The sequence below is a fragment of the Blautia sp. XA-2221 genome (assembly GCF_028767025.1).
GTDB lineage: Bacteria > Bacillota > Clostridia > Lachnospirales > Lachnospiraceae > Blautia_A.
Genome location: NZ_JAJQXX010000007.1, coordinates 1 through 115,343 on the forward strand (window position 1 = coordinate 1; position 115,343 = coordinate 115,343).

General features: G+C 43.8%; 96 protein-coding genes, 3 tRNA genes, 1 pseudogene, 1 riboswitch and 1 other annotated feature (1 of these 102 running past the window's edge). Of the genes and pseudogenes, 83 read left to right on the forward strand and 17 right to left on the reverse strand.

Annotation, left to right across the window (positions count from 1 at the left end; genetic code table 11):
* Positions 1 to 562: 562 nt before the first annotated feature.
* The 14 genes from LU279_RS07425 (at position 563) to ilvC (ending at position 17,161) form a co-directional block, all read left to right on the forward strand.
* Positions 563 to 1,972 (forward strand): MATE family efflux transporter, encoded by a 1,410-nt coding sequence (locus tag LU279_RS07425; protein ID WP_330684593.1) that lies wholly within the window; start codon positions 563 to 565, stop codon positions 1,970 to 1,972.
* A gap of 191 nt (positions 1,973 to 2,163) precedes the next feature.
* Positions 2,164 to 2,234, forward strand: a tRNA-Trp gene (locus LU279_RS07430).
* A 173-nt stretch (positions 2,235 to 2,407) separates the two neighbouring features.
* Positions 2,408 to 3,742, forward strand: coding sequence for an MATE family efflux transporter (locus LU279_RS07435; protein ID WP_274422056.1), 1,335 nt, complete (start codon positions 2,408 to 2,410; stop codon positions 3,740 to 3,742).
* 49 nt (positions 3,743 to 3,791) lie between these two features.
* Positions 3,792 to 4,439 (forward strand): trimeric intracellular cation channel family protein, encoded by a 648-nt coding sequence (locus LU279_RS07440; protein WP_274421947.1) that lies wholly within the window; start codon positions 3,792 to 3,794, stop codon positions 4,437 to 4,439.
* Between the two features lie 242 nt (positions 4,440 to 4,681).
* The gene (gene rsxC, locus LU279_RS07445) at positions 4,682 to 6,646 is read left to right on the forward strand and encodes an electron transport complex subunit RsxC (protein ID WP_274421948.1); all 1,965 of its coding nucleotides are present in this window, start codon (positions 4,682 to 4,684) and stop codon (positions 6,644 to 6,646) included.
* A 1-nt stretch (position 6,647) separates the two neighbouring features.
* Entirely contained in the window at positions 6,648 to 7,271 is a 624-nt protein-coding gene (locus LU279_RS07450; RefSeq protein WP_274421949.1) for a methylenetetrahydrofolate reductase C-terminal domain-containing protein, read from the forward strand.
* A gap of 38 nt (positions 7,272 to 7,309) precedes the next feature.
* Positions 7,310 to 8,188: a methylenetetrahydrofolate reductase gene (locus tag LU279_RS07455; protein WP_274421950.1), complete on the forward strand. Its 879-nt coding sequence runs from the start codon at positions 7,310 to 7,312 to the stop codon at positions 8,186 to 8,188.
* A gap of 221 nt (positions 8,189 to 8,409) precedes the next feature.
* Positions 8,410 to 9,678: a M18 family aminopeptidase gene (locus tag LU279_RS07460; RefSeq protein WP_274421951.1), complete on the forward strand. Its 1,269-nt coding sequence runs from the start codon at positions 8,410 to 8,412 to the stop codon at positions 9,676 to 9,678.
* A 56-nt stretch (positions 9,679 to 9,734) separates the two neighbouring features.
* On the forward strand, positions 9,735 to 10,559 hold the full coding sequence (locus tag LU279_RS07465; protein ID WP_274421952.1) for a Cof-type HAD-IIB family hydrolase: 825 nt from the start codon (positions 9,735 to 9,737) through the stop codon (positions 10,557 to 10,559).
* A gap of 69 nt (positions 10,560 to 10,628) precedes the next feature.
* Positions 10,629 to 13,154, forward strand: a complete 2,526-nt coding sequence (locus tag LU279_RS07470; protein WP_274421953.1) for an FAD-dependent oxidoreductase — start codon at positions 10,629 to 10,631, stop codon at positions 13,152 to 13,154.
* On the forward strand, positions 13,154 to 14,314 hold the full coding sequence (locus tag LU279_RS07475) for a M20 metallopeptidase family protein (RefSeq protein ID WP_274421954.1): 1,161 nt from the start codon (positions 13,154 to 13,156) through the stop codon (positions 14,312 to 14,314). The genes LU279_RS07470 and LU279_RS07475 overlap by 1 nt, the downstream gene beginning before the upstream one ends.
* A gap of 86 nt (positions 14,315 to 14,400) precedes the next feature.
* Positions 14,401 to 15,453, forward strand: coding sequence for a tyrosine-protein phosphatase (locus tag LU279_RS07480; RefSeq protein WP_274421955.1), 1,053 nt, complete (start codon positions 14,401 to 14,403; stop codon positions 15,451 to 15,453).
* Positions 15,454 to 15,564: 111 nt separating this feature from the next.
* Positions 15,565 to 16,062, forward strand: coding sequence for an acetolactate synthase small subunit (gene ilvN, locus LU279_RS07485; RefSeq protein WP_022066689.1), 498 nt, complete (start codon positions 15,565 to 15,567; stop codon positions 16,060 to 16,062).
* Between the two features lie 79 nt (positions 16,063 to 16,141).
* Complete coding sequence (ilvC, locus tag LU279_RS07490) at positions 16,142 to 17,161, forward strand: ketol-acid reductoisomerase (protein WP_274421956.1); 1,020 nt, start codon at positions 16,142 to 16,144, stop codon at positions 17,159 to 17,161.
* Between the two features lie 79 nt (positions 17,162 to 17,240).
* Here the strand turns inward: ilvC and LU279_RS07495 are convergent, their stop codons facing one another.
* On the reverse strand, positions 17,241 to 18,119 hold the full coding sequence (locus LU279_RS07495) for a LysR family transcriptional regulator (RefSeq protein ID WP_274421957.1): 879 nt from the start codon (positions 18,117 to 18,119) through the stop codon (positions 17,241 to 17,243).
* 153 nt (positions 18,120 to 18,272) lie between these two features.
* Between LU279_RS07495 and leuC the strand changes: the two genes are divergently transcribed.
* The 14 genes from leuC to LU279_RS07565 all read left to right on the forward strand — a co-directional run bounded on the left by leuC (position 18,273) and on the right by LU279_RS07565 (position 35,894).
* A complete protein-coding gene (gene leuC / locus LU279_RS07500; RefSeq protein ID WP_274421958.1) occupies positions 18,273 to 19,541 on the forward strand; it encodes a 3-isopropylmalate dehydratase large subunit in 1,269 nt (422 codons plus the stop codon).
* A gap of 12 nt (positions 19,542 to 19,553) precedes the next feature.
* The gene (gene leuD, locus LU279_RS07505; RefSeq protein WP_274421959.1) at positions 19,554 to 20,048 is read left to right on the forward strand and encodes a 3-isopropylmalate dehydratase small subunit; all 495 of its coding nucleotides are present in this window, start codon (positions 19,554 to 19,556) and stop codon (positions 20,046 to 20,048) included.
* Positions 20,049 to 20,835: 787 nt separating this feature from the next.
* On the forward strand, positions 20,836 to 21,414 hold the full coding sequence (locus LU279_RS07510; RefSeq protein WP_274421960.1) for a signal peptidase I: 579 nt from the start codon (positions 20,836 to 20,838) through the stop codon (positions 21,412 to 21,414).
* Positions 21,392 to 22,042, forward strand: a complete 651-nt coding sequence (locus LU279_RS07515; protein ID WP_274421961.1) for a TasA family protein — start codon at positions 21,392 to 21,394, stop codon at positions 22,040 to 22,042. Before LU279_RS07510 ends, LU279_RS07515 begins: the two co-directional genes overlap by 23 nt.
* Before the next feature lie 33 nt (positions 22,043 to 22,075).
* Complete coding sequence (locus LU279_RS07520; RefSeq protein ID WP_274421962.1) at positions 22,076 to 22,630, forward strand: SipW-dependent-type signal peptide-containing protein; 555 nt, start codon at positions 22,076 to 22,078, stop codon at positions 22,628 to 22,630.
* 16 nt (positions 22,631 to 22,646) lie between these two features.
* The gene (locus LU279_RS07525; RefSeq protein WP_274421963.1) at positions 22,647 to 23,837 is read left to right on the forward strand and encodes a SipW-dependent-type signal peptide-containing protein; all 1,191 of its coding nucleotides are present in this window, start codon (positions 22,647 to 22,649) and stop codon (positions 23,835 to 23,837) included.
* The gene (locus tag LU279_RS07530) at positions 23,834 to 27,004 is read left to right on the forward strand and encodes a SpaA isopeptide-forming pilin-related protein (RefSeq protein ID WP_274421964.1); all 3,171 of its coding nucleotides are present in this window, start codon (positions 23,834 to 23,836) and stop codon (positions 27,002 to 27,004) included. The genes LU279_RS07525 and LU279_RS07530 overlap by 4 nt, the downstream gene beginning before the upstream one ends.
* Positions 27,005 to 27,200: 196 nt before the next feature.
* Positions 27,201 to 27,274: transfer RNA gene (locus tag LU279_RS07535), tRNA-Pro, on the forward strand.
* Between the two features lie 280 nt (positions 27,275 to 27,554).
* Positions 27,555 to 27,826: a binding site (T-box leader), on the forward strand.
* 294 nt (positions 27,827 to 28,120) lie between these two features.
* Complete coding sequence (locus LU279_RS07540) at positions 28,121 to 29,776, forward strand: 2-isopropylmalate synthase (RefSeq protein WP_274421965.1); 1,656 nt, start codon at positions 28,121 to 28,123, stop codon at positions 29,774 to 29,776.
* 688 nt (positions 29,777 to 30,464) lie between these two features.
* A complete protein-coding gene (locus LU279_RS07545) occupies positions 30,465 to 31,277 on the forward strand; it encodes an FAD binding domain-containing protein (RefSeq protein WP_274421966.1) in 813 nt (270 codons plus the stop codon).
* On the forward strand, positions 31,274 to 31,750 hold the full coding sequence (locus LU279_RS07550; RefSeq protein WP_274421967.1) for a (2Fe-2S)-binding protein: 477 nt from the start codon (positions 31,274 to 31,276) through the stop codon (positions 31,748 to 31,750). The genes LU279_RS07545 and LU279_RS07550 overlap by 4 nt, the downstream gene beginning before the upstream one ends.
* On the forward strand, positions 31,747 to 34,035 hold the full coding sequence (locus LU279_RS07555) for a xanthine dehydrogenase family protein molybdopterin-binding subunit (protein WP_274421968.1): 2,289 nt from the start codon (positions 31,747 to 31,749) through the stop codon (positions 34,033 to 34,035). Before LU279_RS07550 ends, LU279_RS07555 begins: the two co-directional genes overlap by 4 nt.
* 1 nt (position 34,036) lies before the next feature.
* On the forward strand, positions 34,037 to 35,068 hold the full coding sequence (locus LU279_RS07560; protein WP_274421969.1) for a DUF6077 domain-containing protein: 1,032 nt from the start codon (positions 34,037 to 34,039) through the stop codon (positions 35,066 to 35,068).
* 13 nt (positions 35,069 to 35,081) lie between these two features.
* Positions 35,082 to 35,894 (forward strand): hypothetical protein, encoded by an 813-nt coding sequence (locus tag LU279_RS07565; RefSeq protein WP_274421970.1) that lies wholly within the window; start codon positions 35,082 to 35,084, stop codon positions 35,892 to 35,894.
* A 55-nt stretch (positions 35,895 to 35,949) separates the two neighbouring features.
* Here LU279_RS07565 and LU279_RS07570 read toward each other — a convergent pair whose 3' ends face one another.
* The 3 genes from LU279_RS07570 to LU279_RS07580 form a co-directional block, all read right to left on the reverse strand.
* Positions 35,950 to 36,861 carry an SH3 domain-containing protein gene (locus LU279_RS07570; protein WP_274421971.1) on the reverse strand — a complete coding sequence of 304 codons (912 nt, stop codon included), beginning with the start codon at positions 36,859 to 36,861 and terminating at the stop codon, positions 35,950 to 35,952.
* A gap of 54 nt (positions 36,862 to 36,915) precedes the next feature.
* Positions 36,916 to 36,987, reverse strand: a tRNA-Arg gene (locus LU279_RS07575).
* 174 nt (positions 36,988 to 37,161) lie between these two features.
* Positions 37,162 to 38,403 (reverse strand): polysaccharide deacetylase family protein, encoded by a 1,242-nt coding sequence (locus tag LU279_RS07580; protein WP_274421972.1) that lies wholly within the window; start codon positions 38,401 to 38,403, stop codon positions 37,162 to 37,164.
* 121 nt (positions 38,404 to 38,524) lie between these two features.
* On the opposite strand from LU279_RS07580, the pseudogene LU279_RS07585 reads away from it, so the two are divergent.
* The 9 genes and pseudogenes from LU279_RS07585 to ybaK form a co-directional block, all read left to right on the forward strand.
* Positions 38,525 to 39,190 (forward strand): annotated as a pseudogene (locus LU279_RS07585) (pseudouridine synthase); the annotation flags it as partial.
* 85 nt (positions 39,191 to 39,275) lie between these two features.
* The gene (gene ligA / locus LU279_RS07590; RefSeq protein ID WP_274421973.1) at positions 39,276 to 41,246 is read left to right on the forward strand and encodes an NAD-dependent DNA ligase LigA; all 1,971 of its coding nucleotides are present in this window, start codon (positions 39,276 to 39,278) and stop codon (positions 41,244 to 41,246) included.
* Between the two features lie 24 nt (positions 41,247 to 41,270).
* Positions 41,271 to 42,203, forward strand: coding sequence for a homoserine O-acetyltransferase MetA (gene metA / locus LU279_RS07595; protein ID WP_274421974.1), 933 nt, complete (start codon positions 41,271 to 41,273; stop codon positions 42,201 to 42,203).
* A 149-nt stretch (positions 42,204 to 42,352) separates the two neighbouring features.
* Entirely contained in the window at positions 42,353 to 43,303 is a 951-nt protein-coding gene (locus LU279_RS07600) for a DNA/RNA non-specific endonuclease (RefSeq protein WP_442870147.1), read from the forward strand.
* A gap of 190 nt (positions 43,304 to 43,493) precedes the next feature.
* A complete protein-coding gene (locus LU279_RS07605) occupies positions 43,494 to 44,084 on the forward strand; it encodes a zinc dependent phospholipase C family protein (RefSeq protein ID WP_274421975.1) in 591 nt (196 codons plus the stop codon).
* A gap of 174 nt (positions 44,085 to 44,258) precedes the next feature.
* A complete protein-coding gene (locus tag LU279_RS07610; protein WP_274421976.1) occupies positions 44,259 to 46,280 on the forward strand; it encodes an NlpC/P60 family protein in 2,022 nt (673 codons plus the stop codon).
* A 103-nt stretch (positions 46,281 to 46,383) separates the two neighbouring features.
* A complete protein-coding gene (locus tag LU279_RS07615) occupies positions 46,384 to 47,628 on the forward strand; it encodes a transglutaminase domain-containing protein (RefSeq protein ID WP_274421977.1) in 1,245 nt (414 codons plus the stop codon).
* Positions 47,629 to 47,655: 27 nt separating this feature from the next.
* The gene (locus tag LU279_RS07620; RefSeq protein ID WP_274421978.1) at positions 47,656 to 49,020 is read left to right on the forward strand and encodes a TM7S3/TM198-like domain-containing protein; all 1,365 of its coding nucleotides are present in this window, start codon (positions 47,656 to 47,658) and stop codon (positions 49,018 to 49,020) included.
* Positions 49,004 to 49,480 carry a Cys-tRNA(Pro) deacylase gene (gene ybaK, locus LU279_RS07625; protein ID WP_274421979.1) on the forward strand — a complete coding sequence of 159 codons (477 nt, stop codon included), beginning with the start codon at positions 49,004 to 49,006 and terminating at the stop codon, positions 49,478 to 49,480. The genes LU279_RS07620 and ybaK overlap by 17 nt, the downstream gene beginning before the upstream one ends.
* 45 nt (positions 49,481 to 49,525) lie before the next feature.
* On the opposite strand, the gene LU279_RS07630 is transcribed toward ybaK, so the two are convergent.
* A complete protein-coding gene (locus tag LU279_RS07630; RefSeq protein ID WP_274421980.1) occupies positions 49,526 to 51,166 on the reverse strand; it encodes an ABC-F family ATP-binding cassette domain-containing protein in 1,641 nt (546 codons plus the stop codon).
* Between the two features lie 205 nt (positions 51,167 to 51,371).
* On the opposite strand from LU279_RS07630, the gene LU279_RS07635 reads away from it, so the two are divergent.
* The 22 genes from LU279_RS07635 to LU279_RS07740 all read left to right on the forward strand — a co-directional run bounded on the left by LU279_RS07635 (position 51,372) and on the right by LU279_RS07740 (position 79,071).
* Positions 51,372 to 52,061, forward strand: coding sequence for a cytochrome c biogenesis CcdA family protein (locus LU279_RS07635; RefSeq protein WP_274421981.1), 690 nt, complete (start codon positions 51,372 to 51,374; stop codon positions 52,059 to 52,061).
* Between the two features lie 214 nt (positions 52,062 to 52,275).
* Positions 52,276 to 52,683: an RrF2 family transcriptional regulator gene (locus tag LU279_RS07640; protein ID WP_274421982.1), complete on the forward strand. Its 408-nt coding sequence runs from the start codon at positions 52,276 to 52,278 to the stop codon at positions 52,681 to 52,683.
* Between the two features lie 290 nt (positions 52,684 to 52,973).
* Positions 52,974 to 56,513: a pyruvate:ferredoxin (flavodoxin) oxidoreductase gene (gene nifJ, locus LU279_RS07645; RefSeq protein WP_274421983.1), complete on the forward strand. Its 3,540-nt coding sequence runs from the start codon at positions 52,974 to 52,976 to the stop codon at positions 56,511 to 56,513.
* Positions 56,514 to 56,572: 59 nt separating this feature from the next.
* Positions 56,573 to 59,353 carry a YfhO family protein gene (locus LU279_RS07650; RefSeq protein WP_274421984.1) on the forward strand — a complete coding sequence of 927 codons (2,781 nt, stop codon included), beginning with the start codon at positions 56,573 to 56,575 and terminating at the stop codon, positions 59,351 to 59,353.
* Positions 59,350 to 60,309, forward strand: coding sequence for a glycosyltransferase family 2 protein (locus LU279_RS07655; RefSeq protein ID WP_274421985.1), 960 nt, complete (start codon positions 59,350 to 59,352; stop codon positions 60,307 to 60,309). The genes LU279_RS07650 and LU279_RS07655 overlap by 4 nt, the downstream gene beginning before the upstream one ends.
* Positions 60,310 to 60,353: 44 nt before the next feature.
* A complete protein-coding gene (locus LU279_RS07660; protein ID WP_274421986.1) occupies positions 60,354 to 60,800 on the forward strand; it encodes a GtrA family protein in 447 nt (148 codons plus the stop codon).
* Positions 60,797 to 61,849 (forward strand): nicotinate-nucleotide--dimethylbenzimidazole phosphoribosyltransferase, encoded by a 1,053-nt coding sequence (gene cobT / locus LU279_RS07665; RefSeq protein WP_274421987.1) that lies wholly within the window; start codon positions 60,797 to 60,799, stop codon positions 61,847 to 61,849. Before LU279_RS07660 ends, cobT begins: the two co-directional genes overlap by 4 nt.
* Positions 61,850 to 62,401, forward strand: coding sequence for a bifunctional adenosylcobinamide kinase/adenosylcobinamide-phosphate guanylyltransferase (locus tag LU279_RS07670; protein WP_274421988.1), 552 nt, complete (start codon positions 61,850 to 61,852; stop codon positions 62,399 to 62,401).
* Positions 62,376 to 63,149 (forward strand): adenosylcobinamide-GDP ribazoletransferase, encoded by a 774-nt coding sequence (gene cobS, locus LU279_RS07675; RefSeq protein ID WP_274421989.1) that lies wholly within the window; start codon positions 62,376 to 62,378, stop codon positions 63,147 to 63,149. The genes LU279_RS07670 and cobS overlap by 26 nt, the downstream gene beginning before the upstream one ends.
* A 19-nt stretch (positions 63,150 to 63,168) precedes the next feature.
* On the forward strand, positions 63,169 to 63,549 hold the full coding sequence (locus tag LU279_RS07680) for a bifunctional adenosylcobinamide kinase/adenosylcobinamide-phosphate guanylyltransferase (protein WP_274421990.1): 381 nt from the start codon (positions 63,169 to 63,171) through the stop codon (positions 63,547 to 63,549).
* Positions 63,542 to 64,132: a histidine phosphatase family protein gene (locus LU279_RS07685; RefSeq protein ID WP_274421991.1), complete on the forward strand. Its 591-nt coding sequence runs from the start codon at positions 63,542 to 63,544 to the stop codon at positions 64,130 to 64,132. The genes LU279_RS07680 and LU279_RS07685 overlap by 8 nt, the downstream gene beginning before the upstream one ends.
* Before the next feature lie 321 nt (positions 64,133 to 64,453).
* Positions 64,454 to 65,791: a putative aminohydrolase SsnA gene (gene ssnA / locus LU279_RS07690; RefSeq protein WP_274421992.1), complete on the forward strand. Its 1,338-nt coding sequence runs from the start codon at positions 64,454 to 64,456 to the stop codon at positions 65,789 to 65,791.
* A 39-nt stretch (positions 65,792 to 65,830) separates the two neighbouring features.
* Positions 65,831 to 68,830 (forward strand): putative selenate reductase subunit YgfK, encoded by a 3,000-nt coding sequence (gene ygfK / locus LU279_RS07695; RefSeq protein WP_274421993.1) that lies wholly within the window; start codon positions 65,831 to 65,833, stop codon positions 68,828 to 68,830.
* Between the two features lie 90 nt (positions 68,831 to 68,920).
* Positions 68,921 to 71,485 (forward strand): selenium-dependent xanthine dehydrogenase, encoded by a 2,565-nt coding sequence (gene xdh, locus LU279_RS07700; RefSeq protein WP_274421994.1) that lies wholly within the window; start codon positions 68,921 to 68,923, stop codon positions 71,483 to 71,485.
* A 3-nt stretch (positions 71,486 to 71,488) separates the two neighbouring features.
* Positions 71,489 to 71,950: a 4Fe-4S binding protein gene (locus tag LU279_RS07705; protein ID WP_274421995.1), complete on the forward strand. Its 462-nt coding sequence runs from the start codon at positions 71,489 to 71,491 to the stop codon at positions 71,948 to 71,950.
* A gap of 399 nt (positions 71,951 to 72,349) precedes the next feature.
* Positions 72,350 to 74,626: a xanthine dehydrogenase subunit XdhA gene (gene xdhA / locus LU279_RS07710; protein ID WP_274421996.1), complete on the forward strand. Its 2,277-nt coding sequence runs from the start codon at positions 72,350 to 72,352 to the stop codon at positions 74,624 to 74,626.
* Positions 74,627 to 74,642: 16 nt separating this feature from the next.
* Positions 74,643 to 75,527, forward strand: coding sequence for a xanthine dehydrogenase subunit XdhB (xdhB, locus tag LU279_RS07715; RefSeq protein WP_274421997.1), 885 nt, complete (start codon positions 74,643 to 74,645; stop codon positions 75,525 to 75,527).
* Entirely contained in the window at positions 75,524 to 76,015 is a 492-nt protein-coding gene (gene xdhC / locus LU279_RS07720) for a xanthine dehydrogenase subunit XdhC (RefSeq protein WP_274421998.1), read from the forward strand. Before xdhB ends, xdhC begins: the two co-directional genes overlap by 4 nt.
* Positions 76,016 to 76,018: 3 nt before the next feature.
* Positions 76,019 to 76,837 (forward strand): selenium-dependent molybdenum cofactor biosynthesis protein YqeB, encoded by an 819-nt coding sequence (gene yqeB, locus LU279_RS07725; RefSeq protein WP_274421999.1) that lies wholly within the window; start codon positions 76,019 to 76,021, stop codon positions 76,835 to 76,837.
* Positions 76,838 to 76,949: 112 nt separating this feature from the next.
* Positions 76,950 to 78,287 carry a selenium cofactor biosynthesis protein YqeC gene (gene yqeC / locus LU279_RS07730; RefSeq protein ID WP_274422000.1) on the forward strand — a complete coding sequence of 446 codons (1,338 nt, stop codon included), beginning with the start codon at positions 76,950 to 76,952 and terminating at the stop codon, positions 78,285 to 78,287.
* Between the two features lie 168 nt (positions 78,288 to 78,455).
* A complete protein-coding gene (locus LU279_RS07735; RefSeq protein ID WP_274422001.1) occupies positions 78,456 to 78,755 on the forward strand; it encodes a BMC domain-containing protein in 300 nt (99 codons plus the stop codon).
* Between the two features lie 22 nt (positions 78,756 to 78,777).
* Positions 78,778 to 79,071: a BMC domain-containing protein gene (locus LU279_RS07740; protein ID WP_274422002.1), complete on the forward strand. Its 294-nt coding sequence runs from the start codon at positions 78,778 to 78,780 to the stop codon at positions 79,069 to 79,071.
* A gap of 200 nt (positions 79,072 to 79,271) precedes the next feature.
* On the opposite strand, the gene arcC is transcribed toward LU279_RS07740, so the two are convergent.
* From arcC to dpaL, 4 genes are all read right to left on the reverse strand, one after another.
* Positions 79,272 to 80,216 (reverse strand): carbamate kinase, encoded by a 945-nt coding sequence (gene arcC / locus LU279_RS07745; RefSeq protein ID WP_274422003.1) that lies wholly within the window; start codon positions 80,214 to 80,216, stop codon positions 79,272 to 79,274.
* Positions 80,217 to 80,296: 80 nt separating this feature from the next.
* Positions 80,297 to 81,490, reverse strand: coding sequence for a knotted carbamoyltransferase YgeW (gene ygeW, locus LU279_RS07750; protein ID WP_274422004.1), 1,194 nt, complete (start codon positions 81,488 to 81,490; stop codon positions 80,297 to 80,299).
* Positions 81,491 to 81,538: 48 nt separating this feature from the next.
* Positions 81,539 to 82,849: a YgeY family selenium metabolism-linked hydrolase gene (locus tag LU279_RS07755; RefSeq protein ID WP_274422005.1), complete on the reverse strand. Its 1,311-nt coding sequence runs from the start codon at positions 82,847 to 82,849 to the stop codon at positions 81,539 to 81,541.
* A gap of 99 nt (positions 82,850 to 82,948) precedes the next feature.
* Positions 82,949 to 84,178, reverse strand: a complete 1,230-nt coding sequence (gene dpaL / locus LU279_RS07760) for a diaminopropionate ammonia-lyase (RefSeq protein WP_274422006.1) — start codon at positions 84,176 to 84,178, stop codon at positions 82,949 to 82,951.
* A gap of 208 nt (positions 84,179 to 84,386) precedes the next feature.
* Between dpaL and LU279_RS07765 the strand changes: the two genes are divergently transcribed.
* From LU279_RS07765 to LU279_RS07775, 3 genes are all read left to right on the forward strand, one after another.
* Positions 84,387 to 85,631: a DUF1015 domain-containing protein gene (locus LU279_RS07765; RefSeq protein ID WP_274422007.1), complete on the forward strand. Its 1,245-nt coding sequence runs from the start codon at positions 84,387 to 84,389 to the stop codon at positions 85,629 to 85,631.
* A gap of 354 nt (positions 85,632 to 85,985) precedes the next feature.
* Positions 85,986 to 87,404: a sodium:proton antiporter gene (locus LU279_RS07770; protein ID WP_442870148.1), complete on the forward strand. Its 1,419-nt coding sequence runs from the start codon at positions 85,986 to 85,988 to the stop codon at positions 87,402 to 87,404.
* A gap of 15 nt (positions 87,405 to 87,419) precedes the next feature.
* Positions 87,420 to 88,406: a cytidylate kinase-like family protein gene (locus LU279_RS07775; RefSeq protein WP_274422009.1), complete on the forward strand. Its 987-nt coding sequence runs from the start codon at positions 87,420 to 87,422 to the stop codon at positions 88,404 to 88,406.
* 135 nt (positions 88,407 to 88,541) lie between these two features.
* Here LU279_RS07775 and LU279_RS07780 read toward each other — a convergent pair whose 3' ends face one another.
* A complete protein-coding gene (locus tag LU279_RS07780; protein ID WP_274422010.1) occupies positions 88,542 to 89,180 on the reverse strand; it encodes a helix-turn-helix transcriptional regulator in 639 nt (212 codons plus the stop codon).
* 186 nt (positions 89,181 to 89,366) lie between these two features.
* Here LU279_RS07780 and hydA point away from each other — a divergent pair, with 186 nt between their 5' ends.
* Entirely contained in the window at positions 89,367 to 90,752 is a 1,386-nt protein-coding gene (hydA, locus tag LU279_RS07785) for a dihydropyrimidinase (RefSeq protein ID WP_274422011.1), read from the forward strand.
* Positions 90,753 to 90,936: 184 nt separating this feature from the next.
* On the opposite strand, the gene LU279_RS07790 is transcribed toward hydA, so the two are convergent.
* Entirely contained in the window at positions 90,937 to 92,160 is a 1,224-nt protein-coding gene (locus LU279_RS07790; protein WP_274422012.1) for a dicarboxylate/amino acid:cation symporter, read from the reverse strand.
* Positions 92,161 to 92,190: 30 nt separating this feature from the next.
* Positions 92,191 to 93,486, reverse strand: a complete 1,296-nt coding sequence (locus LU279_RS07795; RefSeq protein ID WP_274422013.1) for an L-cysteine desulfidase family protein — start codon at positions 93,484 to 93,486, stop codon at positions 92,191 to 92,193.
* Between the two features lie 408 nt (positions 93,487 to 93,894).
* Between LU279_RS07795 and LU279_RS07800 the strand changes: the two genes are divergently transcribed.
* The 4 genes from LU279_RS07800 (at position 93,895) to LU279_RS07815 (ending at position 97,191) form a co-directional block, all read left to right on the forward strand.
* Positions 93,895 to 94,155, forward strand: a complete 261-nt coding sequence (locus LU279_RS07800) for a TM1266 family iron-only hydrogenase system putative regulator (RefSeq protein ID WP_274422014.1) — start codon at positions 93,895 to 93,897, stop codon at positions 94,153 to 94,155.
* Positions 94,152 to 95,189: a [FeFe] hydrogenase H-cluster radical SAM maturase HydE gene (gene hydE / locus LU279_RS07805; RefSeq protein WP_274422015.1), complete on the forward strand. Its 1,038-nt coding sequence runs from the start codon at positions 94,152 to 94,154 to the stop codon at positions 95,187 to 95,189. The genes LU279_RS07800 and hydE overlap by 4 nt, the downstream gene beginning before the upstream one ends.
* Before the next feature lie 36 nt (positions 95,190 to 95,225).
* A complete protein-coding gene (hydG, locus tag LU279_RS07810) occupies positions 95,226 to 96,644 on the forward strand; it encodes a [FeFe] hydrogenase H-cluster radical SAM maturase HydG (protein WP_274422016.1) in 1,419 nt (472 codons plus the stop codon).
* A 79-nt stretch (positions 96,645 to 96,723) separates the two neighbouring features.
* On the forward strand, positions 96,724 to 97,191 hold the full coding sequence (locus LU279_RS07815; protein WP_274422017.1) for an SH3 domain-containing protein: 468 nt from the start codon (positions 96,724 to 96,726) through the stop codon (positions 97,189 to 97,191).
* Positions 97,192 to 97,272: 81 nt separating this feature from the next.
* Here LU279_RS07815 and LU279_RS07820 read toward each other — a convergent pair whose 3' ends face one another.
* Complete coding sequence (locus LU279_RS07820) at positions 97,273 to 97,752, reverse strand: S-ribosylhomocysteine lyase (RefSeq protein ID WP_274422018.1); 480 nt, start codon at positions 97,750 to 97,752, stop codon at positions 97,273 to 97,275.
* Between the two features lie 274 nt (positions 97,753 to 98,026).
* Between LU279_RS07820 and trpS the strand changes: the two genes are divergently transcribed.
* From trpS to thiC, 12 genes are all read left to right on the forward strand, one after another.
* A complete protein-coding gene (trpS, locus tag LU279_RS07825) occupies positions 98,027 to 99,031 on the forward strand; it encodes a tryptophan--tRNA ligase (RefSeq protein ID WP_274422019.1) in 1,005 nt (334 codons plus the stop codon).
* Between the two features lie 101 nt (positions 99,032 to 99,132).
* Entirely contained in the window at positions 99,133 to 99,870 is a 738-nt protein-coding gene (locus LU279_RS07830) for a peptidylprolyl isomerase (RefSeq protein WP_177505740.1), read from the forward strand.
* Between the two features lie 471 nt (positions 99,871 to 100,341).
* The gene (locus LU279_RS07835; RefSeq protein WP_274422020.1) at positions 100,342 to 100,689 is read left to right on the forward strand and encodes a hypothetical protein; all 348 of its coding nucleotides are present in this window, start codon (positions 100,342 to 100,344) and stop codon (positions 100,687 to 100,689) included.
* A 110-nt stretch (positions 100,690 to 100,799) separates the two neighbouring features.
* The gene (locus LU279_RS07840) at positions 100,800 to 101,375 is read left to right on the forward strand and encodes an SMI1/KNR4 family protein (protein ID WP_177505738.1); all 576 of its coding nucleotides are present in this window, start codon (positions 100,800 to 100,802) and stop codon (positions 101,373 to 101,375) included.
* Between the two features lie 332 nt (positions 101,376 to 101,707).
* Positions 101,708 to 101,814: riboswitch (TPP riboswitch) on the forward strand.
* Between the two features lie 127 nt (positions 101,815 to 101,941).
* The gene (thiS, locus tag LU279_RS07845) at positions 101,942 to 102,136 is read left to right on the forward strand and encodes a sulfur carrier protein ThiS (protein WP_274422021.1); all 195 of its coding nucleotides are present in this window, start codon (positions 101,942 to 101,944) and stop codon (positions 102,134 to 102,136) included.
* Entirely contained in the window at positions 102,137 to 102,763 is a 627-nt protein-coding gene (gene thiF / locus LU279_RS07850) for a thiamine biosynthesis protein ThiF (protein WP_274422022.1), read from the forward strand.
* Positions 102,764 to 102,845: 82 nt separating this feature from the next.
* Positions 102,846 to 103,613, forward strand: coding sequence for a thiazole synthase (locus tag LU279_RS07855; RefSeq protein WP_274422023.1), 768 nt, complete (start codon positions 102,846 to 102,848; stop codon positions 103,611 to 103,613).
* 11 nt (positions 103,614 to 103,624) lie between these two features.
* Complete coding sequence (gene thiH / locus LU279_RS07860) at positions 103,625 to 104,878, forward strand: 2-iminoacetate synthase ThiH (RefSeq protein ID WP_274422058.1); 1,254 nt, start codon at positions 103,625 to 103,627, stop codon at positions 104,876 to 104,878.
* A complete protein-coding gene (locus LU279_RS07865; RefSeq protein WP_274422024.1) occupies positions 104,859 to 105,488 on the forward strand; it encodes a thiamine phosphate synthase in 630 nt (209 codons plus the stop codon). Before thiH ends, LU279_RS07865 begins: the two co-directional genes overlap by 20 nt.
* 56 nt (positions 105,489 to 105,544) lie before the next feature.
* The gene (gene thiE, locus LU279_RS07870; protein WP_274422025.1) at positions 105,545 to 106,186 is read left to right on the forward strand and encodes a thiamine phosphate synthase; all 642 of its coding nucleotides are present in this window, start codon (positions 105,545 to 105,547) and stop codon (positions 106,184 to 106,186) included.
* Complete coding sequence (gene thiD, locus LU279_RS07875) at positions 106,183 to 106,977, forward strand: bifunctional hydroxymethylpyrimidine kinase/phosphomethylpyrimidine kinase (RefSeq protein ID WP_274422026.1); 795 nt, start codon at positions 106,183 to 106,185, stop codon at positions 106,975 to 106,977. The genes thiE and thiD overlap by 4 nt, the downstream gene beginning before the upstream one ends.
* Positions 106,978 to 107,030: 53 nt before the next feature.
* Complete coding sequence (gene thiC, locus LU279_RS07880; RefSeq protein WP_274422027.1) at positions 107,031 to 108,335, forward strand: phosphomethylpyrimidine synthase ThiC; 1,305 nt, start codon at positions 107,031 to 107,033, stop codon at positions 108,333 to 108,335.
* Between the two features lie 5 nt (positions 108,336 to 108,340).
* Here the strand turns inward: thiC and LU279_RS07885 are convergent, their stop codons facing one another.
* Entirely contained in the window at positions 108,341 to 108,904 is a 564-nt protein-coding gene (locus tag LU279_RS07885; protein ID WP_274422028.1) for a class I SAM-dependent methyltransferase, read from the reverse strand.
* Positions 108,905 to 108,960: 56 nt separating this feature from the next.
* Positions 108,961 to 110,013: a M42 family metallopeptidase gene (locus tag LU279_RS07890; RefSeq protein ID WP_274422029.1), complete on the reverse strand. Its 1,053-nt coding sequence runs from the start codon at positions 110,011 to 110,013 to the stop codon at positions 108,961 to 108,963.
* A 436-nt stretch (positions 110,014 to 110,449) separates the two neighbouring features.
* Between LU279_RS07890 and coaBC the strand changes: the two genes are divergently transcribed.
* The 3 genes from coaBC (at position 110,450) to LU279_RS07905 (ending at position 113,173) form a co-directional block, all read left to right on the forward strand.
* Positions 110,450 to 111,655 carry a bifunctional phosphopantothenoylcysteine decarboxylase/phosphopantothenate--cysteine ligase CoaBC gene (coaBC, locus tag LU279_RS07895; protein WP_274422030.1) on the forward strand — a complete coding sequence of 402 codons (1,206 nt, stop codon included), beginning with the start codon at positions 110,450 to 110,452 and terminating at the stop codon, positions 111,653 to 111,655.
* Positions 111,656 to 111,749: 94 nt separating this feature from the next.
* On the forward strand, positions 111,750 to 112,379 hold the full coding sequence (locus LU279_RS07900; protein WP_173752472.1) for an ECF transporter S component: 630 nt from the start codon (positions 111,750 to 111,752) through the stop codon (positions 112,377 to 112,379).
* A gap of 26 nt (positions 112,380 to 112,405) precedes the next feature.
* On the forward strand, positions 112,406 to 113,173 hold the full coding sequence (locus tag LU279_RS07905; RefSeq protein WP_173752473.1) for a type III pantothenate kinase: 768 nt from the start codon (positions 112,406 to 112,408) through the stop codon (positions 113,171 to 113,173).
* Here the strand turns inward: LU279_RS07905 and LU279_RS07910 are convergent.
* Positions 113,168 to 114,052, reverse strand: coding sequence for an RluA family pseudouridine synthase (locus tag LU279_RS07910; protein ID WP_274422031.1), 885 nt, complete (start codon positions 114,050 to 114,052; stop codon positions 113,168 to 113,170). The two genes, LU279_RS07905 and LU279_RS07910, sit on opposite strands and share 6 nt — an antisense overlap.
* Positions 114,049 to 114,939, reverse strand: coding sequence for a helix-turn-helix transcriptional regulator (locus LU279_RS07915; RefSeq protein WP_274422032.1), 891 nt, complete (start codon positions 114,937 to 114,939; stop codon positions 114,049 to 114,051). Before LU279_RS07915 ends, LU279_RS07910 begins: the two co-directional genes overlap by 4 nt.
* A 182-nt stretch (positions 114,940 to 115,121) precedes the next feature.
* On the opposite strand from LU279_RS07915, the gene gnpA reads away from it, so the two are divergent.
* A protein-coding gene (gene gnpA / locus LU279_RS07920) for a 1,3-beta-galactosyl-N-acetylhexosamine phosphorylase (RefSeq protein WP_274422033.1) crosses the window boundary here: on the forward strand, positions 115,122 to 115,343 show its 5' end (the start). Its footprint extends 1,941 nt past the window's final position; 222 of the gene's 2,163 nt are visible here — the first part of the coding sequence; the start codon lies at positions 115,122 to 115,124; the stop codon falls past the right edge of the window.

A 115,343-nucleotide genomic window follows, 5' to 3' on the forward strand; every position in this document is an offset into this window, starting at 1 on the left:
TAACGTATGGAGCTGACTGCTACTAATAGGTCGAGGGCTTGACCAAAAAGCGAGAAAGCGGTCAAGACAGGAAAGAAACAGGACGGAGCAAGCTTGCTTGTGAAGGAGTGGTTCTTAACTGGATTGGACATTTGCGAAGCAAAAGGCACCGAATGACGGAGTCATGAGGTGACCGCGATCGAGCATAAGCAAGGTCAGAATGATTCCAATGTCAACATGTATGTAGTTTTGAAAGTGCAATATGAGTAGCCGGTGAGGCTACTTTTTTTATAGGAAATGAGCTATTTTTTTATTTGCAGAAACTTTTATTTACGTCATTTAGGAACAGCAACCGGAAGGGAATGTCCGGTGACAATGAAGCCAGTACCAGGCAAGGGTACTGGTTTTTTGTACTTAAAATGCTTCCTATATATAAGGCGAAGAGATAAAACAGGGATGTTTTTAGGCATTTTTCTTTTTTCATCATAAAAAACTTGAATATTTTTTCTTTCTATAGTATCCTAATTTTCAGTGCGCTTATGCGGAAGAAGATCAACTTATAAAAGAGGAGAGGAGGAATTTTATGGAAATGACACAGAAGAAAACAGCATTTTGGAGAAAGTTTATAGGAGATAAGGCCTTTTACAAGATGGTTCTTGCGATTGCGATTCCTATCATGATCCAAAATGGAATTACAAATTTTGTCAGTCTTCTTGACAACATTATGATCGGACGGATCGGAACTGAGCAGATGTCAGGAGCGGCCATCGTGAATCAGTTGATTTTTGTATATAATCTATGTATGTTTGGCGGACTGGCAGGTGCGGGTATTTTTACAGCACAGTATTTTGGACAGAAAGATCACGAAGGCGTGCGCCAGACTTTCCGATATAAATTTTGGCTGGCAGTCATCCTGACTGTAGCAACTGCTCTGGTATTTTTAATATCAGGGGATGCCCTGATCCGTATTTATCTTCATGGAGAGGGAAGCGCAGAGGAAATAAGAGCTACATTAATGTATGGAAAACAATATCTTTACATTATGCTGATCGGTCTGCCCCCTTTTATGCTGGGACAGGTATATTCCAGTACACTGAGAGAATGTGGAGAAACTGTTTTGCCTATGAAGGCAGGCGTTACAGCTGTTTGTGTAAACCTTGTTTTCAATTATCTTTTAATTTACGGAAAATTTGGATTTCCTGAATTAGGTGTTAAGGGTGCGGCTATTGCAACTGTACTTTCCCGTTATGTGGAGGTTTTTATTATTCTGATCTGGACGTCCAGAAACACAGAACGGCTTCCTTTTATCAAAGGTTTATACCGTACTCTGAAAGTACCGCGAAATCTGGTATGGAAGATTTTTGTAAAAGGTACGCCGCTGCTTTTAAATGAAGCTTTATGGGCATGCGGAGTGGCTATACTTGCTCAGTGCTATTCCATTCGTGGCTTAAATGTTGTAGCAGCCCAGAATATTTCCAATACAATCAGTAATGTGTTTAATATTGTGTTCATTGCTCTGGGAGATTCGGTTGCTATTGTGGTAGGCCAGCTTCTGGGAGCAGGAGATATGAAAAAAGCCAGGGATACAGATAATAAAATGATTGCGTTTTCTGTATTTTGCTGTGTGGGCGTAGCGCTGGTGCTTCTTTTGATGGCGCCTGTTTTTCCGGAGCTTTACAATACGAATCCGCAGGCAAAAGAGCTGGCCTGTAGGTTTATTATGATCTCAGCGATTTTTATGCCAAACAGCGCGTTTCTTCATGCCGCATATTTTACTTTGCGGTCAGGAGGCAAAACAATCGTTACCTTTTTATTTGACAGCGTATTTATGTGGTGTGTCAGTGTAACCCTTGCTTTTATTTTGAGCAGGTATACAAATCTGTCGGTAGTAGCTATTTTTGCTCTGGTTCAGTCGGCAGACATTATAAAATCACTGATAGGATTTATCCTTGTAAAAAAAGGAGTCTGGCTGCAAAATTTTGTAGCAGAATAAACAGAATGACGAAAGCCGGTATGGGATGAAAAATAAACTCATACCGGTTTTTGACTATCGGCATAAAGAAAGATACCATTTCCTTTGGAAGAATATGTGTAATGGACTACAGGTGAATTATTTTACAAAAAATAACATTCGCCTATTGACAATTGTTTCTTTTGAATGTATAATTCATAAAGTAATCGCAAAGGGGATTGGTCAAATGGTATGATAGGGGTCTCCAAAACCTTTGGTGGGAGTTCGATTCTCTCATCCCCTGCTATTAAGAATCCGGAAATACTTGGAAACAGGTATTTCCGGATTCTTGTTTTATCCGGAAAAATATACAGATTCCAAGTTGTCGTCTGTTGACTTTTTTGTACGAAATATCTTATAATTTTACAGATATCAGAGCGGAAAGGTATAAATGCAACAATGAAAAAAGCAGTAAAAATGGAAAAAAACCTGACAGAGGGAAATATATTAAAGACCATGCTGATTTTTGCGGTTCCCATGATTCTGGGAAATCTTCTTCAGCAGGTCTATAATATTGCCGATACTATGGTGGTAGGCAGGTTTTTGGGAGCGGGAGCTCTGGCTGCAGTAGGGTCTGCCTATACTCTGATGACGTTTCTTACTTCAGTGATCATCGGACTCTGTATGGGAAGCGGAGCAGTATTTTCCATTGCCTATGGAGCGGGAAATGAGCAGGAACTGAAAAAAAGTATGTGGGTATCTTTCCTGTTTGTGGGAATTGTAGCTATAGTCATGAATGTGGCGGTATTTGTATGTACAGAGCCGATTCTTCATCTTCTTCAGATTCCGGAAGAAGTTTATCCTCTGATGCACACTTACATCAGAATTATTTTTGCAGGAATTATTTTTACATTTTTGTATAACTATTTTTCCTGCCTCCTTCGGGCAGTCGGAAATTCTGTAGTGCCTCTGTGGTTTCTGGCAATTTCTTCTATATTGAATATTGTCCTTGATATCTGGTTTGTGGCAGGATTGAACAGAGGCGTGGGAGGAGCTGCAGAAGCTACGGTTCTTGCTCAGGCAGTATCCGGGATCGGAATAGCAGGATATACCATCTGGAAAATTCCGTTTTTGCGGCTGAAGAAAGAACACATGCATATGGAACGGGAAACTTTGAACAGAGTAGTTCAGTATTCCACGCTGACCTGCGCTCAGCAGTCAGTGATGAATTTTGGCATACTGATGATCCAGGGGCTGGTGAACAGCTTTGGGACAGTGATCATGGCAGCTTTTGCTGTGGCAGTAAAAATTGATACTCTGGCATATATGCCGGCGCAGGAATTTGGAAATGCATTTTCACTGTTTGTTTCTCAGAATTACGGAGCAGAGAAATATGACAGGATCCAAAAAGCTTCCGGTCTTGCGGTAAAGGTATCGGCAGGCTTTTGTGTTTGTATTTCAGTGCTGGTGTGGATTTTTGCTGCGCCTCTTATTCGTATATTTTTATCGGGGGCAGAACCGGAGATTGTTTGTGCAGGCGTTCATTATCTCCACATAGAAGGCACTTTTTACTGGGGAATCGGCTGTCTGTTTTTGCTGTATGGTCTGTATAGGGGAATTGAGCGACCGGTAATGTCATTGATCTTGACAGTTCTTTCCCTTGGAACAAGAGTGGTTCTGGCTTATCTTTTTGCGCCCATGCCGCAGTTCGGAGTATCTGCTATCTGGTGGGCGATCCCTGTTGGCTGGATCCTGGCTGATCTGGTGGGATTTCTTTATTATAAAAAGATCCGGAACCGGTTTGGGGCATAATATATCTGAAATAAATTAAGATCAATAGAATGGGGAGAAAAATAAAATTATGCAGGAAATCATTACTTTTATTATGGAAATGATTGGAACCATAGCTTTTGCGGCTTCCGGAGCCATGGTGGGTGTAGGAAGAAGAATGGATATTTTTGGCGTCTGTGTTCTTGGAGTAGTCACTTCTGTAGGCGGCGGTATGATCCGTGATATTGTTCTGGGAATTATTCCTCCGGGGATGTTTCAGAAGCCGGTTTATACTATTGTGGCAACTGCCACTTCCTGTGTGGTATTCTGGGTGCTTTATCTGAAAAAAGAACTTCTGGAAGGCCATTTCAGAGAGATCTATGATCGTTTTATGTTGATCATGGACACCATAGGACTTGGAATTTTTACTGTGGTAGGCGTAAATACAGGAATTCATCACGGGTATATGGACAATACGTTTCTTCTTGTATTTGTGGGAACCATTACAGGAGTCGGCGGAGGCCTTCTGAGAGATATGATGGCAGGAGTTCCACCTTATATCTTTGTTAAGCATATTTATGCCTGCGCTTCTATTGTGGGAGCAGTGGTATGTGTATATATGTCCAGAAGTTTTGGAACGGTAGCGGCAATGGTAGCAGCTTCTGCAGTGGTATTTCTTATCCGATATCTGGCAGCTCACTACAGATGGAATCTCCCAAGGCTGAAAAGAGAAGAATAAGGTAAGGATATACAGGTAATATTTTGCAAGAGGAAAAAGACCGGAGTTTTTTTGTATACAATGCATATTTGTAATGAAAAATATACAATTAAAATGGAAAATATGGCTAATATGTGTTATACTAAAGTGTATTAACTGTAAAGCTGAGTGATCTGCCGGTTGTTTTTCTGAATGCAGAGGGAAAAATAACGCAACAGAGAAGCAGAAAGCTTGTATATCAATTTGACAAGGAAGGTGAGCAATTGGAAAACTACACCAAGTATAAGTTAAAAAGTAACGATGAGCTGGCAGAATTATTAGCAGATAAGGATCATCTGTTCATTGTTGCCTGCAACAAGTGCTTCAAGGAATTTGATACTATTGAAGAACCGGAATGTGGTGAGTTTGAGAAATTTGCTGCTGAGCAGGGAAAAACAGTTACAGGCAGTGTAAAGGTTGATTTTCTGTGCAACAAAACTCAGACTGAGAAAAAATTACAGGACATTATTCCGGAGGGAACAGAAAATGTTATTGTGATTTCCTGTGGACTGGGTATTCAGACAGTTGCAGACCTTGCAGGTAAGCCTGTATATGCTGCCAGCAATTCTCTGAACTATACCGGACATCACGGAATGGCTCTGACCAAAAAGAGCTGTGATGCCTGCGCACAGTGTTATCTGAACCTTACAGGAGGCATCTGTCCTATCGTTGACTGTTCCAAGAGTCTTGTCAACGGACAGTGCGGCGGTGCAAAGGACGGCAAATGCGAGGTGGATGGAAACAAGGACTGCGCATGGGAGAAAATTTACAGAAGACTTGAAAAGCAGGGACGTCTTGAGGAATTTTTAAATCAGCCGGTACAGCTTCGCGATTATTCCAAAACCAATTTCAAGGTGATCAATGATTATGTGAAAGCTGTCCGCGAAGAAAGATTCGCAGGCTACTATGGCGGCGTTCATCCATCAGAGCGCAAGGAGTTCAGTGAACATCTTTCTCTTAAAAGATTTCCGGAGCCGAAGACAGTTGTTATTTCCATGTCACAGCATCTGGGAGCTCCTGCAGATCCAATTGTGCAGGTGGGCGATACCGTTAAGGTAGGTCAGAAGATCGGTGAGGCATCTGCCTTTATCAGCGCTCCTGTACATTCAAGTGTCAGCGGAACTGTAGTCGCAGTAGAGCCACGTCTTCACGCCACCAGAGGCAGTGAGGTTATGGCTGTTGTAATTGAATCTGATGGAAAAAATACTCTGCATGAATCTGTAAAACCGCATAAAGGATATGAAGAACTTACACCGGATGAGATTATCGAAATTGTCCGTGAGGCAGGAATCGTAGGTATGGGCGGCGCAGGTTTCCCAACTGCTGTTAAATTAAAGCCAAATAAACCGATCGAAGCAGTTCTTCTGAACGGGTGTGAATGTGAGCCTCTGCTGACTGCAGATCACAGAGTACTTCTGGAATTTGCAGATGATATTATCTACGGTCTGAAAGCAGTGCTTAAGACTGTTGATGCACAGAAAGGTATCATCGTGATCGAGGACAACAAGCCAGATGCTATTGCGCTGATGGAAGAGAAGCTTGCCGACTGCGATAACATTGAAGTTGTTACAGCAAAGACCAAATATCCGCAGGGAGCAGAAAAAACTCTGATCAAGCGTGTAATGGGAAGAACCGTTCCGAAGGGCGGGTTGCCGGCAGATGTGGGAGTTGTTGTCAGCAACATCAGTACCGTTAAGGCTATTTCTGATGCGATCTGTACAGGAATGCCGCTGATCGAACGTGTGGCAACAGTGACCGGAGAAAAGATCAAAAATCCTGGAAATTATATTGTCAAGATCGGTACCAGTGTAAAAGAAATGATCGACTACTGCGGCGGAACAACAGATGATGATGTTACGATCAAAATGGGCGGTCCAATGATGGGATTTGAGCTTACTGATCTCAATGTTCCTATGATGAAGGGCTCCAATGGAATCATTGCCATTGATACTGACCGGACTCAGCCTGTGGAGTGTATCAAATGCGGACGCTGCGTAGACGTCTGTCCAATGGAACTTTCACCGCTGTATTTTGCAAAATTTGCGGATGAGCAGAACTGGCAGGGTATGAAGGACATGAATGTAATGGACTGTGTGGAATGCCGTTCCTGTGAATTTATCTGTTCCTCCAAGATTCCGTTAGTAAGCAAGATCAAAGCCGGAAAAAATGCGATAAGGGAGATGAAGTGATATGCTGATTACTGAACTGAAATCAAAGGAAACTATCGCATCACTGGTGGACGGAAAAAAGGTTTTTATGATCAACTGCCAGGGATGTAAGGAAGTACATTTCCCGGAAAAAGAATCCATGGAACTCCGTAGGGAGCTGGCTGCTGACGGGAAGTTGACAGGTTTTATTACAACCGACTATATCTGTAATCCGGAAAATATGAAACTGCGTCTTGAGAAGCACATGGGAGAAATTCAGGAGGCGGATGCTGTTCTGGTGCTTTCCTGTGGAGTAGGAGTACAGACAATTGCGGAATATCTTGAAGATAAGCCGGTATATGCAGCCTGTGATACATATCCGCTGCCGGGATTCCAGGGAGTGACTCCTTTGGAGTATAACTGTGACCAGTGCGGCGAATGTTATCTGAACTTAACCGGAGGAATCTGCCCTATCACGGCCTGTTCCAAGAGCCTTGTCAATGGACAGTGCGGTGGCTGTAAGGATGGAAAATGTGAAGTGGACAGCGAAATGGAGTGTGGATGGGAGCGTATTTACAGACGTCTGGCACAGATCGGACGCCTGGATGTGCTGAAATGTCCCACACAGATCCGAAATTACGCAACTGATGATGAAGTGTCCAAATAAGACAACGGTTAAAATTTATAGAGTAGGAGCAATGTACAATGAAAATTACGGAAGCATTTGAACGTGGCGAATTTGCGGTAACAGCAGAAGTAGGACCGCCGAAAGGAATTCACATTGAAGGATTACTGGAAGAAGCAAAAACATATTTAAGTGATATTACAGCGGTAAACGTAACAGATAATCAGTCTTCTGTTATGCGCCTCGGCTCTCTGGGGGTATGTAAGGCTCTTAAAGATGAAGGGCTTACTCCTATTTTTCAGCTTACCTGCCGAGACAGAAACCGTATTGCGCTTCAGTCTGATCTTTTAAGCGCAGCAATGCTGGGAATTGAAAACCTTCTGCTTCTGACAGGCGACCATACAAAAATGGGTGATCACCCGCAGGCAAAACCGGTATTTGATCTGGATTCTGTATCTTTGATCCATACTGTGAAACAGCTGGAAGAAGGAATGGATCTGGGTGGAAATCAGCTGGTAGGAGAACCGCCTAAATTTGCAAAAGGTGCTGTTGTGTCTCCGTGCAGTGACTCTGTTGATGCTCAGCTTGCAAAAATGGAACGTAAAGTAGCTGCCGGTGCGGATTATTTCCAGACTCAGGCTGTTTTTGAACCTGAAAAATTTATCAAATTTATGGAAAAAGCAAAACAGTTTGGCAAACCGGTTCAGATTGGTATTATCATTCCGAAATCAGTGGGAATGGCAAGATTCATGAATGCAAATGTTGCAGGTGTTCATGTTCCGGAAGATATGATCAATGAGCTGAAAGCTGACAAGGAAAAGACAAAAGCCGGTATTACCGGAGTTGAGATCGCTGCACGTATTATCAGAGAATGTAAGCCATACTGTCAGGGTGTACATATTATGGCATTAGGCTGGGAATCCAAAGTTCCGGAAGTTCTGAAACTGGCAGGAATCTGATAAAGCAGTCTTTTTGTAAAGAATATGATAAAATAGTTATTGAGGCATCGGAATTGTGTTCCGGTGCCTCTTTGCATTAAGAACAGAAGTGTTCTTATTACCGGGAAAATAGCTGTAACAATAAAAATGGATAAAAAAGGTCGCATTTCAGTTTTTCGTTGCTTTACAGTGAATAATAACGTATAATAGAAAGGAGTCAAAAGATAAAGGGGTAAGTAAAAATGTATTACGAAACAGCAGAAAAATTACTTGAATTTATCAGAAAAAGTCCAACTGCTTTTCATGCAGTGGATACAATGAAAACAACACTGACCGGACATGGTTTTCAGGAGCTTTCAGAAAAAGAACGGTGGAACCTGAGTCCCGGCGGAAATTATATGGTTACAAGAAACAATTCAGCGCTGATCGCTTTTTCCATTCCGGAAAAAGCACCGTACAGTTTTCATATTATGGCAAGTCACAGTGATTCTCCGACTTTTAAGATTAAGGAAAATCCTGAGATTACAGTAGAAAATGCTTATGTGAAACTGAATGTGGAAAAATACGGGGGGATGCTTATGTCTCCGTGGTTTGACCGTCCTCTGTCTGTGGCAGGAAGAGTGGTTGTACGGGAAAACGGAGAGCTGAAAGAAAAACTGGTTGACATTGACAGAAATCTCCTTATGATTCCCAGTCTTGCCATTCATATGAACAGAGAAGTAAATTCAGGATATGCTTATAATCCGCAGAAAGATCTGCTTCCGCTGTATGGAACAGCAGGAACAAAAGAACCCTTTGGCAAACTGATCGCAGAGGCGGCAGGAACCAGTGAGGAAAATGTTTTAAGCCATGACCTGTTTCTGTATAACCGGGTTCAGGGAACCGTGTGGGGAGCTGAACGGGAATTTGTTTCTGCTGGAAGACTGGATGATCTTCAGTGTGCTTTTGCATCTCTGGAAGGTTTTCTTTCAGGCAATAAAAAAGAGAGCATTACAGTACACTGTGTCCTTGATAATGAGGAAGTGGGAAGCGGAACCAGACAGGGTGCAGCGTCAACATTTTTGAAGGATACTTTGCTTCGCATTAATTCCGGACTGGGCAGAACTTATGAGGAATATCTGATGTGTCTGGCAGACAGCTTTATGATCTCAGCCGACAATGCTCACGCTCTTCATCCGAATTATACAGATCAGTCTGACCTGGTAAACCACCCGGTTCTGAACGGCGGAATTGTCATTAAATATAATGCAAATCAGAAATATTGCACAGATGCGGTATCAGCAGCTGTATTTAAGGAAATATGTACAAAAGCGGATGTTCCGTATCAGACCTTTGTAAACCGTTCCGATATGGCAGGCGGTTCTACGCTGGGAAATATTTCCAATACTCAGGTGCCGGTAAGCACAGTGGATATCGGGCTTCCTCAGCTTGCCATGCATTCTCCTTATGAGACGGCAGGTGTAATGGATACTTACAGTCTTGTAAAAGCAGCAGAACTGTTTTTTGCATAAAAGAGTGCAGGCGGATTTTGGAAATAACAGCATAAAAGAAAGACAGACGAGGAAAAATGAATAAAAAAGCAGTATTTTTTGATGCGGACGGTACTGTCTGCGATATAGAAAAGGGAGTTCCGGACAGCGCGGTAAGAGCGATCACACAGCTTGTCAGAAACGGTCATGAGGCGTGGCTTTGTACAGGCAGAAGCCGGGCGTTTGTTCCGGGATATCTGGAGCAGATTCCTTTTACCGGAATGATCAGCGCCTGTGGGGCTACTATAGAGAAGAACGGCGAACGACTGTTTAACAAAGAGATGTCTTCTGAAGTTGCGGATCTTTCTGTAAAAATTCTGCGCAGATACGGTCTGATTCCCGTTATGGAAGGCGCTGACTTTATGTACTATGATAAGGATGAGTACACGTTGGAAGTAAACTGGTACCGGGATCTGATCACAGAGGCTCTTGGACCAAAATGGCGTCCCATTAAAGGAAATGAAAATTCTATGAGGATCAATAAGATCAGCGCAAAAATGAAGAAGGGCTGTAATTCAGAGCAGGCGCTGAAGGAACTGTCTGCTTACTATGATGTGATCCGTCATGAAAATAATTCTTTTGTGGGTACCACAGTGGAACTGATCCCAAAGGGATGCAGTAAGGCTGCGGGAATTGCGGCTGTGTGCAGGATTTACAATATTCCGTGGGAAGATACGGTTGTCTTCGGAGACAGCAACAATGATCTTTCCATGTTTGAATATGCGGCAACAAAAGTGGCAATGGGAAATGCCTCACAGAAAATAAAAGAGCTGGCAGATTATATTACCACGGATATGTTCCATTATGGAATAAAAAACGGGCTGGAAAAGCTGGGGCTGATCGGAACAGGCAACAGATCCTGACAGGCAGGAACAGATTTTTGGGTCTGAAAATGATAAATGATAAATTCACAGGAAAGAGAGGGATTTTAAATGAAAACACTTGAATTGCGTGATGGTTTTTACTGGGCGGGAATCGTAGATGATAATCTCAGAGTATTTGATATTATCATGTATACGGAATTTGGAACTACTTATAATTCCTATGTATGGAAAGCAGGAGATAAGGTGGTTCTTTTTGAGACAGCCAAGGAGAAATTTTTTGACGAATACCTTGACAAATTGAAAGAAATCATTGATGTCACAAAAATTGATTATCTGATCGTGGATCACACAGAACCGGACCATGCAGGCAGCATTGGAAGACTTTTGGAGTACAGCCCTCAGATGAAAATCGTGGCAACAGGCTGTGCCATCGGATTCCTGAAAGAAATTGTAAATCATGATTTTACTTCTATTGCAGTAAAAGATAATCAGACCATGGAGATCGGCGGAAAAACTCTCCGTTTCCTTGTGGTTCCCAACCTTCACTGGCCGGATACCATGTATACTTACATTGAAGAAGAGCAGCTTCTTGTAACCTGCGATTCTTTTGGTTCCCATTATGGTTTCCATGATGTTCTTGCCAGCAAAGTCACAGATCATGAAGGATATATGCGGGCTACAAAATATTATTTTGACTGTATTATCGGACCGTTTAAACCGTTTATGTTAAAGGCTCTGGATAAGGTACGCCAGCTTGATGTTTCCATGATCTGCCCTGGACACGGCCCGGTAATCGATGAAAACATTGACAGTATGTATAATGTTTATGAGGAATGGTGTACAGTTGTCAATCCAAACCAGAAAAAAACAGTCATTATTCCATATGTAAGCGCATATGGTTATACGAAGCAGCTTGCAGAAGAAATCGCGAAAGGTATTCAGGACAGCGGCGATATTGATGTCAGAAGTTATGATCTTGTGGAGGCTGATCAGGACAGGGTACTGGAAGAACTGGGCTTTGCAGACGGTATTCTGTTCGGTACTCCAACAATTGTAGGAGAGGCCTTAAAACCGATCTGGGATCTGACAACTTCCATGTTTGCCGGAACACACGGCGGAAAGCTTGCAAGCGCTTTTGGAAGCTACGGATGGAGCGGAGAGGGAGTTCCTCACATTATTGAAAGACTGAAGCAGCTTCGCATGAAAGTTGTGGACGGCCTGAGAATCCGTTTTAAACCAGGTGAAAATAATCTTCTGGATGCTTATGAGTACGGATATAATTTTGGATGTATTCTTCAGAAAAAAGAAAATCCGAAGAAAAAAGGAACACGCACACTGGTAAAATGTCTTGTCTGCGGTGAAATTTTTGATTCATCCATGGAAATATGCCCGGTCTGCGGCGTGGGAAAAGAGAATTTTGTGCCTGTTGATGCAGAAGAGAGCAGCTTCCACAAGGATACAGATAATTTTTATGTGATTCTTGGAAACGGTGCAGCTGGTTTAAGTGCGGCAAAAGCAATCCGTGAAAGAGATAAAACAGGATCTGTGATCATGATCTCAAATGAGCCTTATCCTACGTACAACCGTCCTATGCTGACAAAATCCATGGTAGCGGAGCTGGATGCAAAAGAAATCCTGGTTGAGCCGGAATCCTGGTATCAGGAAAATAATATCCATGTTCTTCTTGAAAAAGAAGTGACAGGCATCCATACAGATAAAAAAGAGGTAGCACTTTCTGACGGAACTGTTCTGAAATATACAAAACTTATTTATGCACTGGGATCTGAATGCTTTGTTCCTCCTATTCCGGGAACGGACAAGCCTGAGGTTGTTGCTATCCGCCGTATGAGGGATATTGAAAAGATTGAGGCAATGCTGGACAGAGTACAGAATGTAGTTGTGATCGGCGGAGGTGTTCTTGGTCTGGAAGCTGCCTGGGAGCTGAAAAAAGCCCGCAAACAGGTAGTTGTCCTGGAGGCTGCACCTCAGATCATGGGACGTCAGCTGGACGAGGGAGCAAGTCAGATGCTTACAGAGATCAGCAGAAGCAATGGAATTGAGATCCATGCAGGAGTGCAGATCGCATCAATTGAGGGAGAAAGCTCTGTAACAGGAGTAAAACTGGCTGACGGAAGAGAATTCCCGGCAGAGCTGGTGATCGTTTCTGCGGGAGTACGCGCAAATGTGGGAGCTGCAAAAAATGCAGGTCTTGAAATCAACAGAGGTATTGTGGTCAATGCAGATATGAGTACCAGTGACGAGGATATTTTTGCCTGTGGTGACTGTGCGGAATATGAAGGGATCAATTATGCAATCTGGCCTCAGGCTTTGGAGCAGGGCAAAGTTGCAGGAGCCAATGCGGTCGGAGATCAGCTGACATATACTACTGTATCAGCAGGACTTTCCTTCCATGGAATGAACACAGGTCTTTATGCGATCGGAGATAATGGAAAAAATCCAAATCTTATTTACAGAACTGTGGAATTTAAGGATATGGGACGTAAGCAGTATGAGAAATATTATTTCCTGAATAACCGTCTCTGCGGAGCGATTCTTATTGGCGATACTTCAAAAATGGCTTTTGTTACAGAAGCAGTGGAACAGAAAAAAACATTTAAAGAGATGTTCAGCTAATGAGAGAGGCAGAAAATTACAAAGAAGAGCTGCTTCGGCACAGGCACTATTTTCATATGCATCCGGAGCTTGGGCTGGAAGAACAGGAAACATCCGCATATATAAAGAGTTATCTGGAAAAACTGGGGTATGAAATTACCCCGGTTTTTCCTACAGGAATAATCGCAGAATTACCGGAGCTGAAGAAAAGAGAAAAAACAGTGGTAGTAAGGGCAGAAATGGATGGTCTTCCTATGGAAGAAAAGACAGGGCTTCCCTATGCTTCTGTAAATCCGGGCCGTATGCATGCCTGCGGACATGACGGTATCCTGGCAGTGGCTTTGACTTTGTGCGGTATTCTTTCAGAGGAAAAGGAAGAATTTCCGGTAAACGTAAGATTTTTGTTTGAGCCGGCAGAAGAAATCGGGGAAGGCGCAAAGAGAATGATAAAAGCAGGGGCGCTGAATGGCCCGGCAGATGCCTTCCTGATGTTTCATTTTGCTGTGGATATGCCTTTTGGAATGGCGGTTCATGAAGGCCAGGCCTCTGCTATGATTGCGGGAATCGGAATTGAAGTAAAAGGAAAGGCCAGCCACTGGAGTGAGGCACATAAAGGCATTGACAGTATTTATGCAGGCGCCAGAGTGATTCAGGAGATACACGATCTGAATGAAAGCTATCAGGGACAGGCTCCCTGTCTTGTGGGAATTGGAACGGCTCATGGAGGCGAATACGGAAATATTATTGCAGATTCCATGATGCTTACCGGAAACATACGAGCCTGCCGGGAAGAAGATTTCCAGGCACTGTACAGTATTCTGGAAAAAAGACTGAAAAATATAGAAAAAGAAACTGGGGCAAAGATCACGTTGAAGCTTTTGAAAGAGCCGGTACTTTCTTTTGCAAACGACCCTGAGTTTACAGAACTTGCAGCAAAGACCGGTCAGGAGATTTTTGGGGAGCGTTTCATTCTTGAGGGAGAGGATGAACTGTTTCTGGCAGGGGACAATGCCTATCGGTATTTCCAGAAAACCAGAGGAATATTTCTTGTTTTTCTGGCAGCAGTTCCGGGAAAAGAATATCCTCTTCATCATCCGCAGATGGAGCTGGATGAGAATATTTTTCCGTATAGTCTGGAAACGGTTTATCAGATGATAAAAAGAATGGGAAAAGTCTGCTGAACCTGTACACAGGCTACAGGGGGTAAGAGAAAGAGAGAAAAAGCCAATGGAAAAACATGGCGGAAATCTGCGTTGGGGGGATCATTATGAAATATGGAAAAATAAGGATTGAGGATGGAAATCTGGTCTTTGCCAGACATATGATGATGAATTATCTTCCGTGCAGGGATATCCTGTGGGTTTATAAAAGACAGGAGGGTGTGGAAGGCGGCGCCCAGAAGCAGATCAGTACCAGTTATCTGGTGGTTGTGACCAGAAGGCGCAAACGTTATAAATTTGATATGACAGACAGAGAGGTAAGAGATTGTGTACAGCTTCTGAAGGCACTGAATCCTGATATTGTGGTGGGTTTCCCGAAAGGGGGAAAGATCCATCTTCAGAGTCTTCCGAATACCAGGGATCTGGGGGCGCTGATGACAGAGGACGGAAGGCATATCCTTCCCAGACGTCTTTTGAGAAGCGGCAGCCTCTATCATATTTCTCTGACAGATCAGGACGTTCTTACAGAAGAATATCGTCTTACAGAAGTGATCGATTTCAGAACTCAGAAGGAAATTCTGGAAAAACCGGATACTCTGATTGAGGGTGTGCGTTATTATGAGATTCCCATTGTGGATGAAGAAACAGCAGGAATTTCTCAGGCGGGAAGTCTTTTGGAGCTGGTTACAGAGCCTGGGCAGATTCCGGAGGATTTTTTACATGATCAGTACCGCAGCTTTATCAGAGATGAGTATTCAGTAAAGCAGTATGCCCGTTTTATGGATATTCTTCTGAATCATGAGAAGGGGGCTGTTCTGTGGCACTGCAGTGCAGGCAAAGACCGTGCAGGCATTGGCACTGCTCTGGTTCTCTGCGCTCTTGGAGTTCCCAGAAGAACTATCCGGGAGGACTTTCTGAAAACAAATCTTTATCTGGAAGAAGAGATGCAGCATATGGTCCGTTATCTGGAAACAAAAACGATTGTAGATAATAAGGTTATGGATAAAGTGCGGATGCTTTATAAAGTAAAAGGGGAATACCTGGACACTGTTTTTGACACAATTGAACAAGATTATGGTTCTGTGGAACGTTTTCTGAAAAAGGCTCTTTATCTGACTCCTAAGGCGATTGAAGTTCTGAAAAATAAATATCTTGTATAAACTGTACATTTTTACATTGACAAATGACTCATTCTTGCTATAATGATAACCATGCAGAGCTTTTTATGAAGTAAAGGTTTACAGGACTAAAGTGGTGAAAGCAGGTGTATTATGCAAAAGAGGATTTTGTCCCTGTTAGTAGATAATACCGCAGGTGTGCTCAGTCGTATTTCCGGACTTTTCAGCCGGAGAGGTTATAATATTGACAGTCTTTCTGTTGGTGTTACAGCAGATGAGCGGTTTTCCAGAATGACAGTTGTATGCAGTGGAGATGCTCTGATTCTGGAACAGATCACAAAACAGCTTGCAAAGCTGGTAGATGTAAGAGATATCAAGGTACTGGAACCGGATAACAGCGTCAGCAGAGAGCTGGTCCTGGTAAAGGTTGCAGCGAAACCGGAGCAGAGAGAAGGAATTATATCCATTGCAAATATTTTCCGTGCCAATGTAATTGACGTTGGAAAGGATTCCCTTGTAATTGAGCTTACCGGAAGCAAAAGTAAGCTGGGAGCTTTTGTGGATCTTCTGGAGGACTATGAGATTCTGGAGCTTGCCAGAACAGGAATCACAGGACTTTCCAGAGGTGCGGCGGATGTAAGATTTTTCTGATTTTCAAGTTGGATTGCTGAGGGGAATCCCTTGACGATATATTATGAAAAAATTTATAAAAACTTAGGAGGAAATGAAAATGGCAAACAGGATTTTTTATCAGGAAGACTGTAATTTAAGTTTACTGGACGGTAAGACCATTGCGATTATCGGTTACGGTAGCCAGGGACATGCTCATGCGCTGAATTTAAAGGAGTCAGGATGCCATGTTATCATTGGTCTGTATGAGGGAAGCAGATCCTGGAAAAAGGCAGAAGAGCAGGGATTTGAAGTATATACAGCGGCAGAGGCTGCAAAAAAAGCAGACATTATTATGATCCTGATCAACGATGAGAAGCAGGCTGCTCTTTATAAAAATGATATTGAACCGAATCTTGAGGAAGGCAATATGCTGATGTTTGCCCATGGATTTAATATCCATTATGGATGTATTGTGCCTCCGAAGAATGTAGACGTTACTATGATCGCTCCGAAGGGACCGGGACATACTGTAAGAAGTGAGTATCAGGCAGGAAAAGGAGTTCCGTGTCTGGTAGCGGTTCAGCAGGATGCAACAGGAAAAGCTCTTGACATGGCGCTTGCTTATGCCCTTGGAATCGGCGGAGCAAGAGCAGGTGTTCTGGAAACAACCTTCCGTACAGAAACAGAAACAGATCTTTTTGGCGAGCAGGCAGTTCTCTGCGGTGGTGTGTGCGCGCTGATGCAGGCTGGTTTTGAAACTCTCTGTGAGGCAGGATATGATCCGAGAAATGCGTATTTTGAATGTATCCATGAGATGAAGCTGATCGTGGATCTGATCTATCAGTCCGGATTTGCAGGAATGAGATATTCTATTTCTAATACTGCTGAATATGGCGATTATATTACAGGACCAAAGATCATTACAGAAGATACCAAGAAGGCAATGAAGAAGATTCTTGCTGATATTCAGGACGGTACTTTTGCAAAAGACTTCCTTTTGGATATGTCTTCTGCAGGAGGACAGGTTCACTTTAAGGCAATGAGAAAGCTTGCCGCAGAGCATGAATCTGAAAAAGTCGGTGAAGAGATCCGTAAGCTTTACAGCTGGAATGGCGAGGATAAGCTGATCAACAACTAAAATGAAGTATACCGGAGGACAGGAAATGAGAAGTTTCCTGTCCTTTTAAGGTTTTGTGTCAAGTTTTGGGGCGGGATTTTCAAATATCGGGGAAAAAGTATTGAAGCAGGGGAAGTCCTCTGTCTTTTTTTCTGCACACAAAACCGATTTCCCGATCCGGGAAATCAAATTCCAGAGGAATTTCGCAGAGGGTACCATTGTTCAGCTCCGGTTCCACAAACTGACGGATAACACCTGCGATCCCCAGTCCTGTTTCAGCAAACCGAATTAAAAGATCCATAGTGGAAACTTCCAGAATATGAGTTGGTTCCATATGATGTTCCCTCATTCTGGAATTTATAGTCTGGCGTGAGATATTTTCTTCGTCAAGCATCATAAATACTGCATTGTGACAAAGAGGCTCACCAGGGTAGAGCTTATGCAGATTTTTTAAATACTGTCCGGTAGACACGAAGGTATCGCTGACTGTCATAACTGGGCGGAAATAATACCCATGAAGATTGTGGGGCCTGCCGATCAGCCCTATGTCAATTTTTTCTTCATCAAGAAGCTTCAGCGTCTGATAGGTAGACTGGCAGGAAATATTGATGCGTACCTGGGGATGAGACGATATATAAGGTTTCAGCTTCGGAAGCAGAACATACCGGCAGAGCGTAGTGCTGGTTCCAATACGGAGCTGAGGAACATTTCGGGAACGGTTATGGAGAATGGAACGCTCTCCTTCATCAATAAGCTCAAAGGCGGTCTGTATTTTTTCCAAAAGAGTTTTTCCATCAGAGGTAAGGGTGACTCCTCTGGAATTTCTTTTAAAAAGCTGAGTGTCAAGATTGTGTTCAAGCTTCTGAACAGCGCGGCTTACAGCGGGCTGGCTGATGTACAGTTCCTTTGCGGCTCCAGATATACTGCCTGTTTTTCCTGTAACATAAAAAATATGATAAAGGGATAAATTTTCCTGCATAATAAGCCCTCCTAATATAACTATATAGTATAATAAGTATGAATAATATGTATTTGTATTATATCAGATCCTGTGATAAAATGACATCATAAAAAGAACATGATCTGCGGTTTTTATAAAAGGCTGTATGAATTTACAGGGAGGATATGAATTATGGGAATGACAATGACACAGAAGATTCTGGCTGCGCATGCAGGTTTGGACCGTGTGGAGGCCGGACAGCTTATTGAGGCAGATCTGGATCTGGTTCTTGGCAATGATATCACATCTCCGGTGGCAATCCATGAAATGGATAAAATGAAAGCAGATACCGTGTTTCATAAAGATAAGATTGCTCTTGTTATGGATCATTTTATCCCAAATAAGGATATCAAATCAGCAGAACACTGCAAATGTGTGAGAGAGTTTGCCAGCAGGCATGAGATCAGTAATTATTTTGATGTGGGAGAAATGGGAATCGAACACGCGCTTCTTCCGGAAAAAGGTCTGACAGTGGCTGGTGATGTGATTATAGGAGCAGATTCTCATACCTGTACATACGGCGCTCTCGGAGCATTTTCCACAGGCGTTGGAAGTACGGATATGGCAGCTGCAATGGTTACAGGCAAAGCCTGGTTTAAGGTTCCGTCAGCTATTCGGTTCAATCTGACAGGAAAACCGAAAAAGTGGGTCAGTGGTAAAGATGTGATCCTGCATATGATCGGAATGATCGGTGTGGATGGAGCTTTGTATAAATCCATGGAATTTACAGGGGACGGAATCAGAAATCTCAGTATGGACGACCGCTTTACCATTGCAAATATGGCGATCGAAGCAGGCGGAAAAAATGGTATTTTCCCTGTGGACGGGCAGACGGAAGCTTATATGAAGGAACATTCTGTGAGACCTTATCAGATATATGAGGCTGATGAAGATGCTGTATATGAAGCAGAGTATACTATTGATCTTAGTGAATTGGAACCTACAGTAGCTTTTCCACATCTTCTGGAAAATACAAAGACGATCAATGAGATCGGCGAGGAGATCATAATTGATCAGGCAGTGATTGGCTCCTGTACCAATGGCCGGATCGAGGATCTCAGAACAGCAGCAGAGATTCTGAAAGGACGCAAAGTAAAAAAGGGTGTGCGCTGCATTATCATTCCTGCAACACAGTCTGTTTATCTTCAGGCAATGGAAGAAGGACTCCTGAAAATCTTTATTGAGGCAGGCGCAGTGATCAGCACTCCAACCTGTGGTCCCTGTCTTGGAGGATACATGGGTATCCTGGCAGCAGGAGAGCGATGTATTTCTACTACTAATCGAAATTTTGTAGGACGCATGGGACATGTGGAGTCTGAGATTTATCTGGCAAGTCCGGCTGTGGCTGCGGCAAGTGCAGTCACAGGAAAGATTTCCGCACCGGAAGAACTTGGATTATAAGGAGAAATAAGAATGCAGGCAAAAGGCAGAGTTTTTAAATATGGAGATAATGTAGATACAGATGTGATCATTCCTGCACGCTATCTGAATTCCTCAGATCCGGAAGAGCTGGCATCACACTGTATGGAGGATATAGATAGGGAGTTTGTAAATAAGGTAAGCAGGGGCGATATTATTGTAGCGGATAAAAATTTTGGTTGTGGTTCCTCCAGAGAGCATGCTCCCATTGCCATTAAGGCGGCAGGAGTCAGTTGTGTGATCGCAGAGACTTTTGCAAGGATTTTTTATCGCAATGCTATTAATATCGGGCTTCCTATTATCGAATGTCCTGAGGCTGGCAGAGGAATTGAGGATGGGGATTTGGTCGAAGTGGATTTTGACTCAGGGATTATTTATAATCGTACCAGGGGAACAGAATTCCAGGGTCAGGCATTTCCTGAATTTATGCAGAGGATCATTCAGGCAGGAGGCCTTATCAACTATATTAATGAAAAAACTGAAAAATAAAAATATTGCAGCTTCCGGATCTGTATAGATTTTGGAAGCTGATTTTTTACTGTATAATTGATAAACTTTTTATCTGTATATCTCATTTTTATAATAGTGATTCTAAGAGGATATCAGAAGTTATAAAGTCATTATGGCTGAGGACTGTGTAAGGATAATAGCGGTTTCCTGAGGAAAATTAACTTTCAGTTCCTGGCTGTGCTGCCATAAAATACAGGGTGAAATTTTTTCGGGAGGGAGAGTCTTTTTTTGTATATGCAGGGCATTTCACAAAAAAACGGAAATGGTGAAAATTAAAAAGGAAAATACTGCGATTCATACGGGACATCATTCAACTTAAGAAACTATGATAGGGCAGCTGACAGTATGGGATAAGAAAAAAATGTCATATTTTACAGGCAGAATTTGACGAACGAATTTCGTTGACTTTTTGTATCGGCAGGACTAAAATAAAATCATCTTAACAAGCAGGAACATCTTCCTGCACCACCTTCTTCTGAGGGTAGGGGAAATTCCATAAACAGATTATTTGGATATACACAGACAGGGACAGACTTTATTCTTCCCGTACAGTGTTTTTATTTATCACGAAGGTTGAGGAAAATATATTTCCTTGGTCTTATATAAAAGAATACGCCGCTTTCTCCTTATGGGGGATCTTCAGAGCAGATCATACTTTTCTGTTTATCTTCAGGTGTCATTCAATTCTTTTTTATTCTTAAATTTCAATTCACAACATTTCATTTCATCAAACCTCTTTTAATGAAGGAGAAAGCGGGCGTGATTTATGAAAAAGCATCTGCGGGGCAGAGCTCCGCCAAAGGAAACCGGAACTGTTTTATTTGATCAGACAGGAAAGGGTGAGCATATGAAAAAAAGAGAGTATGCAGGAAGATTTTTACTGGCAGTTATTGCCGGAGTATTTTTACTTCCTGCTGTCTTTAAAAGGTTTTCTGTAAATATAGTACTGTCCGGTTCCATGGAACCGGCGCTGAAAACCGGCGGAATCATTTTTACAGATACAAAAAAGAATGTGCCGGGAATTGGAGATATTATTACATATCGTCTGGGCGATATGCTGGTCACTCACAGAGTTACGGATAAAAGGGATTCTGCTTATATTACCAGAGGCGATGCCAATGAAGGTGAGGATGCGGCTCCTGTTATGCAGGAACAGATTGTGGGTACGGTAGTATTTTTTATTCCGGTTCTGGGATATGTGGCAGCATTTTTACAGAAAAAGCCCATATTTGGACTTATAAGTCTTATGCTCATACAGGAATTGTTTTTTCTTGGAATGCAATGGAAAGGAGTATGCAGGCAATTCTGCAAAAACAAAAAATATGAAAAAATCAGTAGGAAATAAAAGTAAAGCAATATTTTTAACAGGTGCTTTGTGTCTGACTGTCCTTGGGGGAGTTTCTGCGTATCTGACAGATTACGACAAGGTTGATAATCGGTTTACAGTAGGAAAAGTAGAAATCGAACTGGAAGAGCCAGGATGGAAACCGGAAGAACATACAAAAATTGAACCGGGAAAAGAAATAAAAAAGGATCCGCAGATTCAGAATACAGGAGTCAATGATGCCTTTGTATATATGGAAGTAACAGTTCCTATGGCGGATGTAATGGCATCAGATGAGGAAGGCAACCGGCTGAACAAAAAAATGCAGGAACTGTTTACATTTACAGCAAAGGAAAACTGGTCATTAATCGACAAAAAGAAAAAAGACACTGCATCTGTTTATGTATATGCATACGATAAAATACTGAAGCCGGAGCAGACCACGGAGCCGTTGTTTGACACGGTGAAATTCCTGAACATCATTGAAGGACAGCTGGACACACAGCAGATCAGTATCCCTGTAAGAGCATATGCAATTCAGAGCTCCTATACAGGAGGCGATAAGAACAGTATTCCGGAACAGGCAAAAGAGGCATATAAAAAATATGTAAATCAGAATAAAGAACAGGAAGGTCAGGTGACAACATGATCGCGATAACAAAAAGGAGGCCAGATACGAGAAATGACCGGAAGGAAAAAACTTACAGGGGTGATCCTGGTGCTGGCAGCAGTACTGGGAATCGGAGGCACTGCTGCATATCTGACTTCTTTTGATAAAGCTGAGAATACCGTGGCAGCAGGACATAATACAACAGATATAGAGGAAGAATTTCCGGATATAACTCCCACTCCGATTGATAAAAATCCGGAATATAAGAAAAAAGTATGGGTATCTAATACAGCGTCAGGGGAAGAAGGATTTAATACAGACTGTTTTGTACGGATTTCTCTGGGATATTCCAATGATGATATCGGAAGAGCAGTGGTTCTGAAAAATCTGGATACAGATAACTGGATTCATAAAAAAGACGGTTATTATTATTACCGCCATATTTTAAAAGAAGGAGAAACCACTACACCTTTGTTTACAGGAGTTTCCATAGACTCATCCAGGCTGGATGATACCTATCTGGATCTTCTGCCTGAATTTAAAATACAGGTATATGAGGAGTCTGTTCAGTCGGCGGGCTTTTCTGACTATGAAAAAGCCTGGGAATATTATGGTTCTCCGGTCTGAAAGGGAGGTGGTGCAGATGAAAAAACTGATCAAAGCAGCTGCAGTTTTAACAGCAGCCGCTTTTCTGGCAGGAACCGGGACTTATGGATATTTTTCAGATACCTTAAAAGTAAAAAACCATATTTCCACAGGAGATGTTAATATCGGGCTGAAGGAATATGAAAAGAAAGGAAGCACAGAGGTATCTTTTACCGGACCAAAGTCAGTGGTTCCGGGAGATGTTATATCAAAAATTCCAAGAATCACCAATTATGCAAGTCCCTGTTGGGTACGTGCGCGGATCACTTATAAAAATGACAGAGAGAAGCTGGAAGGATTTAGCGATAAAAACATATCCGGAATCTCCAAAAAGTGGGTTCGGAGAGGTGAGTATTATTACTATACAGGTATTCTAAAGCGAAAAGACAGTGTAGATCTTTTTGAAGAGGTAACGGTTCCGAAAACATGGACAGAAGAGCATACCGGGCAGGAGCTTGGAATTGCTGTTCAGGCAGAAGCAATTCAGGCGGCAAATTTTAACCCGGATTTTAAAGCAATGTCACCATGGGGAAATCAGGAGATACAGCTTTGTGTCCATGAAGAGAATGGAACAACTGTCTGCAGAAAGGAAAAAACAAAATTGTCAGTGGAGTTTAACGGACAGGCTCATAAGCTTTTATCTGTGCCCGGTGACTTTTTCGTGAATATGGGAACTGCCATGCCGGGAGATGAATTTCAGGATACGGTTACAGTTTCCAATACGACAGATCAGGAAGCGGAGATTTTTTTCCGAACAGCAGTGGAAGGGCAGAATCGCAGTCAGACAGAGCTTTTGAAAGGAGTAAAGCTTACAGTAGATATGGATGATGAGAGACTGTATGAGGGAACCCTGGATTCTCCCGGACTTAATAAAAATCACTCTCTTGGAAAATTTTCTCCGGATGAAAAAGGAAAACTGAAGTTTTCTCTTTCAGTACCCTCAGAATGGGATAATTCTTATGCATTGAGGGACGCAGAAGTACAGTGGATCTTTACAGTAAATGAAATGCCTGAAAAGGCAACCGGATCAGGAAAAGACCAAACAGCAGATCATAAAAAAGCACAAAAAACATCTTCTGTAAAAACAGGAGATTTCTCACAACCGGAGGCAGTATTCATGCTTCTTTTGAGTTCCGGAACTGTGATCCTGACAGTGTTTATCTGCAGGAAAGGAGGACGGAGAAAATGAAAAAAACAGTAGTCAGCTTTTTGCTGGCAGCAGTTATGGGACTGTCTTCGCCAGCAGGAAGCATGGGTATTCCGGAAGAAGAATACAACGGGACAGTGGAACAGGAACAAAATAAAGAAGAGGATTTTCAAGAGCCGGAATCAGAAGAACCTGAAATTGAGATTGAGGAAGATACGGGAGAAGAGATGCAGGATGAAATGCACCCGGAAGAAGTTCCGGAGAATTCAGAAAATTTTTATCCTGAAGATTTTGATGGGGAAAATCCACATACAGAGCAGCAAGAGGTTCCGGAAGAATTCACAGGAACCATTCTTACTCCGGATAATGTAGACAGCCTTTTTGGAGATACACCGGAAGATGAGCAACTGATCAGAGAAATTGAAGAAGGAGAGATTGTGGGATTTGCCCCGGCTTCTCTTACAGATATTGGAGAAACAGAACTGATATCACAGGAGGATGCGTCAGCTTTGCTTGCTCCGAACAGGTACAAACTTATTTCTACCTCTATAATTGTAAACTGTGATGAAGTATGGACTTCAAACTCTCCTATTCATGCCCGATTGCGTTATATAGAGTATGTTGATTCAGATGGGGCAGTGACAAGATCACCTCTCTACTGCATGAAGGCATCTAAAATGGGAATTGACGGAAATGTGGATCTGAAACCGGACGCAATAAAATTTTTTTCCAATTCGACTCTCAGGAAAATTCTTTATTTTGGATATGGAGGACCGGGAGACATCTGTGACAGTTACGATCCCAGCTGTTCTCATGTGAACTGGTCAAAATGGCAGAACAGATATGTATTTACGCATCAGGCGCTTTCCAAAGTATATGCTAATGATGTGAATGGCGCAACAGAAGCTCAGATTAAGCATGTGGGACTGATTCGCTTTATTGATAAACTGAAAAGTCTCACTATCCCCAACCGAAGTGCAGTAAAGCTTAAATCAGTCAATACCAGCGGTAATACAGTTACCGCCAATCCTCTGAATATTGGTATGACATTGTACCGGACGAAACCGTCCTCTGGATTTGGCTGGCTAGAGTCAACATTTAAAGACGGATTTCAGATTTCACCTTTGTGTACAGTAATAGATACAGGAAAAGCCGGAAACGGATTGACAATCTCCAGAGGAACCAATGATACATGGCAGCTTGCCTATTGGACCAGTGAAAGTGCGGCAAAAGAAAAACCTGATCGTCCCAACTGTCTGGCAAAGGGAAAAAGTGTAAAAATGAAAAACGGATACTGTTTTAAACTGGTATTTCCTGAAAGGTCAAAAGGTACAAAACAGTTTTCCTGGAAAATGACACTGAGACCTGTAAAATATATTATGGTAGACGGTTCTGTTCAGACAGGTCAGGATATTCAGGATTTTGGGGCCTGTGTATATCAGGGAGACAGGGGAATTCTGAAATTAAACCTTTCTTTTCAGCCTTCTGGGAGTATTCTTCTTAAGAAAACAAGCTCTCAGACTGGTCATCCGGTAGCTAATGCAGTGTATTCTCTGTATGCAGGACAGAATTTGTACAGTGGAGGAATACGCATTTATGCAAAGGATGAAAAGGTTGCAGAGGGAACTACAAATGAGAAAGGAGAAATCTTTTTTGACAGTCTTGTTCCGGGAAAATACTATGTGAAAGAAAAAACAGCGGCTCCCGGATATCTGATTACAGTTGCTGCTTCATCCTGTACGGTTTCTTCAGGAAAACGAGTTACAGTGGCGGTAAAAGATGATCCGGATATAAAGGGAAAAGTGGCTGTTGAAAAAGTGGCTGACGGAACAGAAATTCCTCTTGATGGAGCAGAATTTACTTTATTTACCTGGAATAAAAATTCAGGAACCTATGAAAACGGAAAACTTTTAAAATACGATGAAGAACAGAAAAAATATGTTTCAGATATCTTTATTTATACGGAAATAAATCAGGGAAAGTTTAAGGTAGAGGAAACAAAAAATCCTCCGGGATACACAGGAAGGTGGAGTCAGGAACTGGTGCTTACAGAACCGGGTACTGATAAAACATTTACTTATCGTGTAACCAATCAGCCTCTTAAAGAGCATATAGTGGAAATCCGTAAAATGGATTCGGAGACAGGCGGTTTGCTGAAAGGCGCGGAGTTCGTTATTTATGAATGGAATAATGAACAAAAAAATTATCACAAAGAAGGAGCAGCACTGATATATGATGAGAAAAGGGAAATTTATAAGAGCGGTATCCTGAAGATTACAGACAGTAATCAGGGGAAATTCCGAATAGAAGAAACAAAGAATCCAGAGGGGTATCAGGGAGAATGGAGTCAGGAAATTAATCTTATGCAGCAGGACGTACAGCTACAGTTTTCTGTAAAAAATGAACCAATCCCCAAAAAATACGGAACCGTACATATCAGAAAAAAAGATGCCATTACAGGAGAAAAACTGGAAGGCGCGGAATTTCAGGCATATGCATGGAACAGGAATACTGGAAGGTATGAAGAAAAAGCAGTTCTCTTTAACTATGAGGAAAAAGAACAGTATTATACCTGCTCTGAGCTGGAACTTACAGATGAAAATCAGGGTAAATTTATGATAAAAGAAACTAAATCTCCACAGGGCTATCAGGGCAAGTGGGAAAAAGAGATCCACCTGACAGAAGACGGACAGATCCTGGAATTGGAAGCAAAAAATGAACCTGTTCAGCTTCCAGCAGGACAGATTACAATTATTAAAAAGATTCTTGAATCAGAAATTACCTGGGCGCATGGAAATCCTACGTTTTCTTTTGTGATTGAGGGCACAGATCTTCGGGGAAATAAAAGAAAATATGAAGATTGTGTTGTTTTTATGCGGGATGCATATCAGGTAGATGGAAATGGCTATGCGCTTTTGGAAGTAACCCTTTCCAACATTCCCTTGGGAACCTATCAGGTTTATGAAAAGCCGGTGCTTCGTTACTATCTGAAAAAAGCTCAGGCAAATACCTCTAATGTGAAAATTATAAAGGGAAAAGAACCTGCATATGGGGTAGATCCGATGGATATTGCATATGGAACTATTGGTCTTGATAAAGATCACCGGAAAGCTTCTATAACCTTTTATAATCGAAAAAAACGCTATGACGGATATTCTCATAACAGTCTGGTAGAGAATACACTTCCCGTTATAAAATCACAAAGTTAAAATAATTTTTATTATTAGATAAAAGGGCGGGGCTGAGGTGTTGTTTCGATGCCCTGTCCCGCACAGAGGAAAAAACGAAATCCGGATAAAGAAGCGGAAGTAGCATTTATTTTTGCAGGTATTTTTATAATGAATAACGAAAAAATTTGTAAAAATTGTTGCAAAAACATATACAGTTTGGTATAATACCAAATACCGGGGTATGGCGTAGCTTGGTAGCGCGCGCGGCTGGGGGCCGCGAGGTCGCAGGTTCAAATCCTGTTGCCCCGATTCATATTTAAGAGTAAAAGATTTCCGAAGTTCCGGGAATCTTTTTTTATACCAATAATTGCTTGCATTAACTGGATTAAAATGTATTTCAAATCATTTTCAGAGCTGGCATTTTATCTTATGTGTTTTGGAACTTTGGTATATAAACGCCAAAATATCTTATAGAATAATATTGTGTGAATAGCAGCATAAAAGCAATCAGAGATAGAAAAATCTCTGATTTTTCTTGACAGGATTATATTGTATGTGTTAGTCTATACCCATCATAACAATTTAATACGTAAATGCGTTGATAAGGAATAGTACATGAGAACCGGAGCACAGAGAACTGTCGGATGGTGGAAGACAGTGGAAGGAAATCATGGAACTCACCTTGGAGTATCTGCCCAAAAGTCAGTGATTAGTAGGCGTAGACGGAATCCACCGTTATATGGAAGGGATATAAGGATTTTCTATAGAAAGATGCACAGAGAAGATTCCGTATCCTGTGAGTGTATGAAACTGTTCATAAAGAAGAGTGGTACCGCGGAAGTAGAATCTTTCGTCTCTTACAGAAATGTAGAGATGAGAGATTTTTTGTTTTATACATAAACAATTTATATTGTTTTCTGTAAAATAGTATTGTTTTGCATACTGGCAGAAACATTTGAAAAACATGAATGGAACAGCCTGAGAAAAAATTGCATTATGCTTTTGTTTTATTTTTGTAGAAGATAATCGGATATAGAACTGTATGTGAAGGGAAATTTTGTTAAGAAATAAAGTTGAAAGGCGAATAAAAATCGGTTCTTTCTGCAAAGAGAAGCCTTACATAAAAAATATGATACGAAAATGGAGGGAATAAGAATGGAAAACGTAAAAAAATATCAGAGGCAGTACCATATGCCACCGGAAAAGTGCACAAAGTGGGCGCAAAAAGAATACGTGGAAAAAGCTCCGTCTTGGTGCAGTGTGGATCTTCGCGACGGAAATCAGGCTCTTGTAATCCCTATGAGTCTGGAGCAGAAAATAGAGTTTTTTAAGCTTCTTGTAAAAATTGGTTTTAAGGAAATAGAGGTTGGTTTTCCGGCAGCTTCTGATACGGAATACACATTTCTCAGAACTCTGATAGAGCAGAAGCTGATTCCTGAGGATGTAACGATCCAGGTTCTGACTCAGGCAAGAGAGCACATTATCCGAAAAACTTTTGAGGCTGTCAAAGGAGCACCAAAAGCAATCATCCATGTGTATAATTCCACTTCTGTGGCGCAGAGAGAACAGGTATTTAAAAAGTCAAAAGAGGAGATTATCCGTATTGCGGTAGAGGGTGCACAGCTTTTAAAAGAGCTGGCTAAAGAAACAGAAGGCAATTTCCAGTTTGAGTACAGTCCGGAAAGTTTTACGGGTACAGAGCCGGAATATGCTCTTGAAGTCTGCAATGCAGTTCTGGATATATGGAAACCAACAGCAGAAAATAAATGTATTATCAATCTTCCGGTAACCGTACAGCTTTCCATGCCTCATGTGTATGCAAGCCAGATTGAATACATGAGCACTCATATGAAATACCGGGAACATGTGATTCTTTCCCAACATCCCCATAATGACAGAGGCTGCGGCGTGGCTGATGCAGAGATGGGACTTCTGGCAGGGGCTGACAGAGTGGAGGGAACTCTGTTTGGAAACGGAGAACGTACAGGCAACGTAGATATTGTAACTCTTGCAATGAACATGTATTCTCAGGGGGTAGATCCGGGACTTGATTTTTCTGATATGCCGGGTATCTGTGAGATTTATGAAAAATGCACAGGAATGAAAGTGGATGAAAGAAGCCCGTACAGTGGAGCGCTTGTGTTTGCTGCTTTTTCGGGATCTCATCAGGATGCTATCGCCAAGGGAATGCACTGGAGAGAGAAAAAAGATCCGGGTCACTGGACGGTTCCTTATCTTCCTATTGATCCTACAGATGTAGGAAGAAATTATGATGCAGATGTGATACGCATTAACAGCCAGTCCGGAAAAGGCGGTGTAGGTTATATTCTGGAAACGCAGTATGGTCTGAACCTTCCGGCAAAAATGCGGGAGGCAATGGGATATGCTGCCAAAGCTGTTTCTGACCACAGTCATAAAGAACTGCATCCGGAAGAAATTTTCAGTCTCTTTAAAAAGACTTTTGAAAATGTAGTGGAGCCGTATCGTGTGGATGAGGTCCATTTCCGGCAAAAAGACGGAGGTTTTGTTGCTCAGGTAACTTCCAGCTTTAATGGAAGAAAAATTACCACAGAAGCTTCCGGAAACGGACGACTGAATGCAGTTAGCAATGCTCTGAAAAAGGCATATGAGCTTAAGTTTAATCTTGTTACGTATCAGGAGCATGCGTTGGAGCAGAGCTCCAGTTCCAAAGCTATTGCATATGTGGGAATTCAGAAACCGGACGGCAGCCTTTCCTGGGGAGCCGGTGTAAATTCGGATATTATCCACGCTTCTGTTGACGCTCTTGTGACGGCTATAAATAACCGATAGAACATATGGAACTACACATAAATTTTATATCTGATTTTCCATTGTCTTTATAAGTACTTCGCTTTTAAGTGCTTAGATGTATAGAAAAACACATATTTTACCACGAATGAATCTTGATATGACTATAAAATAACCGCTAAAGGACATCATTACACTTAAATGATGTCTTTTTAGCAGTCAATCTTAAGACTGACTGCTTAGTGTGCATAGGTATGAAATATATTGACAACACCATATCGTTTTTATATGTAGCTATAAAGTATTTATGAATTATGATTACATTCATTACTACTTTTTTTAATATAAACTATAATCCTATAAAAAATATTACAACCACAATCATACTTAACATAGTAAAAGTTTTGCTATATTGCATTATATTTTGCATTTCCATTAAAGTATTCAAATATAAGTAAAGCGATTCCTGTTTTCAGACATGAAGCAATAATTCCCAAAATAAAACCATGACAACTTATTTTTATAAAATTATCACTTCCATGCATCGCTCCTTTTGCTTGCCAACTTATAAAAACATAGTGAAGGAAACTGAAATTTTTACTGGATTTTTTGGAATACACCTGTTAAACTTAAAATAAGTATGCCCATTATTACTGTTCACAGAAAGAAGGGCATCAACATTTTTTTGTTTTTGCAGCAGATATACTTTATAATAAGAAAGGAAATTCATATGCTAAAGATTAAAAGCTATGAAAGAGTAAATAGTATTGCAGAAGCTTATGAGCTGAATCAGAAAAAATCAGCCTGCGTGCTTGGTGGTATGGTATGGCTGAAAATGGGAACCCGAAACGTTTCCACGGCAATTGATCTGTCTGGTCTGGGGCTGGACACTGTTCAGGAACTGGAAGATGAATTTGTGATCGGATGTATGACAACCCTTCATGATCTGGAAACAAATGCAGCCTTGAATGAATTTACAGGAGGGGCGGTCAGGGAGAGCCTGCGTCATATCGTGGGCGTGCAGTTTCGGAACTGCGCCACAGTTGGAGGCAGCATTTTCGGAAGATATGGATTTTCTGATGTGTTAACTATGTTTCTTGCAATGGATACTTGGGTAGATATGTATCAGGCAGGAAGGATTCCGCTTACAGAATTTGTAACACAGAAAAAGGACAGGGATATTCTTCAGTCTGTGATTGTAAAAAAAACACCGCTTAAAGTGGCATATTTAAGCCAGAGAAACTCTGAAACAGATTTTCCGGTTCTGACCTGTGCGGCTTCTTTGATCGGAGATATGCCGAGAACTGTGATCGGGGCAAGACCGGGACGGGCTATGATCGTTGAGGATGCGGAGGGGATTCTGAATGGATTTGGTGAAATGACCAGAAAACAGAAGTCAAAGGCAGTACAGGATTTTGCCTGCTATGCCGCAGAGCATGTGCCGGTGGGAACAAATATGAGAGCTTCTGAAGAATACAGAAAGCTTCTTACGCAGGTACTCACAAGACGGGCATGGGAAACAGTAGGAGGGATAAAAATATGAAGCTGAGTTTTTGGCTGAATGGAGTTTACCGTCACGACGAGGTTGAGCCGGACACATTGCTGCTGGACTTTCTGAGAGACAAAGGCTGTTACAGTGTAAAGAGAGGCTGTGAGACAGCAAACTGTGGGTTATGTACTGTGCTGATGGATGAAAAACCTGTACTTTCCTGCAGTATGCTGGCGTTGAGAGCGGAAGGAAAGAAGATCGTGACCATGGAGGGAATGCAGAAGGAAGCGGAAGAATTTGGCGCATTTCTTGCAGATGAAGGTGCTGAGCAGTGCGGATTCTGCAATCCGGGATTTATCATGAATGTTTTTGCAATGGAAAAGGAGCTTGAGGATCCTTCAGAAGAGGATGTGAAAGAGTATCTTGCCGGAAATCTCTGCAGATGCTCCGGTTTTGTGGGACAGACAAGAAGTATTCTTAAGTATCTTGAACATAAAAAGTCACAGAATAAGGAGGCAGAAGAATGAGCTATGTCAGCAGGGCGGTAAGAAAAAAAGACGCCATGGCGCTTGTAACCGGAAAGCCCGTGTACACAGATGATCTGGCTCCGAAAGACTGTCTGATCGTCAAAGTTTTGCGCAGCCCTCATGCAAATGCCTGGATTGAGGAGATCAAAACAGGAACTGCCCGTCAGGTAAGTGGAATTGCCGCTGTTTATACATATAAAGATGTTCCGCAAAAGCGTTTTACTCTTGCCGGACAGACATACCCGGAACTGAGTCCGTATGATCATTATATTCTTGACCGCAGACTGAGATTTGTTGGTGATGCTGTGGCGATCGTAGCAGGCGAAACAGAGGAAGCGGTAGATAAGGCTCTGAAACGGATCAAGGTAAAATATCAGGTAGACGAGCCTGTTCTTGATATGCACAAAGCCAAAGACGCAGATATTCTGGTACATCCGGAGGAAGACTGGGAGGCAAAAATACCAGTAGGAGCAGACAATAAGAGAAATCTCTGTGCTTCAGGTCTGGAAGAATCCGGTGATGTGGATAAAATCCTCGGTGAATGTAAATATACCGTGGATCGGACCTATCATACAAAAGCAAATCAGCAGGCAATGATGGAAACTTTCCGGACATATTGCTATATGGATCATTTCGGTAGGCTGAATGTAGTATCCTCCACACAGATTCCTTTTCATGTAAGAAGAATTCTGGGAAATGCTCTGGATATTCCTTCCTCAAAGATTCGTGTGATCAAGCCCAGGATCGGAGGCGGTTTTGGCGCAAAACAGAGTTCTGTGTGTGAAATCTATCCTGCATTTGTAACATGGATGACAGGTCGTCCGTCAAAGATTATTTACTCCCGTTATGAATCACAGATCTGCTCATCTCCCCGTCATGAGATGGAAATCCGCGTAAGAGCAGGCGCAGATGAAAACGGAATTGTCCGCGCTATTGATGTTTATACTCTTTCTAATGCAGGCGCATACGGAGAACACAGTCCTACAACGGTTGGATTAAGCGGTCATAAATCTATTGCCCTTTATCGTCATACAGAGGCATATCGTTTTGCTTATGACGTTGTTTATACCAACGTACAGGCGGCAGGGGCGTACCGTGGATATGGAGCAACTCAGGGGATTTATGCGGTTGAATCAGCAGTGAACGAGCTGGCTGAGATTATAGGAATGGACCCGGTAGAGATCCGTGAGCTGAACATGCCTATTCAGGGAGAACCGCTTCCTGCATATGGTGACTGTGACATAGCAGAAAGCTGTACCATGGATCAGTGTATGGAGCGGGCAAAAGAAATGATGGGCTGGGATGAAAAATATCCATGTAAAGATCTTGGAAACGGTAAAGTTCGTGGAGTAGGCGTTGCTATGGCAATGCAGGGATCCTCTATTGCGGGAATTGATGTGGGCGGCGCAGATATGAAGCTGAATGAGGATGGTTCTTATACTCTGGGACTTGGCTGTGCAGATATGGGTACAGGCTGTGATACGATACTTGCTCAGATGGCGGCTGACTGCATGGAAACCTCGATAGATAATATTGTTGTATTTGGGGTAGATACAGATATTTCCCCATATGATTCCGGTTCCTACGCTTCGGCCACAACTTATACCACCGGAATGGCAGTAGTGCAGTCATGTCAGGAGCTTCGCGGTAAAATCTGTACTCTTGGAGCAAAAATGCTGCAGGCAGATCCTGAGGAAGTAAATTTTGATGGAGAATTTGTATTTACAGATGAAGAACATAAGGTTTCTCTGAAAGATATTGCGATTCAGGGAACCTGTGGAAATTCTCAGGAGCTGCAGGTAACAAGAACTTATTCTTCACCAGTGTCTCCGCCGCCTTTCATGGTAGGAATGGCAGAAGTGGAAGTAGATAAAGAAACCGGAAGTACAAAGGTGATCGATTATGTGGCAGTAGTGGACTGCGGAACACCCATCAATCCAAATCTGGTGCGGGTACAGACCGAAGGTGGAATCGTACAGGGAATCGGAATGGCTCTCTATGAGGATATTCAGTATAATGAAAAAGGCGCTGTACGAAATAATTCCTTTATGCAGTACAAGATCCCTTCCCGGCTTGATATTGGAAATATCCAGGTGGAGATCTGTGGAAGTTATGAGCCTACCGGTCCTTTCGGAGCAAAATCTGTAGGCGAGCTGGTAATCGACACTCCTTGTCCTGCAATTGCAGCAGCAGTATACAATGCTACAGGCGTCAGGGTACGTGAGCTTCCGATCACACCAGAAAAAGTTGCAATGGGAATTCTTCAGAAAGAGCTGGGGAAATAATATGGGAATGATGTTCAAACTGATTCTGGCAGGATTCTGGCTGGTTTTTGTACCGGCCGCTGCCGGAATTCCGTTTACAGGAAAAAAACAGTCCGGGTTTTCAGAAATATTTCTGAACGGATATCTGGTGCTTTTTACCGTAATGGAAATCCTTACTCTGCCAATGACAGTTTTGAAAATGCCTCTCCATGTGCTGACTGCTGTCTGGGGAGGCATTGGAATAGCGCTGGCTGTTTTGGGGATTTTTGTGCTTGGAAAAAGAAAAGATATTTTTCTGTCTGCATGGAAAGAAAAAAAACGTCCGTCCTTTTATTTCTGTATTGCGGTATTACTCATTCTCCTTCAGATAGCAGTGTGTTCACTGATGGCTCATATGGATGCTGACGACTGCTTTTATGTGGCAACTGCTACAACAGACGTTTATACGGATACTATTTTTGAGGTGGATCCCTATACGGGAACGGCATACAGGACGCTGCCAAGACGATATGTGCTTTCGCCATTTCCTGTTTTTCTGGCGGTGGTAAGCCAGCTGAGCGGCAGGCTTCATCCTGCGGTTATGGCGCATATGGTATTCCCGGCAGTTTTTCTTTCAATGGCATATATGGTTCAGGCTACCCTGGCAAAAAAATGGTTTCCCGGAGAAAAGAAAGCACAGGGAATCTATCTTTTTCTGTCAGTATGTATCTGCAGCTTTGCCGGTTATTCTGTTTACAACGCAGGAAATTTTCAGATGGTCCGTATCTGGCAGGGAAAAGCAGTTTTGGCTTCTGTGCTTCTGCCATATCTGCTTTGTCTGTGCATATCTTTTTTTCTTGAAAAAAAGCAGGAAATATCCTGGATCCTGCTAGTGCTTGCCAATGTGAGCTGCTGTCTTTTGTCTTCTATGGGAGTGATACTTGCGCCTCTTCTGACAGGCTGCTTTTTTATTGTTTCCTTGATTCTCAGAAAAGACTGGAAGCGGATTTGTGTGGGATTTTTATGCTGTCTGCCTTCTATTATGCTGGGAATCGTGTATATTTTGATGGGCTGACAGGGGGATGAAGATGAAAGAAATATTAAAACAGTCAGTAAATTTCTGGCAGAGCTACTGGGGCGACAGCCTGATGCCGTGGCTGCTTCTGGCATCTGTTCTTTTTCTTGTGATCTTCCGGAGAAAGAAGAAAAGTACAAAATATCTTTTACTTTATCTTTTTCTGGTTTTGGTTCTGTTTTTCTGCCCGCCCACGGCCAAGATCATCCAGAAATGCATAGGCTCTCTTGTATATTGGCGGGTTCTCTGGCTTCTTCCTGTGGCTCCTGTTATTGCAGTGGCTATGACAGAGTTTTTGAAGGAAAGAGAAGGAGTGATTCAGTTTATCCTTGTAGCAGTAGCAGCAGTAGTAGTGGCGCTATGCGGAAAGGGCATCTGTCAGGCGGGAAATTATAAACTGGTCCACAATTATCAGCAGGTACCCGATGAGGTGGCAGCCATCTGTGAGATGGTAAAACAGGATGCCGGAGATGCAGAATTTCTTCTGGCAGCAGATAATTATATTGGTCCATACGTCCGTGTGTATGATCCGTCCATTTATATGCTGTTTAATAGAGAGGGACGCGGTGGTACCGGTGAAGGAGTGAGACAGCTTTATCTGGAGATCAATGCGCCGGTATTTAATTACCGTAATATTGCATCTTCCGGAAAAAGACTTTCCTGTAATTATCTGGTTGTAAAAATTCCGAATGAGCAGCAGAAAAGTGAACTTGAATTATATGGATACCGGGAGGTGGGAACAGCCGGAAGCTATGCTCTGTACCGGCTGGGAGAATCAGCAGACGCTGTAAGAAATCCGATTCTCGACCGATGGGACTGGAGATAAAAACCAAAAAACAGGGTACGGAAAATATCCGTACCCTGTTTTTTGCCTTAAAGTTTTACTCTAAAAGACCACCGTACACATATCCAGTCTGGCCTTCATAATCAATCTGGATCCAGTCGCCTTCCTGGCCTGTTTTTTCAACCTGAGTTCCCTCGTCCAGACCACCAATAATCTCTGACTCATCACTGGATTCCGCCCTGACATTACATCCCTCTGTAACTGTCATGACACTGTCATTCTGTGGGTCTGCAGCTGCCGCATCCTCGCCCAGTCCATTCAGGAATGCTGCAAGACTTTCGTCTTTCTGCTGTACCGCATCATATTCAGTCTGTACCTCTGCTTTTAGCTTCTGTACATCCTCGTCTTTCAAAAGATCTTCCATATAAGAAGAAACTGTTTTATTCTGATCTGCCGCACCCAGAATTTTATACTTCCCGTCACTGTCTTTTACAACATAGGCATACCCCAGTGAAGGTACCGGTGTGTCAATTCCACTGCAAATATAGCTGTAACAGGTATATACTACATAAGAATTATCATCCAACCCCTTTTTCGTATAGACACTGCCCGGTTCATAAGCTTCAATATAATCCTTGGCATTCGTAATCCTGCTCTCATCTGCTGAAGTAAGATCACTGACCAGAGTTTTTAACGTTGCAATATCTCTTTCCCCTAAAGCCCTGTAATAGCTCTGCATGAATGCAGTAATATCTGCATCACCTTTTTCCAAGGGATTCATGTCTTCTTCTTTATTTCCGTCGTTTGTCTCCCCATCATCTTCCGGAGAAGAAGGATCATTTCCCTGGCTGTTGTCCTGAGCTGTTTGCTGTTCTTTATCAGAAGCACCCTTCCCGCTTCCGACACAGGCACGTACACCAAAGAACAAAACAGCTACGATTACCAGAATAGCACCGCCAAGCATAAAATAGCGGAGGTTATCTGATAACCATTCCCTGAAATTCTCCAAGTTCTTGTCCTCCTTAAATTACAACGCGCCGGAACATCCCCAGTTCCGCGCAAACACACCTGAAGGGAATCGAACCCCCGCACATGGTACCGGAAACCACTGCTCTATCCACTGAGCTACAGGTGCATATAAACTGATATACTGCAGAATTATATCCGCAAATACATATCATCGGAGTATATAATATCATATTAATTCATAAAAGTAAAGATTTTTCTTTTCCATACACAATTAGGCAAATTTCCGGGCATTGTTCTGAAGAAATAGGAAACACGAAAAAAGAGGTTCTTTTTCCGTGCTTCAAGATTTCTTTTTCAGATCACTGTATGTAGTCCCTGCATTTAACTGGATCCTGTTTCTTTTTGCCAGTTCATGAACCGTTACCATTTCATAGCCCTGTTTTTTTAATTCAGGAATCAGAATTTCCGCCGCATCCACAGTGGTGCTGAAAATATCGTGCATCAGAACAATGGAGCCGTCCTCCACCTGAGAAAGTGTGGTATCCACAATCTGCTGAGGATTCTGATTCTCCCAGTCCAGCGTATCAATAGACCACAGAATCATAGGAGTTCCCACAGTTTCTTTTACAGAGGAATTGACGGAACCATATGGCGGACGAACCACCGTAGCTCCATGACCGGTAAGCTCTGTCAAAAGATTATCCACTCCTGCGATCTCAGCTGACATATCCTCTGGCGCCAGTGTGGTAAGGTCTGCATGAGAATATGTATGATTTCCCAACTCGCATCCCAGCGCATCCATCCTTTTCACCTGATCGGAAAAATATTCAATTTCCTTTCCCACCATAAAAAAAGTGGCCTTGGCGTTATTGACCTCAAGGCAGTCCAGAAGCCGGTCAGTAAACGAACTGGGTCCATCGTCAAAAGTCAGGGCGATATATTTTTTCTTTTGTGTTTCTTTCTTTTGCGAGTCGGAAGCCTCTTTTTGGGAGGCTTCTTTTTTCGGTGCTTTTGTCTGCTCCGACGCTTTTTTATTGTCTTTTTTCTTTTCAGGGGCTTTGTATCCTTTCAGGGATCCGTCGGCCAGAAGTTCATAACTTTTTCCCTCTGTGGTAATAAATCCGGTCTGCATAATACCATCCAGATCCATAAAATAGCGTTTGCCGCCGTCATCCACCCATCCGGTTTTCATAATCCCGCTGTCGTCAAAAAAATAGCGTTTTCCATCTGTATCTGTAAGCCAGCCTGTATGTGCCTGTCCGTCTACCATAAACATCCAGTTGCTTCCGCTGGAAGTCCATACACCTTTTTCTGCTTCCGGCGAAACTTCAAACGGTACTGGTGTAACTGTCGGAACTGCTGCAGGTGAAACCTTTTCCTCAGATTCAGGAACGTCTGTTTTACTGCTGCTGTCATCTGTTTCTGCTTTTTCGGTATCCTGGGAAACAAACAACCGGACAGTTCCGCCTTCCACCTTTGAAGGATATGCAGTTGACTGACGAAACAGAAAAGCACAGCTTATGCAGATAAGAATCATAACCAGAAGCAGCAAAAGATTTGTCCGCCTGTTGCGACCCGGCATATGATTTCCTCCTCTTCTTTTTATGCTGTCTGTTCCTATCATACAATATGCGACAAAAAAATACAACCCTGGCATCTATTTGATTGTTGATAATAAATCAGAAAGATAATATAATGAAACAATGGACAAAAAAACAATTACAGAAAACATCAGAATTAATAAATACCTGAGCAGCGCAGGAATCTGCTCCAGACGGGAGGCAGATCAGTACACAGATGCCGGAAGGATCACTGTCAACGGGAAAGTCATTTCCACAGGAGAAAAAATCCCTGCTGATGCCCGGGTTTTTCTGGACGGAAAACCTGTCGCAGTAGAAAAAAAACAGGTTCTCCTTCTTTTTTACAAGCCAGAGGGAATTGTGTGCAGCACAAAAAAACAGCGCCAGGAAACAACGGTAACGGAGTATCTTCATTATCCTATAAGAGTCTACCCTGTAGGCAGACTGGATAAAGATTCCCAGGGACTTCTTCTCCTGACCAATCAGGGCGATCTTGTTAACCGCATTATGCGGGCAGGAAACTTTCATGAAAAAGAATATCTGGTTACGGTAGATCGGGAGGTTACGGCTCAGTTTATCCGACAGATGTCAGAGGGCGTTCCTATTCTGGATACGGTTACCCGAAAATGTATGGTTGAAAAAACAGGAAAATACAGTTTCCGTATTGTTCTCACCCAGGGATTAAACAGACAGATCAGAAGAATGTGCGCTTATTTCGGCTACAAAGTCCGAACACTGAAACGGGTAAGGATCATGAACCTTACTCTTGATGGACTGAAACCGGGAGAATTCAGAGAAATCCGGCCGGAAGAATGGCAGGAACTGACACAAATGCTAAAGAATTCATCAAATGAAACGATTATAGGAGGTCATTATGGAAACAACCCTGCAGCAGATGAAAGAGCTGGTAAAAAAATTAAACAAAGCGGCAAAAGCCTATTATCAGGAAGACCGGGATATCATGGACAACAGAGAGTACGACGATCTGTACGACCAGCTGATAAAGATGGAGCAGGAAACAGGAATCGTTCTTGCCGACAGCCCCACAGTAAACGTAGGGTATGAAGCAGTTGATTTTCTTCCAAAAGAAACTCATGAAACCTCCATGCTTTCTCTGGATAAAACAAAAGACAGAGAGGCTCTCCGGGAATTTATCGGAAGCCATAAAACCCTTCTGTCCTGGAAAATGGATGGACTTACTATTGTACTCACCTATGAAAACGGTGCTCTTCAGAAAGCTGTAACCAGAGGAAACGGGGTAGTTGGAGAAGTCATTACAAACAACGCAAAAGTATTCCGTAACATTCCTCTCAAAATTGCTTTTCAGGGTCGTATGGTACTCCGGGGAGAAGCAATCATCACGTATTCTGATTTTGAGCGGATCAATGACTCGATTGAAGATGTGGATGCAAAATACAAAAATCCAAGAAACCTCTGCAGCGGTTCTGTCCGTCAGCTGAATAATCAGATCACTGCCCAGCGCAACGTACGCTTTTATGCATTTTCACTTGTGTCTGCTCAGGATGTGGACATGCACAATTCCAGAGAATATCAGATGGAATGGCTGAAAAGCCAGGGGTTTGAAACAGTAGAATACCGGGTTGTCACAGGGGAAACGCTGGACGAAGCAATGGATTATTTTTCATCCGCTATTACAAAAAATGATTTTCCTTCTGACGGTCTGGTAGCACTTTATGATAATATCGCCTATGGAGATTCTCTGGGTTCCACATCAAAATTTCCAAGAAACGCTTTTGCTTTTAAATGGGCAGACGAAATCCGGGAAACAACCATAAAAGAAATTGAATGGAGCCCTTCCAGAACCGGTCTTATCAATCCTGTTGCAATATTTGATCCCGTAGAGCTGGAAGGAACTACAGTAAGCCGCGCCAGTGTTCATAATGTAAGTATTCTACGTGAACTGGAGCTTGGTATCGGTGATACGATCCAGGTATATAAAGCTAACATGATCATTCCTCAGATTGCAGAAAACCTTACCCGCAGCAGCCGTCTGGAAATTCCGGACACCTGCCCGGTGTGTGGTAAAGAAGCCCGGATCATAAAAGAAAACGATGTAGAAGCTCTGTACTGCACAAATCCCGACTGCACCGCAAAAAAAATCAAGGCATTCACCCTTTTTGTAAGCAGAGATGCCATGAATATTGACGGTCTCTCCGAGGCAACCCTGGAAAAATTTATTGCCAGAGGATTTATCCACGATTTCGGGGATATTTTTGAGATTGAAAAATACAAAGAAGAAATTGTAAATATGGACGGCTTTGGAGAAAAATCTTTTCACAATCTTACAGAAAGCCTGGAAAAAGCAAAAACCACTACTCTTGCAAAAGTTATTTACAGCCTTGGAATTGCCAATATCGGTCTTGCCAACGCAAAAGTGATCTGTCGACATTTTGATTATGACCTGGAAGCCATCCGCCATGCAGATTTGGATGAAGTCAGCGCCATTGACGGCATCGGCCCTGTAATTGCCGGGAATCTTGTTTCCTATTTTCAGAGCAAAGACAACAACAAAAAACTGGATCATCTGATCGGACATCTTAATATTGAAAAAGAAGAGGCTCCCAGAGGCCAGACTTTTGAAGGAATGACTTTTGTGATCACAGGCAGTCTGGAGCATTTTTCCAACAGAAACGAGGCCAAAGCTCTCATCGAATCTCTTGGCGGAAAAGTAACCGGTTCTGTTACAAAAAAGACAAACTATCTGATCAATAATGACAAGACATCCGGTTCATCAAAAAATAAAAAGGCAAAAGAGCTTGGAATTCCCATTCTGTCCGAGGAAGATTTTCTGGACCTTACAAAAGGAGATTTTCAGACAGAATAAATAAAAGGCAAGGAGGATCATTAAATGCCGATTAAAATACAGGGAGAACTTCCCGTAAAAGAAATTCTGGAAAAAGAAAATATTTTTGTTATGGATGAAACGCGGGCAGTCCATCAGGATATCCGGCCCATTCAGATTTTAATTCTGAATCTGATGCCCTTAAAAGAGGAAACTGAGCTTCAGCTTCTCCGCTCTCTTTCCAATACCCCTCTTCAGGTAGACGTAACATTTATGGCTGTGGAAAGCCACGTGGCAAAAAACACATCCCTCAGCCATCTGAATAAGTTTTACCAGACCTTTTCCGAACTGAAAGAGCAGCGCTTTGACGGTATGATCATCACCGGCGCCCCGGTGGAACAGATGGCATTCGAAGAAGTAGATTACTGGAACGAACTTACAGAAATCATGGACTGGACAGAAACCCATGTCACTTCCACCATTTTTCTCTGCTGGGCCGCTCAGGCAAGTCTTTATCATTTTTATGGCCTTCAGAAGAAAAAACTCGACCAGAAAATGTTTGGTCTTTTCTGGCACAAGGTTCTGAACCGCAAGATCCCTCTTGTAAGAGGTTTCGACGATATGTTTCTGGCGCCTCATTCCAGACATACCGAAGTTCCCATGGAAGATATCCGTGCGTGTAAAGAGATTACAGTTCTGGCCGAATCAGAAGAAGCGGGACTCTTTCTTGCAATGGCTGAGGACGGTCGGAGAATATTTGTTATGGGGCATCCGGAGTATGATCGCATTACTCTGGACGGAGAATATAAGCGGGATACCGATAAGGGACTTCCCATTGAGCTTCCGCGTAATTATTACAGGGATAACGATTCTGCGAATAAGCCTCTGCTTATGTGGCGGGCTCATGCAAACAATTTGTACACAAACTGGCTGAATTATTACGTGTATCAGAGTACTCCCTATGACCTTATGGGAACTCCGGATTTCAAAAATATATAACAAAAAGCTCAGGAGCCGTTTTATGGTTCCTGAGTTTTTTACAGTTACAGAATTATTGAAAAATGGCGGCTTCTGTGATAGGATTTTTACAGGGATTTTGTCGTGAAATGGCAAAAACTGCGAAAATCATACATAAGGGAGCGGTTATGATGAAAAAATTAAAGAAATTTCTGATTTCGACCATGCTATCGGTGGGACTGCTGGCAGGAAGCGCAGCAGGAAATCCGTGGATGCCGGAAGTGGTTTACGGAGCAGCAGATCTGGCTTCTATTCCTTCTTATACAGGAAGCCCCTATACAGTGCTTAATGATAATGTTCCGGAGTTTACAGAAGAAGAGCTGTCTTTGGATTCATTTGAAAGCTACAGCGAACTGGATTCGCTGGGAAGATGCGGAACAGCCTTTGCAAATATAGGACAGGAACTGATGCCGGTAGAGGAGAGAGGGAAAATCGGGCAGGTTCGCCCATCCGGCTGGCATACCCGAAAATATGATTGTGTAGACGGGAAATATCTGTATAACAGATGTCATTTGATCGGTTATCAGCTTACTGCAGAAAATGCCAATGAAGAAAACCTGATCACTGGGACCAGATATATGAATGTAGAGGGAATGCTGCCTTTTGAGGATATGACTGCAGATTATATCCGTGAAACCGGGAACCATGTGCTTTACAGAGTGACACCTTTATATAATGGAGATGACCTGGTGGCTTCGGGGGTTCAGATGGAAGCACAGTCTGTAGAGGATGAAGGCCAGGGAGTCCTTTTTAATGTATATTGCTATAATGTTCAGCCGGGAGTTGGGATTGACTACAGGACCGGAGACAGCTGGGAGGAAGAAGAGGGAATTTCTGTACAGGAAACCCCGGAATTCAGTGGAGAAAAAGGAGAAGCATTATCAGCTTCGGATCAGGAGATTGCTGCAGAGAAAAGTACAGGAGAAACAACTTATATTCTTAATGTGAATTCAGGGAAGTTTCATCTTCCGGATTGCCGCAGTGTAAATCAGATGAAAGAAAAGAATAAAATGGAGATCACGGGAACAAGGGATGAACTGGTTCAGCAGGGCTATTCACCCTGTCAGAACTGTAATCCGTGACAGGGCGGAAATCTGTTAGTATTGCAGGGATTTTTATGCTCTTTCGGTGTGTGCGTATCAGAAATTTCGGATATACAGATAACTAACAGTTTATAAAATTTATAAAAACTTTATTTGTAAAAGACCAGTGGTTCTGCTATAGTGGACAGTGGTTGCAGTAAACTGTTTTTTATGAAAGAGAGAATAAAAAATGAGGAAAAAATCACATATACTGCTGGCCAGATATCTGGCTGATCAGATGACGGTTTCTGAGAGTCTTCAGTCACACAGAAAGGCATTTTGCCTGGGAAATATCCTTCCGGATATCCGACCATCTTTCGTAACAAAAAGACATGAGTTTTTTGGTACTTTTGATGAAATACAGGAAAAACTGAAAAAACTGGTAGAGGAAGGCATGGATCAGTACAAAGAAAGAGTGTTCTGGCGAAGATTGGGAGAAATTTTTCATTACATTGCCGATTATTTTACTTTTCCTCATAATAAAACCTTTACCGGTTCTCTCGTAGAACATAACAGTTATGAGAAAGAACTGAAAAACCGGCTGAAGAGCTGTATCAGAAATGGAGAGGCTGCCCGGTATCAGACTGCGGAGATCGGTTTTGGAAGTTTTGGACAGCTTACAGAGTATATTCAGGAAAAACATGCAGAATATCTGAAAAAAGAACGAAATATTTCAGATGATATCAGATATATTCTTGATGTATGCGGTCAGGTGTTTCGGGGAGTCTGCCATCTGTGCCTGGAAGAGGCAAAGACTCCGGCATGTATTTTTGAAATATGAAAAAAATATGAATTTTGTGCTAAAACCGCCGGGGCCTGCGCTCCGGCGGTTGATTTTGAAAAAAGTGTATGATAAAATGAAAACGGTCATATGTAAGCAAACGACATTGAGGAAGGCATACCTTTATATAGGGGAATAAAGATATGTTCTTGGAAGGGAGTAATATTAACCAGAATGAAGAACAAATATCTGACAAAATATTTATGTATTACATTGATTTCCGGTACAGTTCTGTCAAGTCCGGCGGCTGTAATGGCCGGTAATGAGGGAGTGGAGACTGTAGTGGATTTTGGTGACGGTTCAGGACAGGGAGAAACAGCTCCGACGCCTACGGAAGCACCTGCCACACCTGCACCCACGGTAGCTCCGGTACCGACAGAGGCGCCTGTTACACCTGCGCCTACAGAAGCACCGCAGCCAACTGTGGCGCCGGAACCAACGGGAACACCGGAACCCGGTCCAACGGTGACACCACAGCCTTCACCTACCATAACACCGGGACCAACGGTAACGCCTCAGCCAAGTGTTACGGTAACACCACAGCCAACTGTGACTCCGGAAGCGGATCAGCAGGCAGTAAAAGCTCTTATTGCTGAAATTGACAGGCTTTCAGGAGAAAAGCTTACATTAAAGCATGAAAAAAAGCTCAAAGAGCTTCGCAAGATCTATGATGAGTTTACAGAAGAAGAAAAGAAGCTTGTGACAAATTATGATGTTCTTGTAAAAATGGAAAAGAGAATGGAAACTCTTAAAAAACAGGAAGACAAGGATGACAACAAAACGGATTTTTCAGACGGCTCTGAAACAGGTAAGACAGGAACTCCGGTATACTACACCAGTATGGTTTCCAATCTTCATGCAGGAAGAGAATTTTATCTGGACAGTCTGAAAAATAATTATCAGCTTACTTTTTCAGATGATTTTGCTTCTGTAATGGATCAGATTGAAAAGGAATATAAAGAAAAGAATGGTCTGACAGATACCAGCGATGCCCGTGAAAATGGTCTGACGGCTTCTTCGGATTCACTCCTGGTGAGAAACTGGCAGGATATTCTTGCTGTTTATGTTTTTGAAGAGAGCCAGAATGGCGTTAAGGAATTTAAAATGGATTCCTCTTCCAAAAACAGGCTGGCAGAAATTTTTGCGGAAATGAATCCAATTGTGAGAGATGAGGAGAATCCTTCTCATGTTTCCTATGGAAATTATCATATTAATACCTACATAAAGAAAAACAGGATTCCTCAGGAACAGAGAGGTGTTCTTAAAAAATATGTGGAAACAGACTGTAAACTTCTCTGTGCGGTTGTAACGGATGCAAAAGGTTTTGTGCGTCAGAGTGTAGGCGATGATGTATCAGAGGAACGTGTAAATGTGATCACGGCAGCATACTCTCTGGTTGGAGAGGTGGGCTATTTCTGGGGCGGTAAGTCTACAGCAATCGGTAAGGACGCAAACTGGGGAAATGCGGAAAAGGTAGATGCGGCAGGAAGTCCAAGTACAGGCAGCACAAGAGCCTATGGACTGGACTGCAGCGGTTTTGTTACCTGGTCAGTGATCAATGGATATCTGAACCAGGGAATGCAGAGCAGCATAGGTGACGGAACATCGGAGCAGTGGCTTAATGCCAATGTTGTCAGTGAAGAAGATGCTCAGCCGGGGGATCTGGTATTCCAGAATGGACCTGAGGCAGGAAGCGACAATCATGTAGGTATTATCTGCGGTCAGACAGACGCGGGAGACTGGATTGCTGTACACTGTTCTTCCAGCAAAAACGGCGTTACAGTTGGAGAGGCTTATGGTGCAAGCTTCCGTTATATCCGCCAGCCGGATTTCTATCCTACGGAGGAAGAACGGATTCAGATGCTCAGCGCTGGAGCTTCCACAGCAAATGTTTCGGCTCCGGAAAAATTGGAACAGAATGGAACAGCAGAAGATTTCGCTTCAGGCAGCGCTTCCGGTTCTGTGCCGCAGGGCGGAAACAGCGATGAAATTTTTGTTTCTGATGAAGATGCAGAAGTTATTTTTGAAGATATGGATGAGGAAGAACAGCCCGCAGTGACCGGACAGAGTCAGGGAACTGGTAATGCTGAGGTGACGGATACACTTCAGAGTATTCTTGACCAGAATGTTTCTGTTTCTCAGAAACCTTCAGAATCAGAGGAATTTGAGGATGTTGAGGTTATTTTTGAAGACTGATCTGAAAGAGAAATCCTACAGCAACTGTTTACACGCAGCATAACATATGCCCATGCGGAAAAATGAAATCCGCATGGGCATGATTTTTCAAAAGGAGAAACAAATGAAAAAAAGGCGTTTTCCCAAGCTCTTTTTTCTGTTATTTTTGCTTCTGATCGTTGCCGGTATTGCGTCTGGTATATTGCAGAAAAAGGACTCCGGCAGTGACCGGGAAGGAAAAACAGGACTGAAACAGATAGTAGATGCAGCCGGATCTGTGTTTGATCAGGAGCCGGAACAGGTTAAAAAACTCCGGGAGCAGAAAATTGCGCAGACAGATGAGGGGCATCAGGAATATTATTTTCAGCTTTTGAAAGAACAGGAAAAAAATATCTACAGACAAATGCTGCAGGGGATTCGGGAGAGAAAAGAGAAATTTTATCTGACCTCTTCGGAGGATGCGGTGATTGACAGGGTATACCATGCTGTTTTGAAGGACCATCCGGAACTTTTCTGGATCCATAATCGGGAGGCTGTTTACAGGACTTCTTATCCGGGAGAGGATTACAGCCTGTTTTCCCCGGGATACACTTATACGGATGGAGAAATCCAGGAGATCCAGGCAGCCGTGGAACAGGGATATCAGGAAATGACTGCAATGATACCGGAAAATGCAGATGATTATGAAAAGGTCAAAACAGTTTATACATATCTGATTGATACAACAGAATATGTTTCATCTGAGCACGATCAGAATATCGCGGGTGTTTTCTGGAAAAAACAGGCAGTATGCGCCGGGTATGCCAGGGCGGTCCAGTATTGCCTGGAAAGGCTGGGGGTTCCCTGTATTTATGTGGAGGGAAGCGCAAAAGACAGTGCGGATGGACACGCATGGAATATTGTGTTGCTTGACGGACAGTATTATTATGTGGATGCAACAAATGGAGATCAGCCGGAATTTCTGGAAGGAGATGCGGTTCAATTTGCGGAGCATAAAACAATACTGTATGATTATCTCTGCCCGTTTCCGGACGAGTATCGGGAAATCTACACGCCTTCCCGGGAATTTTCCGTACCGGAATGTACAGCAGTGGATAAAAATTTTTATGTGCTGAATCAGGGCTGCTTTGACAGTTATGACAGCGAAGCTCTTTACAGATATTGTAAGATGCGTCTGGACAACGGGGCAGCTGTGGTGAGGTTCAAATTCAGCACGCAGGAAGCGTATAATGAAGCTTACAGAGAATGGATACAGGAGAGCTATATTGATCGTGTAGCAGAATATTATCTCCAGCTTTACGGGCTGGATTCTGTGGGGTATCATTACGGACTTCTGGAAAATATGAAAACTATGTATTTTATGTTCTGACATATAACATAAAGGAGGAAAAAGAGTATGAACAGCATTCTGGATATCCTGCTGAGGGGAATGGATATGATAGAACGGTTCCGGTCTGCTTCAGCAGTAACAGATATACAGCTGATAGGGTTTGGGATCCTGCTGGTATTTGGTGTCATAAACTGTATTCTTGGATACAGGCTTCTCCGTTTCTGGATGATGCTTTTTGCTTTTGTCATTGGAACGGGTCTTGGATATGGAGCCTCGTTTTTTATGGAGATCAGTGACAATACCGTACGGATTGCGGTTGGTGTCGGAGTAGGTGTTGTGTTGGCAATTCTTGTATTTATAAGTTATAAGGTAGGTATTTTTGTTCTGGGAGCAGGCCTAGGTCTGGGAATTGCCATTTATGTTCTGCATCCGACTACTTCTCTGGTATTTTTTATCTGCCTTCTTGCGGGAGCGGGACTGGGAACACTTGCCATGAAGTGGGCAAAAGAGGTGATCATTGTAGGAACCAGTCTCCTTGGTGGTGCGATGGCAGGTATGTCTCTGGCAAAAATCGGGGGACTGGGGGATTTTCCTTATGGGATCGGGCTCAGCGCAGCCTTTGCTGTTCTTGGTATGCTGATCCAGTTTGCAACCAACCGCAGCAGATACGAAGAGGATGAGGAAGAATATGAAGCTTCTGCCGGGCGGTCTAAGAAGAAACAACGCCGGGAGAAAGAGGATTATGATCTGTATCCGGATGTTGAAGAAGAAATGTATTATGAATCTCCGGTAAGAAGAAAAAGAGTACAGGAAGAGAAAGCTGAAAAGGGCACAAGGCGACGTTCCTCAGTTGACGAAAAACGAGATGCTAGAAGAAATGCTCCGGACAGAAGGGATTCTCCGGTGATGAGAAATTATTCAGAAAACAGAGGCTCATCCAGAAAACACACTCCGGTGGATATCCAGGTAGGAGAAAAAGACAGAAAGCGCCGTATTGTGGATGAGTATGGACTGGATCCGGACAAGACCATTGTGTATCGTCCCAGGCGGACAAAGGATCCGGAGCTTGATCTGCCCCTTGATTCTTATGCATATGATGATTCTTACGGACGGCCTTCTTATAGTATGAACCCAGGAAGAAAACAGACCTATACCATTCGGGTAGATCGGCCGGAACAAAAAAATCAGGAAGAATTTTCTGACGAACTGGATAGATATCCTGACAGCTGGAAGGAAAGGGAGTTTTATGCAGATCTGAAACAACCGGACAGATATGAGGATTTTTGTGACGATCCTATTGATGAGGATGAGCTTGATGAGGAAATCCTCAGAGAAATGATGGAAGAGGAAGACAGAGAAAGTATTCTTCCGTGGAAGAAAATTTCAGAGAGAAAGACGGGAAAGGACAGACGAAATGGCAAAAGAGGCTAAAACAAACGCCATGAGGATGCTGGAAAGGAAAAAGATTTCCTATGAGGCATTTCCTTATGAATGTGATGAATTTATAGACGGGATCCACAGTGCGGATCTGGTGGGCGCTCCTTACGAGCAGTCCTTTAAAACTTTGGTAATGGAAGGAAAAAGCGGGGGCTATTATGTGTTCGTGGTACCGATCCAGAAAGAGGTTGACAGAAAAGCTGCGGCAAAGGCAGTGGGGGAAAAGGCAGTGGACATGATCCATGTAAAGGATATCCTGAAGATCACAGGTTATGTAAGAGGCGGCTGCAGCCCGCTGGGAATGAAGAAAGCATATCCCACAGTGTTTGATTCCTCAGCAGAAAATTTTGAGGAAATTTATATAAGCGGAGGACGTATCGGACTGACTCTGAAGGTTCCGGTAAGAAGCCTTCTGGAAGTAACCCAGGGAAAAACGGCAGACATCACTTTGTAAGTGGTGCCTGCCGTCTTTTCATTTCTGTTGGGCTTTATACAATGTTTAGTTGTCGGAAGCGTCTTCCTCATTGATCTCAAATACATGACGTTTCTTTGCCATTTCATCACTGGCAAGATATTCATCGTAGGTTGTGATCTTGTCAATGAGTTTTCCGTCAGGGAGGATCTCCATGATACGGTTGGCTGTTGTCTGAACAAACTGGTGGTCATGGGAGGTAAAAAGAATAACTCCCGGGAACTTGATCAGTCCGTTGTTCAGAGCGGTAATGGATTCCATATCCAGGTGGTTGGTGGGCTCGTCCAGAACAAGGATATTTGCGCCGGAGATCATCATTTTGGAAAGGAGACAGCGCACCTTTTCGCCACCGGAAAGAACTTTGACACGTTTTACTCCATCCTCGCCCGGGAAAAGCATACGTCCCAGGAAGCCTCTGACATAGGTGGCGTCCTTGATCTCAGAATACTGGGTCAGCCAGTCGGTGATAGTAAGATCATTGTCAAATTCCTGAGTGTTGTCTTTTGGGAAATAAGCCTGGGAGGTTGTTACACCCCATTTATAATTTCCCTCATCCGGTTCCAGCTCTCCCATAAGGATGCGGAAGAAGGTGGTGATAGCCTGCTCGTTAGCGCCTACAAAAGCTACCTTATCATCATGGCCCAGAGTAAAGGAAATGTTGTCCAGAACTTTTACTCCGTCAATTGTTTTGGAAAGATTTTCCACCATAAGAACTTCGTTTCCGATCTCGCGGTTTGGACGGAAGTCGATATAAGGATATTTACGGCTTGAGGGACGCATATCATCAAGCTGGATTTTTTCCAGGGCACGTTTACGAGAAGTCGCCTGCTTGGATTTGGATGCGTTGGCGCTGAAACGGGAAATAAATTCCTGCAGCTCCTTGATCTTTTCTTCTTTCTTTTTGTTTGCCTCTTTCATCTGCTTGATAAGAAGCTGGCTGGATTCAAACCAGAAATCATAGTTTCCTGCATAAAGCTGGATTTTGCCATAGTCAATGTCGGCAGTGTGGGTGCAGACTTTATTAAGGAAATAACGGTCGTGAGAAACTACGATGATAGTATTGTCAAAGTTGATCAGGAATTCTTCCAGCCATTCAATAGCAGGGAGATCCAGGTGGTTAGTAGGCTCATCCAGAAGAAGGATGTCCGGGTTTCCAAAAAGTGCCTGAGCCAGAAGTACCTTGACTTTCTGGCTTCCTGTAAGATCGGCCATCTGTGAGTAATGGAATTCTGTTTCAATGCCCAGACCGTTCAGAAGGGTTGCGGCGTCAGATTCTGCCTCCCATCCGTTCATTTCTGCAAATTCGCCTTCCAGTTCACTGGCGCGGATGCCGTCTTCGTCTGTAAAATCTTCCTTTGCGTAAATGGCCTCTTTTTCTTTCATAATCTCATACAGTCTGGAATTTCCCATAATGACTGTATCCAGAACAGGATAGGCGTCATATTTAAAATGATCCTGCTGCAGGAAAGAAAGACGCTGTCCGGGTGTGATCACAATGTCGCCGTTGGTTGGTTCAAGCTGTCCGGACAGGATCTTCAGAAAAGTAGATTTTCCTGCACCGTTGGCGCCAATGAGACCGTAGCAGTTTCCTTCTGTGAATTTGATGTTGACATCTTCAAACAGGGCTTTTTTTCCAACCCTAAGAGTGATGTTATTTGCTGAAATCATAAAGTACCTCTTTTCTTCGTTACGGTTACGGTTTTACATTTTATCAGGATGCTGTTTTTTGCAGCTCATTCCCATTGTACCGTAAAGTCTGGATTTTGCAAGAGTTATTTTCTTGAAAAATCAACAGGACACTGCTATAATCAAGTTTTAAAAGGAAATGAACAGAAAATATGGCTGTATTTCTATAGAAGGGAGATTGTTATTTATGACTGAAATCATAAAGTCGCTTACAGAGATGATGACGCAAAATCTCTGGGCAGCGCCTGTATTGAGCCTTGTGGCAGGGATCATTACCTCTTTTACCCCCTGCTCTCTTGCTTCGGTACCCATGCTTCTGGCCTGCGTGGGGGCTGTGGAGGCAGACCGCAAAAAAGCTGTGTGCCTGTCCCTTTCCATGGCTTCGGGAATGGCAGTGACCTTTGGGATTTTTGGCTCAGTTGCGTCCTTTATCGGGCACCGGATGCATGAGGCCGGACACTGGTGGACAATTCTTATGGGAATTCTTATGATTCTGATGGCCCTTCAGGTATTTGGTGTCATCAGTCTGATTCCTCACATCCATATGTCGGAGCACATGACAAAAAAAGGATATATCGGAGCGTTTTTCACAGGGGCTCTGGGTGGGGTGTTTGCTTCCCATTGCGCAATTCCGGTTATGGTTGCCCTTCTGGCTCTGGTTGCGGAGCTGGGGCAGAATGCCTGGTGGGGCGTTTTACTGATGGTGCTTTATGCTGTAGGTCACAGTGTGCTTTTGGTGGGAACAGGAATCGGTTACAGTTATGTGGACCGGGTAATAAAAAATCCCCGATATGCGGCAGCAGGGGTGTGGCTCAGGAGGATTCTTGGCGTTGTGATCCTGGCTTTTGGTATTTTGCTGATCTTTGCAGAAAAATAGAAGGCAGTACCTTCCGTCTGTTCCGTTTACGGTGATCGCAGGAACGGAAATCATACAGGTTATTATTAAAGAATATTGAATTTTTGCAGACAAATTGTTATAATTGGAAACATAGCATCGAGGGAATGAGCTAAAAAAGGAGATTCATAAAAACTGCTGGCTTTGATCAGTGACATCAGAGACGGACATAAGAGACAGTGGAGAGGGAAAAGATATGTTGATTACAAGAGAATGCGATTATGCAGTACGAGTGATCCGTGCACTTTCGGGTGCGGAGCGGCTCAGTGTCGGAGAAATTTGTGAACGTGAGGAGATTACAGCCCCTTTTGCTTATAAAATCCTGAAAAAACTTCAGAAAGCAAAGCTTGTCAGAGGCTTCAGAGGAGTCCATGGGGGATATTCCATGAATCGTACTCCGGGGGAGATCACTCTGTATGATATTTATACGGCAATAGACCCGGAACTTATGATTATAGAATGTATGGATCCAAAATATCAGTGTGTCAGAGACAACAGGGATAAAACGCCCTGCCTTGTTCACCGGGAACTTGCAGAGATCCAGAAAGAATTGTGGAAACTTTTTAAGCGAAAAACACTGCAGGAGCTGTTTGACAGTATGTGAACCGGAGGATTTTACTGCCCGGTACAGCCGGAGCGGGATTCCGGTATACTGCCGTGACAGAGGGGGCAGAACGAATAAAAAGGAGTGGTCCGCCGCAAATGTGCATCATGGCACAGGAGGGGTGGAGCACTCCTTTGTTGTATACAAAAAATCAGAATGTTGTATACAAAAAAAATCAGAATCCAGTTGGACAATATCATCGGAATATGATATAATCAGTAATGGAATTTTAGACTGGATGACAGCCTAGAAATAATTTTCATCATACCTTTAAGGAGGAAAAGAAAACTATGGCAAGAAAGATGAAAACCATGGATGGTAACCATGCAGCCGCTCATGCATCATATGCTTTTTCTGATGTAGCTGCTATTTACCCGATCACCCCTTCATCTGTTATGGCTGAGGCCACAGACGAGTGGGCAACCCAGGGAAGAAAGAACATCTTTGGGCAGGAAGTACAGGTTACTGAAATGCAGTCTGAGGCTGGTGCTGCAGGTGCAGTTCACGGATCTCTGGCAGCTGGTGCCCTTACAACTACTTACACAGCATCTCAGGGTCTTCTTCTGATGATCCCGAACCTTTACAAGATCGCAGGAGAACAGCTTCCGGGCGTTATCAACGTATCTGCCCGTGCACTTGCTTCTCATGCACTTTCCATTTTTGGAGACCATTCTGATGTTATGGCATGTCGTCAGACAGGATGCGCAATGCTTTGCGAGTCATCTGTTCAGGAGGTTATGGACCTTACACCGGTAGCTCATCTTGCAGCTATCAAAGGAAAAGTTCCGTTTATCAACTTCTTTGACGGATTCCGTACATCTCATGAGATCCAGAAGATCGAGACATGGGATTATGAAGACCTGAAAGATATGGCAGATATGGATGCAATCGCAGAGTTCCGTAAAAATGCGCTGAACCCGAATCACCCGTGCCAGAGAGGTTCTGCTCAGAACCCGGATATCTTCTTCCAGGCAAGAGAGGCATGTAACCCGTACTACGATGCCCTTCCGGCAGTTGTACAGGAGTACATGGATAAAGTAAATGAAAAGATCGGAACAGACTACAAACTGTTCAACTACTACGGAGCTGAGGATGCAGAACATGTAATCGTTGCTATGGGCTCTGTAAATGATACAATTGAGGAGACAATCGATTATCTTGCAGCAGCAGGTAAAAAAGTCGGCGTGATCAAAGTTCGTCTTTACAGACCATTCTGCGCACAGGCACTGATCGATGCAATCCCTGCATCTGTAAAACAGATCACAGTTCTTGACAGAACAAAAGAGCCGGGTGCTCTTGGCGAGCCGCTGTACCTTGATGTTGTAGCAGCTCTCAAGGATTCCCAGTTCAAAGATACTCCGGTATTCTCCGGACGTTACGGACTTGGTTCCAAAGATACAACACCGGCTCAGATCGTTGCTGTATATGAGAACACTTCCAAAGAGAAATTTACAATCGGTATTGTGGATGATGTTACTAATCTGTCCCTGGAAACAGGCGCTCCGATCGTGACAACTCCGGAAGGAACCACAAACTGTAAATTCTGGGGTCTTGGCGCTGACGGTACTGTAGGTGCAAACAAGAACTCCATCAAGATCATTGGTGACAATACAGATATGTACGCTCAGGCTTACTTTGACTATGATTCCAAGAAGTCCGGTGGTGTTACAATGTCTCACCTTCGTTTTGGTAAAAAACCAATCAAATCTACTTACCTGATCAAGAAAGCTGACTTTGTTGCCTGTCACAATCCTTCATATGTGAACAAATACAACATGGTTCAGGAACTGGTAGACGGTGGAACTTTCCTTCTGAACTGCCCATGGGATATGGAAGGCCTTGAGAAACATCTTCCGGGACAGGTAAAAGCATTTATCGCCAACCATGACATTAAATTCTACACCATTGACGGTGTGAAGATCGGTATTGAAACCGGCATGGGACCGACACGTATCAATACAATCCTTCAGTCTGCATTCTTCAAACTTACAGGAATCATTCCTGAGGAGCAGGCAATCGACCTTATGAAAGCAGCAGCTAAAGCTACTTACGGACGTAAGGGTGACGATATCGTTCAGAAAAACTGGGCTGCGATCGATGCAGGTGCTAAGCAGGTTGTTGAGATCCAGGTTCCGGAAAGTTGGAAAGATGCAGCTGATGAAGGCCTTCATATGACTCACGCTGAGAACGGAAGAGAAGATGTTGTTGATTTCGTAAACAACATTCAGTCCAAAGTAAATGCACAGGAAGGTAATTCCCTGCCTGTATCTGCATTCAAGGATTATGTAGATGGTACTACACCGTCCGGTTCTTCCGCATATGAGAAACGTGGTATCGCAGTGAACATTCCTGTATGGCAGCCGGAAAACTGTATCCAGTGTAACCGCTGTGCATATGTTTGTCCGCACGCTGTTATCCGTCCGGTAGCTCTTACAGAAGAAGAAGCTGCTAACGCACCGGAAGGCATGGCTACTCTGCCGATGACCGGTATGAAAGATTACAAATTCGCTATCACTGTTTCCGCTTATGACTGTACAGGCTGCGGTTCCTGTGCAAATGTCTGCCCAGGCAAGAAAGGTGCAAAAGCACTTGCTATGGAAAACATGGAAGCAAATGCAGGCGCTCAGAAATTCTTTGATTATGGCGTAGCACTTCCGGTTAAGGAAGATGTTGTTGCTAAATTCAAAGAGACAACTGTTAAGGGAAGCCAGTTCAAACAGCCACTGCTTGAGTTCTCCGGAGCATGTGCAGGCTGTGGTGAAACACCTTACGCAAAACTGATCACCCAGCTTTTCGGTGACAGAATGTATATTGCAAACGCTACAGGATGTTCCTCTATCTGGGGTAACTCCTCACCGTCCACACCTTACACTGTAAATGCAAAAGGACAGGGTCCGGCATGGTCTAACTCTCTGTTCGAGGACAATGCAGAGTTCGGTTATGGTATGCTTCTTGCTCAGAAAGCAATCCGTGACGGCCTGAAAGAAAAGGTTGAGGATCTTGTTGCAAACGGTGAAAATGAAGACGTTAAGACAGCAGGACAGGAATGGCTTGACACATTCTCCGTAGGTGCTACTAACGGAACAGCTACAGATAAACTGGTAGCGGCTCTGGAAGCATGCGGATGCGAAAAAGCTCAGGAAATCCTTGCTCAGAAAGACTTCCTTTCCAAGAAATCCCAGTGGATCTTCGGTGGTGACGGATGGGCTTACGATATCGGATTCGGCGGTGTTGACCATGTTCTTGCAAGCGGACGTGACATCAACGTTATGGTATTCGATACAGAAGTTTACTCCAACACTGGCGGACAGTCCTCAAAATCCACACCGACAGGTGCGATCGCTCAGTTCGCTGCAGGCGGTAAAGAAGTGAAGAAGAAAGATATGGCTTCCATCGCTATGAGCTATGGCTATGTATATGTAGCACAGATCTCCATGGGCGCCGACTTCAACCAGACTGTAAAAGCAATCGCTGAGGCTGAGGCTTATCCGGGACCGTCTCTGATCATTGCATATGCTCCATGTATCAACCACGGTATCAAGAAGGGTATGTCAAAAGCTCAGACTGAGGAAGAGCTGGCAGTTAAGTGCGGATACTGGCATAACTTCCGCTTCAATCCGGCAGCAGAGAACAAGTTTACTCTGGATTCCAAGGCTCCGAACATGGATGACTATCAGGAATTCCTTGACGGAGAGGTTCGTTACAATTCTCTGAAACGTCAGAATCCTGAGAAAGCTGAAAGACTGTTTGCTAAGAATGAGGCTGAGGCTAAGGAAAGATATGATTATCTGAACAAACTCATCACTCTTTACGGAGCAGATGCTGAATAAATTCAGACTTTTGGCCGCGGTACAAAGGTACCGCGGCTTTTTTAAAGGAAAGCTAATTTATGAATATGAAAAAAAGATTTTCAACAGAAAAGAAAACAGATTACTATCTGATCTATACTCTGGCTTTTGGAATTATTGGACTGATTCTTTATTTGCAGTTTTATCTGAACGGGAAATCTCTGATCTGGAGCCATGACGGTGTGCCCCAGCATCTGAATTCCCTTGCTTATTATGGAGAATATCTGAGGAATATTCTTCATTCTGTTTTTGTGGAGCATAAACTTGAGATTCCCATGTGGGATATGCATATCGGCTATGGGTCTGATATTCTGACAACGCTCCACTATTATGTGATCGGTGATCCTCTGACGCTTTTATCTGTATTTGTGTCGCCGGAAAAAACAGAATACCTGTATGCGTTTCTGATTTTTTTAAGGATTTATCTTGCGGGAATTGCATTCAGCAGATACTGTTTTTATCACAAAAATTCAAAGCAGGCAGTTCTTATGGGCTCTCTGATCTATGTTTTTGCAGGATGGACGATCTATGCGGCTATGAAACATCCGTATTTTGCAAATCCGATGATCTATCTTCCTCTGATCTTACTGGGAATTGACAAGATCTACCGAAAAGAAAAGCCTTATGTATTTATCTGGGCTGTGGCACTTGCAGGAGTATCAAATTTTTATTTCTTCTATATGCTGGGGATTTTTATGGTACTTTATGCGGCTTTTGATTATTTTGTGGTGTTTACAGATAAATCTGATCGGACCATTAAATGCATTGGAAAGTGGCTGTCAGTATTTGCAGGGTATTCTGTGATTGCTGTTCTTCTTGCAGGAGTGATCCTTTTGCCGGTCATTCTTCCTGTGTTCGGCACAGATCGCTTTCAGGCAGAAAATTACGTGCCACTTTTGTATGACAGAATTTACTATGAAAAATATTTAAGCTGTCTCATTGGAGAAAATATGATCCAGTGGGGTGTGGCTGGTTACACGGCGATTGCCATGACGGGAGTGTTTGTCCTGTTTGCAAAGAAAAAATCAAACACAGCGTTGAAGATAGGATTCCTTCTTCTGAATGTGTTTCTTCTGGTTCCTTTTGCCGGACATGTGCTTAATGGCTTTTCCTATGTGTCCAACCGGTGGATCTGGGCCTATGGGATGCTGATCGCCTATATTTTTGTAAAAATCTATCCTGAGCTTTTTCGACTGGATATCCGGGAAAAGCGACGGGTATTTGTAATGCTCCTTATTTACTGCGTGGCAGCGCTTTTTTCAGAGGCGGCCCGTACTCAGAGAAATATGTCAGCAATGCTTCTGCTGGTATTTTCCACTGCAGTGATTCTTTTGTACGGATCTATTTTCGTAAGAAAAAGAAATCTTTGCCTGATGATGAGCGGACTTCTTACAGCGGGAATATTTTTTAATATTTATTATCAGTATTCCATGGAAAAAGACTATCTTTCAGAGTTTGCGGACAGGGGAGAGGCAATGAAAACTCTGGAATCAGGCACAGATCTGGCAGTTCTGGACACAGAAGACACTTCCGTGTATCGCTATGACCAGCTGGATGCCCTTTCCTGCGAAAATTCAGCCATGCATATGGGAACAAACAGCACTTCCTATTATTTCAGTGTTGCAAGCGGAAGTATCGGAGAGTTTTTTGACGAAATGTATCTGAATACGCCCTGGGAGCAGCATTATGAAAACCTGGATGGAAGAACCATTCTGGACAGACTGGCTTCAGTTAAATATTTTGTTGTAAAAAACAACAGATATCAGTATATGCCCTATGGATATTACTGGCTGGAGGGAAGCGCGGACAAAAACGGAAAAATATATGAGGCCTTTGGAAGTGAAGAGGCTCTTCCTCTGGGGTATACTTACGATTCCTTTATACCCAGAGAGGAATATGAAAAAATGACAGTTACTGAAAAACAGCAGGTGCTCCTTCAGGGAATTGTGCTTGAAAACAGTTCTCTTCCTGAGACCACACCGGAATTTAACGATCAGGAAATCCCTTATGAGATCAGAAAAGGCAAGGGGTGTTCAGTGAAGGATGGAAAAATAAAGGTTACACAAGAGGGGGCAAAGCTGGAACTTCTGTTTAACGGTCTGGAAAACAGTGAAACCTATCTGATTGCAGAAGGGCTGGATTATGACGGACTTTCGCCAAAGGAGCGGGTCAGCGAAAAGAAATGGAATAAAATGACCCGGTACGAAAAAAATCAGCTTCTTCATGAGGACAGTCATTGGAGATACTGGAAAGAAAGTCAGAAGGCTTCTGTGACAGTAGGGGGACAGTTCCCTGAAAAAACCATACGCATTTTTACAGACAAATATAACGCCTACAGCGGAAAACATAATTTCCTGTGTAATACAGGATACGGAAAGTCGGCAAAAAAATCCATTACCCTTACTTTTGAAAAGCCGGGTGTGTATACGTTTGATCAGCTGAAAATCGTATGTCAGCCTATGGAGCGTATTACAAAACAGACAGAAAAGCTGGGGCAGGAGGTTTTGAAGGATATCCGTATGGAAACAAACAGGATCATTGGAACGATTTCACTTTCAGAACCGAAAGGACTTCTGATTTCTGTTCCGTACAGTAAAGGTTTCCGGGCTTATGTAGACGGAAAAGAAACAGAGCTGAAAAAGGCCAATACCATGTATATGGCGCTGGAGCTTCCAGAGGGGGATCATGAGATCCTGATTGAATACAGGACGCCGTTTCTTGTGCCGGGCATCTGCTTGACTTTGGCGGGAGCCCTGTGTTACATTGGTCTGGTATTTGTAAGAATAAAAACAAAAAATAAAAAGAAGGTAGCAAAAGTATGAGTGTTTTATCAGTTGTGCTTCCTGCATATAATGAAGAGCTTATGATCGAAAAAACCTGTTCCGTACTTCGGGAGGTTCTGACAAAGGCCGGAATTTCCTACGAACTGGTACTGGTCAACGACGGCTCTGCAGACCGTACCTGGGAAGAAATTGAAAAGGCCGGAAAAAAAGACCCCAATATTCTGGGGGTGGGATTTTCCAGAAACTTTGGAAAAGAGGCTGCGGTATTTGCCGGGCTTGCCCAGGCAAAAGGAGACGCCGTAGCAGTAATGGACTGTGATCTTCAGCATCCGCCGGAAACTCTGGTGGAAATGTATCGTTTGTGGGAACAGGGATATCAGGTGATCGAGGGAGTAAAGTCCAGCAGAGGAAAGGAAGGCTTTCTTCATAAAAAATGTGCGGGATTCTTTTATGGGATCATGTCAAAAGCTACGGGAGTTGACATGCAGAATGCGTCAGATTTTAAGCTGATGGACAGACGGGCGGTAGAGAGCATTCTATCCATGCCGGAAAGAAATATGTTTTTTAGGGCAACCTCTTCATGGGTCGGATTTAAAACAGCTTCTGTCAGCTTTGAAGTCCGGGAGAGGGAGGCAGGAGTATCAAAATGGTCTGCCTGGTCCCTGGTTAAATATGCTTTTACAAACATTGTTGCATTTACGACTGTACCTTTACAGTTTGTAACAGTGGGAGGTGGAATCTGTTTTCTGTTTTCGCTTGTCCTGGCTGTGTATTCTCTTGCCCAGTATTTTACCGGACATGCAGTGGAAGGTTATACAACCATAGTGATCGTGCTGCTTCTGATAGGAAGCGCTATCATGCTCAGTCTTGGAATCATTGGATATTATATTGCGAAGATCTACGAGGAAGTGAAGAGACGTCCAAGATATATTATTTCGCGGATTGTTCGGGGCAGTGAGGACGTATCTGAAAATGCCCGGCATGACTCCGTGTAAAGCTTCCGGTATGAGAAACATACAGTAAAAAGCAGGAGTGAAAAATGGAAAAGATCAGAAAAATGATTACCCGGCTGTACGGGAATGATGTGATAAGATATGTGTTTTTTGGGGGCTGTACCACCCTGGTAAATCTTGTAAGTTTTTATGCTCTGAGAAAATGCGGAGTGCAGCTTACTGTTGCAAATGTCATTTCTATTATTGCGGCGATTCTTTTTGCCTATGTGGTGAATTCGAAGTTTGTTTTTCAGGACAAATGTGAGACTTTGCTGGATCATGTCCGGCCTTTTATGAAGTTTATCAGCGCCCGTCTTGTAACGATGGTCATAGAGGTGGGAGGCGTATGGCTTCTGGTGGAGATCCTGCATATGGATGATATGATGGGAAAATTTATCACGCAGTTTATTGTGTTGGCTCTCAACTACATATTCAGTAAATTTTTTGTTTTTACAACAGGAAAACAGAATACAGAAGGGAAGTCGGAAAAATGACGTTGGAAGAAGCGAAAAAACAGATTTGCGCTGTTGATCAGGAGGCGGTCTGTGCCGCGCAGAAAAGATGGGACAGTATAGCCAAACCTCTTCATTCACTTGGAAAAATGGAAAAGATCGTAATGCAGATCGCAGGCATTACCGGTTCCGCAGATATTCATCTGGATAAAAGGGCTCTGATTGTCATGTGTGCAGATAACGGTGTGGTGGAAGAGGGCGTGACCCAGACCGGACAGGAAGTAACTGCCATTGTGGCAGAAAATTTTCTGAAGGGGGATACTTCTGCCTGTGTGATGTGCAGACAGTGCAGGACAGATGTGTTTCCTGTTGATGTGGGCATGGCTTCGGATACAAAGGTGCCTGCTGATCTGAAAGTTATGAAGGGAACCTGCAATATGGCAAAAGAGCCGGCCATGACTTATGAGGAAGCGGTACAGGGGATCGAGGCCGGTATTGAGATGGTAAGAAGGCTGAAAGACCAGGGATACCGCCTGATCGCCACAGGAGAGATGGGAATTGGGAATACCACTACAAGCAGCGCTGTGGCATCAGTTCTTCTGGACAGATCTGTTGAGGAAATGACCGGTCGTGGCGCAGGGCTTTCCGGCGAGGGGCTGAAGAGAAAAATCGATGCGATTAAAAGAGCGGTAAAGCTCAATGAACCGGACCCTTCTGATCCTGTGGATGTGCTGGCAAAAGTAGGCGGTCTGGATATTGCCGGAATGGCAGGTGTGTTTATTGGAGGCGCTGCTTACCGGATCCCGGTTGTGATCGACGGCTTTATTTCCTGTGTGGCTGCCCTTGTGGCGCAAAGAATCTGCCCTCTCACCGGAGATTATATGATCGCTTCCCATGTATCCAGAGAGCCTGCGGCTGCCATGATCCTGGAAGCTCTTGGCAAAGAAGCCGTGATCCATGGGGAAATGTGTCTGGGAGAGGGAAGCGGAGCAGTGGCTCTTTTCCCGTTTATTGATATGGGGCTTGCAGTTTATGAATCTATGAGTACCTTTGAGGAAATTAAAGTAGATCAGTATGAGGAGCTGGTATAAATGATGATTCTGGTAACAGGTGGAAGCGGAAGCGGCAAATCTGCTTTTGCCGAGGACTGCGTGATTGCCTGCGGAGAAATACCGAGAGTTTATATTGCCACCATGTATCCTTTTGATGAGGAGAGCAGGAAACGGGTGAAAAGACACCGGGATATGCGCTCTGGAAAAGGTTTTGACACAGTGGAATGTTATACAGGACTTTCTCGGGTCAGACTCCCGCAAGGCTGCACGGTGCTTCTGGAATGTATGTCCAATCTTGTAGCAAATGAGATTTTCCGAGAAGATGGCGCTCATGAAAATACAGAGGCGGAAATTCTGAAGGGAATCCGAAATCTGAAATCACAGGCAGAAAATCTTGTTGTTGTAACAAATGAGATTTTTTCTGAGGCCGCTTCTTATGAGGGGGAAACAGAAGACTACCAGAGGGTACTTGGAAATATCAATCAGTGTCTGGGAAAAATGGCAGATTCGGTTGTGGAGGTTGTCTATGGAATTCCCGTATATCATAAAAAAGGAGGGGACCTTCATGAAAAGTCTGTGGAACAGTTTTAAGATCGCATTTGCCATGTTTTCAAAAATCCCGGTGCCTCAGGCAGAGTGGACAAAGGAAAATATGAAGTATATGTTCTGCTTTTTTCCTTTTATCGGTACGGTCATCGGGCTGGTTTCCCTGGCTGCGGCATGGCTTGCCGGCTATCTGGGATTTAATGTGACTTTTCTTTCTGTGGCGTTGACAGTGCTTCCTATGCTGATCACAGGAGGGATTCATGTGGATGGACTTCTGGATACTGCGGATGCTTTGAGTTCCTGGCAGGAGAGAAAAAGACGACTGGAAATCCTGAAAGATTCCAATGCAGGTGCGTTTGCGGTGATTACGGCAGGCGTTTATTTCCTCTGCTGGTTCGGATCCTATAGTGAAATCTGTTTTGACAGACAGGCGATGGTGGTCGTTGCTTTTGGGTTTATGGTATCCAGATGCCTTTCCGGACTGGGTGTGATCACGCTTCCAAAGGCCAGAGAGGATGGAACTGTGGCAGAGTTCTCAAAAAAATCGGAAGACATTCCGGTACGAAACACCCTGATCTGTTATCTGATCATTCTTGCGGCGCTTATGATCTGGACAGAACCGGTTATGGGAACAGCGGCTTTTCTGGCGGCAGCAGGAGTTTTTGTATATTACAGGCATATGGCGATGAAATACTTCGGCGGAACCACAGGGGATCTTTCCGGATGGTTCCTCTGTCTCTGCGAACTGGCAATGGCGTTGGTGACAGCAGTGCTGCGTGTGATACTTGTATAGATAAAGGAGAAGGACGAGTATGGAAATGGTAATTGGAGGCGCTTTTCAGGGAAAGGCATCCTATGCAGAAAAAATGTATCCGGAAATTTCCTGGGTCAATGGTAAGGAGATCTCCAGAGAAGAACTTTTTTCCGCCGGAGGCGTTATAGGATTTCATGAATTTATAAAAAAAGAAATGGAAGCAGGAATTTCCGTGACAGATCTGGCCGAGGAGCTGATCCGGAAAAATCCGGAGGTGATTCTGGTATCGGATGAAGTTGGATACGGAGTGGTTCCTGTGGATGCTTTTCAGAGGGCTTACCGGGAAGCTGTGGGAAGGGTGTGTACACAGCTTGCTTCCGGCAGCAGAAAAGTTACAAGGGTGGTCTGCGGTATTGGTACGGTGATCAAACATGACTGAGATATGGCTGATCCGACATGGAATGACAGAGGGGAACCGACATCAGAGATATATTGGAAAAACAGACGAACCTTTGTGTGAAGAGGGAAGGAAGAAGCTGAAAACATTTTCTTATCCGGATCCGGAAGCTGTGTTTGTAAGTCCTCTTGTACGGTGCAGAGAAACAGCAGAGCTTTTGTTTCCGGGAAAAAGGCTGAGGATCATAGATCAGCTTGCAGAGTGTGATTTTGGAGCTTTTGAGAACAAAAACTATCTGGAATTATCCGGAAATACGGATTACCAGGCCTGGGTAGACAGCGGTGGCCTGTTGCCTTTTCCAGGTGGAGAAAGCCGAGAGGAATTTCGGGAACGGACTCTGGAAGGGTTCCGGAGAGTTGTAACGGACTGCTTTTGCAGTGACATCAGCCGGGCGGCAGTGGTGGTTCACGGAGGGACCATTATGAACGTTATGGAGGCTTACGGAAGGCCGGAAAGAGATTTTTACGGCTGGCATTTAAAAAACGGGTGCGGATATCAGGTGAAGGCAGATCCGGTTTTTTGGAATCAGAACAGAAAAGTTCTGGAATTAATAAAAGAGATGTAAAACTGTTACGGCAAGATATTCTATGGGAAAATACATGGAATATCTGTCGGAACAGTTTTTTTATTACAGGGAAATTCCGGGAATACTATCATAAAAAAGATTTTGCAGAAGAAAAATAATGGATCTGGAGATTGATTTTATATGGGTCTGAAAAGCAGACAACAGTTGATATACAAAAACTTTTTGATACAAAAAATGTTTTTGGATTTACTATTGAAATACAGGAAAAAATATGGTACATTAATGGTATAAAATTCCTAAAATGACAGGATGAAATTTGTGTGCAGTTGGCAGATTGTTACAAGACAGGGAGGATTTAATATGAAGATAATTGGAAATGGAAGAATGATTACGCGAGATGCGTCCAATACCTTTTATGAGAACGGTGCAGTGGCAATGGATGGCAGTACTATCGTTATGGTAGGCGAAACGGAGGATGTTAAAAAAGCTTATCCGGATGCAGAGTTTATTGATGCAAAGGGCGGAGTGATCATGCCTGCATTTATCAATGCCCATGAACATATTTACAGCTCTTTTGCCAGAGGACTAAGTATCAAAGGATACAATCCTCAGGGATTTCTGGATATTCTGGACGGACAGTGGTGGACCATTGACCGTCATCTGACACTGGAACAGACAAAGCTTTCCGCTTACGCTACTTATATCGATTCTATTAAAAACGGTGTGACAACTGTTTTTGATCACCATGCAAGCTTTGGACATATTACAGGTTCCTTAAATGCCATTGAGGAAGCAGCCAGAGATCTGGGAGTCCGTACCTGTCTCTGCTATGAGATCTCAGATCGTGACGGAATGGAAAAATCCAGAGAATCTGTTATAGAAAACGTAAACTTTATTAAACATGCTCTTTCTGATGACAGCGATATGATCGCCGGAATGATGGGTATGCATGCATCCTTTACGATTTCTGATAAGACAATGGAGCTGTGTAACGAGCTGAAACCGGAAGGCGTTGGCTATCATATCCATGTTGCAGAAGGGATTTATGATCTTCATCAGTGCTTGAAGGAACATGGAAAACGTATTGTTGACCGCCTTTATGACTGGAATATTCTGGGTCCCAAAACACTTCTGGGTCACTGCATTTACATTGATGAGCATGAAATGGATCTTATTAAAGACACAGACACAATGGTGGTACATAATCCGGAATCCAATATGGGCAATGCCTGCGGATGTCCTCCTACCATGGCTCTGGTACACAAAGGAATCGTTACAGGACTTGGAACAGACGGATATACTCATGATATGATGGAATCCTGGAAAGTGGCAAACGTTCTTCACAAACATCATCTCTGTGATCCTAATGCTGCATGGGGAGAAGTTCCTCAGATGCTTTTTGAAGGCAATGCAAAAATTGCAAACCGTTACTTTAAGAAAGAGCTTGGCGTTCTGAAGCCGGGAGCAGCAGCAGATGTGATTGTGATCGGATATGATCCGCTGACACCAATGCGGGCAGACAATACCAACGGTCATCTTCTGTTCGGTGTAAACGGAAGCATGGTTCAGACTACGGTATGTAACGGAGAGGTTCTGATGAAAGACCGTGAAGTTCTTGTGTGTGACGAGGCGAAGATTATGGCCGACTGCCGTCAGGCCGCAAAAGAGCTTGCAGATGACATCAATTTTGGAAAATAAGAAAAATGACCGGAGAGACCGGATGACAGGAGGATAATTATGAGTGAAAAAATGACCTGTATGTCTTTTGGACAGTTAATGGACTGGGTTTTAACAGAACATAAGGAAAAAGGAACTGTATTCGGCGTACACAGAGCTTATCAGGCAGATACGACAAAGGATATGGAGATCTTCGGAAGAAATCTCGAGACGCCGATCGGACCGGCAGCAGGTCCAAATACACAGCTTGCTCAGAATATTGTGGCTTCCTATTATGCGGGAGCAAGATTTTTTGAGCTGAAAACTGTTCAGAAAATGGACGGCGAAGAGCTGGCAGCCTGCATTAACCGTCCCTGTATCCTTGCAGAGGACGAATGCTATAACTGTGAGTGGTCCACAGAACTCTATGTGCCCCAGGCAATGGGAGAATATATTAAAGCATGGTTTATTCTTCATGTAATAGCAAAGGAATTTGGACTTGGAGGAACAGACGGCTTCCAGTTTAATATTTCCGTAGGTTATGACCTTGCAGGTATTAAAGAAGAAAAAATAGATACTTTTATCAACTGCATGAAGGAAGCTAAGGATACAGAGGTGTTTAAAGAGTGCAGATCATGGCTTCTTGACCATGTGGATCTGTTTGAGCATGTGACAAAAGAGGATATTGAAGCGATTCCGTCAGAGATCTGCAATTCTGCAACAATCTCCACCCTGCACGGATGTCCTCCAAATGAGATCGAAAGCATTGCAACTCATCTCTACAAAGAAAAGCATCTGAATACATTTATCAAATGCAATCCTACTCTTCTGGGCTATGAGTTTGCCAGAAAGACCATGGATGAAATGGGCTATGACTACATGGTATTCGGTGATTTCCACTTCCTGGATGATCTGCAGTATAAAGACGCCATTCCGATGTTTAAACGTCTTCAGGCGCTGGCAGACGAACTGGGGCTTGCATTTGGTGTGAAGATCACAAATACTTTCCCGGTAGATGTAACCAGAAACGAGCTTCCAAGCGAAGAAATGTACATGTCAGGAAAGGCTCTGTTCCCGTTATCTATTTCTCTGGCTGCAAAGCTTTCCAGAGAATTTGACGGAAAGCTCCGTATCGCATATTCCGGAGGAGCAGATTTTTATAATATTGACCGGATCGTTGGATGTGGCGTATGGCCGGTAACTGTTGCAACAACTATTTTAAAAACAGGAGGATACCAGAGATTCTCCCAGATGGCAGAAAAGGTTATGACTGACGGAGTGAAACCATGGGATGGAATTGACGTGGAGGCCCTTGAAAAACTGGCTGAAGAAGCAAAGAAAGATCCTCACCATGTAAAAAATATCAAACCTCTTCCTGACAGAAAAAATGAGGAGGAAGTTCCGCTTCTGAACTGTTATTTTGCTCCGTGCCAGGGCGGATGTCCAATTCATCAGGATATTCCGGAATATGTTGGACTTGCAGGAGAGGAGAAATATGCGGACGCACTTCGTGTGATCCTTGACAAAAATGCGCTTCCGTTTATCACCGGAACTCTCTGTGCGCATAACTGTATGTACAAATGTACCAGAAACTTCTACGATGAATCTGTAAATATCCGCGGAACAAAACTTCTGGCAGCGGAGAACGGTTATGATGAAGTGATCGGCGAGATCTGTGCCGGAGAGAACTGCGGCAAGAAAGTTGCTGTTGTAGGCGGCGGCCCGGCAGGCATTGCTGCAGCTTACTTCCTGGCAAGAGCAGGCGCTTCTGTAACAGTTTTTGAAAAAGAAGCAAAGCTTGGAGGCGTGATCCGTTATGTGATCCCGGGATTCCGTATTCCTGAAACGGCTATTGACAAAGACATTTCCTTTATTGAGAAGATGGGCGTAGAAATCCGCACAAATACAGAGATCACATCTGTGGCTGATGTAAAAGCACAGGGCTATGATGCAGTGATCGTTGCTACAGGCGCAAATAAACCGGGAACACTGAAGCTGGAAAAAGGCGAAACAGTGAATGCCCTTAAATTCCTTGCTGATTTTAAGGCAAATGATGGAAAAGTAGATCTTGGAAAGAATGTTGTTGTGATCGGCGGTGGAAACACAGCTATGGATACAGCCAGAGCAGCGAAGCGCACAGAAGGCGTAGAGCATGTATATCTGGTCTACAGAAGAACAAAACGCTACATGCCGGCAGCAGAGGATGAACTTCTGGAGGTTCTGGAAGAAGGCGTCGAGTTTAAAGAGCTTCTTTCTCCGGTGAGCCTTGAAAACGGAACTCTTATCTGCAAGAAGATGGAGCTTGGTGCAATGGACGCTTCCGGAAGAGCAGGGGTTACAGAAACAGACGAGATCGTGGAAGTTCCTGCAGATACTGTGATCGTGGCTGTTGGAGAAAAAGTTCCTACAGAGTTTTATGAGGCCAACGGTATCAATGTAAATGAAAGAGGAAAAGCAAAACTTGATCAGGAAACTCTGGAAACAAGCGTAAAAGACGTATATCTGGCCGGCGACGGAGCCAGAGGCGCTGCAACTATCGTGGAAGCCATTCGCGACGCACAGATTGTTGCCAAAGCTATTCTTGGCAGAGAAGTTGTTTCTGAGAGAGCAGTTACAGGTACCGAAGCAGAGTGCTATGAAAAGAAAGGTGTTCTGAAAGAGGAGAAGGACGCTGCAAAAGAAAGTGAAAGATGTCTTTCCTGCAGCAAGGTATGTGAGAATTGTGTGGACGTATGTCCGAACAGAGCAAATATTTCTGTGAAAGTACCCGGAATGGAAATGGCTCAGGTGATCCATGTAGATTATATGTGTAATGAGTGCGGAAACTGCAAGACTTTCTGTCCGTATGCAAGCGCTCCTTACAAAGATAAATTTACACTGTTTGCAAAACCGGAGGATATGGATGACAGCACAAATGACGGATTTGCTGTGCTGAATGCAGAAACAAAGGAATGTAAAGTAAGATTCCTTGGAAATGTAACAGACTGCAGAGCAGATGATCTGGAAGATAAGGTACCGGGTGGAATCCGTGCGCTGATCTGCGCAGTGATCGAGGATTATTCCTATCTGCTGTTTAAATAATTACAGGATCTGAAATGAAGTGAAAAAGAGCGTGTCTCTGTGATTTGTGCAGGGATGCGCTCGTGCTGAATATATGTCAGGAGGAAGGTTATGTTCAGTTTTTATGTAAATGGAAAAGAATATCAGGAAGAACGGGATATGAAGCTTCTTCGTTTTCTCCGTGATAAACTTCACCTTACTTCAGTAAAAGACGGATGCAGCGAGGGCGCCTGCGGAACCTGTCATGTACTGATTGACGGGAAAGCGCAGAAGGCCTGTATCCCTTCCCTTTCTATGATGGAGGGCAGGCATATTATAACTGTGGAAGGACTTTCTGAGGAAGAAAAAGAAATTTATAATCGTGCATTCGGGGAAGCAGGGGCAGTGCAGTGCGGTTTTTGTATTCCCGGCATGGTGATCAGCGCCAAGGGACTTATCGACCAGAATCCGGATCCTACCCGCGCGCAGGCGGCTTATGCGATCCGTAACAATATTTGTCGCTGTACAGGCTACAAAAAGATCATAGACGGTATTCTCCTTGCTGCAAAATATAAAAGAGAGGGGCTTCCGGAAAGTCAGAAGTACACCTGGAAGATCGGAGAACGTGTGCCCAGAGTGGATGTCCGTGAAAAAGTTCTGGGATATGGTCAGTATCCGGATGATATCTATGAGGAGAACATGATCTACGGAAGCGCTCTTCGTTCCGCCTATCCCAGAGCTCTGGTAAAATCCATTGATACGGAAAAGGCAAAAGCGCTGCCCGGAGTGATCGGAGTTTTTACAGCAGAGGATATTCCCGGAAACGTAAAGGTGGGGCATCTGAAACGGGACTGGGACGGACTGATCCCTGTTGGAAAGATTACACATTATCTGGGAGATGCGGTTGCTCTTGTTGCGGCAGAAACACCGGAAATTGTGGAAAAGGCCAAAAAGCTGATTAAAGTAGAATATGAAGAACTTCCCATGGTGCGTGATCCATATGAGGCAATGAAAGAGGATGCCCCTCTGGTTCACGAAGATGGAAATCTACTGGCTCACTGGCATGTACACCGTGGCGATGCAGAAAAAGCCATTGCCGGTTCCGCCTATGTGCTTACGGAAAAATTCCAGACGCCATGGACAGAGCATGCATTTCTGGAGCCTGAGTGTGCTGTGGCAAAGCCGGACGGAGAGGACGGAGTGATCATTTATTCCACGGATCAGGGCGTGTATGATACTCAGCATGAATGTATGGCGCTTCTGGGACTTCCGGCTGAAAAAGTAAAGGTGCGAAATAAACTGGTAGGCGGCGGATTTGGAGGAAAAGAAGACGTAACTGTCCAGCATCATGCAGGCATGATAGCCTATCTTACCAAACGTCCGGTAAAGGTAAAGCTTACCCGCGAAGAAAGTATTCTGATCCATCCAAAACGTCATCCTATGGATATGGAATTTACCATGGGCTGTGATGAAAACGGAATCATTCAGGGCGTGAAGGCGGCTGTGATCGCAGACACAGGAGCTTATGCTTCTCTGGGAGGTCCCGTACTTCAGAGGGCTTGTACTCATGCCTCCGGTCCTTATAATTATCAGAATTTTGATATTGACGGAAAAGCATATTATACAAATAATCCCCCTGCCGGAGCTTTCCGTGGGTTTGGTGTTACTCAGACCTGTTTCGGAGTGGAAATGCTTCTTACCAAAATGGCAGAAAAGGTTGGCATTTCTCCATGGGAGATCCGTTATCGCAATGCGATCCGTCCGGGGCAGGAACTTCCAAACGGTCAGCTGGTAGATGAGTCCACCGGACTTGCAGAAACTCTGGAAGCAGTAAAAGAAGTATATGACAGTCACCCCTGCGCAGGAATTGCCTGCGCCATGAAAAATGCCGGTGTGGGCGTTGGACTTCCGGACTGGGGACGCTGCAGACTGTATGTTCACAACGGAAAAGTAGAGATCCATTCAGGAGCCTCCTGCATCGGGCAGGGAATCGGAACGGTGCTGGTGCAGATTGTATCAGAAAAGCTGGGATTAAAAAGAGAACAGATTTATTATGATGCCTCCAACACATATAATGCGCCGGATTCAGGAACTACTTCCGGCTCCAGACAGACTCTTGTTACAGGGGAAGCCTGCCGACGTGCCTGTGAAAAGCTGAAAGAAGAGCTTGTTCATAAAAACCTTGAAGAACTGGAAGGGCAGGAATATCTGGGCGAATATCTTGCCAAGACAGATGCCATGGGCTCTGATGTAAAAAATCCTGTTTCCCATGTAGCTTATGGATATGCAACCCAGGTGTGTATCCTGGATAAAAACGGAAAAATCGAAAAAATAGTGGCAGCTCATGATGTAGGACGGGCAGTGAATCCACTTTCCGTAGAAGGTCAGATTGAGGGTGGAGTAGTTATGTCCACAGGCTTTGCATTGACAGAGCAGTATGGACTGAAAGACTGCAAACCTCAGAATAAATATGGAACGCTGGGACTTTTCCGAGCAAATCAGGTTCCGGAGGTAGAAAGTATCATTGTAGAAAAAGAAGGCTTAAAGGTAGCTGAGGGAGCGATCGGCATCGGAGAGATCACTTCCATTCCTACTGCACCGGCTATTGCAGGAGCTTACTATAAATATGATGGACAGTATCGCACCAGCCTTCCGCTTGTGAATACGCCGTATGAGAGAAAGAAAAAGGGGGAATGATCTATGGCAAGATTTCCGAAAAAAACAGCTTATGTAGCATGTGACGGCGGGGAACGCTGCCACAGCTGCGCATACGGCTGTATGAGCTGTTCCTCCTGTATCGAGGCGTGCAGAAAGAATGCAGTCTACTATAATGAATACGGTGTGGCTGAAATTGATGAAAGTAGGTGTATCGGCTGTGGGCTTTGTGTGAAAGCCTGTCCTCAGGAAATCATCCATATTCATCTCACAGACAATCCGTTTATTGTAAAGTGCTCCAATAAGGATAAGGGAGCTACTGCAAAAAAGGCCTGTGAGGCAAGTTGTATCGGATGTGGGATCTGTGCCAGAAATTGTCCTGCAGATGCTGTGGAGGTTAAGGACAGTGTGGCGGTGATCAATGATGAACTCTGTCTTGCCTGCGGAAACTGTGCAGTGAAGTGCCCGCGGAATGTAATCAGAGATACAAGAGGGATTATCGGTTAATGTTCACAGTGATCTGGTCAAAATACTGTCATTTCCGGTGATGGTATTTTGACCTGTATATCCTGATATTTTGGTATGTATGTTAAAATATTTTGTGGGATAGTGCTCTGTGAACGTAACGGTCACTTCAAAATAATTTAATAAAAAATGCCAAAAATTAATGGAAAAAAACCTTATAATATGTTAAAATAAATGAAAGGAAATGGTTCCTGATGTTCTTATTCTGACTCAGGATACATATTATAAGAAAGTAGCATGGTTCGGAGCCGGACATACGTCCTGAGGGGAACACACAATCCCTGGACGCAGTCTGGCTTTTTCCATACTTTTAAGAAGCTTCAGGGAAAATCTCAGGCAGTCTGGGAAAATTTATGCAGAAAAGGAAAAGAAGGTGAAGAAATGGTTGGAAAAAGTATTCCAAGAGTAGATGCTTATGAAAAAGTTACAGGCAGAGCAAAATTTACAGATGACCTGATTCTCAACCGTGCTCTGGTTGCCAAGGTCCTTCACTCCACCATAGGAAACGGGATTGTTACATCTATTGATACCAGCGAAGCAGAGGCGCTTCCCGGAGTGGTAAAGGTAGTTACCTTTAAAGACGTGCCGGATCACTGTTATCCCACACCGGGACATCCCTGGTCGGTGGAACCGGCTCATCAGGATATTGCAGACAGAAATATCCTTACAGGACGCATCCGTTATTATGGGGATGACATTGCTGCTGTTGTGGCAGAGGATGAAGTAACTGCATCCAGAGCGTTGAAGCTGATCAAGGTTGAATACGAGGAGTATCCTGTGGAGATCCATCCAAGAAAATCCATGTACGGAAGCAATCCTCCTATTCATTTTGATAAAAAAGATAATGTACTTGCCCGTTCCAACTTTTTTATCGGGAATGTGGACGAAGGTCTGGAACAGTCTGAGACAGTTGTTAAAAGAAGCTATAAGACCTCCATTGTCCAGCACTGTCATATAGAGAATCCCATATCCTTTGCCTATATGGAAAAGGGACGGATCGTTGTGGTTACTTCCACACAGATCCCTCATATTGTCCGTCGTGTGATCGGACAGGCTCTGGGAATCCCCTGGGGCAAAGTAAGGGTGATCAAACCGTATATCGGAGGCGGCTTCGGAAATAAGCAGGATGTGCTGTATGAGCCGCTGAATGCCTTTCTTACTACTCAGGTAGGAGGCCGTCCTGTGAAACTTGAGGTTTCCAGAGAGGAAACTTTCTGTAATACAAGAACCCGTCATTCCATTGAGTATGACCTTGTAGCAGGCGTGGATAAGGAAGGTCGCCTGCTTGCAAAAGACATGAAGGCATATTCCAGTCAGGGAGCTTATGCATCTCATGGCCATGCCATTGCAGCCAATGGTCTTACTGCATGGAGACTTCAGTACGCCTGTCCCAACACCAGAGGCGAGGCATATACTATTTATACCAATACGCCTACAGCCGGGGCCATGCGCGCTTATGGAATTCCTCAGGCGGCATTTGCCATTGAATGCCTGATGGATGACGTGGCAGCAGAGATCCATATGGATCCTCTTGAGTTCCGGCGGAAAAATCTGATCCAGGGATATTATGAAGATGAGTATCTGAAACCTATTGCAGCCAATACAAACGGAATTTTTCAGTGTCTGGAAAAAGGCGCGGAGTATATTCACTGGGATGAAAAGCGAAAAGAATATGCACACCAGACCGGCTCTGTAAGGCGTGGTGTCGGCGTGTCTCTGTTTTCTTATAAGACAGGTGTGTGGCCGATTTCTCTGGAAATTGCAGGCGCCCGTCTTTCCATGAATCAGGATGGAAGCGTTCAGCTTCAGCTGGGAGCTACAGAGATCGGCCAGGGTGCAGATACGGTATTTTCTCAGATGGCAGCCGAGACACTTCACATGGATGTGGAGAATGTTCACATTGTCACAGTACAGGATACAGATGTGACACCGTTTGATACCGGAGCCTATGCATCCAGACAGTCCTTTGTTACAGGAACGGCTGTGAAGCAATGTGCGGAACAGCTTCTGGAAAAAATCCTGGATTATGCGAAAACTCTACTTCCGGAGCAGGAAACAAGAGAACTGTCTCTGGATCATGGCTGGATCTACGCAGGAGATGAACAGGTACTGTCTTTGGAAGCGCTGGCACAGGAAGCCTATTACAGCCTCAGCAATTCTTCTGTTCTGACAGCAGAGGTGTCCACACAGATCAAGAAAAATACCATTGCCACAGGCTGCTGTTTCGTAGAAGTGGAAGTGGATATGAAACTTGGAACGATACAGATCCTTAACATCATCAATGTCCATGACAGCGGAAAGCTTCTGAATCCGCAGCTTGCCGAGATGCAGGTTCACGGAGGTATGTCCATGGGTATGGGCTATGGATTAAGCGAGCAGCTTGTTCTGGACGAAAAAACAGGACGGCCGTTAAATGGCAACCTTCTGGATTACAAGCTGATGACAGCTTTGGATACACCGGATATCCAGGCAGATTTTGTGGAACTGGACGACCCCATGGGACCATACGGAAACAAAGCTTTAGGCGAGCCGCCTGCAATTCCGGGAGCTCCTGCAATCCGTAATGCAGTTCTTCATGCGACCGGCGTGGCATTTAATGAAATTCCTCTGACGCCTCAGCGCCTGATCGAGGGATTCAAAAAAGCCGGACTGATCTGAAAGGGGGAACGGAATCATGTATGACATTGAAAATTATTATAATGCAAAAACAATAGAGGAAGCCGTCAGACTTTTAAAAGAACATCCGGATACCAGAGTGATCTCCGGCGGAAGTGATGTGCTGATCAAGATCCGGGAAGGAAAAATGGCAGGAACTTCTCTTGTGAGTATCCGTGATATTAAAGAACTGAATGGTATCACAAAAAAAGAAAACGGAGATATTTATATAGGAGCAGGAACTACTTTTTCCCATATTACCAATGATCCTGTTATTCAGGAAAACATTCCGGTTCTGGGAGAAGCCGTAGATCAGGTTGGCGGACCTCAGATCAGAAATATCGGAACCATTGGTGGGAATATCTGCAATGGAGCAGTCAGTGCAGACAGCGCGCCTACGGTATTTTCCCTGAATGCGCTCCTTCGTATTGAAGATGGAAACGGCGGAAGGACAGTTCCCGTCCGGGACTTTTATCTGGGACCGGGGCGTGTGGATCTGAAACGAGGAGATATCCTTACTCATGTGATCATTCCTGCAAAGGAATATCAGGGATATCACGGCAATTATATTAAATATTCCATGAGAAAAGCCATGGACATTGCAACTTTAAGTTGTTCCGTGGTAAGTAAAGTAAATACAGAAAAAAATATCCTGGAAGACGTGCGTATTACTTTTGGCGTAGCGGCCCCTGTTCCTTTCCGCTGTGAAAAAACAGAAGCGGCGTTGAAGGGAAAAGAGATCTGTGAACAGTTGTATGAAATGACAGAGCAGAGCATCCGCCAGGAGATCAATCCAAGAGATTCCTGGAGGGCATCCAGGGAGTTCCGTCTGCAGATTGGCGGAGAAATTGCAAAAAGAGCGCTGAAGCGTACCATAGAACTTGCAGGAGGTGACAGAAAATGATCAAGGATAAGGTTCTGGTCAGATGTGTGGTAAACGGAAAGGAAGTAGCTGAATATGTAGACCCCAGAGAATCTTTGCTTGATATGCTCAGAAACCGTCTGGGTCTTACTTCTGTAAAAAAAGGCTGTGAGGTAGGCGAGTGCGGAGCCTGCACAGTGATCATTGACGGGGAAACTATTGATTCCTGTATCTATCTTGCAGTGTGGGCAGAGGGAAAAAATATCCGTACACTGGAAGGACTGGAAAAAAACGGAGATCTTACCCGTATTCAGGAGGCCTTTATTGAGGAAGGCGCGATCCAGTGCGGCTTTTGCACACCGGGTTTTGTTATGTCGGCAACAGTGCTTCTGGAACGGGGCGAGGTGCTTACAAGAGAAGCCATTAAAAAACATATGTCAGGTAATCTGTGTCGTTGTACCGGATATCAGAACATTGTAAATGCAGTAGAAAAAGTAATGATTGAACAACAGGAAACTGAAGGAGTTTGATTTATGACACAGAATAACATACTGGTTGTCCGCGGCGGCGGTGATCTTGCCAGTGGAGTAATCCACAGGCTTTACCGCTGCGGATACCGGGTGCTGATCCTAGAAAGCGCCAGACCCAGTGCAATCCGTCGGGAGGTGTCTTTCTGCGAGGCTGTTTATGATGGAGAAGCATTTGTGGAAGGTGTTTTAAGCCACAGGATCCAGGATGTCAGTGAGTGTGCCGGGATCTGGGAAATGGGAGAGATTCCTCTTCTGGTGGATGAAACAGGAGAAGCAATAAAAAAACTTCGGCCTGCGGCAGTGATCGATGCTATTCTTGCAAAAAAAAATCTTGGCACAAACAGGGCGATGGCGCCTCTTACCATAGCTCTGGGACCTGGATTTCAGGCAGGTACAGATGTGGATTATGTAGTGGAAACACAGAGAGGTCATGATCTTGGAAGGATTGTGGAAGAGGGCTGGGCATTTCCAAATACAGGGATTCCGGGAATAATCGGAGGCTATGGGAAAGAGCGTGTGATCCACTCTCCGGCAGCGGGGATTATTTATAGCCGGTCTAAGATCAGTGATCTGGTAGAAAAGGATCAGGTGATCGCAGTTGTCAGCACAGAGAAAAAAGAAGAGATCCCTGTTCGTGCTACCATTACAGGAGTGTTAAGAGGACTGATCCGGGAGGGATATCAGGTATCAGAAGGAATGAAGATCGCGGATATTGATCCCCGGAAAGAACAGAAAAAAAACTGCAGCACTATTTCTGATAAAGCGAGATGCATAGCGGGAACTGTTGTGGAAATTCTGTTATCAGAAGGAGTGCTTCCGTGAGCAGAGAATGCGGAGAAAAAGAAGCCTGTCTATGGTATGTATGCAGCTCTGGCTGAAGCAGAAAAAGGCAGGGATAGCAAACTGTTTATAAAGTTGATTGAGGGATGGAATCATGAGATTTACGGAGATTCTGGATATTGATGTAAACAGCAAAAAGGTAATTTCCGTTGTGGGAGGCGGGGGAAAAACAAGCCTGATCTTCCGGCTTACAGAGGAACTGGTGTCGCTTGGTAAAACAGTCATTGTCACTACGACCACTCATATGGCTTTTGAGCCGGAGCGGTCTTTTGCCAAAGATGGGGAGATTAAAAAAGTCAGAGAAAATCTCAAGAAATCCGGGTATACGGTAGCTGCCTGTATGGAAAAACAGAAAGAAAAAAACAGAGAACTGTTTACAGGCAAGATCCAGGGACTTCCGAAAAGACGTCTTGGGGAGTTAAAAAAAGAGTGTGATATAATCCTTATTGAGGCAGACGGAGCTAAACGTCTGCCTCTGAAGATTCCGGCAGCCTGGGAACCGGTGATTCCGGAGATGACAGATCTTGTGATCGGTGTAATCGGTCTGGACAGTCTGGGAAAACCAGTCAAAGATACGGCTTTCCGTCCGGAATCAGTAGCGAAATTTCTGGGAAAATATCCGGAGGAAAAAGTTACAGAAGAAGATATCATACGGATTGCAGAATCGGTTCAGGGACTTCGTAAGTCGGTGGGCCACAGAGCATTTCGTGTGTTTCTGAATAAAGCGGATGTTCTCTGTGACAGGAGTCTGCCGGATAAAATAGTGCAACGACTGAAAAAAGACAGTATTCAGGCAGCATATGGAAGCCTCAGACGAAATATATCCATTGTTGTTCTGGCGGCGGGAAACAGCAGGAGATTTGGCAGCAATAAGCTGTTTTTCCCCATAGACGGTGTCCCTATGTATCTGAATACACTTCAGAAGGTACTTCAGGTACAGAAAAAGCTGAAACACAGAATTTCTTCTGTAATTCTTGTAACCCAGTACCCGGAAATCAAAAAAAATGCAGAAGCTCTTGGAGTCAGAGTGGTATGGAATTTCCATTCGGAAGAGGGAATTTCTTCATCTATGAAACTTGGACTACTGGAAGCGATCAAAGAGAATCCTCAGACTTACAATTTGCCTTCCTGTATACAAAACGATGCCTGCCTTTTTCTGGTGGCAGATCAGCCATGGATCAGGCCTGATACTATAGAAGCTCTGATTCAGACTTTTGTGTATTCCGAGCGGGGTATGGCTGCGGCAGCAAAAAACGGACAGCCGGGGAATCCCTGCGTTTTTTCCGGAAAATATTACTCTGAGCTTCTTGCGTTGAAAGGCGACACCGGAGGAAAAAAGGTAATGAAAAGGCATCCGGAGGATGTAATCCTTTTGGAAGTTGAGGATAAAAAAGAGCTTACAGATATGGATATTCCTCCAGATATTTCATAAAATCAGGAATATGGACAATATTTTTGGAAACCAGGTAAAACAAATGAAATCCACATTATTACAGCATATTTTCTGTTGATTTTCCTTGTATTTTAAGGCAAAAACAGTTATACTTAAAATAAATACAATAAAAGAGAAAGTTCTTGATGTTTCATCATGGGAGGTATTATGGCAAAAAATTACAATGGTATGGCAGTGGGAGTATTTGAACTGGATAATCTGGTTGCCTGCTTTGTGGCTCTTGACGCTGCAGCCAAAGCAGCAAATGTAACAATCCAGAGTGTGGAGCGTAATCGATTGAAAAGTGGCGCCTGCGTGAAAATGAGAGGCTCTGTTTCCGATGTGAACGCGGCTATGGAAGTGGCTCTTGAGGCGGCAAAGCCTCTGGGACAGGTGGTAAGTCATACAGTGATCGCGTCTCCTGCACCTGACACAGAAACAGCCCTGGCAATGACAGTAAATAAATAATTGATAAAGTGAGGAAATTATTATGAGATACGGAGCATTCGGACTGGTAGAGGTTCTGGGAAGCAGCAATGCGATTCTGGTGATCGACCAGATGCTGAAAACATCAGAGGTATCTTTTCGTACCTGGAATACAAAATGCGGCGGTCATACAACTGTGTTTTTAAGTGGAGATGTAGCGGCGGTTACGGCAGCGGTAGACAGTGTAAAAGGAAATCCGCCCTGTGAGATCATTGCATCGGCAGTAATCTCCAATCCTTCCGAGGAGGCTGTGCGCCTGGTGGAAGAGGAAGCGGCCAAGCATGCTTCCGCAAAATAAACGCAGGGGATAAGAGCAGATTCCGACATTGAGAAGCTGTAAAGAATCTGTTTAAAAAAGAGTTTGCACAAGAAGAAAAATAAACAGGAGTCCGGGGAAAGTTCTTTATTGGAATCGAACTTTCCCCGGACTCCTGTTTTATTATTTTTTTGGGGGAAAATCAGGATATTTTGTACTGTTTTTCCCAGTAAAATAAAAACTTATAAATGGATCAGGGTTCCTGTTTTTCCCTGGATTCCGTCTCTTGCTTTTTCAAGAAGAGTGATCATGGCTGTGCGGCCGGAGCCGGAGGAAGCAAAGTCCATAGCTGCCTGAACTTTTGGAAGCATGGAGCCGGCAGCAAAATGACCTTCATTCACATATTTCTGCGCTTCTTCCACAGTGAGATCACTTAACCATTCTTCGTTTTCTTTGCCAAAATTAATGGCAACCTTCTCCACAGCAGTAAGAATGATCAGCATATCTGCGCCCAGTTCCTTCGCCAGAAGACTGCTTGCAAAATCTTTATCAATAACAGCGGAAGCGCCTTTCAGATGATCGCCCTGAAGTGTGACCGGGATTCCGCCGCCGCCGCAGCAAATAACGATTTTGTTGGCATCTACCAGACTGTTGATAGCGTCCTGCTCCACGATTTCGACAGGCTTTGGAGAAGCCACTACACGACGGTAACCGCGTCCGGCATCCTCTTTCGTGATATAACCATAAGTTTTTTCAGCGTGTTCTGCTTCTTCTTTGGACATAAAATGTCCAATGGGCTTACTGGGATTCTGGAAAGCAGGATCATCCGGATCTACCCGAACCTGGGTTACTACCGTAACAACCGGAGTGCGCACAAAACCTCTTTTGCGAAGCTCTTCTCGCAGTGCGTTCTGGAGATCATATCCAATGTAGGCCTGGCTCATTGCAACACATACCGAGAGAGGAGTGTTGGGCTGGTTGGAATCTTCACGGGAGAGAGCGGCCATGGCATTGTTGATCATGCCTACCTGGGGACCGTTTCCATGGACAACCACCACCTGGTGTCCGTCTTCGATCAGGTCACAGAGAGCCTTTGCCGTTGTTTTTACAGCCAGCATCTGCTCGGGCAGAGTGTTTCCAAGTGCATTGCCCCCCAGAGCAATGACAATACGTTTCCGTTTATACATGTAAAAACCTCCTGACTGGGAAAAAACAGCAGGGCCGTGCAGAACAATGCTCCACAGGCCCTGTCGTTTTTTGGAATGATTTATTTAAGGATTCTCGGAGCTGCTTTTACTTCCAGTTTTTTCAGGATATCCTGCGGTTTTTCAAATTTGGAAAGCAGGATCATAGCAGCAATGATATATGGTTTGAAGCTTGCTTCTTTGTAAAGCGGAATTCTGTAGCGGTCAAATACGCTTGCATCAACCTCGCCTGTCTCGCAGCTTACACCTGTGATATCAGCCGGCAGGCAGTGGAGATAAAGTGCTTTTCCGTCTTTTGTTGTTTTCATCAGTTCTTCTGTGCAGACCCAGTCTTTGTGATCTGCATTCTGAGCAAGAAGTTCTTTTTCCAGTTTGTCTATGCCGTCAAAATCACCCTCTGCATAAAGGTTTGTACGCTTTTCCATAGCTGCGAAAGGAGCCCAGCTCTTAGGATAAACGATATCAGCATCTTTGAACGCTTCTTCCATGCTGTTTGTCTTAGTAAAGGTACCGCCGGTAGCTTCGGCATTCTTTCTTGCGATTTCTTCAACCTCAGGCATTACATCATAGCCTTCCGGATGAGCAAGAACAACATCCATGCCAAAACGTGTCATAAGACCGATCACACCCTGAGGAACAGAAAGTGGTTTTCCATAGGAAGGAGAGTAAGCCCATGTCATGGCAAGCTTTTTACCTTTCAGGTTCTCAACACCGCCAAACTCATGAATGATATGAAGCATATCTGCCATACACTGAGTTGGGTGATCCACATCGCACTGAAGGTTTACAAGAGCAGGTCTCTGTTCAAGGATACCGTCTTTGTTTCCTTCTGTTACAGCGTCCATAAATTCTTTCTGATAAGCATGGCCTTTTCCGATGTACATATCGTCACGGATACCGATCACATCAGCCATAAAGGAAACCATGTTTGCTGTCTCACGGACTGTTTCGCCGTGAGCGATCTGAGATTTTTTCTCATCCAGATCCTGAACCTGAAGACCAAGAAGGTTACATGCAGAAGCAAAAGAAAAACGGGTTCTTGTGGAGTTGTCACGGAAGATAGAGATTCCAAGACCGCTTTCGAATACCTTTGTGGAAATGTTGTTTTCTCTCATGAAACGGAGAGCGTCTGCAACAGTAAATACAGCCTCAAGCTCTTCATCTGTCTTATCCCATGTCCAGAAGAAGTCGTTGTTGTACATCTCTTTGAAATTCAGCGCATTTAATTTGTCAATATAGTCCTGTAAAGTTTTCATAAATGATCTCCTTTTTACATATAGATATTATTTTTATCTTTTTTATTTTTACTTACAGTAGGAAGCCGGAAGTGCTGCGTAAACAGCTGCACATCTTACCAGGTCGATCTTCCATGTTTTTTCATTTGGTGCATGAGCCTGTGCCTCTGCGCCAGGTCCGAATCCGATGCACGGGATTCCGTTACGTCCCATAATAGAAACGCCGTTTGTGGAGAAGGTCCATTTGTCTGTAAGAGGACGGGCTTTTCTCATAGCCTCTGTCTCTGCGTTTCCGAGTCTTGTTTCACCGTACAGATTTTTGTATGCATCTTCAAGAGCTTTTGTTACTTTGTGATCTTTCGGGATTGCCCATGTAGGGAAGTAGCACTCGATCTCATATACGCATCCTGTGTAGGACGGGCGGTCGTAGTTGTACATAGAAACTACAACATCATCTCCGTATTTCTTAACACTTGGAAGGTTACGGATCTCGTCAAGACAGCTTTCCCAGGTTTCTCCGAATGTCATACGTCTGTCAAGAGATACTGCACAGGAATCTGCAACTGCACAGCGGCTGGGAGAGGTGTAGAAGATCTGAGAGCAGGTAATGGTACCGCGCCCAAGGAATCTTGCTTCTTCCCAGTCAGGATTGTATTTCGGGTTCAGCATTTTTACCAGACCCTTGATTTCTGTTTCATCAGCGTCATCATTTTCATTAAGAGCACGTACATCCTGAAGGATATCTGCCATTTTATAAATAGCGTTGTCGCCACGCTCAGGAGCAGAACCGTGGCAGGAAACACCTTTTACATCAACACGGATTTCCATACGTCCTCTCTGTCCTCTGTAGATACCGCCGTCAGTAGGCTCTGTGGAAACAACAAATTCCGGACGAACCTTGTCTTCGTTGATAATGTACTGCCAGCAGAGACCGTCGCAGTCTTCTTCCTGAACAGTTCCCACTACCATGATCTTGCAGCCTTCCGGGATCAGATCAAGATCTTTCATGATCCTTGCACCGTAAACAGCAGATACGATACCGCCGCACTGGTCAGACACGCCGCGTCCGCCGATTTCCTCGTCAGTCTCATAACCTTCATATGGATTGAAGTCCCAGTTTTCGATATTACCGATACCAACAGTGTCAATATGTGCATCGTAGGCAATAATCTTGTCGCCGGTTCCCATGTAGCCGATCACATTTCCCTGAGGATCGATGACAACCTCGTCAAAATCCAGTTTTTTCATTTCGGCAGCGATGGTTTCGATATGAGCTTTTTCATCGCAGCTTTCTCCGGGGTTTTTTACGATTGCTCTTAAAAACCTGGTCATGTCCTCCAGATAGTTCTGAGCTGCTTCGTTAATTTTTGCGTAATTCATTGTAAATACCTCCCATAATAAATCAGTTGATAAAATTTTAAAATTGTTTCGTATCAGTGCTTGGATGATCACTGTAAAGAGCAGGCTGATATCCGTCAGTTATTTGCTGAGAGATTCCTCTGTTCCATAAAGTCCGTCCCACACGATCTCACGGTAGCGCACCGGATCGGTATCTCCCTCTGTGGAGATTACAAGGACGTTGGAGTTTTCATCAAGCTTCAGGGCCTTTTTCAAATCTTCTGCATCTTTATCATGAAGGGCGGTGTAGCAGAGACCGAGAGGCACGGAGCCTGATTCTCCGGAGACAATATGCGGATCTCCCTCAAGCGGGTTTGCATAGATTCTGGTAGCTTTTGCGCTCATCCAGTCCGGACAGGATGCAAATACTGTTACATGATTTCTTAAAATGTCCCATCCAATGGTGTTTCCTTCACCACAGGCAAGACCGGCCATGATAGTCTGAAGATCTCCGGTTACGTTTACAAGTTCGCCGGTTTTCTTTTCGGCTGAGCGATACAGACAGTCTGCTGCGCCTGCTTCGCATACAACCATTATCGGAGGATTCTCTTTATATTTGTGAGCGAAATAGCCAACCACTGCTCCGGCAAGAGAACCAACGCCTGCCTGCACAAATACATGAGTGGGACGTTCTACGCCCTGTTCCTTTAACTGCTGATCGGCCTCCATGACCATGGTTCCATAACCCTGCATGATCCAGGAAGGAATTTCTTCATAACCGTCCCAGGCAGTATCCTGGACAATGATGCCATGTTCTGTTTTTGCAGCCTCGGCAGCAGCCATTCTTACACAGTCATCATAGTTGCATTCCTCAATGGTAACAGTTGCGCCTTCTTTGGCAATGTTGTCAAATCTTGTTTTGGTTGTTCCCTTTGGCATTCTTACTACAGCCTTCTGTCCAAGGCGGTTGGCAGCCCATGCAACTCCACGTCCGTGATTTCCGTCTGTGGCAGTAAAGAAGGTTGCCTGACCGAATTCTTCTCTCAGTTTATCGGAAGAGAGTACATTGTAGGGCAGATCGCTGATATCCCGTCCAAGCTCTTTTGCTATGTAGCATCCCATGGCGTAGGAGCCGCCCAGCACCTTGAATGCGTTCAGACCAAAACGATAGGATTCATCTTTGCAGAAAATATTTTTTACACCCAGATAAGATGCCAGAGAAGAAAGCTTCTGAAGGGGCGTCACGGTATACTGGGGAAAGCTTTTGTGAAATTCATTTGCTTTTTTTACATTTTCCTCGGACATTAATTCAAGGAAAGTATCGTCGGATTTCGGAACTTCATTAAGCGTCCATTTTAATCCTTCAGTCATGTAAAATCCCTCCTTAAAAAATCTGTTTCACACTTATTATTTATTACTTTTGTTAAATCTATCATATCATAAATAATGAATTTTGCAATAGAAAATACAAAAATTTTTAGGTTTTTCAAAAAATATTTAGCAACATTGAAAAGACAGGGTTCCTGTGTTAAAATCAACATATATTTTGACAGTGAAATTAAGGAGGAGGACAGTTATTATGGCAGTTTTTCAGGCATTTCGGGCATTGCGTCCCACACCGGAAAAAGCAGAGTGTGTGGCATCGCTTCCATACGATGTGGTAAGAGAGGAGGAAGCCCGTGTAACAGGCGGGAAAAATCCTTTTTCGTTTCTTCATGTGGACCGGGCTGAGATCGATCTTCCGGAAGGGATTGATCCATATGACAACAGTGTTTATGAAAAGGCAAAAGAAAATCTTCAGGACATGGAAGAAACAGGGACCCTGATCCAGGATGAAAAACCCTGTTACTATATTTATGAGCTGACAAGAAGAGGAAAAGTTCAGACAGGCATTGCAGGCTGCTGCTGGGTAGATGACTATCTGAACGGAGTGGTAAAAAAACATGAGCTTACCAGAGAAACTAAGGAGCAGGACCGTATCCGTCATGTGGATACCTGCAACGCCAATACAGGACCTGTTTTTATGGCGTGCACATATACAGAACCGCTTCTTGCGCTGATGGATAACTGGAAAAAAGAACATGAGCCTGTTTATGATTTTGTCACAGAAGATGAGATTGGTCACAGAGTGTGGGTGATAGATGGGGAGCCAGAGTCGGAGCTTATCAAAAAAGAATTTGGAGAGATTCCTTCTATTTATATCGCAGATGGTCATCACCGTGCCGCATCAGCAGTCAAAGTGGCACTGAAAAGAAGAGAGGAATATCCTGATTATACAGGTGAGGAAGAGTTTAATTATTTTCTTTCCGTGGTATTTCCTGCGGATCAGCTTACAATTCTTTCCTATAACCGGGTGGTGAAGGATCTGAACGGTGTGGCGGAAAAAGCATTTGTAGGAAGTCTGAAATTTAATTTTGAGCTGATGGTTATGCCCGGATTTCCATGTAAACCGGTAGAAAAGCATTGCATGGGCATGTATGTGGGAGGAGAATGGTATCACCTGAAAGCCTGGGAGGATGTCTGGCAGGATCAAGATGCTGTAGGACAGCTGGATGTTTCTCTTTTGCAGGATAAGGTACTTGCTCCTGTTCTGGGGATTCAGGATCCCAGGACAGATGAGAGAATCCGTTTTGTAGGGGGAAATCATAAATTACGGGAGCTTCAGGAAATGGCAGATGAGACAGGAGGCGTGGCGTTTGCCCTGTATCCTACGTCCATGGAGGAACTGATGCAGATCGCAGATGAAGGCAGGCTGATGCCGCCAAAATCCACATGGTTTGAGCCAAAGCTGAGAAGCGGACTTTTTATTCATAAACTTTCCTGAAAAAAAGATAAGATCACAACAGAGAACAGATTGACAGAAGAGAGAAATTATGGGACTGCTCAGGAACGCAAAAAGAGCAGTCCCAGATTTTTGTTATGGATCCGGCAGAAATAATTAACAGGAATTTATACAAAGAAAGAGTATGGGAGATTTTTTCTTTGTATATTAGACCAGAAAAGCATGAGTGAATCCGTAAAGAAATTGTCGAAACCCCATGAAAAATGCACAAAAATCAGGGTGATATATCATATAAATTGCATATATACACAATTGATTTTTGACTTTCATATGTTATAATTTTCCTGTTAAAAAACTTATCTGGGGGTGACGTAATTGAAGAAAATTCTGACTTTTATGAGCGTTGTTCTGGCTGCAGTCCTGGTATTCCCGACTAATGTCTGGGCAGCAGGCGGCAGTGAGGCGGCAGCCCAGGTTCCGGTGTGGCTCTGTATTCCTTTTGCCGGACTTCTTCTGTGCATAGCAGTGATGCCGCTTGTAAAAGGTGAATGGTGGGAAGCACATCAGCCGCTGGTAGTCGGATTCTGGATCGCAGCTATGGTGATTCCGTTTATTGCAGTATACGGAGCAGGAAAAACTGTGGAAACAGTTCTGGAATGTACGGTAAATGATTACTTGACCTTTATCATTCTGCTGTTCGGCCTTTTCTGTGTATCGGGAAATATTACCATGGAGGGCGATTTTGCAGGTTCTCCGAGGATCAATGTGGGTCTTCTGGCTCTGGGAACACTTCTTTCAAGCTGTATTGGAACCACAGGAGCCAGTATGCTTATGGTGCGTCCTGTGATCAAAATGAATTCATGGAGAAAACGTAAAAGCCATATTATGGTGTTCTTTATTTTTATGGTATCCAACATGGGAGGCTGTCTGACACCTATCGGTGACCCGCCGCTTCTTATGGGATTTATGAGAGGAGTTCCGTTTTTCTGGAGCCTTCACCTTCTTCCTATGCTTCTTTTTAATATGGTTATTCTTTTGTTTGTATTTTATCATCTGGACAAATGGGCATATCGCAGAGATATCGCAGAGGGACGTAAGCCGGATATCAGCAAACCCGGTACAGAGTTCAGAATTGACGGTCTGCACAATATTGTATTCCTTTTCATGATCGTTGGCGCGGTTATTTTAAGTGGAGTGCTTCCGGGAATGCCGGCTTTTCAGGATGCAGCAGGAAACGTAAGAGGAATCCATATTTTCGGAGAGGTTACTTTAAGCTTCCCGGCTCTGATCGAGATCGCGGTAATCCTTCTGGCAGCATGGCTGTCCTTCCGCACAACAAAGCAGGAGATCAGAAGAAGAAACCATTTTACCTGGGGTGCGATCAGGGAGGTTGCTGTTCTTTTCATAGGTATTTTTATTACCATGCAGCCGGCTCTGATGCTTCTGAAATCTGTAGGTCCTGAGCTTGGCCTTACTGAGCCGTCTCAGCTTTTCTGGGCGACAGGAGCACTTTCCAGCTTCCTGGACAATACACCTACTTACCTGGTATTTCTGACAACAGCAGGAACACTGGGGATTACCGGTGGAATTGCCACATCCCTGGGAACAGTTCCGGCAAAGCTGCTTTCTGCAATTTCCTGCGGAGCAGTATTTATGGGAGCTAATACATACATCGGAAATGCGCCGAACTTTATGGTTAAGTCCATTTCTGATGAGAATGGTGTCAACATGCCTTCCTTCTTTGGATATATGCTCTGGTCCCTGGTGTTCCTTGTTCCTGTATTTATCATAGATACTTTTGTATTCTTTTTGTAAGGAGGGCGGACAAACATGGAAGAAAATCAGAAAAAATATACAGAGCTTGCCAACCGTATTTACGATCTGGACGGAGCGGTTTATGAATGTGTAGGATCTTCTCTTGGCCGTACCTTTACAGGAGGTAGGGAGAGGACAGTCCGGAACCTGAGTATGCTGATGTACACAAAGCCGGACGGACATATTCTGAGAAGTGAACTGGCTCTTATCAGTAACATGGCCCGCACCATTGAAAATAAAGAAGAAAAATCCAGGATGATGACAGAATATAACGAGATTCTTATGGAGATTGAGAAGCTTCCGAATGTGTTCGGTAAAGTTGATATTCTGGATGATGAGAGAGTGCGTCTGAATCTGGCAGCTACAAGAGAAAAGCTGTCAGAGGACGATCATCTTGTGGTCTGCATCAGCCGTACCCAGGGAAGCGCTGGAAATGATATTGGCTTTGAACTGGCGGATAACCTTAAGATCAATTATTATGATGTAGAGATTTTTGATCAGGTTATGAAGCGTCTGGAAGCAGATAAGGACGCAGTTAATGATGCGGAAAATTTTGCAGACTTTAATAAATATACAAAAAAAAGCGGCGGAAGCCTGAAAACCAGATTCCGGGAATTTAACCGTTACCATGGTCTTCCAAAACAGGATGCTGTATTCTTTAATATGAGCGATCTCATCTGCAATCTGGCAAAAACAGAAGACTGCATTATTATGGGACGCTGTGCCGATATGATCCTGAAAAACAATCATATTCCTCATATCAGCCTGTTTATCAGCGCACCGTTTTCTGTTCGTGTGGAGCATATTATGGCGGTCAGAAACATGGAACTGAAGCAGGCGATTCGATTCCTGAAAAAAATGGACAGACAGCACAGGAAATATTATCAGTTTTATACCGGTGAGAAATGGGGAAAGCCGGAAAACTATGATCTGTGTATCAACAGTGCGAACTATGGAATAAAAGAAACCATTGATGTGATCAGAAGAATGATCGGAAAATAAAAATACTCTAAAAAATCTCATACATTCAACCTGTAAAGTGCAGAAAATCTGCAAGGCTGAATGGTATGAGATTTTTTGTTTGCATGACCTGCTGATGAAAGAACTGGTCGGTGAAGGCCTGTGCCGGTTGAAAAATTATTTGTTGACATCAATATAGCTATACAGGGTGTATTTGGAAATTCCAAAATAATTTGCAACTTTGTCCCCTGATTTGGTGATCAGAAATGCCCCGGAGTCATTCAGAAACTGAATGGCAGTTACCTTATCTTCCTTGTTCATCAGGGCTACCGGTTTGCCTACCAGGGCAACGGATTCTTCAATCAGATGATCCAGAAGGTCATTGACATTATGGGTGATCTCTTTTGGTTTTTCTTCGGTGTTGACAGGTGTGACCAGATCATGAACAGCGCTTTCGATCATAGTCAGTCTGGAAATATCATAGTTGATCCCAAAAACATAATGGAGACTGCCGTCATCATCACGTATATAAGAAGTGCTGCATTTCAGAATTTTGCCGTCGGAAGTTTTCATCAGATATCCGGCGTGGTCTTTGGGTTCCTCCTGTGTCTTGTTATTATTGTGTCGGATCACATCAAAAACCGCATTGGAAGGACCATCTCCGATCCCTCTGTTTGTCACATGTCCGTTTTCAATGTGTACGATAGAATTTCCCGGATCATTTGTTTTCAGATCGTGAATCACTACTTCGCAGTCAGGGCCAAACTGACAGGCGATATCGTGAGCAATCTGTTTCAGTACAGTAAGCCGTCCCATAGTTTATCTCCTCCGTTGTTGCGTTTTCTTTTATATTAACATAACAGGATATAAATAAAAAGTTTTTTTGCAAAGAAAAATGTGTAAGCCTGAAAAAGTTTTGAGCAACCTGGGTAGAAACGATTGAAGCAGGGAAAAAATAATGGTATATTGTATAAAAGAAATCGAAATCGGGGGTGACAAGTTATGAAATACTTACTAAAAAACGGTACGATAGTATCAGGATCCGGTATGCTTGATCAGGATGTTCTTATAGACGGTGAAAAGATTGTCAGGGTTGGGGAAAATCTGACCGCAGAGGATGCAGAGATGATTGATGTGTCCGGAAAACTGCTTTTCCCGGGCTTTATTGACGGGCATACACATTTTGATCTTGAGGTTGCGGGAACCGTAACAGCAGATGATTTTGAAACAGGAACAAAGGCTGCGATTCTCGGGGGAACCACTATGGTCATTGACTATGCCTCTCAGGACAAGGGCGGTCATACACTGAAAGAAGGCCTGGAAAAATGGCATGGAAAGGCAGACGGGAAATGTTCCTGCGATTATTCTTTCCATATGTCTATTGTAGAATGGAATGAGCGCACAGAAAAAGAAGTTCAGGATATGATCGATGAGGGAATTACAAGCTTTAAGCTTTATATGACTTATCCGGCCATGATCGTAGACGACTGTGATCTTTATAAGATCCTGAAAAAACTGGGAGAGTGCGGCTGTTTTGCCGGAGTTCACTGTGAAAATGCAGGAGTGATCGACGCTCTGATCGCTGAAGCTAAAAAACAGGGAAGAACAGGTCCGGAAAATCATCCTCTGGTGCGCCCGGACACCATGGAGGCAGAGGCTGTCCACAGACTTCTTGTGATCGCAAAAGAGGCAGATGCGCCTGTTATGGTGGTTCATCTTACCAACCGCAAAGCCTATGAAGAGATTATGAAAGCCAGAAAAGAAGGACAGACTGTTTATGCGGAAACCTGTCCTCAGTATCTTCTTCTGGATGACAGCGTTTATTCTAAACAGGATTTTGGCGGAGCTGTTTATGTGTGTGCGCCTCCCATCCGTAAAAAGGAGGATCAGGACTGTCTCTGGGACGCATTGAAAAGAGAGGATATCCAGACAGTTGCCACAGATCAGTGCAGTTTTACCCTGGAACAGAAGGCTATGGGAAAGGATGATTTTACAAAGATCCCCGGCGGACTTCCGGGAGTTCAGACAAGAGGAACATTACTTTATACCTACGGTGTCCGCACCGGAAAGATCACAGAAGCTCAGATGTGCAGATTTTTATGTGAAAATCCTGCAAAGCTTTATGGCATATATCCGAGAAAAGGTGTGATCCGGGAGGGCAGTGATGCGGATATTGTTGTTTTGGATCCGAAAAAAGAAAGTGTAATTTCAGCCAGAACTCATGCGTACAATACAGACAATAATCCCTTTGAAGGTTTTGGCATCCACTGCTCCATTGACGATGTGTTCCTGAGAGGCCATCATGCAGTACAGGACGGAAAACTGAAAGAAGAAAAACTGGGAACCTTTATCCGAAGAGGAAAGAATACTCTGGTATCAGAGGAATAAAAAGCCAGGATCTCTTATCAAAGATACAGCCGGTGGAAAAATCTGAATTGAAAATTAGGGTATTGTTTTCGTACAAAAGAGAAGAAGGATTTTACAGGGGAATACAGTGAAAATAATAAAAACTGCAGAGCGTTCCGTCTCAGGAAAGAAACGGACTTCTGCAGTTTTTGTTTGTAGATACGGATCAGAGATCAACGTGGATATTCTGCTCCTGAATGTGATGGCGTTTTGCATAGCCGGTAAGGAAAAGCGTCAGGGCGCCGTCTCCTGTTACGTTGCAGGCAGTACCGAAGCTGTCCTGAAGGGCAAAAATGGTAAGCATAAGGGCTGTGCCGGTTTCGTTGAAGCCAAGAACCCCGGTGATGATTCCGAGAGACGCCATAACGGTTCCTCCGGGGACACCGGGAGCGCCGATGGCAAACACGCCCAGAAGAAGACAGAAAAGGATCATAGTGCCGGCAGACGGAAGGGAGCCGTACAAAATTTTGGATACTGTCATACAGAAAAATACTTCTGTGAGAACAGAACCGCAAAGATGGATATTGGCAAAAAGAGGAATGCCAAACTGTACCATATCTTTCCGAAGTGGTTTTGCTTTTCCGGCACATTGAAGGGCAACGGCAAGGGTAGCTGCCGAGGACATGGTTCCCACTGCAGTCAGATAGGCAGGACCGTAGTAGCGCACCACGTCCATGGGATTTTCGTGTGAATAGATCCCTGCAAGGATATACAGAAGAGCCATCCAGATAAAATGTCCGATAAGCACGATCACGATCACCTGAAGGAATACAGGAAGCTGCTTGGTGATAGAACCTTCATATGCCAGACTGCAGAAAGTCAGGGCAATAAAGAAGGGAAGCACCGGAATGATCACTTTGGAAACAATGGAGAGAACAATTGCCTGGAATTCCTCGAGAACTCCTGTGATCATTTTTGATTTGTTCCAGGCGGCGGCAAGTCCGATCATAATGGAAAAGACCAGTGCGCTCATAACAGACATGATCTGTGGGATTTCCAGTTCAAAAACCACTTCCGGAAGCTGCTTCAGCCCTTCTACATCAGTGACAATGGATAAATGAGGGATGATTGCATATCCGGCTGCTGTGGACATAAGCGCAGCCCCAATGGAAGATGCGTATGCGATCACAATAGCAACCCCAAGCATCCGGGAAGCACTGTTGCCCAGTTTGGTAATAGACGGCGCTATAAAGCCAATGATGATCAGCGGCACACAGAAATTGATCAGCTGTCCAAGTACATATTTCAGAGTGACAACCACATTCAGAATACCGGCAGTAATGACGGAGCCGTCTGTGGAGTTCAGGATAATCCCGGATACAATACCGAGAACAACGCCTACAAGAAGCTTAAAGGGAAGGCTGGTAAAAAAACTGTTTTTTTCTTTCATAAAAATAAAAGTCCTCCTTTCAAGTAAGAATCAGCAGTCCTGATCTACATTTACACGATCGATCATAATGTTAAGTATTTCCGTATCAGTGGCCCTCATTCCCACACGGCCGATATACCCCATGCTCTTTATGGTTTTTTCCACATCGCCCCGTATGATTCCTTCTCCCGGAAGGAAACTTTTATTCTGGATACTCATGTGAAAGGCCATTAGAGCTGCGTCAACGGAAGATGCGATTTTTGCAGCGCAGGACGGTTTTGCGCCATCGCATACGATTCCTCCTACATTTCCCAGAGTGTTGATAATAGTCAGGGAAACCTGCTGATAAGTTCCTCCGTACATATAAGTGATCCCCGCTCCGGCTCCGCAGGCAGCGCTGACAGCTCCGCAGTAGGCGGAAAGACTTCCGATATAATATTTCTGATGAATGGCAACCAGATTACTGACAACAAGAGAGCGGTAAAGCTTTGCTCTGGAAACCTCCCATTCTTCTGCATAGGTGATCACAGGAAGAGAAACGGTCATGCCCTGATTGCCGCTTCCGGAATTGATCACAACCGGCATGGAACAGCCGCCCATGCGGGCGTCGCTTCCGGCAGCAGCTCTTGCACAGGCTCTGGTGGTGATTCCTTTTCCCCACACATGCATCAGAGTTTTGCCGATCTGCGCCCCGTAATTATTGTCCAGACCTTCCTGGGAAATCGCTGTATTCAAACGGATCTGACGCTCCAGAAGCTCCTGGACATCTTCAATTTTTACCTGATCAGCAAAATCCAGAATATCTTTTACTGTAAGCTTTGATTTGTCAAAAGGAGGTTCCTCCGGTTTTTTCTCTGTGGTTTCTCCGGAAAAAAGAACCTGACCGTCTTTGACGATCTTTGTAATATTGGTGTGCTGGTCAACAATGGTCACCTCCGCATAATGGCTGCCTTTACATACCTTTGCGCAGATATAGAGATTGGAAACGCCTTCTGCAAGCGTACAGGAACAGACGTGGTTTTCAGCCAGCTCCTGAGCCTGTCTGATATGTTCCGGACGGATGCCCTCAAGAACTTCAAGAGCTTTATCGGCGTTGCCTCCTGTAATGCCAAGGAGCGCTGCAATATCAATTCCTTTCAGTCCTCCGGAATTGGGAACAGTGACACCTTTTACATTTTTTATAATGTTTCCGCTTAAATGCATTTCAACGGAATCCGGAAACTCTCCCAGAATCTGCCGTGCTTTGGCGGCAGCATAGGCAATGGCAATAGGTTCCGTACATCCGAGAGCAGGAACCAGTTCATGATGCAGGATAGCCAGGTAATTGGCATATAATGCAGAATCCATAATTTTTCCTCCGATGTGTACATAAATTCCTGATTATTTCAGAACAGAGTTGAAACTTCAGGTATGATTTTGGTTACTGTGAGTAGTAACGTTTTTTTATTATAATAGAAATTGCGTGTGGAGTATAGTGCAAAATTCGGGAATTTTAGTAAGGTGAGTTTGTAGAAAGAATTAATTGTTTTTGACGAAAATATATGGTATATTGAAATTGTACCGGACTTTTAAGGGAAACCTGACAAGAATGGACGTCAGAGAATGTAAAAAACAGTGAGATATGGCTGCAGTTGTAATCTGCAGTTTTTTCTGCATATTTTCCGGTGTCCCAGAGGGCATCTTTTTTTATTTTAAAAGGGACTGTTCAGGAAAACTGTATCTGGCGAAAACAAACAGCAGGAAGGGAGATGTTTTATGGATACAAGAATTGCAGTGATTGCCATTATTGTGGAAGACCGCTCCAAAAGTGAAGAACTGAATCGGCTGCTTTATGAATATGGAGAATTTATAGTAGGAAGAATGGGAGTGCCTTATCGCCCGAAGGGTGTGTCTGTGATCAGTGTGATACTGGACGCTCCCCAGGAAACTATCAGCGCCTTGTCCGGAAAGCTGGGAATGTTGGATGGGATCACCAGTAAAACCGTATATTCTAAAATGCCGGAGAAAAATTTATGAAAGAGCTGATCGACAAGCTACATCACACACAAAGGCTGAGCAGGGAAGAATTTCTGAACCTGTTTTCCAACAGAAGCCCGGAGACAGATCTCTATGCCCGGGAGCTGGCAAAAGGTGTACGGCAGAAAATATATGGAGATCAGATTTATATCAGAGGTCTGATCGAATTTACAAGTTTCTGCAGAAATGACTGCTATTACTGTGGACTGAGAAGAAGCAATCATGCTGCGCAGCGATATCGGTTGACAGAGGAGGAGATTCTTTCCTGCTGTCAACAGGGTTATGGGCTGGGATTTCGTACCTTTGTCCTTCAGGGGGGCGAGGACGGATATTTTACAGGAGAAAAGCTGTCCGGGCTGGTGCGCCATATCAAAGAAAAATATCCGGACTGCGCAGTGACCCTTTCAGTGGGAGAACGCACCGAAGAAGAGTACAGAGCATTTCGGACAGCCGGTGCAGACCGTTATCTTCTCCGTCATGAAACGGCAGATGACACACATTACCGGGTTCTGCATCCGGAACCGTTATCTCTTCAGAACAGAAAAGACTGTCTCAGAACCCTTAAAAAACTGGGATTTCAGACAGGAGCGGGATTTATGGTAGGATCCCCGGGACAGACGGCAGAAACTCTGGCAGAGGATTTTTTATTTCTGAAAGATCTGGATCCGGAAATGGTGGGGATCGGACCTTTTATCTCTCACAAAGATACGCCTTTCCGGGGCAGTGAGGACGGAACCCTTGAAGATACACTTTTTTGTCTGGCTCTTGTGCGGCTGATGCTGCCTCAGGCTCTTCTTCCGGCAACTACGGCTCTTGGCACGATCGCTCCGGATGGAAGAGAGCTTGGGATACTTTCCGGAGCCAATGTTGTGATGCCAAATCTTTCTCCTTTGTCAGTAAGAAAAAAATATATGCTTTATGACGGAAAGATTTCCACAGGAAATGAGGCGGCAGAATGTGTGGAGCAGTTAAAAAAGAGAATGGAAACAATTGGCTGTTACATTGTAACAGACCGGGGAGATTATAAAAAATAAAAAGACAGGCTGTCTGAGGCGGCAGAAGGAGGACTTATGTATAATCCGAAGTCAACAAAAGCAACAGAATTTATTGATCATCAGGAAATCCTGGATTCTCTGGAATATGCCAGAGCAAATAAAAATAATACGCAGCTGATCGAAGAACTCATTGAGAGAGCGAGAGACTGTAAGGGGTTAAGCCACAGAGAGGCGGCTCTTCTCCTGGAATGTGACGATCCGGCGCTTGTGGAAAAAATGTACCATGTGGCAAAAGAAATCAAACAGAAATTTTATGGAAACAGAATTGTCATGTTTGCGCCTCTTTATCTTTCCAACTATTGTGTTAATGGATGCGTTTACTGTCCTTACCATGCAAAAAACAAACACATCCGCCGCAAAAAACTGACTCAGGAGGAAATCCGCCAGGAGGTGATTGCTCTTCAGGATATGGGACATAAGCGTCTTGCTCTGGAAACAGGAGAAGATCCCAAAAACAATCCTATTGAATATGTGCTGGAAAGTATCAAAACCATTTACAGTATCAAGCACAAAAACGGAGCCATCCGCCGTGTGAACGTAAACATTGCGGCGACCACAGTAGAAAATTACCGGAAACTGAAAGAAGCAGGAATCGGAACCTATATCCTTTTTCAGGAAACATATAATAAAGAAAGCTATGAGGCACTTCATCCCACAGGACCCAAAAGTGATTATGCATACCATACAGAAGCCATGGACCGTGCCATGGAAGCGGGCATTGACGATGTTGGCTGCGGTGTGCTTTTTGGACTGGAAACTTACCGTTATGACTTTGTGGGAATCCTGATGCATGCAGAGCATCTGGAGGCCCGGTTCGGTGTAGGACCTCACACCATCAGCGTTCCAAGAATCTGTCCGGCTGATGATATTGACACAAAAGACTTTACCAATGCCGTTCCGGACGAGATTTTCCAGAAGATCGTAGCCGTAATCCGCATTGCAGTTCCTTACACAGGAATGATCATTTCTACCAGAGAGTCTCAGAAATGCAGAGAAAAGGTGCTGGATCTTGGTATTTCCCAGATCAGTGGAGGCTCCAGAACCTCTGTGGGAGGCTATGCAGAGGAAGAGCCGGAGGAAGACAATTCCGCTCAGTTTGATTTAAGTGACAGAAGGACACTGGATGAGATCGTCAGCTGGCTGCTGGACCTGGGGTATATTCCAAGCTTTTGTACAGCCTGTTACCGGGAAGGACGCACCGGAGATCGTTTCATGTCTCTTGTAAAGAAGGGACAGATTGCCAACTGCTGTCATCCAAATGCATTGATGACTCTGAAAGAATATCTGGAAGATTATGCATCTATGGATACCAGAGAAAAAGGTCTGAAGGTGATCGAGAGAGAACTTCAGAATGTGGAAAGAGAAAAAACAAGGGAGATCTGTGCAAAGAATCTGAAGGAGATCGAACAGGGAAAAAGAGATTTTCGTTTCTGAGGTGAAAAGCAAAAAAGGCTTGCATAATCCACCCGGAATGGGGTATCATGGTGATATGCTATAAAGGAGGAAAATTCTTATGAAGAAATCCAGATTACTGATTGCACTGGCAGGTCTTACTCTTGTTGCATCCGGCTGCGGATACAGCACTGGAGGAGAGGATTCTACCGTGACTGTGATAAAGGCAACCCCAACCCCCACTGCAACGCCTACACCGGCAGCAACACCTACACCGGCTGTAACAGCAACACCGGTGCCGCAGACTTCTCAGACAGCAAGCGGTGTTAAGATCATACAGAAAAATGTTACATATTATGCAAACAATGAGGCTAATATCCGTACAGACTGTGTAACAACAGATCAGACCAATGTTATCCGGAGCACCAAGGTAGGCGAACAGCTTACCGGTACAGGTGTCAGCGAAGATAATAAATGGGTTGAGGTAGAGCTTGAGGGACAGAAAGGGTATATCAGTGCCGAGTATGTGACCACTGAGGCTCCGGCAGGAGCACCTGCGGCAGAAGGAACTGCCGCTCCGGTTCAGTAAAAACAAAAGCAAAGAAAAACCAGAGCATATTTTCTATTTTGGATAGAAAAAGCTCTGGTTTTTTATTGTGCTGATAATTATTTACTCCGGATAAATCAGCCGTTCCTCTTTGATATCGTAAAGAACCTCTTTTAAATATTTATCGGCCAGATATTTTGCCATGTTCAAGTTCATATCCAGATAGTTGCCGCAGTCTTTGGCGGAAGCGCCCGGGATTTCTCCCTCAAAGTCACGGATAAATTCAAACATTTCTGTTATCAGACCGACAATATCCTTTGATTCGTAATCTCCTGCCAGCAGAAGATAATTTCCGGTACGGCAGCCCATAGGTCCCCAGTAAATAACTTTTGACCCGAATTCTGCGTGGTTCCGGAGAAAAGTAGCTGCCAGATGTTCCATGGCATGAAGCTCAGCAGTATTCATAACAGGTTCTTCGTTGGGAGAAGTCATGCGGATGTCAAAGGTGGTGATCACCTGATCGCCCAGATAGTCTTTTCTGGAAACATAGATCCCCGGCTGAAGCTTTATATGGTCTATGGTAAAGCTTGCAATTTTTTTCATGTTTTTTCCTCCTGGTTTTTTGTACTTTCTCTATTTTAACAGACCAGGTTCCAGGTGACAAGTAATTGACTTTATTTCTACAGAATGATAAACTAATATACAATTCAGATGTGCATAAAGGAAAGGTGCAGAAGGCATCTACAGAACTTTCGGAACCGGAAACTACAGGCTGTGGATATCCTGTGTTACAGGAAACCATGATTCCGGCAATACGAGAGATATTCGGGATGTGCAGAATACTTTCCCAAATGCGTCAGTAAGAGAGGTATAGACTATGATAAATGACAAAAAAGTTTTATTCAGCGGAATGCAGGCAACAGGAAATCTCACTCTGGGAAATTATCTTGGCGCTCTGAAAAACTGGCTGACTTTAAGTGACGAATATGAGTGCTTTTACAGCGTGGTAGATCTTCATTCGATCACTGTCCGTCAGAATCCGGCAGAGCTTCGCAAAAGCGCCCGCAATCTTCTGACTCTTTATATTGCAGCAGGACTTGACCCGAAGAAAAACTGCATTTACTATCAGTCCCATGTTTCCGGCCATGCTGAGCTGGCCTGGATTTTAAACTGCTTTACCTACATGGGCGAACTGAACCGTATGACTCAGTTCAAGGATAAATCTGCAAAGCATGCAGATAATATCAATGCAGGTCTGTTTACCTATCCGACTCTGATGGCAGCAGATATTCTTCTGTATCAGACGGACGTGGTTCCGGTTGGAATTGATCAGATGCAGCATCTGGAGCTTACCAGAAATATTGCAGAGCGTTTCAATAACATTTACGGAGATGTGTTTACTGTTCCGGAAGCTTATGTGGGCAAAGTAGGGGCAAAGATCATGAGTCTTCAGGATCCTTCCAGAAAAATGTCAAAATCTGACGAGAATCCCAATGCCAGCATTTATCTTATGGATGATCCGGATACCATCATGCGTAAATTTAAGCGCGCGGTAACAGATTCAGAAGGCTGCGTAAGCTACAGAGATGAGCAGCCGGGCGTAAAGAATCTGATTGAGATTTACTGCGCCTGCACAGGAAAAACACCGGACGAGGCAGTAAAAGAATTTGACGGAAAAGGATACGGCGAGCTGAAACCGGCAGTGGCAGAAGCTGTTATCTCTGTTCTCAAACCACTTCAGGATGAATTTGCCCGTCTTTCCAAGGATAAGGCATATATTGATTCCATTATCAAAGAAAATGCAGAAAAGGCTAATTATTTTGCCACAAAAACTCTGCGCAAGGTTCAGAGAAAGGTTGGTTTTCCGGACAGAATCCGGTAAGAAAAAGGGAAAGAGAAACTCCGGCATTATGGACATTATATGACAGAAGTCCGCAGGCAGGATTTTTGTCAGTAAACAGCAGGATCAGGAGGAAAATAAAAATGAAACATAAAACTCTGGCAATACTTTGTGCAGTAGTCCTTACAGCAGGAATGATGACAGGATGCGGACCAAAAACAGAAGCGACAAAGACAGAGAGCAGCAGTGAAAATACAGTCAGCGATGAGGATGCAGAAAAAGCAGGCTTCAGTGACGGTTCCGGTGAGGAGAACTCTGACGGGGGAAATGCATCTGATGCCAAAGACACAAAGGAAGCAGTTCTTGATACAAGTAAGGAGCTGACTGGAATCCACCATGCGCAGATCAATATAAAGGATTACGGTGAGATCCAGGTGGAGCTGGATGCAGATACTGCTCCCATTACAGTCACCAATTTTGTAAAGCTGGCTCAGGAGGGCTTTTATGACGGACTGACTTTCCACCGTATTATGGACGGATATATGGTTCAGGGCGGAGATCCTCTGGGAAATGGAACAGGTGGATCAGATGAAAATATCAAAGGTGAATTTTCAAATAACGGGGTGGAAAACAACATTTCCCATACAAGAGGCGTAATCTCCATGGCAAGAGCTATGGATCCGGACAGTGCAAGCTCCCAGTTTTTTATTGTGCACGAGGACAGCACGTTCCTGGATGGAGATTATGCAGGATTTGGTCATGTAACAGAGGGAATGGACGTTGTAGATGCGATCTGTAAGGATGCGAAACCAACTGACAACAACGGAACTATCAACCCGGACGAGCAGCCGGTGATCGAGAGCATTACTATTGTTGACTGATGCACAGTACAAAATATAAGTAAGAGATAAAAACAGGCAGGTGTAAATATTGCACCTGCTTATTTTTTATATTGTGCGTCCAGCGAAGCTGGACCACACTTGCCGGTGTAAGTCCGGTCACGGTAAGCGTCAGTGAGCCGTGTAGCTAAACTCGGTGCGTTGTGTCAGTAGCCTGTTGCGGAACAATACCTGCGCCTTTGATAAGGCGTGGGATAAAAATATTCTGACAGATAGCAGAAAAATAATGACATATAAGTTTTATGAATGATATAATAAATCATTAAATATAAAGAATTTCATTGTTTTTTTATTAGACGAAAATAAATCAAATTATGAAATTTCAGGGGGAAGATTATGGGTAGAATAATTATAGTTTTATATACCGAAGCTTTATTGTTATCTGTTTTGATAATTTGGTTTTTATATCACCTGATAAAAAGGAAAAGAATCTTTCGGTGGGAGAAGGCTCCAATGGATATGAGAGATTTTGTAAAAAGAAACGAAAAAAAGATGAATATGATTTCTAATGGTATTATAGGTATCATTTTGATTCCTTCGTTTTTATGGGTGGTACCTCCTGCTGTACAGGATTTTCCTAACGTGATTTCTGAGAACTATCTTCAAGCAGAGGGAAAAGTAACAGCTTGGGATTATAGTAATGAAGACGAATATCAAACAAGAGCTGTTGGAATTATGGATCATAAAACGAAACAAGAAATATCTGTAACTGTTTATAGCAAAGGGATACATAAAGGAGAATACCTGAAGGTTAGATATTTGCCTAATAGCAAATATGGAGAGATTGAGGAACATAAATGATGTAGCTGTTGTATTTTTCATGGGACTGAAAGCATTGTTATAATTGAAAATCAATGGCTTAATAAAAGCAGAATGACTGAAAGATTTTTAAGGGATGGAAGTGTGCAGAGATGTTAATATCAAAATTTAACAATGAAAATATTGAGAATGCCATTCAAGAAATGGAAAACCGTTATAGCCTTATTTTTCCTGAGGAATATCGAATATTTTTACAAAAATATAATGGAGGAAAAACTCCTGACACAGTCTTCCGGCTTAAGGGGATTTCCTCAGATATTCAAGGGTTTTATGGTTTGGGTAAAGCAGATTGTAATTATAATATTTCGATGCTTGAAAACACACCATTGTTTTTGGATGTGATCCATAATAATCTGTTTCCTGTTGCAATTAATTCGTTGGGAGATCATCTTTTAATTGGATTATCCGGAGATAATACAGGGAAAATATATTTTTGTTACCATGATATGCCAACAAAGAATAGAGAATTATCATCAAGTTTATCTGCCTTTTTGTCCTGTTGCGGAAGTCAAAAAATCGGGCATATCCGTACCATAGAAGAACGGATTGCTGATATGGAACGAATGGGGAAAGGAAATAAAATTACAGAGGAAAAATTGAAATGCTGGCAAAAAGAAATTGATGAGTATTCACAGATCAAACAAGAAAAAGTTATTTTGAAAGTTTAGACATTATGTAAGACCATTTATTAAAAATAATGAAATGCAGAATAATTTTTTATATAAGTGTTTCCATATTACTGTTTCCGGAAAACGAGGGGGATATGAATTATATAACTCAAAGAGTAATTTATCTATGTGATATGAAACAATGATTAATATTATTTTAAAGAAACTACAAAAATAATATCTTTTTAGAAAAATGCTCGGATAATCTAAAATAACAGAATATGGAAGGGATTTAACGAAAATAAAAATCTTGTAATTTACACTACAAAAGTATATAATAATTACAGTTCACAGATTACTGTGAATGGTAACCTATAATAAACAGGAAAACTAAATAAAGCAGACGGGAGCTTGTATGACAGGCTGAGAGGAAGGTATGACCTTCGACCGATAACCTGATTTGGATAATGCCAACGTAGGGATGCCTGAGCATAAGTGTATGTATAACGGGAAATTACCGAAACTGGTAGTTTCCCGTTTTTTCATAGAAAACAGTGGATTTATATAGAATTTCTCTGGAATGCGGGGCGGAACCGTCTGGTTTCTGCTTGAAAAGAGGTGAAAATATGGTAAAGATCAATGGTGAGTTTCTGGAAGAAGAGGGAAAAACGCTGACAGAGTATCTGGAAAGCGCAGGTTATCAGATACAACGTGTGGCAGTAGAGAAAAACGGAGAAATTGTGCCAAAAGCAGAGTATTCCAGTACAGTCCTTGAAAATGGAGACAGCATTGAAGTAGTAAGTTTTGTAGGAGGAGGCTGAATGATTCCAACCAGAGATGAGATGGAGCAGGCATTTAAAATGCGCCATGGAAAAGAACTGCAGGAGAAATTTTCTTCAGCAGTGGTGGCAGTCTGCGGGCTGGGAGGACTTGGCTCTCATATTGCAGAAGCGCTTGCCAGAGCCGGGATCGGTAAGCTGATCCTTATTGATTTTGACAACGTAGATGTCAGCAATCTTCACCGGCAGCAGTATAAGGCGGAACAGGTGGGAAAGCGCAAAACAGAAGCTATAAAGGAAAATCTCAGAGAAATCGCGCCGTATCTGAACACAGAGGTACATAATGTAAAAATAACCCGGGACAATGCAAAGGAACTTTTAAAGGATGCAGATATCATCTGTGAGGCCTTTGATGATGCAGAGAGCAAAGCTATGCTTACCGATGTGGTACTCTGCAGTATGCGGGAAAAATATCTGATAGCTGCATCAGGGATGGCAGGGATGGGAAGCGCAAATGATATTCGTACCAGGAAGATCACAGAGCGTTTTTACCTCTGTGGAGATGAAACCAGTGAGGTAAAGGAGCAGAACAGTCTTGTGGCTTCCAGGGTGATGGTCTGTGCAGCCCATCAGGCCCATGCAGTTCTACGCATACTTGCCCGAAAATAACACATAAAACAGAGAGGAAACTCTCAGAAGAGAATCTGTAGATGTAAAAAAATGCACAAATAGTAGAAAGAGGAAATGGACAATGAATGATAAGCTGATCATAGGGGGACATGAGTTTAACTCCCGTTTTATTCTTGGCTCGGGAAAATATTCTCTGAAGCTGATCGAGGCTGCAGTAAAGGATGCCGGAGCGGAAATCATTACACTGGCGGTGCGCCGGGCAAACACAAAAGATCAGGAAAATATTCTGGATTTTATTCCGGAGGAAGTAACTCTTCTTCCTAATACCAGTGGAGCGAGAAATGCAGAGGAAGCAGTGCGGATCGCCTGTCTTGCCAGAGAACTTGGCTGTGGAGATTTTGTAAAAATAGAGATCATGCGTGATTCCAAATATCTGCTTCCGGACAACCAGGAAACCGTAAAAGCAACAGAGATTCTGGCGGACAAAGGATTTGTGGTAATGCCCTATATGTATCCGGACCTGAATACTGCCCGTGATCTGGTAAATGCAGGAGCAGCGGCAGTTATGCCTCTTGCATCTCCCATTGGTTCCAACAAAGGTCTGGCTACAAAAGATTTTATCCAGATTCTTATTGATGAGATTGATCTTCCCATTATTGTTGATGCCGGGATCGGAAAGCCTTCCCAGGCCTGTGAGGCAATGGAAATGGGAGCAGCGGCAATTATGGCAAATACCGCTCTTGCCACAGCAGGAGATCTGCCTCTGATGGCTGCCGCATTTAAACAGGCTATTGAAGCCGGACGAAAGGCATATCTTGCAGGTCTTGGAAGAGTGCTGACAAGAGGTGCATCTGCTTCGGATCCGCTGACAGGATTTTTAAGAGATTAGAGGTGAGTGAAGTGGAAAATCAGTTTTTTATAGATTCTGAGTATCTTTCTGAAAAAGCCCTGGAAAAAAAGCACCGTCTGGAAACAGATCCTTCTTTCCGGAAAAATCATATGGAATATATGCCCGGGATGGAACAGATTGAATCTCAGGTGTGCGGACAGGTTATGGGGCAGATGAAAGACTATGACTATTCGGTTTACACAGCCTCAGATGTAAGGGCTGCGCTGAATCATGAAACCTGTTCAGTGGAAGATTTTAAAGCCCTGCTTTCTCCGGCGGCAGAACCGTTTCTTGAAGAAATGGCACAGAGGGCACGCATGGAGACCGGACGGCATTTCGGAAACACCGTATATCTTTTTACACCTTTGTATATTGCCAATTACTGCGAAAATTACTGTGTGTACTGTGGGTTTAACTGCTATAACCATATCAGCCGCATGAAGCTTTCTATGGAGCAGATTGAAAAAGAAATGAAGATTATTGCAGACAGTGGCATGGAAGAAATCCTGATTCTTACAGGAGAGAGCCGCAGCCAGAGTGACGTGACCTATATCGGAGAGGCATGTAAGCTTGCTCGGAAATATTTTCGTATGGTAGGTCTGGAAATCTATCCGGTAAATACAGACGAATACGCTTATTTACACCAGTGCGGTGCAGACTATGTGACAGTATTTCAGGAAACCTATGACACGGATAAGTATGAACAGCTTCATCTGATGGGACACAAAAGAGTATGGCCCTACCGTTTTGACGCTCAGGAGCGGGCTCTGCGGGGAGGTATGAGAGGTGTTGCTTTTTCGGCTCTTCTCGGACTTTCCGACTTTCGTAAAGACGCTCTTGCAACCGGGCTTCATGTGTATTATCTGCAGCGCAAATATCCTCATGCAGAAATGTCCTTGTCCTGTCCCAGACTGAGACCGATCATTAATAATGACAGAATTAATCCTTTGGATGTTCACGAAAAGCAGCTCTGCCAGATTATCTGCGCCTATCGTATTTTTCTTCCTTTTGCCGGAATCACCGTATCATCCAGGGAAAGTGCAGAGTTTCGGAACGGTATTGTGAAGATTGCCGCTACAAAGATTTCTGCAGGAGTGTCTACGGGAATCGGTGATCATGAGAGCAAATACAACGGCGGGGAATCAGAGGATGCAAAAGGCGACGAACAGTTTGAAATTGATGACAGCAGAAGCCTGGATGTGATGTACAGGGATATTGCAGAGGAAGGGCTTCAGCCGGTTCTGAATGATTATGTATATGTATAAAGAAAACAGGAACTCAGATATTTTGTGTATTACAAACAGAAAACTCTGTCAGGAAGATTTTTTTACCAGGATTCGGAAGATCGCAGCCGCCCATCCGGCAGCGATAGTTCTGAGAGAAAAGGATCTTTCGGAAAGGGAATATATAGATTTTGCAGAAAAAATCCTGAACATATGCAGAGAGCAGGACACTGCCTGTATCCTGCACAGCTTTCCGGAAGCAGCCCTGGAGCTGGGATGTGACAGTATCCATCTTCCTCTTCCAGTCCTTATGAAAATGGAGCGTCGGCAGCGGCAAAGATTTCGGGTGCTGGGAGCCTCCTGCCATTCTGTGGAAGAGGCAAAAATGGCAGAAAAACTGGGTTGTACCTATCTGACAGCAGGTCATATTTTTGAGACAGAATGTAAGAAAGGGCTGCCTGGACGGGGACTGGATTTTCTGAACAGAGTATGCTCAGATGTTTCCGTTCCGGTTTATGCGATCGGTGGGATTTCTCCGGCCAATATCAGTAAAATAAAAGAGACCGGGGCGGCAGGTGCCTGTATGATGAGCGGATTTATGACCTGCGAATCTCCGGGAGATTATTTGCGGGATTTTAAGAGACAGGAATAAAAAAATATTTTTACAGCGTTTTGTATCCTGAAAAAAGGAAAGGACAAAAGAACGACATGAAATTTCATAAAGATATGCTTCTTCTCTATGCAGTGACAGATAGAAAATGGACAGGCAGACAGTCTTTGGAGGAACAGATTGAAGATGCGCTGAAGGGGGGAGCAACCCTGATCCAGCTTCGGGAAAAGAATCTGACAGAAGAAGAGCTTATAGTGGAAGCAAAAAAAATAAAAGAGATTTGTCACAGCTATCACGTTCCTCTGATCATTAATGATAATGTGAAGACAGCGCTTTTAAGCGGCGCAGATGGTGTGCATGTGGGAAAAGAAGATATGCCGGTTTCTGAGATACGGAAACAGGTTCCGAAAGATTTTATAATAGGAGCCACCGCAAAAACGGTAGAGCAGGCGAAAAAAGCAGAACAGGACGGGGCGGATTATCTTGGCGTGGGAGCTGTTTTTCCCTCTCCCACCAAACAGAATGCCATTCGTATTACAGGAGATCAGTTAAAAGAAATCTGCAGTTCTGTTTCTGTTCCGGCAGTGGCTATCGGCGGGATCACCAGACAGAATATAGAGAAGCTTGCCGGAGGAAATATAGCAGGGGCAGCTGTAGTGTCCGGGATTTTTGCCGCCCGGGACATACAGAAAGAAACCGTTCTTCTAAAGAAAAAAATACGGGAGGTTTTAAGCCTATGAGTGTTCATACCGCTCTGACCATTGCCGGAAGTGATTCCAGTGGTGGAGCAGGAATCCAGGCAGATATTAAAACCATGATCACAAACGGCGTGTATGCGATGAGCGCCATAACGGCTCTGACTGCTCAGAATACAACAGGTGTGCGAGCTGTTATGGAGGTGTCACCGGAATTTTTGAGCGACCAGCTGGATGCGGTATTTGAAGATATTTATCCGGATGCAGTAAAGATCGGTATGGTATCTTCAAAGAAACTGATTGGGGTAATTGGAGAGAAACTGCGGTTTTATCATGCAAAAAACGTGGTGGCGGATCCGGTGATGGTGGCTTCCAGCGGCTCTTCCCTTATGGAAAATAACGGGGCAGATGCGTTTATAAACGAGCTGTTTCCTCTTGCTTCTCTGATCACGCCAAATATTCCGGAGGCAGAAGTTCTTTCCGGCTGTGTAATAAAAAATAAACAGGATATGGAAACGGCAGCAGAAAAGCTCAGTGCTCTTGGCGCAAAGGCAGTTCTTTTAAAAGGCGGTCACAGCATCTGTGACGCAGATGATCTTCTTTATATGGAAGGACAGAAGACCTGGATTAGAGGGAAACGGATCAACAATCCCAATACTCATGGAACAGGCTGTACACTTTCTTCCGCTATTGCATCAAACCTTGCAAAGGGAATGGAAATGGAAGGGGCGGTAAAAAGTGCAAAGGAATATATCTCAAAGGCTCTGGCAGCCGGACTGGATCTGGGAAAGGGCAGCGGACCTCTGAACCATGCTTTTGGGATAGGAAATTTGTAAAACAAACACATGAATAAAATTATAATTACAAAGACACGGAAAGGAAATGCTTTATGAGAGAATATAAAACACAGATGGATGCTGCAAGACGTGGAATCATCACTCCGGAAATGAAAAAGGTTGCAGCAAAAGAATACCGTACAGAGGAGGAAATCAGAGAGCTTGTTGCAAAGGGACAGGTGGCAATCTGCGCCAACAGACTTCACACCTGCATTGAGCCAAATGGAGTAGGCTCCATGCTGCGAACAAAGATCAATGTGAATCTTGGAGTTTCCAGAGACTGCAAGGATTATGATATTGAAATGGAAAAAGTCATGGCAGCAGTGAATATGGGAGCAGAGGCCATTATGGATCTTTCCTCTCACGGAAACACACAGCCTTTTCGAAAAAAGCTGATCCGTGAATGTCCGGCAATGATTGGAACAGTTCCAGTGTATGACAGTGTGATCCATTACCAGAGAGATCTTTCCACTCTGACAGCAAAGGATTTTATTGATGTGATCCGGCTTCATGCAGAGGACGGGGTTGACTTTGTGACCCTTCACTGCGGAATTACCAGAAAGACCATTGACCAGATCAAAAAGCATAAAAGAAAAATGAACATTGTATCCAGAGGAGGTTCTCTTGTGTTTGCATGGATGAGCATGACGGGAGAGGAAAACCCATTTTATGAGTATTATGATGAAATTCTGGATATCTGCCGGGAATATGATGTGACGATTTCTCTTGGAGATGCCTGCCGGCCCGGCTGTCTGGCAGATGCCAGTGACGTATGTCAGATCGAGGAGCTGGTCCGTCTGGGTGAACTGACAAAGCGGGCATGGGAAAAGGATGTTCAGGTTATGGTCGAGGGACCGGGACATATGCCTCTTGATCAGATTGAAGCAAACATGAAACTGCAGCAGTCTGTATGCATGGGCGCGCCTTTTTATGTTCTGGGACCTATTGTTACGGATATTGCGCCGGGATATGATCATATCACCTCTGCTATCGGAGGAGCTGTGGCAGCTTCGGCAGGAGCGGCTTTTCTCTGTTATGTAACGCCTGCAGAGCATCTGGCGCTTCCAAATGTTGAGGATGTAAAGCAGGGGATCATCGCATCCAGGATCGCAGCCCATGCGGCAGATATTGCAAAAAAGGTTCCTCATGCAAGAGACATGGATGATGCCATGGCAGATGCAAGAAGAACCTTTGACTGGGATAAACAGTGGGAGTGTTCCATTGACCCGGAAACAGCCAGAAGCATCCGGGATGACAGAGCGCCGGAACATGAGGATACCTGCTCCATGTGTGGGAAATTCTGTGCAGTGCGGAGCATGAACAAGGCTCTGAACGGAGAATACATTGATATTCTCTGAGAAGTCTAAAGCTTTATGATAAGAACAGGGATGGGCGGATTGTTAGGACGGTTAAAATAATCGCTGCGGATCACCAGATATTTTTGGGAATCCAGCCCGGAAAGCCAGGCAAGCACCTGATCCCGTTCCTGAAATCCGGAGTCACCTCCGCTGTAAATACACAGAGAGATCAGTCCGTTTTTCTGAAGAAGAGAAAGCCCCTGCTCCAAAGCCCGGATGCTGGTGTCTGCTTTTGTGGACAGGGAGTGATCTCCTCCGGGAAGATAACCCAGATTAAATACAATACAGCTGACTGATTCCGGTGAAGCATAGCTGGCCATATTGGTATGGGAATCGAGGATCAGCCGGTAATTTTCGGGAGCGCCTGCATGCAGCAGGCGCTTTTTGGTATTGGCAAGAGCCATTTCCTGAATATCAAATGCCAGTACCTGTCCGTTTTCTTTACAGAGCGTACTTAAAAGCAAAGTGTCGTTTCCGTTTCCCATGGTGGCGTCAATACACAGATCTCCGGGCTTTACCTGTTCACGGATAAAACGTGCGCACCATTGCGTGATCTGACAGGAATCCATAAAAAGTATCTCCTTTTGATAACTGATTGTCAGGGAAAGTCACAGATTCTGAAAATTTATCCAAGATAGCTTTTCAGGAGATTGAAGGTATTTTCCACACCTTTTCTGTGACTTCTTTCATATCCGTGAGAAGCATATACGCCCGGGCCGATCAGACCATGGCGGGCATCAGCTCCCGCATTCAAAGCAGCATCTGCATCAGAACCATAATGAGGATATACGTCCACGGCAAAATCCACATCTGCCTGTCTGGCAGCCTGGATAAGACCGGAAACAACATCATAGTGATAAGGTCCTCGGCTGTCCTTTGCACAGATGGAAACCTGACATTCCGTACATTCCAGACCTTCCCCTACACAGCCCATATCCACAGACAAAAGTTCTGTGACATGATCCGGTATGGAAGCGCAGCCGCCGTGTCCCACTTCTTCAAACACAGTAATATGCTGATAAATCCTGCGGGCAGGAGTGATGTTTTCGTCTTTTAAATATTTTGCATAACCTAAAAGAATGGCAGTGCTTAATTTGTCATCCAGAAAACGGCTTTTGATAAAACCGGAAGGAGTGACAACTGTTCGGGGATCAAAGCAGACAATATCTCCGGTCATGATACCAAGAGCTTTTACTTCCTCTGCAGAAGTTACCAGCTCGTCCAGAAGAACTTCCATATCCTTGTAGGTTCTTTTTTTGTCGTCATATTCTCCGTTGACATGAATAGAAGCATTACATAACTGGAAGGTTCCGGTATAGGTTTTTCCGTTTCTTGTAATGATACGGCAGTTTTCTGCTTCTGCATTATTGGGATTCATTCCGCCTAAAGGGCTGAGTTTCAGACGGCCCTCGCCGGTAATGGAAGAAACCATAGCCCCCAAAGTATCTGTATGCGCCATCAGCATAACAGGTCCCTGTGACGGATTCTCTGTAGCTTCTCCTGTACCCTGGGAAATCTGCACCAGAACTCCGCCTTTTGTGGTAAGCTGCGGTTCATATCCCATTTCTCTGTAGGTTTCCAGAAGCCACTGAGATACATTTTTTGTGTATCCGGAAGGGCTGTCAATGGAAAGAAGCTTCTGCGCTTTTTGAATGATATATTCGGTATAGTCTTTCATTGTGAAGTCTCCTTTATAAAATTTATTCTGTACTGTAAATGAGCAAATTTAAAAAATGCACAAAATGATTTTCCGCCAGTTTCTGTTTCATGGACATATAAGTAGGATAATCTTTTGTATCCGGTTTTCCGTTGTGTGAAATTTGGCATCTGCTTATTTATAGTTCTTTGTTTATTATTATAAGAAAAAACATACATAAGGTCAATTATGAGGTGCCTATTTTACATAAAAGAACAGATGTAAGCCGTTCAATTCCATAGGGTGTTTGACATTTATATGTAAAGATCACGGAAAATACAGGATAATTTTGTAATCAATGGTGTATAAAAATATGAACACGGGAAAAAGCCATTGCAATTAAGAGACGGGATTGGTAAAATAAAAAAACAGGTAAAAAGCTTCGGTCTGTTCAGACCATTAAAGGGAGGGAATCGAAATGTTAAAGGGAAAAACAGTACTTCTGGGTGTAACAGGAAGTATTGCAGCATATAAGATCGCTTATCTTGCCAGCGCGTTAAAGAAGCTTCATGCGCAGGTTCATGTATTAATGACAGAGAATGCCACGAATTTTATCAATCCCATTACATTTGAATCTCTTACAGGAAACAAATGTCTGGTAGATACTTTTGACCGGAATTTTCAGTTCCAGGTAGAACATGTGTCCATTGCAAAACAGGCAGATGTGGTGATGATCGCTCCTGCAAGCGCCAATGTGATCGGAAAGCTTGCTCACGGGATCGCAGACGATATGCTGACTACCACGGTCATGGCATGTAAGTGTAAAAAATACATTTCTCCTGCCATGAATACAAATATGTACGAGAATCCCATTCTCCAGGATAATCTGAAGATTCTCCGCCATTACGATTATGAAGTGATCGATCCGGCGGTGGGATATCTGGCATGCGGAGACACCGGAGCCGGAAAAATGCCGGAGCCGGAAATTCTCTTACAGTATATATTGAAAGAAATTGCCCGGGAGAAGGACTTAAAGGGTAAAAAAGTCCTTGTAACTGCAGGGCCCACTCAGGAGGCCATTGATCCGGTCCGCTATATTACCAATCATTCCTCTGGAAAAATGGGATACGCTCTTGCCAGAGCTGCCATGCTCAGAGGAGCAGAGGTCACACTTGTAAGCGGTCCCTGCGCGATTGCGCCTCCCCCGTTTGTAAAAATGATTCCTGTTGTCACTGCGAGGGATATGTTTGAGGCAGTCACATCAGTAAGTGAGGAACAGGATATTATTATCAAAGCTGCGGCAGTGGCAGATTACCGTCCGCTGCATGTGGCTGATGAAAAGGTAAAAAAACAGGATGGAGAAATGAGCATTGAGCTGGAAAGGACGGACGATATCCTGAAGTATCTGGGAGAGCACAGACGTCCGGGACAGTTTTTATGCGGATTTTCCATGGAAACACAGAATATGATCGGTAATTCCAGGGTCAAGCTTGAGAAAAAGCATCTGGACATGGTGGCAGCCAATAATCTGAAACAGGCAGGCGCCGGGTTCCAGGGGGATACTAATATTCTGACCCTGATTACACAGAATGAGGACGTATCACTTCAGCTGATGAGCAAGGAGGATGCAGCCAATGCCATTCTGGATAAAATCCTTTCTGTCTTAAAAGAAAGGGAAGTGTAACCCGTTTATCAGGAGGCGGGCAAATACATTTACCGCCCGCAGTTCCGCACCGTATTGTATCCCTGTAAGAGGGAACGATAACAAGGAGGAAAAAATGAAAACAAAAAACAAATTCACAACATCACAGCTTACTGTACTGGGATTAATGTCAGGTATTCTTCTGCTTATGGCATATACTCCTTTGGGGTATCTGAACATTGGTCCGCTGGCCATTTCTTTTAATGTGATTCCGGTAGCGGTCAGTGCAGTAGTACTTGGTCCCGTAGGCGGCGCAGTAACAGGAGCCATTTTCGGACTGACCAGTTTTGGACAGTGTATTGGAATTGGAGGAACCAGCGCCATGGGCGCCGTTTTGTTTGGTATCAGCCCTGTTCTTGCTTTTCTGCAGAGGTTTATCCCAAGACTTCTTATGGGAGTTTGCGTGGGATATATTTTCAGAGCAGTACGGAAAAAAACCAATATTTATGTTTCCTGCGCAGTGACCGGTTTCTTCTCGGCATTTTTAAACACAGTATTTTTTATGACAGCGCTTGTAGGTATGTTTGGAAACACGGAATATATCAGGGAACTGATAGGAGGACAGAATGTAATCCTGTTCTGCTGTGCTTTTGTGGGTATTAATGCAGTCTGCGAAATGGCAGCATCTACTGTGATCACCGGAGCGGTGGGAAGTGCGCTTTCCAGAGCAAGGCTGATTCCGGCATCTCAGATTGCAGTGAAATAGAGCAGCTGATAAAGGAATGAACAGAGATGATTTTAGCAATTGATATTGGAAATACAAATATTGTAGTCGGATGTATAGACAGAGAAAAAACTTATTTTGTGGAACGTCTTTCTACTGTCCGTACAAAAACAGAACTGGAATATGCCATTGATCTGAAAACAGTTCTTGACATTTACCACATTAAAGGACAGGAAATTGAAGGATGTATTATTTCTTCTGTTGTCCCTCAGATCACAAACGTGGCAAAGCTTGCCGCAGAAAAGATTCTTAAAAAAGATGTGATGGTGGTTGGTCCGGGACTTAAGACAGGCCTTAACATTATGCTTGACAATCCTAGCGAAATGGGAGCTGACCGGGTGGCTGACGCAGTGGCGGCCATGACCTTTTATCCGGTGCCGCTGGTGATCGTGGATATGGGAACCGCAACAACGGTTTCTGTGGTAGATGAAAAGAAACGGTTCATGGGAGGAATGATCCTTCCCGGAGTGAGAATTTCACTGGATGCCCTTACTGCAAGGGCATCTCAGTTAAGTGGCATCAGCATAGAAGAGCCAAAACGACTGATCGGAAGAAATACAGTAGACTGTATGAAGAGCGGAATCCTTTATGGAAATGCTGCGGCAGTGGACGGTATTGTAGACAGGATCGAAGAGTATCTGGGACAGGATGTAACGGTGATCGCTACAGGAGGAATGTCAAAAAAGATCATTCCTCATTGTAAAAGAGAAATGATCTTGGATGCGGATCTTCTTCTAAAAGGGCTGCTTGTGATCTACGAAAAAAACAGATCATAAAAATTCCTGAGCCATGTCCTGAGGGACAGGCGCTGTCAGGCACATCTGTCTGCCAGTTATGGGATGAGAAAATTCTATCTGTACAGAATGAAGAGGCTGGCGGCTGAACCGGCTGTAATCCGGGCAGTACAGATAGTCTGCAGGAAGCGGGTAGCCCAGATATCCCATATGTACGCGGATCTGATGGGTGCGCCCGGTTTCCAGATGAAGTTCCAGAAGAGAGTGATCGTTTCTGGTATCCAGCCTTTCATAAAAGGTAACTGCGGATTCGCCTCTGTCAAAATCTACACATCGTTGAATTACAGAATCTCCAAGCCTTGCAATGGGTGCGGAGATTTTTCCTTTTTCCGGGGTGATTCCTTTTACTACTGCCAGATAAGTGCGGCGGATTTTCCGGTGTTTCATCTGAGTAGAGAGGATAGCGGCGCTTAAAGGATTTTTGGCCAGGAGCAAAGCTCCGGAGGTATCCCTGTCAAGGCGGTTGATACAGCGGAAGGGGCAAAACAGATTTTTGCTTTCAAAATAAAAAGCAGAGCCGTTCGCCAGGGTGTTTTCGTAGTTTCCCATGGAAGGATGCACCGGCATTCCTGCAGGTTTATCTACGGCAAGAATATCTTCATCTTCATATAAAACAGAAAGGTTCATGGGAACCGGAATAATATGTTCTGTGGAGCCTGTTTCCGGAACCAGGATTTTCAGAACATCCTGATTTTTTAATAAGGTACGTCCGCCTGCTTTTTCGCCATTGAGAGAAATGGCGTTTTTTTCTGCTTTCATGGAAGAAAGGATATGTCTGGAAAAACCTTTTGAACGCAGAAAATTCAGAATCTGCATATTGGCATCCGCTTCTGTTATGTGGTAGGTAACTGTTCGATTCATAGAGAAGTTCCTTCTTCCTTTTCTGTAGATTGAGCGTTTGAGTCAGAAGTAATCTGTTTTTTGCTTTGTTTTATAAGTTTCCGGTAGGCTCCGGCAGACATACCGCAGTATTTTCGAAAGCTCTGGGACAGATAACTCTGAGAGGAAAAGCCGGCCTGGTGGGCAATATCTGAGATTCCATAATCAGAATTTTCAAGAAGCTCTTTGCATACCTCGATCCGTTTCCGGTTCAGGTAGCTGATAGGAGAAATTCCATAGTATTTTGTAAATTCATGGCTCAGATAATATTTGTTCAGATGGCTGAAAACAGCAAGATCATCCAGAGTAATGGACTCGCTGTAGCTAGAATCCAGATACCGTTTTACAGCAGCGCAGGCTCTGCTGGGGTGCTGGGAAGGAATGACTTCAAAGGCAGAGTCAGTAAGCCGTTTCAGCTGCAGGGTGAGTATTTCCAGAAGGTGCATACAGATGCTTTCGTATCCCTCTGCCTTTTTGTCCAGCTCCTGAAAAATCGCATTAAAATAAAAAAGAAGATCCGCCTGTTTTTTTCTGCAGTTAAAGATCTGAAAATCCCGGTGGTCATTAAAAGAAAAGGAAATTCCGTCTACTCCCACAGTAAAATAACTTAAAGGAGAGATTCCGTTGGAAATTTCCGTATGGCTCAAATGGGGATTGACGATAATAAGATCGTCTTTTTCAATGGGAAAAACCTGGTTTTCAATCAGAAAGCTGCCTTTGCCCTCCCGCACATAAAAAAGCTCTGTAAAGGTGTGGGAATGGGGAATGCTGGACCAGTCTCCCTCATAGCGTGAGGCTGAGGCTGAAATAAGTACAGCGTTCATGGAAGTTTCTGTTTCAGGTGAAAAGTGAAGAGACTGATTGCTCATAAGAACTCCTTTCCGTAATTTCTGTTATCATATCATAAAAAAATTCTTACAGCAAGATTTCTAAAAAACAAAGCAAAAAGAGAATTGAATTCATGTGCAGGAATTATTATTCTATAATCATAATGAAAAAACTAAGCGCATGTACCGGGAGTTTTTTACACAAATTTTATGGAGGTATGAACATGGCAGAAAAAAGAGGAAGAGTCACGATTCCTACAGATCTGGACGTGATCAAAGAAACACTTGATATTATGAAAGAGTGGGGAGCAGACGCCATCCGTGACTGTGACGGAACAGAGTTTCCACAGGAACTGAAGGATACAGGATCCAAGATCTATGCAACCTATTACACAACACGTAAGGATAACGACTGGGCAAAAGCTCATCCGGAAGAAATCCAGCAG

Coding starts and splice junctions, on each gene's coding strand:
- LU279_RS07790 (WP_274422012.1), bottom strand. CDS start 92,160: ATGAAAGAAAAAAACAGTTTTTTTACCAGCCTTCCCTTTAAGCTTCTT.
- LU279_RS07610 (WP_274421976.1), top strand. CDS start 44,259: ATGAAGAACAAATATCTGACAAAATATTTATGTATTACATTGATTTCC.
- coaBC (WP_274422030.1), top strand. CDS start 110,450: ATGTTAAAGGGAAAAACAGTACTTCTGGGTGTAACAGGAAGTATTGCA.
- ygeW (WP_274422004.1), bottom strand. CDS start 81,490: ATGAAAACTTTACAGGACTATATTGACAAATTAAATGCGCTGAATTTC.
- LU279_RS07680 (WP_274421990.1), top strand. CDS start 63,169: ATGGAAATGGTAATTGGAGGCGCTTTTCAGGGAAAGGCATCCTATGCA.
- LU279_RS07545 (WP_274421966.1), top strand. CDS start 30,465: ATGCTAAAGATTAAAAGCTATGAAAGAGTAAATAGTATTGCAGAAGCT.
- xdhC (WP_274421998.1), top strand. CDS start 75,524: ATGATCAAGGATAAGGTTCTGGTCAGATGTGTGGTAAACGGAAAGGAA.
- nifJ (WP_274421983.1), top strand. CDS start 52,974: ATGGCAAGAAAGATGAAAACCATGGATGGTAACCATGCAGCCGCTCAT.
- LU279_RS07530 (WP_274421964.1), top strand. CDS start 23,834: ATGAAAAAAACAGTAGTCAGCTTTTTGCTGGCAGCAGTTATGGGACTG.
- LU279_RS07480 (WP_274421955.1), top strand. CDS start 14,401: ATGAAATATGGAAAAATAAGGATTGAGGATGGAAATCTGGTCTTTGCC.
- LU279_RS07605 (WP_274421975.1), top strand. CDS start 43,494: ATGAGGAAAAAATCACATATACTGCTGGCCAGATATCTGGCTGATCAG.
- LU279_RS07565 (WP_274421970.1), top strand. CDS start 35,082: ATGAAAGAAATATTAAAACAGTCAGTAAATTTCTGGCAGAGCTACTGG.
- LU279_RS07830 (WP_177505740.1), top strand. CDS start 99,133: ATGAAACATAAAACTCTGGCAATACTTTGTGCAGTAGTCCTTACAGCA.
- LU279_RS07775 (WP_274422009.1), top strand. CDS start 87,420: ATGGAAGAAAATCAGAAAAAATATACAGAGCTTGCCAACCGTATTTAC.
- LU279_RS07910 (WP_274422031.1), bottom strand. CDS start 114,052: ATGAATCGAACAGTTACCTACCACATAACAGAAGCGGATGCCAATATG.
- LU279_RS07770 (WP_442870148.1), top strand. CDS start 85,986: ATGAGCGTTGTTCTGGCTGCAGTCCTGGTATTCCCGACTAATGTCTGG.
- LU279_RS07735 (WP_274422001.1), top strand. CDS start 78,456: ATGGCAAAAAATTACAATGGTATGGCAGTGGGAGTATTTGAACTGGAT.
- ilvC (WP_274421956.1), top strand. CDS start 16,142: ATGGCAAACAGGATTTTTTATCAGGAAGACTGTAATTTAAGTTTACTG.
- LU279_RS07510 (WP_274421960.1), top strand. CDS start 20,836: ATGAAAAAGCATCTGCGGGGCAGAGCTCCGCCAAAGGAAACCGGAACT.
- yqeC (WP_274422000.1), top strand. CDS start 76,950: ATGAGATTTACGGAGATTCTGGATATTGATGTAAACAGCAAAAAGGTA.
- cobS (WP_274421989.1), top strand. CDS start 62,376: ATGAAAAGTCTGTGGAACAGTTTTAAGATCGCATTTGCCATGTTTTCA.
- xdhA (WP_274421996.1), top strand. CDS start 72,350: ATGGTTGGAAAAAGTATTCCAAGAGTAGATGCTTATGAAAAAGTTACA.
- xdh (WP_274421994.1), top strand. CDS start 68,921: ATGTTCAGTTTTTATGTAAATGGAAAAGAATATCAGGAAGAACGGGAT.
- yqeB (WP_274421999.1), top strand. CDS start 76,019: ATGACACAGAATAACATACTGGTTGTCCGCGGCGGCGGTGATCTTGCC.
- LU279_RS07915 (WP_274422032.1), bottom strand. CDS start 114,939: ATGAGCAATCAGTCTCTTCACTTTTCACCTGAAACAGAAACTTCCATG.
- LU279_RS07765 (WP_274422007.1), top strand. CDS start 84,387: ATGGCAGTTTTTCAGGCATTTCGGGCATTGCGTCCCACACCGGAAAAA.
- leuC (WP_274421958.1), top strand. CDS start 18,273: ATGGGAATGACAATGACACAGAAGATTCTGGCTGCGCATGCAGGTTTG.
- trpS (WP_274422019.1), top strand. CDS start 98,027: ATGATAAATGACAAAAAAGTTTTATTCAGCGGAATGCAGGCAACAGGA.
- arcC (WP_274422003.1), bottom strand. CDS start 80,216: ATGTATAAACGGAAACGTATTGTCATTGCTCTGGGGGGCAATGCACTT.
- LU279_RS07705 (WP_274421995.1), top strand. CDS start 71,489: ATGGCAAGATTTCCGAAAAAAACAGCTTATGTAGCATGTGACGGCGGG.
- LU279_RS07555 (WP_274421968.1), top strand. CDS start 31,747: ATGAGCTATGTCAGCAGGGCGGTAAGAAAAAAAGACGCCATGGCGCTT.
- LU279_RS07470 (WP_274421953.1), top strand. CDS start 10,629: ATGAAAACACTTGAATTGCGTGATGGTTTTTACTGGGCGGGAATCGTA.
- LU279_RS07890 (WP_274422029.1), bottom strand. CDS start 110,013: ATGAAAGACTATACCGAATATATCATTCAAAAAGCGCAGAAGCTTCTT.
- LU279_RS07630 (WP_274421980.1), bottom strand. CDS start 51,166: ATGATTTCAGCAAATAACATCACTCTTAGGGTTGGAAAAAAAGCCCTG.
- LU279_RS07820 (WP_274422018.1), bottom strand. CDS start 97,752: ATGAAAAAAATTGCAAGCTTTACCATAGACCATATAAAGCTTCAGCCG.
- LU279_RS07835 (WP_274422020.1), top strand. CDS start 100,342: ATGGATATGAGAGATTTTGTAAAAAGAAACGAAAAAAAGATGAATATG.
- LU279_RS07425 (WP_330684593.1), top strand. CDS start 563: ATGGAAATGACACAGAAGAAAACAGCATTTTGGAGAAAGTTTATAGGA.
- leuD (WP_274421959.1), top strand. CDS start 19,554: ATGCAGGCAAAAGGCAGAGTTTTTAAATATGGAGATAATGTAGATACA.
- thiE (WP_274422025.1), top strand. CDS start 105,545: ATGAAATTTCATAAAGATATGCTTCTTCTCTATGCAGTGACAGATAGA.
- LU279_RS07755 (WP_274422005.1), bottom strand. CDS start 82,849: ATGAATTACGCAAAAATTAACGAAGCAGCTCAGAACTATCTGGAGGAC.
- cobT (WP_274421987.1), top strand. CDS start 60,797: ATGACGTTGGAAGAAGCGAAAAAACAGATTTGCGCTGTTGATCAGGAG.
- LU279_RS07885 (WP_274422028.1), bottom strand. CDS start 108,904: ATGGATTCCTGTCAGATCACGCAATGGTGCGCACGTTTTATCCGTGAA.
- LU279_RS07660 (WP_274421986.1), top strand. CDS start 60,354: ATGGAAAAGATCAGAAAAATGATTACCCGGCTGTACGGGAATGATGTG.
- thiC (WP_274422027.1), top strand. CDS start 107,031: ATGAGAGAATATAAAACACAGATGGATGCTGCAAGACGTGGAATCATC.
- metA (WP_274421974.1), top strand. CDS start 41,271: ATGCCGATTAAAATACAGGGAGAACTTCCCGTAAAAGAAATTCTGGAA.
- LU279_RS07550 (WP_274421967.1), top strand. CDS start 31,274: ATGAAGCTGAGTTTTTGGCTGAATGGAGTTTACCGTCACGACGAGGTT.
- LU279_RS07515 (WP_274421961.1), top strand. CDS start 21,392: ATGAAAAAATCAGTAGGAAATAAAAGTAAAGCAATATTTTTAACAGGT.
- ssnA (WP_274421992.1), top strand. CDS start 64,454: ATGAAGATAATTGGAAATGGAAGAATGATTACGCGAGATGCGTCCAAT.
- LU279_RS07460 (WP_274421951.1), top strand. CDS start 8,410: ATGTATTACGAAACAGCAGAAAAATTACTTGAATTTATCAGAAAAAGT.
- LU279_RS07620 (WP_274421978.1), top strand. CDS start 47,656: ATGAACAGCATTCTGGATATCCTGCTGAGGGGAATGGATATGATAGAA.
- LU279_RS07455 (WP_274421950.1), top strand. CDS start 7,310: ATGAAAATTACGGAAGCATTTGAACGTGGCGAATTTGCGGTAACAGCA.
- LU279_RS07740 (WP_274422002.1), top strand. CDS start 78,778: ATGAGATACGGAGCATTCGGACTGGTAGAGGTTCTGGGAAGCAGCAAT.
- LU279_RS07670 (WP_274421988.1), top strand. CDS start 61,850: ATGATGATTCTGGTAACAGGTGGAAGCGGAAGCGGCAAATCTGCTTTT.
- thiS (WP_274422021.1), top strand. CDS start 101,942: ATGGTAAAGATCAATGGTGAGTTTCTGGAAGAAGAGGGAAAAACGCTG.
- LU279_RS07650 (WP_274421984.1), top strand. CDS start 56,573: ATGAATATGAAAAAAAGATTTTCAACAGAAAAGAAAACAGATTACTAT.
- LU279_RS07495 (WP_274421957.1), bottom strand. CDS start 18,119: ATGCAGGAAAATTTATCCCTTTATCATATTTTTTATGTTACAGGAAAA.
- LU279_RS07795 (WP_274422013.1), bottom strand. CDS start 93,486: ATGGATTCTGCATTATATGCCAATTACCTGGCTATCCTGCATCATGAA.
- LU279_RS07905 (WP_173752473.1), top strand. CDS start 112,406: ATGATTTTAGCAATTGATATTGGAAATACAAATATTGTAGTCGGATGT.
- LU279_RS07865 (WP_274422024.1), top strand. CDS start 104,859: ATGATTATGTATATGTATAAAGAAAACAGGAACTCAGATATTTTGTGT.
- ygfK (WP_274421993.1), top strand. CDS start 65,831: ATGAGTGAAAAAATGACCTGTATGTCTTTTGGACAGTTAATGGACTGG.
- xdhB (WP_274421997.1), top strand. CDS start 74,643: ATGTATGACATTGAAAATTATTATAATGCAAAAACAATAGAGGAAGCC.
- LU279_RS07855 (WP_274422023.1), top strand. CDS start 102,846: ATGAATGATAAGCTGATCATAGGGGGACATGAGTTTAACTCCCGTTTT.
- LU279_RS07600 (WP_442870147.1), top strand. CDS start 42,353: ATGAAAAAATTAAAGAAATTTCTGATTTCGACCATGCTATCGGTGGGA.
- ybaK (WP_274421979.1), top strand. CDS start 49,004: ATGGCAAAAGAGGCTAAAACAAACGCCATGAGGATGCTGGAAAGGAAA.
- hydA (WP_274422011.1), top strand. CDS start 89,367: ATGAAATACTTACTAAAAAACGGTACGATAGTATCAGGATCCGGTATG.
- thiF (WP_274422022.1), top strand. CDS start 102,137: ATGATTCCAACCAGAGATGAGATGGAGCAGGCATTTAAAATGCGCCAT.
- hydG (WP_274422016.1), top strand. CDS start 95,226: ATGTATAATCCGAAGTCAACAAAAGCAACAGAATTTATTGATCATCAG.
- LU279_RS07475 (WP_274421954.1), top strand. CDS start 13,154: ATGAGAGAGGCAGAAAATTACAAAGAAGAGCTGCTTCGGCACAGGCAC.
- LU279_RS07450 (WP_274421949.1), top strand. CDS start 6,648: ATGCTGATTACTGAACTGAAATCAAAGGAAACTATCGCATCACTGGTG.
- thiD (WP_274422026.1), top strand. CDS start 106,183: ATGAGTGTTCATACCGCTCTGACCATTGCCGGAAGTGATTCCAGTGGT.
- LU279_RS07520 (WP_274421962.1), top strand. CDS start 22,076: ATGACCGGAAGGAAAAAACTTACAGGGGTGATCCTGGTGCTGGCAGCA.
- ilvN (WP_022066689.1), top strand. CDS start 15,565: ATGCAAAAGAGGATTTTGTCCCTGTTAGTAGATAATACCGCAGGTGTG.
- LU279_RS07800 (WP_274422014.1), top strand. CDS start 93,895: ATGGATACAAGAATTGCAGTGATTGCCATTATTGTGGAAGACCGCTCC.
- LU279_RS07540 (WP_274421965.1), top strand. CDS start 28,121: ATGGAAAACGTAAAAAAATATCAGAGGCAGTACCATATGCCACCGGAA.
- LU279_RS07525 (WP_274421963.1), top strand. CDS start 22,647: ATGAAAAAACTGATCAAAGCAGCTGCAGTTTTAACAGCAGCCGCTTTT.
- LU279_RS07840 (WP_177505738.1), top strand. CDS start 100,800: ATGTTAATATCAAAATTTAACAATGAAAATATTGAGAATGCCATTCAA.
- ligA (WP_274421973.1), top strand. CDS start 39,276: ATGGAAACAACCCTGCAGCAGATGAAAGAGCTGGTAAAAAAATTAAAC.
- LU279_RS07465 (WP_274421952.1), top strand. CDS start 9,735: ATGAATAAAAAAGCAGTATTTTTTGATGCGGACGGTACTGTCTGCGAT.
- LU279_RS07615 (WP_274421977.1), top strand. CDS start 46,384: ATGAAAAAAAGGCGTTTTCCCAAGCTCTTTTTTCTGTTATTTTTGCTT.
- LU279_RS07440 (WP_274421947.1), top strand. CDS start 3,792: ATGCAGGAAATCATTACTTTTATTATGGAAATGATTGGAACCATAGCT.
- LU279_RS07580 (WP_274421972.1), bottom strand. CDS start 38,403: ATGCCGGGTCGCAACAGGCGGACAAATCTTTTGCTGCTTCTGGTTATG.
- LU279_RS07685 (WP_274421991.1), top strand. CDS start 63,542: ATGACTGAGATATGGCTGATCCGACATGGAATGACAGAGGGGAACCGA.
- LU279_RS07640 (WP_274421982.1), top strand. CDS start 52,276: ATGTTGATTACAAGAGAATGCGATTATGCAGTACGAGTGATCCGTGCA.
- hydE (WP_274422015.1), top strand. CDS start 94,152: ATGAAAGAGCTGATCGACAAGCTACATCACACACAAAGGCTGAGCAGG.
- LU279_RS07900 (WP_173752472.1), top strand. CDS start 111,750: ATGAAAACAAAAAACAAATTCACAACATCACAGCTTACTGTACTGGGA.
- LU279_RS07780 (WP_274422010.1), bottom strand. CDS start 89,180: ATGGGACGGCTTACTGTACTGAAACAGATTGCTCACGATATCGCCTGT.
- LU279_RS07560 (WP_274421969.1), top strand. CDS start 34,037: ATGGGAATGATGTTCAAACTGATTCTGGCAGGATTCTGGCTGGTTTTT.
- LU279_RS07655 (WP_274421985.1), top strand. CDS start 59,350: ATGAGTGTTTTATCAGTTGTGCTTCCTGCATATAATGAAGAGCTTATG.
- dpaL (WP_274422006.1), bottom strand. CDS start 84,178: ATGACTGAAGGATTAAAATGGACGCTTAATGAAGTTCCGAAATCCGAC.
- LU279_RS07635 (WP_274421981.1), top strand. CDS start 51,372: ATGACTGAAATCATAAAGTCGCTTACAGAGATGATGACGCAAAATCTC.
- LU279_RS07435 (WP_274422056.1), top strand. CDS start 2,408: ATGGAAAAAAACCTGACAGAGGGAAATATATTAAAGACCATGCTGATT.
- LU279_RS07815 (WP_274422017.1), top strand. CDS start 96,724: ATGAAGAAATCCAGATTACTGATTGCACTGGCAGGTCTTACTCTTGTT.